General features: G+C 64.7%; 103 protein-coding genes (2 of these 103 running past the window's edge). 74 read left to right on the top strand and 29 right to left on the bottom strand.

Annotated features, from left to right (window positions below; translation table 11 throughout):
* The 4 genes in view from AC57B5_RS24000 to AC57B5_RS24015 are tightly spaced (at most 33 nt apart) and all read left to right on the top strand, a layout consistent with a single transcriptional unit that may run on beyond the window.
* On the top strand, positions 1 to 999 hold the final stretch of the coding sequence (locus AC57B5_RS24000) for a glycosyltransferase (protein ID WP_496400490.1). It extends 1,314 nt beyond the left edge of the window; the window shows 999 of its 2,313 coding nt (coding positions 1,315-2,313); the start codon falls outside the window, past its left edge; its stop codon occupies positions 997 to 999.
* Positions 990 to 2,654 carry a glycosyltransferase gene (locus AC57B5_RS24005; protein ID WP_496400491.1) on the top strand — a complete coding sequence of 555 codons (1,665 nt, stop codon included), beginning with the start codon at positions 990 to 992 and terminating at the stop codon, positions 2,652 to 2,654. The genes AC57B5_RS24000 and AC57B5_RS24005 overlap by 10 nt, the downstream gene beginning before the upstream one ends.
* Entirely contained in the window at positions 2,647 to 3,264 is a 618-nt protein-coding gene (locus tag AC57B5_RS24010; RefSeq protein WP_496400492.1) for a NeuD/PglB/VioB family sugar acetyltransferase, read from the top strand. The genes AC57B5_RS24005 and AC57B5_RS24010 overlap by 8 nt, the downstream gene beginning before the upstream one ends.
* A gap of 33 nt (positions 3,265 to 3,297) precedes the next feature.
* On the top strand, positions 3,298 to 4,395 hold the full coding sequence (locus AC57B5_RS24015; RefSeq protein WP_496400493.1) for a glycosyltransferase: 1,098 nt from the start codon (positions 3,298 to 3,300) through the stop codon (positions 4,393 to 4,395).
* Here AC57B5_RS24015 and AC57B5_RS24020 read toward each other — a convergent pair.
* From AC57B5_RS24020 to metK, 3 genes are all read right to left on the bottom strand, one after another.
* On the bottom strand, positions 4,392 to 6,233 hold the full coding sequence (locus AC57B5_RS24020) for a glycosyltransferase (protein ID WP_496400494.1): 1,842 nt from the start codon (positions 6,231 to 6,233) through the stop codon (positions 4,392 to 4,394). The two genes, AC57B5_RS24015 and AC57B5_RS24020, sit on opposite strands and share 4 nt — an antisense overlap.
* A 12-nt stretch (positions 6,234 to 6,245) precedes the next feature.
* Positions 6,246 to 8,252 (bottom strand): tetratricopeptide repeat protein, encoded by a 2,007-nt coding sequence (locus AC57B5_RS24025; RefSeq protein ID WP_496400495.1) that lies wholly within the window; start codon positions 8,250 to 8,252, stop codon positions 6,246 to 6,248.
* Between the two features lie 234 nt (positions 8,253 to 8,486).
* Entirely contained in the window at positions 8,487 to 9,668 is a 1,182-nt protein-coding gene (gene metK, locus AC57B5_RS24030) for a methionine adenosyltransferase (protein ID WP_496400496.1), read from the bottom strand.
* A 136-nt stretch (positions 9,669 to 9,804) separates the two neighbouring features.
* On the opposite strand from metK, the gene AC57B5_RS24035 reads away from it, so the two are divergent.
* Both AC57B5_RS24035 and AC57B5_RS24040 read left to right on the top strand, forming a co-directional pair.
* On the top strand, positions 9,805 to 10,656 hold the full coding sequence (locus AC57B5_RS24035) for a lysophospholipid acyltransferase family protein (protein WP_097201421.1): 852 nt from the start codon (positions 9,805 to 9,807) through the stop codon (positions 10,654 to 10,656).
* The gene (locus AC57B5_RS24040) at positions 10,653 to 11,519 is read left to right on the top strand and encodes a lysophospholipid acyltransferase family protein (protein ID WP_012207400.1); all 867 of its coding nucleotides are present in this window, start codon (positions 10,653 to 10,655) and stop codon (positions 11,517 to 11,519) included. Before AC57B5_RS24035 ends, AC57B5_RS24040 begins: the two co-directional genes overlap by 4 nt.
* On the opposite strand, the gene AC57B5_RS24045 is transcribed toward AC57B5_RS24040, so the two are convergent.
* The 3 genes from AC57B5_RS24045 to zwf all read right to left on the bottom strand — a co-directional run bounded on the left by AC57B5_RS24045 (position 11,513) and on the right by zwf (position 14,890).
* On the bottom strand, positions 11,513 to 12,424 hold the full coding sequence (locus AC57B5_RS24045) for an alpha/beta fold hydrolase (protein WP_180318855.1): 912 nt from the start codon (positions 12,422 to 12,424) through the stop codon (positions 11,513 to 11,515). The genes AC57B5_RS24040 and AC57B5_RS24045 overlap by 7 nt on opposite strands.
* A gap of 45 nt (positions 12,425 to 12,469) precedes the next feature.
* Positions 12,470 to 13,222 carry a ribosome biogenesis GTP-binding protein YihA/YsxC gene (yihA, locus tag AC57B5_RS24050; protein WP_013800744.1) on the bottom strand — a complete coding sequence of 251 codons (753 nt, stop codon included), beginning with the start codon at positions 13,220 to 13,222 and terminating at the stop codon, positions 12,470 to 12,472.
* 213 nt (positions 13,223 to 13,435) lie between these two features.
* Positions 13,436 to 14,890: a glucose-6-phosphate dehydrogenase gene (gene zwf, locus AC57B5_RS24055; RefSeq protein WP_496400497.1), complete on the bottom strand. Its 1,455-nt coding sequence runs from the start codon at positions 14,888 to 14,890 to the stop codon at positions 13,436 to 13,438.
* A gap of 142 nt (positions 14,891 to 15,032) precedes the next feature.
* On the opposite strand from zwf, the gene pgi reads away from it, so the two are divergent.
* A complete protein-coding gene (gene pgi, locus AC57B5_RS24060; RefSeq protein ID WP_192368451.1) occupies positions 15,033 to 16,595 on the top strand; it encodes a glucose-6-phosphate isomerase in 1,563 nt (520 codons plus the stop codon).
* Between the two features lie 35 nt (positions 16,596 to 16,630).
* Here the strand turns inward: pgi and AC57B5_RS24065 are convergent, their stop codons facing one another.
* A complete protein-coding gene (locus AC57B5_RS24065) occupies positions 16,631 to 17,533 on the bottom strand; it encodes an SMP-30/gluconolactonase/LRE family protein (protein ID WP_016450960.1) in 903 nt (300 codons plus the stop codon).
* Between the two features lie 241 nt (positions 17,534 to 17,774).
* Here AC57B5_RS24065 and AC57B5_RS24070 point away from each other — a divergent pair, with 241 nt between their 5' ends.
* The 12 genes from AC57B5_RS24070 (at position 17,775) to msrQ (ending at position 31,710) form a co-directional block, all read left to right on the top strand.
* On the top strand, positions 17,775 to 19,085 hold the full coding sequence (locus AC57B5_RS24070) for an ABC transporter substrate-binding protein (RefSeq protein ID WP_043822208.1): 1,311 nt from the start codon (positions 17,775 to 17,777) through the stop codon (positions 19,083 to 19,085).
* Positions 19,082 to 19,975 (top strand): carbohydrate ABC transporter permease, encoded by an 894-nt coding sequence (locus tag AC57B5_RS24075; protein WP_192368452.1) that lies wholly within the window; start codon positions 19,082 to 19,084, stop codon positions 19,973 to 19,975. The genes AC57B5_RS24070 and AC57B5_RS24075 overlap by 4 nt, the downstream gene beginning before the upstream one ends.
* Before the next feature lie 7 nt (positions 19,976 to 19,982).
* The gene (locus AC57B5_RS24080; protein ID WP_496400871.1) at positions 19,983 to 20,801 is read left to right on the top strand and encodes a carbohydrate ABC transporter permease; all 819 of its coding nucleotides are present in this window, start codon (positions 19,983 to 19,985) and stop codon (positions 20,799 to 20,801) included.
* Positions 20,802 to 20,846: 45 nt separating this feature from the next.
* Positions 20,847 to 21,905 carry an ABC transporter ATP-binding protein gene (locus AC57B5_RS24085; RefSeq protein ID WP_034397011.1) on the top strand — a complete coding sequence of 353 codons (1,059 nt, stop codon included), beginning with the start codon at positions 20,847 to 20,849 and terminating at the stop codon, positions 21,903 to 21,905.
* 64 nt (positions 21,906 to 21,969) lie between these two features.
* Entirely contained in the window at positions 21,970 to 23,394 is a 1,425-nt protein-coding gene (dalD, locus tag AC57B5_RS24090) for a D-arabinitol 4-dehydrogenase (RefSeq protein ID WP_454708156.1), read from the top strand.
* 5 nt (positions 23,395 to 23,399) lie between these two features.
* Positions 23,400 to 24,344 carry a carbohydrate kinase family protein gene (locus AC57B5_RS24095; RefSeq protein ID WP_454708157.1) on the top strand — a complete coding sequence of 315 codons (945 nt, stop codon included), beginning with the start codon at positions 23,400 to 23,402 and terminating at the stop codon, positions 24,342 to 24,344.
* Positions 24,345 to 24,398: 54 nt separating this feature from the next.
* The gene (locus tag AC57B5_RS24100) at positions 24,399 to 25,331 is read left to right on the top strand and encodes an AraC family transcriptional regulator (RefSeq protein ID WP_016450966.1); all 933 of its coding nucleotides are present in this window, start codon (positions 24,399 to 24,401) and stop codon (positions 25,329 to 25,331) included.
* 276 nt (positions 25,332 to 25,607) lie between these two features.
* Positions 25,608 to 26,258, top strand: coding sequence for a c-type cytochrome (locus AC57B5_RS24105; protein ID WP_192368456.1), 651 nt, complete (start codon positions 25,608 to 25,610; stop codon positions 26,256 to 26,258).
* 139 nt (positions 26,259 to 26,397) lie between these two features.
* The gene (locus tag AC57B5_RS24110; RefSeq protein WP_013800755.1) at positions 26,398 to 28,581 is read left to right on the top strand and encodes a cytochrome c biogenesis protein ResB; all 2,184 of its coding nucleotides are present in this window, start codon (positions 26,398 to 26,400) and stop codon (positions 28,579 to 28,581) included.
* Positions 28,578 to 29,915 carry a c-type cytochrome biogenesis protein CcsB gene (ccsB, locus tag AC57B5_RS24115; protein ID WP_088163782.1) on the top strand — a complete coding sequence of 446 codons (1,338 nt, stop codon included), beginning with the start codon at positions 28,578 to 28,580 and terminating at the stop codon, positions 29,913 to 29,915. The genes AC57B5_RS24110 and ccsB overlap by 4 nt, the downstream gene beginning before the upstream one ends.
* Before the next feature lie 180 nt (positions 29,916 to 30,095).
* Positions 30,096 to 31,076 (top strand): protein-methionine-sulfoxide reductase catalytic subunit MsrP, encoded by a 981-nt coding sequence (msrP, locus tag AC57B5_RS24120; RefSeq protein WP_496400498.1) that lies wholly within the window; start codon positions 30,096 to 30,098, stop codon positions 31,074 to 31,076.
* A gap of 13 nt (positions 31,077 to 31,089) precedes the next feature.
* The gene (gene msrQ / locus AC57B5_RS24125; protein WP_496400872.1) at positions 31,090 to 31,710 is read left to right on the top strand and encodes a protein-methionine-sulfoxide reductase heme-binding subunit MsrQ; all 621 of its coding nucleotides are present in this window, start codon (positions 31,090 to 31,092) and stop codon (positions 31,708 to 31,710) included.
* On the opposite strand, the gene AC57B5_RS24130 is transcribed toward msrQ, so the two are convergent.
* A complete protein-coding gene (locus AC57B5_RS24130; protein ID WP_012207382.1) occupies positions 31,707 to 32,534 on the bottom strand; it encodes an oxygen-binding di-iron domain-containing protein in 828 nt (275 codons plus the stop codon). The genes msrQ and AC57B5_RS24130 overlap by 4 nt on opposite strands.
* Before the next feature lie 91 nt (positions 32,535 to 32,625).
* On the bottom strand, positions 32,626 to 32,907 hold the full coding sequence (lptM, locus tag AC57B5_RS24135) for an LPS translocon maturation chaperone LptM (RefSeq protein ID WP_080518227.1): 282 nt from the start codon (positions 32,905 to 32,907) through the stop codon (positions 32,626 to 32,628).
* Positions 32,908 to 32,919: 12 nt separating this feature from the next.
* Here lptM and cyaY point away from each other — a divergent pair, with 12 nt between their 5' ends.
* Positions 32,920 to 33,258: an iron donor protein CyaY gene (gene cyaY, locus AC57B5_RS24140; RefSeq protein ID WP_012207381.1), complete on the top strand. Its 339-nt coding sequence runs from the start codon at positions 32,920 to 32,922 to the stop codon at positions 33,256 to 33,258.
* A 79-nt stretch (positions 33,259 to 33,337) separates the two neighbouring features.
* Here cyaY and AC57B5_RS24145 read toward each other — a convergent pair whose 3' ends face one another.
* Positions 33,338 to 35,662 (bottom strand): penicillin-binding protein 1A, encoded by a 2,325-nt coding sequence (locus AC57B5_RS24145; RefSeq protein WP_013800758.1) that lies wholly within the window; start codon positions 35,660 to 35,662, stop codon positions 33,338 to 33,340.
* Positions 35,663 to 36,033: 371 nt separating this feature from the next.
* Here AC57B5_RS24145 and AC57B5_RS24150 point away from each other — a divergent pair, with 371 nt between their 5' ends.
* From AC57B5_RS24150 to AC57B5_RS24200, 11 genes are all read left to right on the top strand, one after another.
* Entirely contained in the window at positions 36,034 to 37,113 is a 1,080-nt protein-coding gene (locus AC57B5_RS24150) for a pilus assembly protein PilM (protein WP_034347621.1), read from the top strand.
* On the top strand, positions 37,110 to 37,721 hold the full coding sequence (locus AC57B5_RS24155; RefSeq protein WP_239972312.1) for a PilN domain-containing protein: 612 nt from the start codon (positions 37,110 to 37,112) through the stop codon (positions 37,719 to 37,721). Before AC57B5_RS24150 ends, AC57B5_RS24155 begins: the two co-directional genes overlap by 4 nt.
* Positions 37,721 to 38,401, top strand: a complete 681-nt coding sequence (locus AC57B5_RS24160; protein WP_239972310.1) for a type IV pilus inner membrane component PilO — start codon at positions 37,721 to 37,723, stop codon at positions 38,399 to 38,401. Before AC57B5_RS24155 ends, AC57B5_RS24160 begins: the two co-directional genes overlap by 1 nt.
* On the top strand, positions 38,398 to 38,946 hold the full coding sequence (locus AC57B5_RS24165) for a pilus assembly protein PilP (protein ID WP_239972308.1): 549 nt from the start codon (positions 38,398 to 38,400) through the stop codon (positions 38,944 to 38,946). The genes AC57B5_RS24160 and AC57B5_RS24165 overlap by 4 nt, the downstream gene beginning before the upstream one ends.
* Positions 38,943 to 41,084, top strand: coding sequence for a type IV pilus secretin PilQ (locus AC57B5_RS24170; protein ID WP_496400499.1), 2,142 nt, complete (start codon positions 38,943 to 38,945; stop codon positions 41,082 to 41,084). Before AC57B5_RS24165 ends, AC57B5_RS24170 begins: the two co-directional genes overlap by 4 nt.
* Before the next feature lie 22 nt (positions 41,085 to 41,106).
* Positions 41,107 to 42,534, top strand: coding sequence for an Ig domain-containing protein (locus tag AC57B5_RS24175; RefSeq protein ID WP_496400500.1), 1,428 nt, complete (start codon positions 41,107 to 41,109; stop codon positions 42,532 to 42,534).
* A gap of 65 nt (positions 42,535 to 42,599) precedes the next feature.
* Positions 42,600 to 43,130, top strand: a complete 531-nt coding sequence (locus tag AC57B5_RS24180; RefSeq protein ID WP_496400501.1) for a shikimate kinase — start codon at positions 42,600 to 42,602, stop codon at positions 43,128 to 43,130.
* A 129-nt stretch (positions 43,131 to 43,259) separates the two neighbouring features.
* Entirely contained in the window at positions 43,260 to 44,378 is a 1,119-nt protein-coding gene (aroB, locus tag AC57B5_RS24185) for a 3-dehydroquinate synthase (RefSeq protein ID WP_496400502.1), read from the top strand.
* Positions 44,379 to 44,442: 64 nt separating this feature from the next.
* Positions 44,443 to 45,621, top strand: coding sequence for a deoxyguanosinetriphosphate triphosphohydrolase (locus AC57B5_RS24190; RefSeq protein ID WP_496400503.1), 1,179 nt, complete (start codon positions 44,443 to 44,445; stop codon positions 45,619 to 45,621).
* A gap of 138 nt (positions 45,622 to 45,759) precedes the next feature.
* The gene (locus tag AC57B5_RS24195; protein WP_012207370.1) at positions 45,760 to 46,380 is read left to right on the top strand and encodes a DUF1415 domain-containing protein; all 621 of its coding nucleotides are present in this window, start codon (positions 45,760 to 45,762) and stop codon (positions 46,378 to 46,380) included.
* Positions 46,377 to 47,258, top strand: coding sequence for a class I SAM-dependent methyltransferase (locus AC57B5_RS24200; RefSeq protein WP_043822234.1), 882 nt, complete (start codon positions 46,377 to 46,379; stop codon positions 47,256 to 47,258). Before AC57B5_RS24195 ends, AC57B5_RS24200 begins: the two co-directional genes overlap by 4 nt.
* Positions 47,259 to 47,278: 20 nt before the next feature.
* Here the strand turns inward: AC57B5_RS24200 and AC57B5_RS24205 are convergent, their stop codons facing one another.
* Positions 47,279 to 48,376: an MBL fold metallo-hydrolase gene (locus AC57B5_RS24205; protein ID WP_034396998.1), complete on the bottom strand. Its 1,098-nt coding sequence runs from the start codon at positions 48,374 to 48,376 to the stop codon at positions 47,279 to 47,281.
* A 192-nt stretch (positions 48,377 to 48,568) separates the two neighbouring features.
* Here AC57B5_RS24205 and AC57B5_RS24210 point away from each other — a divergent pair, with 192 nt between their 5' ends.
* From AC57B5_RS24210 to AC57B5_RS24220, 3 genes are all read left to right on the top strand, one after another.
* Positions 48,569 to 49,984, top strand: coding sequence for an alkaline phosphatase (locus AC57B5_RS24210; RefSeq protein ID WP_071956756.1), 1,416 nt, complete (start codon positions 48,569 to 48,571; stop codon positions 49,982 to 49,984).
* Between the two features lie 191 nt (positions 49,985 to 50,175).
* Positions 50,176 to 51,693, top strand: coding sequence for an alkaline phosphatase (locus AC57B5_RS24215; protein WP_013800771.1), 1,518 nt, complete (start codon positions 50,176 to 50,178; stop codon positions 51,691 to 51,693).
* Between the two features lie 95 nt (positions 51,694 to 51,788).
* Positions 51,789 to 52,586: a hypothetical protein gene (locus AC57B5_RS24220; protein WP_496400504.1), complete on the top strand. Its 798-nt coding sequence runs from the start codon at positions 51,789 to 51,791 to the stop codon at positions 52,584 to 52,586.
* A gap of 189 nt (positions 52,587 to 52,775) precedes the next feature.
* On the opposite strand, the gene AC57B5_RS24225 is transcribed toward AC57B5_RS24220, so the two are convergent.
* From AC57B5_RS24225 to AC57B5_RS24245, 5 genes are all read right to left on the bottom strand, one after another.
* Positions 52,776 to 53,783, bottom strand: a complete 1,008-nt coding sequence (locus AC57B5_RS24225; protein WP_012207363.1) for a Bug family tripartite tricarboxylate transporter substrate binding protein — start codon at positions 53,781 to 53,783, stop codon at positions 52,776 to 52,778.
* Positions 53,784 to 53,958: 175 nt separating this feature from the next.
* Positions 53,959 to 54,699, bottom strand: coding sequence for an SDR family NAD(P)-dependent oxidoreductase (locus tag AC57B5_RS24230; protein ID WP_016450985.1), 741 nt, complete (start codon positions 54,697 to 54,699; stop codon positions 53,959 to 53,961).
* A 7-nt stretch (positions 54,700 to 54,706) separates the two neighbouring features.
* Positions 54,707 to 55,918 (bottom strand): 3-oxoadipyl-CoA thiolase, encoded by a 1,212-nt coding sequence (pcaF, locus tag AC57B5_RS24235; RefSeq protein ID WP_496400505.1) that lies wholly within the window; start codon positions 55,916 to 55,918, stop codon positions 54,707 to 54,709.
* A gap of 74 nt (positions 55,919 to 55,992) precedes the next feature.
* Positions 55,993 to 56,652: a 3-oxoacid CoA-transferase subunit B gene (locus AC57B5_RS24240; protein ID WP_026062883.1), complete on the bottom strand. Its 660-nt coding sequence runs from the start codon at positions 56,650 to 56,652 to the stop codon at positions 55,993 to 55,995.
* Between the two features lie 26 nt (positions 56,653 to 56,678).
* Positions 56,679 to 57,380: a 3-oxoacid CoA-transferase subunit A gene (locus tag AC57B5_RS24245; protein WP_012207359.1), complete on the bottom strand. Its 702-nt coding sequence runs from the start codon at positions 57,378 to 57,380 to the stop codon at positions 56,679 to 56,681.
* Positions 57,381 to 57,466: 86 nt separating this feature from the next.
* Here AC57B5_RS24245 and AC57B5_RS24250 point away from each other — a divergent pair, with 86 nt between their 5' ends.
* The 4 genes from AC57B5_RS24250 (at position 57,467) to AC57B5_RS24265 (ending at position 65,536) form a co-directional block, all read left to right on the top strand.
* Entirely contained in the window at positions 57,467 to 58,306 is an 840-nt protein-coding gene (locus AC57B5_RS24250) for an IclR family transcriptional regulator domain-containing protein (RefSeq protein WP_099750838.1), read from the top strand.
* Between the two features lie 55 nt (positions 58,307 to 58,361).
* Positions 58,362 to 59,072 carry a transposase gene (locus tag AC57B5_RS24255; protein WP_496400506.1) on the top strand — a complete coding sequence of 237 codons (711 nt, stop codon included), beginning with the start codon at positions 58,362 to 58,364 and terminating at the stop codon, positions 59,070 to 59,072.
* A 188-nt stretch (positions 59,073 to 59,260) separates the two neighbouring features.
* Positions 59,261 to 63,991, top strand: coding sequence for a glutamate synthase-related protein (locus AC57B5_RS24260; RefSeq protein WP_013800777.1), 4,731 nt, complete (start codon positions 59,261 to 59,263; stop codon positions 63,989 to 63,991).
* 69 nt (positions 63,992 to 64,060) lie between these two features.
* A complete protein-coding gene (locus AC57B5_RS24265) occupies positions 64,061 to 65,536 on the top strand; it encodes a glutamate synthase subunit beta (protein WP_034396989.1) in 1,476 nt (491 codons plus the stop codon).
* A 210-nt stretch (positions 65,537 to 65,746) separates the two neighbouring features.
* Here AC57B5_RS24265 and tatC read toward each other — a convergent pair whose 3' ends face one another.
* The 10 genes from tatC to galE all read right to left on the bottom strand — a co-directional run bounded on the left by tatC (position 65,747) and on the right by galE (position 72,459).
* Positions 65,747 to 66,571: a twin-arginine translocase subunit TatC gene (gene tatC, locus AC57B5_RS24270; protein ID WP_013800779.1), complete on the bottom strand. Its 825-nt coding sequence runs from the start codon at positions 66,569 to 66,571 to the stop codon at positions 65,747 to 65,749.
* Positions 66,572 to 66,721: 150 nt separating this feature from the next.
* The gene (tatB, locus tag AC57B5_RS24275; protein ID WP_012207353.1) at positions 66,722 to 67,219 is read right to left on the bottom strand and encodes a Sec-independent protein translocase protein TatB; all 498 of its coding nucleotides are present in this window, start codon (positions 67,217 to 67,219) and stop codon (positions 66,722 to 66,724) included.
* A gap of 21 nt (positions 67,220 to 67,240) precedes the next feature.
* Entirely contained in the window at positions 67,241 to 67,480 is a 240-nt protein-coding gene (tatA, locus tag AC57B5_RS24280) for a Sec-independent protein translocase subunit TatA (protein WP_013800780.1), read from the bottom strand.
* 193 nt (positions 67,481 to 67,673) lie between these two features.
* Positions 67,674 to 68,036 (bottom strand): histidine triad nucleotide-binding protein, encoded by a 363-nt coding sequence (locus tag AC57B5_RS24285; RefSeq protein ID WP_012207351.1) that lies wholly within the window; start codon positions 68,034 to 68,036, stop codon positions 67,674 to 67,676.
* Between the two features lie 41 nt (positions 68,037 to 68,077).
* On the bottom strand, positions 68,078 to 69,109 hold the full coding sequence (locus AC57B5_RS24290) for a patatin-like phospholipase family protein (protein ID WP_496400507.1): 1,032 nt from the start codon (positions 69,107 to 69,109) through the stop codon (positions 68,078 to 68,080).
* A 19-nt stretch (positions 69,110 to 69,128) separates the two neighbouring features.
* Positions 69,129 to 69,521: a DUF4870 family protein gene (locus AC57B5_RS24295; RefSeq protein ID WP_013800783.1), complete on the bottom strand. Its 393-nt coding sequence runs from the start codon at positions 69,519 to 69,521 to the stop codon at positions 69,129 to 69,131.
* Entirely contained in the window at positions 69,518 to 69,931 is a 414-nt protein-coding gene (locus tag AC57B5_RS24300; protein WP_043822256.1) for a phosphoribosyl-ATP diphosphatase, read from the bottom strand. The genes AC57B5_RS24295 and AC57B5_RS24300 overlap by 4 nt, the downstream gene beginning before the upstream one ends.
* On the bottom strand, positions 69,928 to 70,326 hold the full coding sequence (gene hisI / locus AC57B5_RS24305; RefSeq protein WP_013800785.1) for a phosphoribosyl-AMP cyclohydrolase: 399 nt from the start codon (positions 70,324 to 70,326) through the stop codon (positions 69,928 to 69,930). The genes AC57B5_RS24300 and hisI overlap by 4 nt, the downstream gene beginning before the upstream one ends.
* A gap of 245 nt (positions 70,327 to 70,571) precedes the next feature.
* The gene (gene hisF, locus AC57B5_RS24310) at positions 70,572 to 71,372 is read right to left on the bottom strand and encodes an imidazole glycerol phosphate synthase subunit HisF (RefSeq protein ID WP_016450993.1); all 801 of its coding nucleotides are present in this window, start codon (positions 71,370 to 71,372) and stop codon (positions 70,572 to 70,574) included.
* Positions 71,373 to 71,448: 76 nt separating this feature from the next.
* Entirely contained in the window at positions 71,449 to 72,459 is a 1,011-nt protein-coding gene (gene galE / locus AC57B5_RS24315) for a UDP-glucose 4-epimerase GalE (RefSeq protein ID WP_496400508.1), read from the bottom strand.
* Positions 72,460 to 72,694: 235 nt separating this feature from the next.
* On the opposite strand from galE, the gene AC57B5_RS24320 reads away from it, so the two are divergent.
* From AC57B5_RS24320 to hisA, 29 genes are all read left to right on the top strand, one after another.
* Positions 72,695 to 75,532, top strand: a complete 2,838-nt coding sequence (locus tag AC57B5_RS24320; protein WP_496400509.1) for a bifunctional glycoside hydrolase/polysaccharide deacetylase family protein — start codon at positions 72,695 to 72,697, stop codon at positions 75,530 to 75,532.
* Complete coding sequence (locus tag AC57B5_RS24325; RefSeq protein WP_496400510.1) at positions 75,498 to 79,337, top strand: tetratricopeptide repeat protein; 3,840 nt, start codon at positions 75,498 to 75,500, stop codon at positions 79,335 to 79,337. Before AC57B5_RS24320 ends, AC57B5_RS24325 begins: the two co-directional genes overlap by 35 nt.
* Before the next feature lie 25 nt (positions 79,338 to 79,362).
* Positions 79,363 to 79,914, top strand: coding sequence for a transporter (locus AC57B5_RS24330; protein WP_043822266.1), 552 nt, complete (start codon positions 79,363 to 79,365; stop codon positions 79,912 to 79,914).
* 23 nt (positions 79,915 to 79,937) lie between these two features.
* Complete coding sequence (locus AC57B5_RS24335; RefSeq protein WP_065345570.1) at positions 79,938 to 81,317, top strand: PelD GGDEF domain-containing protein; 1,380 nt, start codon at positions 79,938 to 79,940, stop codon at positions 81,315 to 81,317.
* Positions 81,310 to 82,332, top strand: coding sequence for a hypothetical protein (locus tag AC57B5_RS24340; protein WP_496400511.1), 1,023 nt, complete (start codon positions 81,310 to 81,312; stop codon positions 82,330 to 82,332). Before AC57B5_RS24335 ends, AC57B5_RS24340 begins: the two co-directional genes overlap by 8 nt.
* On the top strand, positions 82,329 to 83,885 hold the full coding sequence (gene pelF / locus AC57B5_RS24345) for a GT4 family glycosyltransferase PelF (protein WP_492801688.1): 1,557 nt from the start codon (positions 82,329 to 82,331) through the stop codon (positions 83,883 to 83,885). The genes AC57B5_RS24340 and pelF overlap by 4 nt, the downstream gene beginning before the upstream one ends.
* A complete protein-coding gene (gene pelG / locus AC57B5_RS24350) occupies positions 83,885 to 85,258 on the top strand; it encodes an exopolysaccharide Pel transporter PelG (RefSeq protein ID WP_012207338.1) in 1,374 nt (457 codons plus the stop codon). Before pelF ends, pelG begins: the two co-directional genes overlap by 1 nt.
* A gap of 208 nt (positions 85,259 to 85,466) precedes the next feature.
* The gene (locus AC57B5_RS24355) at positions 85,467 to 86,273 is read left to right on the top strand and encodes an amino acid ABC transporter substrate-binding protein (protein WP_012207337.1); all 807 of its coding nucleotides are present in this window, start codon (positions 85,467 to 85,469) and stop codon (positions 86,271 to 86,273) included.
* Between the two features lie 131 nt (positions 86,274 to 86,404).
* Positions 86,405 to 87,058, top strand: a complete 654-nt coding sequence (locus tag AC57B5_RS24360) for an amino acid ABC transporter permease (RefSeq protein ID WP_012207336.1) — start codon at positions 86,405 to 86,407, stop codon at positions 87,056 to 87,058.
* Positions 87,039 to 87,827, top strand: a complete 789-nt coding sequence (locus AC57B5_RS24365) for an amino acid ABC transporter ATP-binding protein (protein WP_269670363.1) — start codon at positions 87,039 to 87,041, stop codon at positions 87,825 to 87,827. Before AC57B5_RS24360 ends, AC57B5_RS24365 begins: the two co-directional genes overlap by 20 nt.
* 218 nt (positions 87,828 to 88,045) lie before the next feature.
* Entirely contained in the window at positions 88,046 to 88,885 is an 840-nt protein-coding gene (locus AC57B5_RS24370; protein WP_013800794.1) for an ABC transporter ATP-binding protein, read from the top strand.
* Positions 88,882 to 89,664: a lipid asymmetry maintenance ABC transporter permease subunit MlaE gene (gene mlaE, locus AC57B5_RS24375; protein WP_180318872.1), complete on the top strand. Its 783-nt coding sequence runs from the start codon at positions 88,882 to 88,884 to the stop codon at positions 89,662 to 89,664. The genes AC57B5_RS24370 and mlaE overlap by 4 nt, the downstream gene beginning before the upstream one ends.
* A gap of 44 nt (positions 89,665 to 89,708) precedes the next feature.
* A complete protein-coding gene (mlaD, locus tag AC57B5_RS24380) occupies positions 89,709 to 90,194 on the top strand; it encodes an outer membrane lipid asymmetry maintenance protein MlaD (protein WP_012207332.1) in 486 nt (161 codons plus the stop codon).
* Positions 90,191 to 90,994: an MlaA family lipoprotein gene (locus tag AC57B5_RS24385; protein WP_013800795.1), complete on the top strand. Its 804-nt coding sequence runs from the start codon at positions 90,191 to 90,193 to the stop codon at positions 90,992 to 90,994. Before mlaD ends, AC57B5_RS24385 begins: the two co-directional genes overlap by 4 nt.
* Before the next feature lie 116 nt (positions 90,995 to 91,110).
* Positions 91,111 to 91,752 (top strand): MlaC/ttg2D family ABC transporter substrate-binding protein, encoded by a 642-nt coding sequence (locus tag AC57B5_RS24390; RefSeq protein WP_065345575.1) that lies wholly within the window; start codon positions 91,111 to 91,113, stop codon positions 91,750 to 91,752.
* Entirely contained in the window at positions 91,749 to 92,054 is a 306-nt protein-coding gene (locus AC57B5_RS24395; RefSeq protein ID WP_490246520.1) for an STAS domain-containing protein, read from the top strand. Before AC57B5_RS24390 ends, AC57B5_RS24395 begins: the two co-directional genes overlap by 4 nt.
* 73 nt (positions 92,055 to 92,127) lie before the next feature.
* The gene (locus tag AC57B5_RS24400) at positions 92,128 to 93,057 is read left to right on the top strand and encodes an ABC transporter ATP-binding protein (protein ID WP_013800798.1); all 930 of its coding nucleotides are present in this window, start codon (positions 92,128 to 92,130) and stop codon (positions 93,055 to 93,057) included.
* A complete protein-coding gene (locus AC57B5_RS24405; RefSeq protein ID WP_012207327.1) occupies positions 93,054 to 93,809 on the top strand; it encodes an ABC transporter permease in 756 nt (251 codons plus the stop codon). Before AC57B5_RS24400 ends, AC57B5_RS24405 begins: the two co-directional genes overlap by 4 nt.
* 128 nt (positions 93,810 to 93,937) lie before the next feature.
* Complete coding sequence (locus tag AC57B5_RS24410) at positions 93,938 to 94,186, top strand: BolA family protein (RefSeq protein WP_012207326.1); 249 nt, start codon at positions 93,938 to 93,940, stop codon at positions 94,184 to 94,186.
* A 96-nt stretch (positions 94,187 to 94,282) separates the two neighbouring features.
* Positions 94,283 to 95,551: a UDP-N-acetylglucosamine 1-carboxyvinyltransferase gene (murA, locus tag AC57B5_RS24415; protein WP_496400512.1), complete on the top strand. Its 1,269-nt coding sequence runs from the start codon at positions 94,283 to 94,285 to the stop codon at positions 95,549 to 95,551.
* Entirely contained in the window at positions 95,548 to 96,198 is a 651-nt protein-coding gene (gene hisG / locus AC57B5_RS24420; RefSeq protein ID WP_012207324.1) for an ATP phosphoribosyltransferase, read from the top strand. Before murA ends, hisG begins: the two co-directional genes overlap by 4 nt.
* Positions 96,182 to 96,853, top strand: coding sequence for a DUF6348 family protein (locus AC57B5_RS24425; protein WP_496400513.1), 672 nt, complete (start codon positions 96,182 to 96,184; stop codon positions 96,851 to 96,853). Before hisG ends, AC57B5_RS24425 begins: the two co-directional genes overlap by 17 nt.
* A gap of 17 nt (positions 96,854 to 96,870) precedes the next feature.
* Positions 96,871 to 98,187 (top strand): histidinol dehydrogenase, encoded by a 1,317-nt coding sequence (gene hisD / locus AC57B5_RS24430; RefSeq protein ID WP_013800800.1) that lies wholly within the window; start codon positions 96,871 to 96,873, stop codon positions 98,185 to 98,187.
* Between the two features lie 134 nt (positions 98,188 to 98,321).
* The gene (locus tag AC57B5_RS24435) at positions 98,322 to 98,570 is read left to right on the top strand and encodes a DUF6364 family protein (RefSeq protein WP_043782827.1); all 249 of its coding nucleotides are present in this window, start codon (positions 98,322 to 98,324) and stop codon (positions 98,568 to 98,570) included.
* Complete coding sequence (locus AC57B5_RS24440; protein WP_012207320.1) at positions 98,567 to 99,004, top strand: PIN domain-containing protein; 438 nt, start codon at positions 98,567 to 98,569, stop codon at positions 99,002 to 99,004. Before AC57B5_RS24435 ends, AC57B5_RS24440 begins: the two co-directional genes overlap by 4 nt.
* A 53-nt stretch (positions 99,005 to 99,057) precedes the next feature.
* Positions 99,058 to 100,182 carry a histidinol-phosphate transaminase gene (gene hisC, locus AC57B5_RS24445; protein WP_096913937.1) on the top strand — a complete coding sequence of 375 codons (1,125 nt, stop codon included), beginning with the start codon at positions 99,058 to 99,060 and terminating at the stop codon, positions 100,180 to 100,182.
* Positions 100,179 to 100,784 carry an imidazoleglycerol-phosphate dehydratase HisB gene (gene hisB, locus AC57B5_RS24450; RefSeq protein WP_012207318.1) on the top strand — a complete coding sequence of 202 codons (606 nt, stop codon included), beginning with the start codon at positions 100,179 to 100,181 and terminating at the stop codon, positions 100,782 to 100,784. The genes hisC and hisB overlap by 4 nt, the downstream gene beginning before the upstream one ends.
* Positions 100,785 to 100,865: 81 nt before the next feature.
* Positions 100,866 to 101,534 carry an imidazole glycerol phosphate synthase subunit HisH gene (hisH, locus tag AC57B5_RS24455; protein WP_496400514.1) on the top strand — a complete coding sequence of 223 codons (669 nt, stop codon included), beginning with the start codon at positions 100,866 to 100,868 and terminating at the stop codon, positions 101,532 to 101,534.
* Positions 101,535 to 101,595: 61 nt separating this feature from the next.
* Positions 101,596 to 102,336 carry a 1-(5-phosphoribosyl)-5-[(5-phosphoribosylamino)methylideneamino]imidazole-4-carboxamide isomerase gene (gene hisA / locus AC57B5_RS24460; protein ID WP_012207316.1) on the top strand — a complete coding sequence of 247 codons (741 nt, stop codon included), beginning with the start codon at positions 101,596 to 101,598 and terminating at the stop codon, positions 102,334 to 102,336.
* A gap of 85 nt (positions 102,337 to 102,421) precedes the next feature.
* Here the strand turns inward: hisA and AC57B5_RS24465 are convergent, their stop codons facing one another.
* Entirely contained in the window at positions 102,422 to 103,612 is a 1,191-nt protein-coding gene (locus AC57B5_RS24465; RefSeq protein WP_496400515.1) for a spherulation-specific family 4 protein, read from the bottom strand.
* Positions 103,613 to 103,697: 85 nt separating this feature from the next.
* On the opposite strand from AC57B5_RS24465, the gene AC57B5_RS24470 reads away from it, so the two are divergent.
* On the top strand, positions 103,698 to 104,600 hold the full coding sequence (locus AC57B5_RS24470) for a D-hexose-6-phosphate mutarotase (protein WP_496400516.1): 903 nt from the start codon (positions 103,698 to 103,700) through the stop codon (positions 104,598 to 104,600).
* Positions 104,601 to 104,670: 70 nt separating this feature from the next.
* Here AC57B5_RS24470 and AC57B5_RS24475 read toward each other — a convergent pair whose 3' ends face one another.
* Positions 104,671 to 105,822, bottom strand: a complete 1,152-nt coding sequence (locus AC57B5_RS24475; protein ID WP_012207313.1) for a S1C family serine protease — start codon at positions 105,820 to 105,822, stop codon at positions 104,671 to 104,673.
* A 298-nt stretch (positions 105,823 to 106,120) separates the two neighbouring features.
* Between AC57B5_RS24475 and AC57B5_RS24480 the strand changes: the two genes are divergently transcribed.
* The 3 genes from AC57B5_RS24480 (at position 106,121) to pdxA (ending at position 109,436) form a co-directional block, all read left to right on the top strand.
* On the top strand, positions 106,121 to 107,446 hold the full coding sequence (locus AC57B5_RS24480) for an MFS transporter (protein ID WP_043789739.1): 1,326 nt from the start codon (positions 106,121 to 106,123) through the stop codon (positions 107,444 to 107,446).
* Between the two features lie 74 nt (positions 107,447 to 107,520).
* A complete protein-coding gene (locus AC57B5_RS24485) occupies positions 107,521 to 108,273 on the top strand; it encodes a Nif3-like dinuclear metal center hexameric protein (RefSeq protein WP_496400517.1) in 753 nt (250 codons plus the stop codon).
* A gap of 101 nt (positions 108,274 to 108,374) precedes the next feature.
* On the top strand, positions 108,375 to 109,436 hold the full coding sequence (pdxA, locus tag AC57B5_RS24490; RefSeq protein ID WP_496400518.1) for a 4-hydroxythreonine-4-phosphate dehydrogenase PdxA: 1,062 nt from the start codon (positions 108,375 to 108,377) through the stop codon (positions 109,434 to 109,436).
* Between the two features lie 92 nt (positions 109,437 to 109,528).
* Here the strand turns inward: pdxA and mscL are convergent, their stop codons facing one another.
* Positions 109,529 to 109,957 carry a large conductance mechanosensitive channel protein MscL gene (gene mscL / locus AC57B5_RS24495; protein WP_012207302.1) on the bottom strand — a complete coding sequence of 143 codons (429 nt, stop codon included), beginning with the start codon at positions 109,955 to 109,957 and terminating at the stop codon, positions 109,529 to 109,531.
* Between the two features lie 149 nt (positions 109,958 to 110,106).
* Here mscL and petA point away from each other — a divergent pair, with 149 nt between their 5' ends.
* The 3 genes in view from petA to AC57B5_RS24510 are tightly spaced (at most 17 nt apart) and all read left to right on the top strand, a layout consistent with a single transcriptional unit that may run on beyond the window.
* A complete protein-coding gene (gene petA / locus AC57B5_RS24500; RefSeq protein WP_012207301.1) occupies positions 110,107 to 110,703 on the top strand; it encodes a ubiquinol-cytochrome c reductase iron-sulfur subunit in 597 nt (198 codons plus the stop codon).
* Positions 110,704 to 110,717: 14 nt separating this feature from the next.
* Positions 110,718 to 112,133 (top strand): cytochrome b, encoded by a 1,416-nt coding sequence (locus AC57B5_RS24505; RefSeq protein WP_496400519.1) that lies wholly within the window; start codon positions 110,718 to 110,720, stop codon positions 112,131 to 112,133.
* Between the two features lie 17 nt (positions 112,134 to 112,150).
* Positions 112,151 to 112,557, top strand: partial view of a cytochrome c1 gene (locus AC57B5_RS24510; RefSeq protein WP_012207299.1) — the 5' portion only. It continues 349 nt past the right edge of the window; the window shows 407 of its 756 coding nt (coding positions 1-407); its start codon is at positions 112,151 to 112,153; its stop codon lies off the right edge, out of view.

Consider the following 112,557-nt stretch of genomic DNA (forward strand, 5'->3'; position numbering starts at 1 on the left):
CGGCCGTTTAAATGGAGAACATTATCCTCGGAAGAGGCAAGCCGAGCAATGCGTTATGCGGGATATGAAAATTGGAGACCCGCTTCAGAGCATTATCTGGTGCCAGAAGATGGGATACGCAATCTTCAGGATTGCAATCTTTGGATAATAGTGAGTCACCGCATGATTTATCCTATTCTTCCTTTGAAGCCCGTCGTGCTTATGATGTACGATTTCTTGCAAAGGTATGTTGATGTTATTCCTCAGCGATATGAGTTGATGTTTTTGTCGGCTGTGCGCTCTGCCGAAAAGATATTGGTGACATCGGAGTTTACGCGGAAAGATGCACTGCAATATGCAGGAATAGAATCGAAAAAAGTAAGTAAAGTGCCGATGCTGGCTCCGGAATTTGAAATAAAGCGGGAAATTATTGCTTCCTTAGATGAAAAAGATTCATATTTCATCTGGACAACTAATTCCACACCGCATAAGAATCACAAAAATTCTTTGGAAGCCCTTCATATATATTATGAAGAAATGGATGGTACGCTGGATTGCAGGGTAACCGGCGTAAATTCTCGAAATATATTGGTGGATACAAACCCTCAAACTGATTCAGTTGCCAAATTGTTTAGAGAAAATAAACTGTTGAAGCGGAGAGTCAAGTGGATGGGGGAGTTGCCAGATTCTGCTTACAGAAAAACTTTGGCGAATGCCAAGTTCATTTGGCATTCTGGTAAATCGGATAATGGTACTTTTTCCGTCATTGAGGGTGCATGTTTAAACGTTCCGGCGCTCTCCAGCGATTATCCCGCGATGCGCGAGATTGATGAGCAGTTCTCTTTGCGAATGGCTTGGATGGATCCAGAATCTCCGAGAGATATGGCGAAGAAGCTTAAGATGATGGAAAACAATATAACAGCACGGCGAGATATGCTTCCCTCTGAAGCTCTTTTGAGGGCTCAATCAATGGAGAATCATGCCGAAAAATACTGGCAAGAGGTTCGTGCATGTCTTTAAAGCAGTATGGAATTTACTTGGCTTTCCCTCCCACCGTAGATTTGCGAGCGGAAGGGCTTGGGCGGCATCTCGCCATGTTTCTTAAAGGTGCTGAGAAACTAGGTGATGCACGGTTCATAATCGTCTGCCCCAGTTGGTCACAGGGAACTCTTCATACTCTTTTTGAGAGTGAACAGGTCTCAGCAGAAGTTTTCGAGATTGCATCGCCACAGAATAAACCATATATTTTGAGCGTATTTGAAGCGTGGCGAGCATATCGTTCTCGATTCAAAAGACGAAGCGGGAGGTTCCAGCGTATGCTGGACTTCGCAATGGGAAAGGTTTCACGAGTTTGGCAAGTATTTGCGAAAAAAGCTGTTGCTGTCAATAGTTTTTCGTCAATGGTAGCATTTTTGCTGTTGTCGTTGGTTGCCCTAATCGTTGCGTTTCCAATTTCTATTATTGCGTTGCCTGTTGCCGCCATACTTGTGATCAAAAGAGGCTGGAGCATGATGCGCCGGCGTGCTTCCTCGCAAATCAAGTGGTGCCATAAAATTGCTAGCAGGATAAATTCAATGCTCGCTAGACCTGATAAAGAGGGGCTGTTGTTTCGTCTTTTTGACGAGATGCAAAAAATTGAGGCTGCTCGTATGCAGGACATCATAGATAGCTTGCCTCGTGTCCGAGCATGGTACAGCCCCACGGCATTTTGGCCAAGCTTTAATAAAATCAAAGCTCCGCGTCTAATGTGTGTTCCAGATGTCGTATTGAATGACTTTCCTGTAGGATTTTCCATGCTTGGCGGTAATCGCCTTGCGACTGTGTATGAGACTTTGGAGAAATCGATTAAAGGGGGATGTAATTTTGTAACTTACAGTGAGACTACAAAATGGAATACTTTGATAGATAGATACGGTATACCTGCTATTAACGTCAGGGTCGTACCGCACGCGCCAAACGATCTTCATCATTGGGTAAAGATCACGGGGTTTCCTGATGTCGAGGCCACTTCGCGTAAATATTGCCAGTCCTTGATGAGAGGCGCGTTGCAAAGAAGTACCAATGTGGATTACACCTCCGCATTTAGCAATGGGGATGTGGAATTTCTTTTCTACGCAAGCCAATTTAGGCCAAGTAAAAATGTGATGACACTTCTGCGAGCCTATTTGCATCTGCTGAGACGAAGATATTTGGGTGTAAAGTTGGTTCTGACTGGGCATCCAAGTGCTATCCCTGAAATATGGCAATTTATTTTTGATAACAGATTAGAGAATGACGTAATTTTTCTTCATGGATTGAAAATAGAAGAGCTTGCCGCTTTCTATAAACTTGCAACCTTGGCTGTTAATCCTAGCTTGAGCGAGGGAGGGTGTCCTTTTACGTTCACGGAGGCGTTGTCGGTCGGCACGCCTGTAGTTATGGCAAGGATTCCAGTAACGGAAGAAGTTATACAGGATCCAGATGTTCAGGATGCCACATTCTTCGATCCCTATGATTGGGAGGATTGTGCGAGCCGCATTGAATGGGCAATCAAGAACAGGGCTGAGCTTCTATCGCTTCAACTCAAGACATATGCTGAATTGTGCGAGCGATCATGGACCGACGTCGTGAGGGAGCATTTGCAGGTGCTGGATGAGATTTCCGCCATGAATGCGGTGGTGCATTCCAATGCTTAATCGACGCTTGATCATCCTGGGATTTGGGGGGCATGCGCGTAGCGTTGCTGATGTTGCCTTGGCGTGCGGATATGGCAGCTTGCTTTTTGTGGATGAAAATGCCAAGCCGAATGAGAATTTTCTGGGTCATCCGGTTGTCGGTTCTCTTCCGGCTCTTGAAGGTGAGTCATGCGACGCCATTTCTGCTTCTGGGGACAACGCCAAGCGTGCTAAGCAGTGCCAAGATATCGAAGCCTCCTGTTTGAAATTGATTTCTTTGATATCTCCTTTAGCTAGTATAGGGTGCGGAAGTGTCATCGCTGAGGGAAGCTTTATTGCGCATCACTCGCATGTGGGGCCAATGGCCTCCATTGGCCGTGGTGCCATTATTAATACTGGCGCCATTGTTGAACATGAATCAGTGGTGGGGGATTTTTCTCACGTCTCTGTGAAATCGGTTATTGCCGGCAGAAGCACTATTGGGAGTTTCTCCATGCTTGGCGCAGGGGCTGTAATCATTGATGGATTGTTGGTTGGAAACCACTCGGTTATTGGTGCGGGTGCAGTGGTTTGCAATGCAATCACAGAGCCGGGGGTATATGTGGGTGTTCCTGCGCGCAAGCTGAAATAGTTCAGAAAAGTGGTCTTTGCAATGGCAATAGGCATGAAAAAAAAGAATTTTCTTCTGTATGATTTCATGCAGGTGGTAGGCGGTGCGGAACGCGTCACTCTCACTCTTGCAAAGGCACGTCCTGACTTTGAGACTGTGGTAAGTCGGTGCTATCCACAGGCACAGACTTTGTTGGATAAAACCTCCGTTGAAGTGCATGAACTCAAAGGAGGGGGGTCTGCCTTTTTGCCAAGAATTCTTGAAAGCATGTGGTGCTTTAGATTCCGTTCGCAATTTTTATATGATGCGGATCAGGTTGTTTATAGCGGATTTTATACACCATTTGCTGTATACAGTCAGCGTAAGGGGGTGCGTATTTATTATTGCCATACCATTCCTAGGTTTGCATATGATTTATATGAGGATTCTATAAAGAACTTTCATTTTTTATTACGTCCAATATATGCATTGTTCATATGGTGGTTCCGCCGTCAGTATGAGGCAGCTGTCGGTCGGATGGATAGAATTCTTGTAAACTCCGAGAATGTGAAACGTCGATTGAAGCTTCATACAGGATTTGACTCCGAGGTCGTATATCCGCCTGTCGCTACGCAGCATTTCAAGCAATTGGATGATGAAGGCTATTATTTGTCTACTGCCCGCCTGGTGCCGAACAAGCGCGTGGATGTCATCGTTCGTGCGTTCATGCAGACGCCTGAGCGGCGCCTTGTGGTGCTGTCAGGAGGGCCAGAGCTGGAGCGCTTGAAGCTGCTGGCTTCGGGTATGCAGAACATCATTTTCACAGGATGGCAGACTGATGATGAGCTCCGTAGATGGGTCGGTCATGCAAAAGCCGTGATTTACCTCCCTGTGGATGAGGATTTTGGAATGTCTCCTGTAGAAGCCATGGCTGCAGGAAAGCCAGTTATTGGAGTTGCACAAGGTGGGCTGCTTGAAACCGTCGAAGATGGTAAGACTGGGTTTCTTGTGGAAAATCCTCCGACTCCACAGGCCGTCATCGCTGCTATGGAGAAGATGGAACATATGCAGGCAGGCGAAATGTCCACGGCTTGCATTGCCAGCTCTCAGCGGTTCACGGAAGAGCGTTTCATACGACGGATGCAAGCGGAACTTTGTTTCGAGAGCATCTAGTCGGGTATTTGTTTCGAACGCAGGTGTGCCAATCCAAGAAGCGTAGAAACAGCAACATAGCGTATTGCATTGGCCCAAGACTGGAACATTCTGGATCGGTCGGGCTTTTTTGTATGTATGGGTAAAGCTACTTCGGCAATACCTAATTTTTCTCTGCGCATGAGCAGCAAAGTGCCTATATCTTGATAATCCAGCAACGTGGCATCTGGTGTGGCCGCAACGCGCAGTGCCGAATGTCTGTAGAGCCGAAAGCCGGAAACGAAATCACGTAATGGAAAGCCTGTGATAAATCGAAGCCACTGCCACGCAGCACGTCGAGCCCGACTGTAATTGTCTTCGAAGTAGCCAACAACCACATCGGCACTTGCATCTGCCTTGAGTAGCGTAGGAATCTCTTCGACCTCATAGCGTCCGTCGGCATCTATTGTGATGACTGATTCAAAGCCCTGTGCGAGTGCGTAGCGAATGCCTGTCTGCAGGCTGCCCCACGTGGTCATGGCTAAAAGGGGCCGCAGCACTCGTGCGCCGCTTTGTTCGGCGAAAGTGCACGTGGCATCAGTGCTGCGATTGTCTACCACGAGGATGGGGGCGTCCACCAGCGCTTTTGCTCGAAGCACGAGATGAGAAATGCTTGCCTCGTGGTTGCGGGTCGAGATCACCACCATCAATTCGTGGCGCGCTGATGCCGGAGCGAGGCCCGGCGCAAGATAGCGATAGTGCCGCGCCACAGCTCGCTCACATGCTCCAATGCCGAACATCCGTTGCAAAGCGTCGGGACCAGCATTGCCTAAGCGTTCTCGCATCTGCCCGTCATGCTGCAAGCGTGCAATCGTACTGCGCCATGCCTCGATGTCTTCGAAAGGAACATGCAGTCCAGTGCGTGCTTGCGCAATAACCCACGGCATACCGGAGCCCGGCAGGTCCGTGACAATGCAGGGACGTCGATGCAACATGGCCTCCAGCAATACGATGCCGAAAGCTTCAGTACGTTCGCGCGAGGCAAGGCAGAAGATGTCGCACCCTGCAAACAAGGCATGTTTTTCCTCGTCCGACACCGAGCCCACCAGTCTCACATTGGCCTGTCTGCCCTCGTGAGTGCATTGGCGTATCAGCTCTTCCAGGGATGCTCGCAGCTCGCCTTCTCCCGCAATCAGCAACTCCACGCCTGGCATGGCCGAGACGGCTCGGATCAAGGTCTCGAAGCCTTTGTAGTAGGTCAACCGGCCGATGGACAACAGGCGCAGCCGGGTGTCGGGGCGCCAGCCTTGGCCGTGCTGCAGCGATGCTGGTGCAGGAATGGTTTCGAGGTTCAGGCCCAGCGGAACGATCTCGCATTTGCTGCGCCAGGTGCGCAGGGCATTGCTGGCCTCAAGATAGGGTGGCGACGTTGCGAATACCTGTTGGGCGCGTTCCAGCAAGGCCTGCTCGAACGGCCGGTACAGCATGTAGGCCAATGCCACGGACCACTTGATGTTGGACACCACCACATCGGAGTGCCAGTGGATGACCCAGGGCACGCGCCGCGCGATGGGCAGGGTCAGTGCCCAAAGCGCTGAGTTGTTGGGCAGGTGCAGGTGCAGTACGTCGGGCTGAATGCGTTCAATGGCGCGGCCCAGTGCGCGCCGGAATCCCATGGCCATGGGGGCATAGACCAGATTGAATTGAACGGGCACGCGTTCCAGCCAGGCGGGATCATCCGGCTCCGGATCACCATGGACCAGGGCATGGGCATCGACACCCTGGCGTCGTTGCTCGTGTATCAGGTCGGCCAGAAAGACTTCCATGCCGCCTCGGTAGGGAGGGAAGAATTTGCCGACGTGAAGTATGCGCAGGGCCATGGCGGACAGCGCCTACTTCGTCGCCTGAGGCTTTGCGGTAGCCGGGCTCAGCTGATTGCGGACTTGCCGGTACTGCGGATTCTGCGGCTCCAGGCGTATGGCCTGGTCCAGGTTCTTCAGCGCCTCCGGCAGGTTGCCCAGGCCGTGATAGGCCATTGCACGCCCGTAGAAAGCGGGCGCGCTGGGGCTGCGAGCAACCAGTGGTTCCAGCAGCTCTTTGGCTTGCGCACTATCACCCTGGCCGACAAGGGCCAGCCCCAATCCGACGATCAGGCGAGGGGCGTTTGGCGAGGTCTGCAGCAGAGTTCGGAAGTCGTCAGCTGCAACTTTGTATTGCTGCACACCTATGGCCGCCTCTGCGCGTTTCAGGCGCAGGGTCTGCTCCATTTGCTTGGCGTTGGCACTGTCTTCGGTGGGCTCGCCCAGGGCGCGTGAGTATTCCTCGAATGCTGCACGCAACTGGCCTGTGGCCATCAACGCTTCGGCTTTCTGGTAGTACAGGGCTTGGCCATTGAAGCCTTTGGCCTGGGCTGCGGCAAAGGCATTGAGGGCTTCGGGGAATTTCTTTTGCTGGGACAGAACGGCACCCATATTGAACAGCGCATTACCGCCCAAGTCTCCAAGGGCATTGGCCGTGGCGAAGTCCTGCAGCGCCTGGTCGAGCATGCCTTTGTCTGCGTGTGCTGTTCCGACGTTCAAGAAGGCACGGCCGCGTCCCACGGCATTGGCGGGGGCTTTTTTGTCGATTTTCTCAGCGGCATCGGCCCAGGATGTGCCTACATCCTGAAGAGAGAGCACGCGTTCAAAAGCCAGGGCTCCGAACACCACGCCGATGACGATGCCGACGATGTAGATGGTGCGTGGTTTGGCCCCCGTCAGCGCAATGGCCGCCAATCCCGGGATGGCCACAGCCCACAGATAGCTGCGATACAGAACGAAGGGGTCCTGCAGCCAGACCGTGGCGAATTCGGTCGCATACCAGAGCAGGGGAAACAGGAGGCAGAGCGCGACCAGGCCAATGACACCGGGACGCCTGAGCACGGCCCAGATCGAGCAGGCCAGCAGGGCCAGGTAACCGAGCGCGCCGGCTAGGTGCCAGATCGAGCCGAAGCCGAGAGGAAATGCCGGTCGCAGATCGATGGACATCCAGCCCGCATAGGGAACGATCCACAGAAAGCCATAGGCAAAGAAAAGGGCTGCCTCGTTGAGGATGCTCAGGGGATAGATCCGAGAGGTGATGCCGGGTTGAAGGGCTTCCAATTGCCTTGCATAGCCCTGGGATTGCTCATCGAAAATCTGGCCCACCAGACTGCCGAAAAAATGAAAGACTGCCGCCGAGGCAACGGCCAGCAGCAGCAAGGCCATTCCCACAATGACCATGGCAGCCTTCAGGCCGGGGCGCCGCACAAAGATATAGAGCGGCACCACCATGGCGACTGTCAGAAAAGCATGCTCCTTGGACAGTACGGCAAGCACATAGCAGATGAATGCCGCGACATGCCAGAGGGCGCGCCCGCTCTGAAGTCCACGCACAAAGGCCCAGCATGCCAGCACCGCGAACAGCGTTGCCATGACGATGGAGCGCTGCACCAGGTATCCAACGGCGTAGACCGCGACAGGGTTCAGTGCAAAAAGGATCAAGCCCAACTGCAGGGCTGCATCGCGCGATGCGAGGAAATGGGGCTGCTCTTCGATGTCATGCGGAAAGCGCGTCTGCGTCAGTAGGGCCTTGAACAGTGCATACAAAGCTGCCACGGTCGCGAGATGCAAGGCGATATTGAAGACGCGCTGCTTCCACCAGCCGGCTCCAAAGAGCTGTTCGATCCAGACGAAGCTGCCATACGACAGCGTGCGCTGTTTGAAATCTAGCAGGCTGCCATAGTTGCCGAAGATCGTTCCATCCGTCAGGCGCATATCGTCAAACAGCAGCCCGTTGTTCAGGCCGGGCAGGTAAACGCCGAATATGGCCAGCAAAAGAAGGGCACTGAACCAGTAGATCGCTTTGGGGGAGGCAGCCATTGCTTCTTGTCTTGTCTCGGATGTGGCGGAGCTTGGATGGGTTGGCCTTGCAAATGGCCTCTCATGGGAAAAGCGCAGGCAGTTTAACAGCCGTGAAACCCGGTTACTGCGCCTGCTGCGTCAAGTGATGTGAGTGTTGTGAGAAGGCCCGCGATGAAAAAAGCCCCATGTCGCGGCAGGCGCGGCATGGGGCCGGGAGGCCGTCAGGTGGAGCTAGTGCCCCTGGCGTCTTGCTTACAGGCCGGCAGCCGCACGCAGCACGGCTGCCTTGTCCGTCCGCTCCCAGGTGAACTCGGGCTCTTCACGGCCGAAGTGGCCGTAGGCGGCGGTCTTGCTGTAGATGGGGCGCAGCAGGTCCAGCATCTGGATGATGCCCTTGGGGCGCAGGTCGAAGTGGGCGGCCACCAGCTTGGCGATCTCGGCATCGGGGATGACGCCCGTGCCTTCGGTGTAGACCGTGATGTTCATCGGGCGTGCCACGCCGATGGCGTAGGCCACCTGGATCTGGCACTGGCGTGCCAGGCCGGCGGCCACGATGTTCTTGGCCACGTAGCGCGCGGCGTAGGCGGCGCTGCGGTCCACCTTGGTCGGGTCCTTGCCGCTGAAGGCGCCGCCGCCATGGGGGCAGGCACCGCCGTAGGTGTCGACGATGATCTTGCGGCCGGTCAGGCCGCAATCGCCCTGGGGGCCGCCGACAACGAAGCGGCCCGTGGGGTTGATCAGGTACTTGGTGTCCTGCAGCCACTCGGAGGGCAGCACGGGCTTGATGATTTCCTCGATGATGGCTTCGGTGAAGCTGGACTTCATCTTGGTGGCAGTTTCCGACTGGTCTGGGCTGTGCTGGGTGGACAGCACCACGGTGTCGATGCTGTGGGGCTTGCCGTCCACATAGCGCATGGTCACCTGGCTCTTGGCATCGGGGCGCAGGAAGGGCAGGCGCCCGTCCTTGCGCAGCTGGGCCTGGCGCTCGACGAGGCGGTGTGCGTAGTAGATGGGCGCGGGCATCAGCTCGGGCGTCTCGTCGCAGGCGTAGCCGAACATCAGGCCCTGGTCGCCGGCGCCGGTGTTGAGCTCGTCATCGCTGGCCTTGTCCACGCCCTGGGCGATGTCCTGGCTTTGCTTGTCGTAGGCCACGAGCACGGCGCAGCCCTTGTAGTCGATGCCGTAGTCGGTGTTGTCGTAGCCGATGCGCTTGATGGTGTCGCGTGCGACCTGGATGTAGTCGACGTTTGCGCCGGTGGTGATCTCACCTGCCAAAACCACCAGGCCCGTGTTGGTCAGCGTCTCGGCCGCAACGCGGCTGTACGGGTCTTGGGCGAAAATGGCGTCCAGGATCGCGTCAGAGATCTGGTCAGCCACCTTGTCCGGATGGCCTTCAGAGACGGATTCCGAGGTGAAAAGAAAGTCGTTCGCCATATGAATAAACTCCTTGGTTGCAGCTTTTTTGCTGGGCGCTGCCCAAGCTGCAGGAGCTCTGGCGAACGCTTTAGCAGAAATTGTTTAACGTCGCTCTGCAAGTTGCTCAGTTAACTCAGCGACACCCATCATTTTAATGCCATCCCTGTTCCGACTGTTTGCTGCACTGCCTTTGTGGCTATTGCACCCCCTTGGCGCGCTCATGGGCTGGGTGGCGTTCGCCGCTTCGGCCACGTACCGGCGCCGCTTTCTGGCCAACGCCCGGCAGGCCGGCTACGGCCTCGGCGCCGTGGCGCCGGCCGTGGGGCATGCGGGGCGCATGGTGGCGGAGCTGCCGCGCATGTGGATGGGCAGGCAGCCGAGCTGCGAGATGCACAACGAGGAATGCGTGCGCCGGGCCTACGCTGCCGGGCGCGGCATCATCTTTCTGACGCCGCACCTGGGCTGCTTCGAGCTGTCAGTGCAGCATGCGGCGCGGCAATGGTCGGCCGAGCATGGCGAGATCACCATTCTCTACCGCCCCGCGCGCCAGCCCTGGCTGGCCCGTGTCATGGAGACGGCGCGCAACCGCCCCGGCGTGCAGGCCGTGCCGACCACACTGGCCGGCGTGCGGCAGATGATCAAGGCGCTGCGCAAGGGCGCGGCTGTGGGGCTGCTGCCCGACCAGGTTCCGCCCGAGGGGCAGGGCGTCTGGTCGCCGTTCTTCGGCCGTGATGCCTATACGATGACGCTGGCGGCGCGCCTGGCGTTGCAGACGGGGGCCGCGGTGATCGTGGCCCGTTGTGAGCGCTTGTCCTGGGGGCGGGGCTATGCGCTGTATCTTGAGGAGTTGCCCGTGCCCTTGTCCGAGAATCTGGAAGCTGCGGTGCAGCAGATCAACGAGGCGATGGAACACACCATCCGCCAATGCCCGCAGCAGTACCTGTGGGGCTATGCGCGCTACAAGCAGCCGCGCCGTGAAGCAGCTGCCAACGAGGTGCATGCATGAGCGGGCGCATCGGCGTGTGGCTGATGCGGTCGCTGGCTTGGATGCCGCTGCCGTGGCTGCGGGGGCTGGGTGCGTTTCTGGGGCGTGTGCTGTTCGTGCTGGCCGCGCCGCGCCGCAAGGTGGCGCTGCGCAATCTTGCGCTGTGCTTTCCCGAGCTGACCGAGGCGCAGCGCGTGGAGCTGGCGCGCAGCAATTTCATCGTCTTTTGCCAGACCTGGCTGGACCGCAGCTGGCTGTGGGCCGCGCCGCGCGAGGTGGTGGCCGAGCGCGTGAAGCTGCAGGGCGCCGTGCATGAGCTCGACGGCGATACGCCCACCATCCTGTTCGCGCCGCATTTCTACAGCATGGACGCGGGGGGCCTGGCGCTGCCGCTGCACACCACGCGGCCCTTCACCTCGATCTTCTCCACCCACCCGGACCCTGCGGTCGATGAGTGGTTCATGTCGGGGCGCCAGCGCTTTGGCGACGTGCGCATGCTCAACCGCGCCGACGGGGTCAAGCCCATCATCTCCAGCCTGCGCAAGGGCGGGCTGCTGTACCTTTTGCCCGACATGGACTTCGGCCGCAACGACTCGGTCTTCGTGCCCTTCTTCGGCGTGAACGCGGCCACCATCCCCTCGCTGTCGCGCTTTGCACGTCTGGGCCGGGCCAAGGTGCTGGGCATGTATACGCGCATGACGCCCACGGGCTACGTGGCCGAGATCACGCCGGCATGGACGGACTTTCCCACCGACGATGCCGAGGCCGATACGGCACGCATGAACCGCGAGCTGGAAGCGGCGATTCGCACCATGCCCGACCAGTACTACTGGGTGCACAGGCGCTTCAAGACCCGGCCCGAGGGCGAGCCCTCGGTCTACTGAACGGGGCGGGACAGGAACTGCTCCAGCGCTTGCCGCACCGCATCGGGCTGCTCGTGCACGACCCAGTGCGAAGTGCCTGCCAGGTGCTGCACCGTCAGGCGCGGCACCCACGGCTCCAGACCTTCGACCAGGGCAGGCTGCAGCGCCGGGTCGCTGTCGCCCCAGAGCACATGCGTGGGCACGCCGATGTCCAGCATCTCGGGCGGCAGCCTCAGGTTGCGCAGTGCGTCGGCTGAGTCCGGATCTTCGGGCCGGGGCGGCACCAGGGGACTGGCGCCGTAGTAGTGGCAGGAGCCTTGCACGCCCAGGTCCCAGTGCTCGCGGTAGCGCTGCTGCAACTGCGGCGTGAGCCATCCGGGCAACTCGCCCTGCGGTGTGCGGAAAAATCCCAGCATGCGCTGCCAGCCGTTGTCGGCCAGCAGGGCGGGTGCGTCGGGGCGGCGCAGGAAATGCATGTACTGGCTTGCAGCCTGCTGCACGGGGTTGTCCAGCAACTCGCGCAGAAAGGCGCCTGGATGCGGGGCGTTGAGGATCATCAGCCGCTGCATCAGCCCGGGATGGCGATTGGCCAGACCCCAGGCCAGGGCACCGCCCCAGTCGTGGGCGATCACGCAGGCTGCGGGTGCGCCAGGGCTTTCGATGGCGATCAGCGCCGCCAGATCCTGCAGCAGGTGCTTGGCCTTGTACTGCTCCACGCCGGCCGGCTGGCTGGAATGGCCAAAGCCCCGCAGATCGGGGGCGACGCAACGCCATTGCGTGCCGAACTGCTCCAGCATGCCTTCCCAGATGAAGCTGCCCTCGGGAAAGCCGTGCAGGAACAGCAGCAGCGGCCGGCCGGGTTCGCCGCTGACGCGGCAGTGCAGATGGATGCCGTGAGGCAGCTCACGAATGCAGGTGGTCACCATGTTGCGCTCCTTGCGGGGCGCTGGCTACACGAGCGCCTCCGGGCGCTAATCTTGGGGGCTGTCGCTCTCGCCGGGCGTCGCGGCTGCGACGTCCGCCTGCGGTGCAGCAGCGGCCGGCTGGGCCAGCCCTTCGGGATGACTCCAGTGCCACAGCAGCTGGGCCACCTCGTCCACACCCTGCTTCTTCAGCGCGGAGAACATGCGCACCTCGCCACCGCCGGCATTGAGCCGCGTGATGGACAGCACCTTGGCCTGCTCGGCGCGCGTGAGCTTGTCGGCCTTGGTCAGCAGCACGAGGAACTTCAGGCCCTCCTGCACGCGCGGGCGCAGGGCATCGAGCAAGGCTTCGTCGAGTTCGGTCAGGCCCAGTCGCGGATCGCACAGCAGCACGATGCCCGTCAGGCTCTCGCGGCTGACCAGATAGTTCAGCATCACGCGCTGCCAGCGCTGCTTGTCCGTGCGCGACACGGCGGCGTAGCCGTAGCCGGGCAGATCGGCCAGCACGGCGTCGGTCACGCCCTGCTTGCCCAGGGAGAACAGGTTGATGTGCTGCGTGCGGCCGGGCTTCTTCGAGGCGAAGGCCAGCTGCTTTTGCTGCGTCAGCGTGTTGATGCAGGTGGACTTGCCGGCATTGGAGCGGCCCACGAACGCGATCTCGGGCACATCGACCTTGGGAAGATGGTGCAGTTGCGCAGCCGTCGTCAAAAAGCGCGTCGTGTGCATCCATCCCATGGCGAGCTTGGGATCGATCAGGGAGGAAGTGGGGGCGGCATCGGCAGCCGGCGCAGCAGGATTCATGGTGTGGTCAGTCTCTCGGGGCCTCATTGTAGGTTCCCCCATGATCCAGCGCCCCCCGCGGGCTATAGGCTGCGTTGCAGGCCGAGCGCGTCGCCTGAAGCCGGCGCGCCCCAGCGCCAGGGACAGCGAGCAAGGGCCGCCCCGCAGCGATGCTGTCGTCCCCCTCCCGCGTAGCGAGAGAGGGGGAAGGCGCGCAGCGCCTCAGGGGGAGCCTCAAACCTCCTCGCTCCAGCAAAACCCATCCCGCGCAATCATCGCGCTGGCCGCGCTGGGCCCCCAACTGCCAGCCGCATAGCCGCGCGGCCCCGAGAGATCGTTGCGCCAGTGCTGCAGTATGGGTTCCACCCAGCGCCAGGCCTGTTCCTGCTCGTCGCTGCGCACGAACAGGTTCAACCGTCCGGCGATCACGTCCAGCAGCAGGCGTTCGTAGGCGCCCACGCGCTTGGCGCCGAAGCGCTGGTCGAAGTCCAGGTTCAGGTGCACGGGGGCCAGCGAAGGCTCGGCCTGCTGCTGGGTGGCGCCCTGGGCCAGCAGGTGCAGCTCCAGCCCGTCCTTGGGTTGCAGGTTGATGACCAGGCGGTTGGCTTCGGACAGGGGTGAGCGGAAGATGGGATGGGGCACGGGCCGGAAGTTCACGACGATGCGCGCATCCCTTCCTGCCAGCCGCTTGCCGGTGCGGATGTAGAAGGGCACGCCGGCCCAGCGCCAGTTGCAGATCTCGGTGCGCAGGGCGACGAAGGTCTCGGTCTGGCTGCCGGCCGCCACGCCTTTCTCTTGCTGGTAGGCGGGCACGGGCTGGCCCTGGCTGGCGCCGGCCAGATACTGGCCGCGCACCACGTGCTGGCTCAGGGTTTCCGGCGTCCAGGGCTTGAGCGACTGCAGCACCTTGAGCTTTTCGTCGCGGATGGCGTGGGCCGAGGCGTTGATCGGCGGCTCCATGCCGATGGCGCACAGCAGTTGCAGGGCATGGTTTTGCACCATGTCGCGCAGCGCGCCGGTCTGGTCATAGAAGGCGCCACGGCTTTCCACGCCCAGTTCCTCGGCAATGGTGATCTGGATGTTGGCAATGGTCTCGCGCCGCCACAGCGGCTCGAACAGGGCGTTGCCGAAGCGCAGGGCCAGCAGGTTCTGGACCGAGGGCTTGCCCAGGTAGTGGTCTATGCGAAACACCTGCTCTTCGCACAGGACCTTGCGCAGCGTGGCGTTGATGGCCTGGTTGGAGGCCAGGTCGTGGCCCAGCGGCTTTTCCAGCACCACGCGCGTCTGCGGGCCATTCAGGCCCACGGCGGCAATCTGCTCGCAAACCGTGGTGAACAGGCTGGGCGCAGTGGCCAGGTACATCACCACCGTCTCGGCGCCGCGCGTGTTCAGCGCCGTGGCCAGGCGCTCGTAGTCGGCGGGTTGCGACAGGTCCATGCGCAGGTAGTGCAGCAGGGCCGCGAAACGCGAGAACTCCTCCGGACTGGGGCGCTTGGACAGTTCCACCTTTTCGAAGCGGCCCTGGATGAGCGCGCGGTACTGGTCGTCACTCAGATCATCGCGACCCACGCACAGGATGCGTCCCCCCTCGGGGAGGGTGCCGTGGCGGAACGCCTGGAACAGCGCGGGCATCAGCTTGCGCCATGTGAGATCACCCGTGCCACCGAACAAAACCAGATCGAAACCCATGCTGTCTCCACAAGTTGGTGTGTCTATTTTTTTTGGTAACTTGGTTACCAAAATTTTGAGGAATCGGATAAATTATAGGAAGGTATTGAGGTTTTATTCCAGAGATGTGTTGTCGATTTGGTAATCAGATTACTTTCATCCCATGCTGTCCGTCATTCCCCAGCCCCCGCGCTGCGACCATGCCACTGTCTGGCCTGCGCTGCACCACCATGCCTTGGCCCTGCGCAAGGGCTTCGATCTGCGCCACGCCTTTGCCGATGATCCCGGCCGGTTCGCGCACTTCAGCCAGGAGGCGCCACACTGTTTTGCAGACCTGTCCAAGAACCTCTGGGATGCACCAGCCGAGGCGCTGCTGTTGCGTCTGGCGCGCGAGTGCGCAGTAGAGCAGCAGCGCGATGCCATGTTCGCCGGAGAGCACGTCAACGGCAGCGAGGGCCGCGCCGTGCTGCACGCGCTACTGCGCTGCCCGCGCGGCGAGTCGCCGCCGGGCCTGGCATGGGCCCTGGCCCAGGTGCACGAAACGCTGGATGCCATGCTGGCCTATGCCGAGCGCGTGAGGGCCGATGCCGGCATCACCGATGTGGTGTGCATGGGCATCGGCGGATCGGGCCTGGGGCCGCAGATGGCCGTGCAGGCGCTGCAGGGAATGTGCGACGCACGGCGGCGCATGCACTTCGTCTCCAACGTGGATGGGCATGAGCTGCAATCGGTGCTCGATGGGCTGCAGCCGCGCAGCACGCTGTTCATCGTGGCCTCCAAGGTCTTCAACACGCAGGAGACGCTGACCAATGCGCGCAGTGCGCTGCAATGGTTCCATGCGCAGGGCGGTGAAGATGTGGCGCGGCATTTCGTGGCGTTGACCACCAATGCCTCGGCGGCTGCGCAGATGGGCATCACCACCACTTTCGGTTTCTGGGACTGGGTGGGCGGTCGCTATTCGCTGTGGTCGGCGATCGGGCTGCCCGTGGCCCTCGCCGTGGGAGTAGCGGCATTCCGCGACCTGCTGGCCGGCGCGCATGCCATGGACCACCACTTCCGCACGGCACCGCTGCAGGCCAATCTGCCCGTGCGCCTGGGCCTGCTCGATGTCTGGAACCGCAATCTGCTGGGCTTTGCCAGCCGCTGCATTGCGCCCTACCACGCAGGCCTGAGGCGCCTGCCGGCCTATCTGCAGCAACTGGAGATGGAGAGCAATGGCAAGCGCGTGGACCGCCAGGGCCGGCCGCTGGCGCTGGGCTCAGCCCCCGTGCTCTGGGGCGAGCCGGGTACGGATGGGCAGCATGCCTTCTTCCAGATGCTGCACCAGGGGACGGACATCGTGCCGCTGGAGATCATCGCCGTGCAGCGGCCGTCGCACGGCCTGCAGGGCCACCATGAGCAACTGCTGGCCAACGCCCTGGCCCAGGCCCAGGCCTTGATGCAGGGGCGTTCCTGCGATGATGGCCATCGCCACTTCCCGGGCAACCGGCCCAGTACCTTCGTACTGCTGGATGCGCTCACGCCGGCGGCGCTGGGTGCGCTGATCGCCTTGCAGGAGCACCGCGTGTTCGTGGCGGGCGCGCTGTGGGGCCTCAACAGCTTCGACCAATGGGGGGTGGAGCTGGGCAAGCTGCTGGCGCGCGACCTGCAGCAGCGCCTGGCCAGCGGGGATGTGGCGGAGCTCGATGCATCGACCGCAGGACTGCTGCAGCGCATGCGGGCCTGACGCCCCTGGCAACACGTTGCCGGGGCTGTGCAGGCTCAGGCTTCGCGGAAGCTGTTCACCGGCAGGCCCGGCACATCAACACGGCACTCCATCAGTGCGCCGGCAGGCACCTGCGCCGATCGCTCCGGATCGGGCCGGCCGTGTCCGGCCGAGGTGATGTACAGCGTGCGCAGGTCCTCCCCCCCAAAGCAGACCATGGTGGGGCAGCGCACGGGCGTGTCCAGGCGCTGCAGCACATCGCCCTCGGGGCTCAGTTGCAGCACGCAGCCGCCTTCGTACATGGCCACCCAGTAGTTGCCCCGGACGTCGACGCTGGCGCCGTCGGGGCGGCCGCCATAGAGCCTGCCCTCGGCCTTGGGTGCGAAGGCCTTCCACAGCGAGCGCGTGCCCAGCGTGCCGGATTCCAGGTCGAAGGCAAAGCGGTCTATGCGGTGGGCTGGCGTGTCTGCCCAGTACATCCAGGCGTCATCGGGGCTGAAGGCCAAGCCGTTGGCCGTGGTGCAGTCGCCTGCCATGCGCTGAACGGCGTAGCCTCCGGCGCCGTCCGCGCGAAGGCACCACAGCGCGGCATCGGGCGCCGTCTTGGGCGAGAACAGTGACCCCGCCCACAGCCGCCCGGCGCGGTCGCAGCGCCCGTCGTTGAGCCGCAGCTGCTGCGGATCATGGTCCAGGCGGGCGATCATTTCGGTGTGTCCCGTGGCGGTGTCCAGCAGGCCGAAGCCATCGCGCAGCCCCACCACGATGCGGCCCCGGTCCGTGGGAGCGCAGCAGCCCGGTTCGCTGGGCGTGGCCCAGCTGCGGTGCAGGCCTGTGGCGGGCTCCCAGGAATGGATGTGCCGGTCCTGGATATCGCACCAGTAGAGCCGGTGTTCCTGCGGGTGCCAGAAGGGGGACTCGCCGAGTGCACTCGGTGGAACAGGGATGCGCTGCACGGCCATGGTCTGCCTCGGAGATGCGGATGAACGGAATTCTAGGAGGTCGGGACGCACCGCAGCAGCGGCAAATGGTTTGATGCATCGGCTAAGGGATATCACCGGATTGGCTGCGCATAAAAGTATCGAAAGGCGCATCTGTCGTACCAGTCCGGGCACGAGGCCGTCGCCACAATGCCTCATCCGCAGCCGGGATGGGAGGCGCGGTGATCCAGCATTCGAAGACCAGGGAACAAGGAGACAAAAAATGCACAGCTTGCTCAAGGCCAGCCTCACATGGGCCATGGCCACTGCCGCAGCGGGCGCACTCGCCGGCACCGAACTCGTGATCGCCACCGTGAACAACGGCCACATGATCGAGATGCAAAAGCTCACCCCCCGGTTCGAGAAGGCCCACCCCGACATCACGCTCAAATGGGTGACGCTGGAAGAAGGCGTGCTGCGCCAGCGCGTGACCACCGACATCGCCACCAAGGGCGGCCAGTTCGATGTGATGACCGTGGGCATCTACGAGGTGCCGATCTGGTCGAAGAAGGGCTGGCTGCAGCCCATTGCCACCGATGCCGCCTATGACGCGGCCGATCTGCTGCCCACCATCCGCGAAGGCCTATCCTACGAAGGCAAGCTCTATGCCTCGCCCTTCTATGGCGAAGGCTCCATGCTCATGTACCGCAAGGACCTGGCCGACAAGGCGGGTTTTCAGATGCCCGACAAGCCCACCTGGGAGCAGGTCCGGGAGTTCGCCTCCAAGGTCCACGATCCCAAGGCCGGGGTCTACGGGATCTGCCTGCGCGGCAAGCCGGGCTGGGGGGACAACATGGCCCTGATCACCACCATGGCCAATACCTTCGGCGGCCAATGGTTCGACATGCAGTGGAAGCCGCAGATCGACACACCCGCCTGGAAGAAGGCCGTGGGTTTCTATGTGGACCTGATGAAGGCCTATGGCCCCCCGGGCGCCTCGGCCAACAGCTTCAATGAGAACCTGGCCCTGTTCAACGAGGGCAAGTGCGGCGCCTGGGTGGATGCGAGCATCGCCGCCTCCTTCGTGAGCGACCCCAAGCAATCCAAGGTGGCCGACAAGGTGGCCTATGCGGCTGCACCCGTGGCCAGCACGCCCAAGGGATCGACCTGGCTGTGGACCTGGAACCTGGCCATTCCCTCCAGCTCGAAGAAGGCCGATGCGGCCCAGGTCTTCGTGAAGTGGGCCACCTCCAGGGAGTATGTGCAGTTGGTAGCGCAGGAGCACGGCTGGCGTGCCGTGCCCACAGGAACGCGCCAGTCCACCTATGCCAATGCCGAGTTCCAGAAGGTGGCGGGCTTTGCCGCAGCCGAGAAGCGGGCCATCGACAGCGTGAGCCTGACCGATGCGACCGAGCCCAAGTCGCCCTATGCCGGCGTGCAGTACGTCGCGATTCCAGAGTTCCAGGCCATTGGCATTGCCGTGGGACAGCAGATGAGCGCCGCACTGTCGGGCAAGGTCACGGTGGAGCAGGCGCTCAGTACCTCGCAGACGCTGGCCGAACGCGAGATGAGGAAAAGCGGCTACTACAAATGAGGGCCGATAGGACTCCCGACAGGGCGGCGTCCGCCAGGCGCCTGCTGCCCCGCGCCCTGATGGCGCCCGCCGTGGCCGTGCTGCTGTGCTGGATGCTCGTGCCCTTGTTGATGACGATTTATTTCTCGCTCGTCAACTACAACCTCATGCAGCCGGGCGAGCACCGCTTCGCCGGCTGGGGCAACTACGCCTTCTTCATCACCGATCCGGACTTCCTGCCCGCCGTGTGGAACACGCTGAACTTCCTGGCCAGCGTGGTGCTGATCACCCTGGTGCTGGGCGTGCTGATCGCTTTGCTGATCAACGAGCCGTTTCCGGGGCGCGGCGTCGTGCGGGTGCTGCTGATCTCGCCGTTCTTCGTGATGCCCACGGTCAATGCGCTGCTGTGGAAACACATGATGATGAACCCGATCTATGGCGTGCTGGCCAGCCTGTGGAGGGCCGTCGGACTGCAGCCCGTGGACTGGCTCACCGAGATGCCGCTGCTGTCCGTCATCGTCATGGTGTCCTGGCAATGGCTGCCCTTCGCCTGCCTGATCTTCATCACCTCGCTGCAGTCGCTGGACCGCGAGCAGATGGAGGCGGCGCGCATGGATGGCGCCAACGCCCTGCAGCGCTTTTACTACCTCACGCTGCCCCATCTGGCGCGGCCCATGGCGGTGGTGGTGATGATCGAGATGATCTTCCTGCTCAGCGTGTTCGCCGAGATCGCCATCACCACGGCGGGCGGGCCCGGCAACGAGAGCACCAACCTGACCTACCTGATCTACAAGCAGTCGCTGATGAACTTCGACGTGGGCGTGGCCTCGGCCGGTGCACTGTTTGCCGTGGTGCTGGCCAACATCGTCTCCCTCTTCCTGATCCGCATCGTGGGCAAGAGCCTGGACTGAGGGCATGATGAAAACAAGTTCCTCCACCCTGGTGCGCGCCGCTGCGGCATGGGCCGTGGCACTGCTGCTGTTCTTCCCGCTGGCCTGGCTGTTCCTGACGGCCTTCAAGACGGAACTGCAGGCCATTGCCGTGCCGCCGCTGTTCGTGTTCGAGCCCACGCTGGCCAACTTCGGCGAAGTGCAGCAGCGCAGCGACTACCTGCTGTATGCGCGCAATTCGCTGATCACCAGCCTGGCCTCGACCCTGATCGGCCTGGCCATCGCCGTGCCTGCTGCCTACTCCATGGCGTTCTTCCGCAGCCGCCACACGCGCGACGTGCTCATGTGGATGCTCTCGACCAAGATGATGCCGGCCGTGGGGGCCCTGCTGCCCATCTATATGCTGGCGCAAGGGGCGGGCTTGCTGGATTCGCTCACCGTGCTGGTCATCGTCTTCACGCTGTCCAACCTGCCCATCATGGTCTGGATGCTCTACAGCGCGCTCAAGGACATCCCCAACGAGATCCTGGAAGCGGCGCGCATGGATGGCGCAGGCCTGTGGGCCGAGTTCCGACATGTGGTGCTGCCGCTGGCTGTGGGCGGCATTGCCTCCACCGGGCTGCTGTGCCTGGTGTTGAGCTGGAACGAGGCCTTCTGGTCGCTGAACCTGAGCAGCGCCCGGGCCGGCACGCTGGCCACGCTGATCGCCTCGTATGCCAGCCCTGAAGGGCTGTTCTGGGCCAAGCTCTCGGCCGCTTCGCTGATCGCCATCGCTCCCATCGTGGTGTTTGGCTGGTTCAGCCAGAAGCAACTGGTGCAGGGCATGACCTTTGGCGCCGTCAAGTAGCCGTCCGGCATCCATTTCGCGGCTTTGTGCTGCACAAGGAAAACCATGGCCTATCTGCAACTTCAGGACATACGCAAGCGCTTCGGAGAGGCGCAGATCATCCGCGGCGTGGACCTCGCCATCGAGCGCGGCGAATTCATCGTCTTCGTCGGGCCTTCGGGCTGCGGCAAGTCCACGCTGCTGCGCCTGATCGCCGGGCTGGAGAGCATCACTTCGGGGCAGCTGCTGCTCGATGGGCGCGACATCACGCATGCGCCATCGGGCGAGCGCGACCTGGCAATGGTGTTCCAGAGCTATGCGCTGTATCCGCACATGAGCGTGTACGACAACATGTCCTTCGCGCTGCGCCTGGCCGGCGTGCCGAAAGAGGAGATACGCCGAAAGGTCGGGCAGGCGGCCGAGACGCTCAACCTCACGCCCTATCTGGAACGAAAGCCGCGCGACCTGTCGGGCGGCCAGCGTCAGCGCGTGGCCATAGGCCGGGCCATCGTGCGTGCGCCCAAGGTGTTCCTGTTCGACGAGCCGCTGTCCAACCTCGATGCGGCGCTGCGCGGCAACACGCGGGTGGAAATCCACAAGCTGCACAAGGCGCTGGGCGCCACCACTATCTATGTCACCCATGACCAGGTCGAGGCCATGACCCTGGCCGACCGCGTGGTGGTGTTGCGCGATGGCTGCATCGAACAGGTGGGTGCACCCCTGGCGCTCTACGACCATCCGGCCAACCAGTTCGTTGCGCAGTTCATCGGCATGCCGTCGATGAACCTGATCGCCGCCGGGGCACTGCCCGTGTTCTCCGGGGCCACGCAGGGCCGCCTGCCCGCCGACGGCACGCTGGGCATACGCCCCGAGGCCTTGCGCGTGGCCAGAGCGCAGGTCGCAACCGATGCCGCTGCACAGAGACAGGTCATGGGCCGCGTGGACCTGATCGAGGCCTTGGGCGCCGACACGCTGATCCATGTCAGCGTGGGCGGGGCGCAGCTCATCGCGCGCCAGGCCGAGCGCACGCCACTGGCCGTGGGCGACGCGGTGTCCGTCGCGCTGGACACCGGCTGCGCTCTGCACCTGTTCGACCGCCAGGGACGCACGCTGGCAGGCGCCTGAGCGCTTCGCTCCGAGAGGCTGCCCGGAGCAGTCATCCTTTCTTCCTCATCTCCCTCTGGTCACCATGAACGCGATTGTTCCGCATCTTTCCAGCCCCACGGTGCTGCACCTGGGCCTGGGTTCCTTTCACCGTGCGCACCAGGCCGCTTACCAACAGCGGCTGATCGATGCAGGGGACACGCAATGGGAGCTGGTGGGGGCCAACCTGCGCTCCGACATGGCGCAGACGCTGGAGGCGCTGGCGCGCCAGGGAGGGGCTTACACACTGGAGACGATTGCGCCTGGCGGATCGGTGCGCTACCAACGCATCGAGGCCCTGCGCGAAGTGATCCCCCATGCGCCCGGGCTGGCTGCTGTGATCGCGCGCGGAGCCAGCCCCTGCACACGTGTCATCTCCCTCACCGTGACCGAGGCTGGCTACTACCTCGATGGCAGCGGCGTGCTGGACACCGGCAGCCCGGAGCTTGCGGCCGACATCGGCCGCATGCGCCAGGGGCAGGTCGGAGAGACGATCTATGGCGTGCTGTGCGCCATCCTGCAGTTGCGCCGCTGTGCACATGCCGGCCCGGTCACACTGCTGAGCTGCGACAACCTGCGCCACAACGGCGATCGCCTGCTGGCCGGCCTGCTGGCCTTCATGCAACTGGCGCAACTGCAGGAACTGGCCGAGTGGGCAGGGCACAACATCAGCTGCCCGAATGCCATGGTCGACCGCATCACCCCGCGCCCACCGCCGGAGCTGCGCGAGCGCGTGCAGGCCGCGACGGGCTGGGACGATGCGGCCGCCGTGACGGCCGAAAGCTTTTCACAGTGGGTGATAGAGGACCGCTTCGTCGCAGGCCGCCCGCCCTGGGAGCGCGTGGGCGTGGAGATGGTGTCTTCCGTGGCTCCCTACGAGGAGGCCAAGATCCGCATCCTCAACGCCAGCCACAGCTGCATTGCCTGGGCCGGCACGCTGGCGGGACTGCGCTTCATCCACGAAGGCAGTGCCGTGCCGGCGATACGTCAGATGGCATGGGACTATGTGACGCAGGACGTGATTCCCTGCCTTGCAACACCCGGCAAGGCATCGGCCCTGGACCTGCCGGCCTACCGCGACACCGTGCTGGAACGCTTCGGCAACCCTGCGATACGCGACACCAACCAGCGCGTGGCGGCCGACGGCTTTGCCAAGATCCCGGGCTTCATCGCGCCCACGGTGCGCGAGCGCATCGCGCAGGGCGCGTCCATGGATGCCGTGGCCATGCTGCCGGCGCTGTTCCTGGTTTTTCTGCAGCGCTGGCACCATGACACACTGCCCTATGCCTACCAGGATCAGGCCATGGACCCCGCAGTGGCACACGCCATCTGCGCCGCCACCGACCCCGTGGCCGCGCTGTGTGCCGAAGTGCCCTTGTGGGGTGAGGCCGCGGGCCATACGCATCTGGTGGAGGCGGTCCGCCGTGCCACAGACCGTGTCCATGCTTTTGTCCAACAGGCAGCGAGGTAGAACGCATGCGCATAGCCATCGCGGGCGAAGCCCTGATCGATTTCACCGCCACGGGCGGCCTGGCCTTCCAGGGCCATGAAGGAGGCGCGCCCGCCAACTGTGCCGTGGCCGCCGCGCGGCTCGGACAGGCCACGGGCTTTGTCTCGCAACTGTCGCGCGATCTCTTCGGCGAACGCCTTTTCGCGCACCTGCAGGGCAACGGCGTGGACATGCGCCTGGTGCAGCGCTGCGATGCGCCCAGCACGCTGGCCTTTGTCGAGCATGCGCAAGGCACCAACCGCTATGCCTTCTATACGCAGGCAACGGCGGACACGCTGTGGGCACCTGCCGAGCTGCCCGAGTTGCCGCCCGAATGCCGCTATCTGCAGTTCGGCTCCATCGCATTGCTGCACACCCCTGTCGGGCCGCGCATCCTGGACCTGGTGGCGGCTGAGCGCGGACGGCGCATCATCGTCTTCGACCCGAACGTGCGGCCCACGCTGATCCGCGATGCCCAGGCCTTCCGGCGCGACTGCCTGGGCTGGCTGGCCCAGGCAGACCTGGTCAAGCTCAGCGATGAGGACCTGGCCTTTATCGCGCCCGGCGTTCCGGCGCTGGAGGCCGCCGGGCGCTGGCTGGCGCTGGGTCCCCGGGCCGTGGTGCTCACGCGCGGAGCGGCCGGCGCGACCTTGCTGCGTGCAGGACAGGTGCCTTTGTCGGTGCAGCCGCCGGCCGTGCAACTGGTGGATACCATCGGCGCGGGCGACACCTTTGGCGCGGCGCTATCGGTTGCGCTGCTGGAGCAGGGTGTCGAGCAGCCGGGCCAGTTGCAGGAACTGCCCGAGAGCGCGTGGCGCCAGGTGCTGCGCTTTGCCGCAACGGCCGCAGCGCTCAACTGCACGCGCGCCGGTGCCCAGCCGCCCCGGCGCGCGGAACTCGATGCCGCGCTGGCAGCCCATTGCGGTGGATAGCCGCCGCTGGTGATACTGTTTGCCCATGGCCTCTCCAGAAACCGTCACGCTGCCATGACCAGCCCACGCCGCCGCACACCCCGCCAGCGTCACCCTGAACTGGAGCGCGATTTCGTGCGGACGCCCGCGCTGGGCTATGAGGATATGGAGGGCAGCGGCCTGGTGCGCTGCCTGGCACATGGTTTCCCAAGCCCCCTGGTGCGCTGGCATTTCCATGAGGAGTACGAGCTGCACCTCATCACCGACACCTCGGGCCGCGCCTTCGTGGGAGACTGGATAGGACCCTTCGAGCCCGGCCACCTCGTGCTGTGCGGCCCGCGCCTGCCGCACAACTGGATCTCGTTCGATGCGCCAGATGGGGGCTCGCCTGCACGCGACTACGTGATTCTTTTCAACCACGACCCCATCGCCCGTGCGGCCGAGCAGATCCCGGAGATGCGCGAGGTGCTTCAACTGCTGGACCGTGCGCGCCATGGCATCGAGTTCTTCGGCTTGGCGCAGACGGCGCGCGCGCACTGGGATGCGGTCAGGAGTGCGCGCGGAATGCGCCGCTTCACGGCCTTTTGCGCGCTGCTGTCCGATCTGGCCGAGTGCACCGATTACCGGCTGCTGTCAGCCGTGCAGATGCAGGGCGCCCAGGGCGAGGCCCAGGTGGACCAGATCAACGAGGTGGTCAACCGCATCATGGCGCGCGTGAGCGAGCCGCTGAGCCTGGCCGACGTGGCGGCCGAGCTGGGCATGAGCGAGAGCCGCTTCAGCCGCTTCTTCCGCCGGGCCACGGGCAACAGCTTCACCGACTTCGTCAGCCGGGTACGCATCAACAGCGCATGCCACCTGCTCATGCAGACCGACAGCTTCATCGCCGACATCTGCTACCAGGTGGGCTTCAACAACGTGGCCAACTTCAACAGGCGCTTCCTGGAGATCAAGGGCATGACGCCCTCGGAGTTCCGCCGCCAGGCGGACAGCCGCTTCGGCGCGGGTTGAAGCGACGGGGAAGCGGAATCTGGCGCGCACGGGTGTGGTATTGCGCGCCACATGGGTAGAGCCCTTATTGCCGCGCTGGCACAGATCGATATGCTGGGCTGCGAAAAACATATGTTCAGTACCGAATCCGTGGCCAGTTTGTGACCACGATCAAGGAATATGTTTTCCTCTGTGCGCAGGGGCGAAACCAGGGTTCCTGACGATATCAATCACAGGGGACCCCATTGTAGAATCCGCCGAATTTTGCGCTTTCAACAACAGAACCACGCCCTCGATATGAAGTTGCTTGCCTCTTTGCTGACGGCTGCCATTCTTGCTGCAGCCCCCGCCTTTCCCGCTTTCTCCGCTGGCGAGGCACCTGCTGCCTCGACACAGCCGAAGGCGGCCAAGGCCGACCTGGCGAAGGGCGAGGCCAGCTACACCGCCGTCTGCGCGGCATGCCATGCGGCCGACGGCAATTCCACCATCCCGCTGCAGCCCAAGCTGGCCGGCCAGCATCCCGAGTACCTGGTCAAGCAGTTGCTGGAGTTCAAGGGCGACAAGCGCAAGGACCCCGTGATGAAGGGCTTTGCCAGCATGCTCAGCGAGCCTGACATGAAGAACATCGCCGCCTGGCTGCACACGCAAAAGCCCAAGGACGGCTTTGCCAAGGACAAGGATCTGGTGGCCATGGGCGAGCGCATCTACCGCGGCGGCATCCAGGAGCGCAACATTGCTGCCTGCGCGGGCTGCCACAGCCCCAACGGCGCCGGCATTCCAGCCCAGTACCCGCGCCTGGCGGGTCAGCATGCCGACTACACAACGACCCAGCTCACGGCCTTCCGTGACGGCAAGCGCGGCAATAGCATTCAGATGACGCAGGTTGCTGCCAAGCTTAACGATCGCGAAATCAAGGCCGTGGCAGACTACATCGCTGGCCTGCGTTGATGCGATCCCGGGGCCGACGCGGTTCCCAGGGTAATCACCGGGAACCTATTGCTTTATAGACACCCCAAGCCAGGCGGGTCCATCGCATGAATGCAGATGGTCCCGCTTTTTTCATTCGGGTTTTGGCTTTTCGTTCTTCATGTCAGACAACTCTTCCGGTGCCGCTCTTGCTCCCTCCCGCCCGCAGGCCGCGCGCGCGACCCTGGAGCTGCTGGCATCGATGCGCTTCGCGATCTCGCTGCTGACGGTCATCTGCATTGCCTCGGTGATCGGCACCGTGCTCAAGCAGCATGAGCCGGTGGGCAACTACGTCAACCAGTTCGGGCCTTTCTGGGCCCAGCTGTTCCTCGCGCTCAAGCTCAATGCGGTCTACAGCGCCTGGTGGTTCCTGCTGATCCTGGCCTTTCTGGTGATCAGCACCTCGCTGTGCGTGGCCCGCCATGCGCCCAAGTACCTGGCCGATCTGCGCAGCTACAAGGAAAACGTTCGCGAACAAAGCCTCAAGGCCTTCGGCCACCGTGCGCAGAACGTGGTGCCCGGCAGCACCGAAGAGGCCGCCAGGCGCCTGGGCCAGCAACTGGTGTCGGGGGGCTGGAAGGTGCGGCTGCAGCAGCGCGATACGGCGGCCGGTCCCGGCACGGGGTGGATGCTGGCGGCCAAGGCGGGCGCGGCCCACAAGCTGGGCTATATCGCGGCCCACAGCGCCATCGTGCTGATCTGCCTGGGCGGGCTGTTCGATGGCGACCTCATCGTGCGCGCGCAGATGTGGCTGGGAGGCAAAACACCTTATACCGGCGGTGGCCTGATCTCCGAGGTGTCCGAGCAGCACCGGCTGAGCGAGCGCAACCCCACCTTCCGAGGCAACCTGCTGGTGACCGAGGGCGGCACGGCAGGCACGGCCATCCTGTCGCAGTCCGACGGCGTGCTGCTGCAGGAGCTGCCCTTTGCGGTGGAGCTCAAGAAATTCATCGTGGAGTACTACTCCACGGGCATGCCCAAGCTGTTCGCCAGCGAGGTCGTCATCCACGACAAGGCCACGGGCGAGAAGCTGGAAAAGCGCATCGAGGTCAACCACCCGGCCAGCTACCGTGGCATCGAGATCTACCAGTCCAGCTTTGACGACGGCGGCTCGTCGGTTAAGCTGCGCGCCGTGCCGCTGGAGGCGGGAGCCAAGCCCTTTGATGTCGAGGGCGTGATAGGCGGATCGGACCAGTTCGTGCGCAAGCTCCCGGACGGCAAGGACGAGACAGTGACGCTGGAGTTTGCCGAACTGCGCACCATCAACGTGGAGAACTTCGGCGGTGGCGGCGGGGCCAATGGCAGCGGCACCGATGTGCGCAAGGTGGACCTGAAGCAGGCCATCGACGAGCGCCTGGGCGCGGCCCACAAGACCGTGACCAAGAAGGAGCTGCGCAACATCGGCCCCAGCATCCGCTACAAGCTGCGCGATGCCTCGGGCCAGGCGCGCGAGTTCCAGAACTACATGCTGCCCGTGGACACGGGCGACGGCCAGCGCGTGTTCCTGCTGGGCGTGCGCGACAACCAGGCCGATGCCATGCGCTACCTGCGCATTCCCGCCGATCCCGAAAGCGAGATGGACACCTTCCTGCGCCTGCGCAGCGCGCTGCAGGACCCCAGGCTGCGCGAGCAGGCTGCCAAGGCCTATGTGGCCAAGGCCATCGACGCCTCGCGTTCCGAACTGAGCGGCGCGTTGGCGCAGTCGGCCACCAAGGCGCTGGAATTGTTCGCGGGCCAGACCGACAAGAAGGGACCGGACGGCAAGCCGCTGGGCGGGCTGCAGGCCATCTCGGACTTCATGGAAAGCAATGTGCCTGCGGCCGAGCGCGAACGTGCGGGCGAGGTGCTGGTGCGCATTCTCAACGGCGTGCTGTTCGAGCTGGCCCAGATCGTGCGCACGCAGGCGGGCCAGGCGCCCCTGGAGCCCAGCGAGCAGACGCAGTCCTTCATGACCCAGGCCGTGTTCTCGCTCAGCGATGCGCAGTTCTACCCCATGCCCATGGTCTTCATGCTGCAGGACTTCAAGCAGGTGCAGGCCAGCGTCTTCCAGGTGGCGCGCGCCCCGGGCAAGAACGTGGTGTATCTGGGCTGCCTGTTCCTGATCATCGGCGTGTTCTGCATGCTGTACGTGCGCGACCGCCGCCTCTGGATCTGGCTCACGCCCCGCGATGGGGAAAGCCATGCCGAAATGGCCTTGTCCACCAATCGCAAGACACTCGATGGTGATAGAGAATTCGCCATGCTGGCCGGCAAGCTGATAGGTGCCGAGCCCATCCACAAGAAATCCCCCGGAGGTTCCGCATGAACACCGCCACCACGACGACTTTGACGCTCAACGAGGGCTTCTTCGCCCGCCGCAACTGGTTCGACTGGGTGTTCGCGGCCCTGGTGGCGGCGGGACTGCTGTATGCGCTGCAGCGCTATGGCGAGTACATGGATGTCTACGAAAAGTGCATCCTGGTCGGCACCATTCCCTCGGCCATCTGGCTGGGCTGGTTCTGGCGCCCGCTGCGCGGGCTGATGCTGGTGGTGGCCGGGCTGTCGCTGCTGGCCATCGGGCTCTACCAGGGGCCTGAAGGGGCGCAACTGGCGCGCTCGGACACGGTGTTCGGCCTCAAGTACTTCCTGTCCAGCCAGTCGGCCATCCTCTGGATGAGCATGGTGTTCTTCATGAGCACCGTCTTCTACTGGATCGGTATGTTTGCGCGGGGCGAGGGCACGGCGCTGTCGCTGCTGGGCTCGCGCCTGGCCTGGCTGGCCGTGACGCTGGCGCTGGTGGGCACCATGGTGCGCTGGTACGAGAGCTATCTGATCGGCCCCGATGTGGGCCACATCCCGGTCAGCAATCTCTATGAAGTGTTCGTCATGTTCTGCTGGATGACGGCGCTTTTCTATCTCTATTACGAACAGCACTACGACACGCGCGCCCTGGGCGGCTTCGTGATGCTGGTGGTCAGCGCGGCCGTGGGCTTTTTGCTGTGGTACACGCTGGTGCGCGAGGCGCACGAGATCCAGCCGCTGGTGCCGGCGCTCAAGAGCTGGTGGATGAAGCTGCACGTGCCGGCCAACTTCATCGGCTATGGCACCTTTGCGCTGGCAGCCATGGTCTCCTTTGCCTACCTGATCAAGCAGCAGGCGACAGAGACCCGCTGGTACAAGCTCGCGCCGCTGTGGATGCTGGGTGTGGTGCTGTGCTTCGAGCCCATCGTCTTCCGCCAGGGCGCGACCCAGAACGGCGGCAGCTACTGGATGGTCTACTTCGGCATCTCGGCGCTGATCGTGGCCGGCATCCTGCTGGCGCGCAAGCGCATCGCCGAGCGCCTGCCCAGCTTCGAGCTGCTGGACGATGTGATGTACAAGTCCATCGCCGTGGGCTTTGCCTTCTTCACCATCGCCACCGTGCTGGGCGCGCTGTGGGCGGCCGAGGCCTGGGGCGGCTACTGGAGCTGGGACCCCAAGGAAACCTGGGCGCTGATCGTCTGGCTCAACTACGCGGCCTGGCTGCACATGCGCCTGGTCAAGGGCCTGCGCGGCACGGTGTCCGCCTGGTGGGCGCTGGGTGGACTGGCCATCACCACCTTCGCCTTCCTAGGGGTGAACATGTTCCTGTCGGGGCTGCACAGCTACGGCGAGCTTTGAGCCACGGCAGTGGCAGTGACAGTGGCAAGATAAGGGCAGCGGCATGCGTTCAGGCGCATGCCGCTTTTTCGTGCACCATCGCATTGGTGCCGCAGGGAACTTGCACGCGCCTGCGAGGCTCCCAATCGCCATATCGCCAGCAATAGCGCCCCGTGCCCGCCGGCACACCAGGAGATTCCCATGCTGATCCGCTCCCACGACAACGGCTTCCAACACCCGCAAGGCAGCGAGATCACGCCCCGGGCAGGCTACCTCAAGCGCCGTGCCTGGCTGCAGTACCTGGCCGCAGGCTCGGCGGGCGCGGCCTTGCCCGGCTGGGCGGCGGGCGTGCAGCGCCCCGGCAAGCTGGCGGCGCTGGCCTCCTTGCCTTCCCAGGTAGTGGGCGCAAACACCATGGACCGTGTCACGGCCTATGCCGATGTGTCCCAGTACAACAACTTCTACGAATTCGGGCTGGACAAGGACGATCCCGCCAAGAACGCCCACACGCTCAAGACCAGCCCCTGGACGGTGAAGATCGAGGGCCTGGTCCAGCAGCCGCAGACGCTGGACCTGGATGCGCTGCTCAAGCTCGCTCCACAGGAAGAACGCATCTACCGGCTGCGCTGCGTGGAGGGCTGGTCCATGGTGATTCCCTGGGTGGGCTATTCCCTGGCCGAGCTGCTGCGCAAGGTGCAGCCGCTGGGCAGTGCCAAATACGTGGAATTCGTGACCCTGGCCGACAAGGCGCAGATGCCGGGCCTGCGCAGCGGCGTGCTGGACTGGCCTTACACCGAGGGGCTGCGCCTTGATGAAGCCATGCACCCGCTGACGCTGCTGGCCTTTGGCATGTATGGCGAGGTGCTGCCCAACCAGAATGGCGCGCCCGTGCGGCTGGTCGTGCCGTGGAAGTACGGCTTCAAGAGCGCCAAGAGCATCGTCGCCATCCGCCTGACCGACAAGGAGCCGGGCACGGCCTGGAACAAGGCGGCGCGCAACGAGTACGGCTTTTATTCCAATGTGAACCCCGACGTGCCGCACCCGCGCTGGAGCCAGGCCACGGAGCGGCGCATTGGCGAAGACGGCCTGTTCGCCAAGAAGCGCAAGACGCAGCTGTTCAACGGCTACGAAGCCCAGGTGGGCCAGCTCTACGCGGGCATGGACCTCAAGAAGTTCTATTGATGTGGCCCATGCAATGACGGTGGTGCAGCGTCTTTTGCTGCACCGGACGGCCAAGCCGCTGGTGTTTCTTGTGTGCCTGCTGCCGTTTGCGTGGCTTCTGGCTGGAGCCATTCTGAACACGCTTGGCGCCAATCCGGCCGAGGCCTTGCTGCGCTCCACCGGCGACTGGACCTTGCGCTTTCTGTGCGTGGTCCTGGCCGTGACACCGCTGCGCCAGGCGCTGGGACTGACGGCACTGGCGCGCTTCAGGCGCATGCTGGGTCTGTATGTGTTCTTCTACGCGCTGCTGCACCTGCTGTGCTATGCATGGTTCGACATGGGGCTGGATTGGGGCGAGATCGTGCTCGACATCCCGAAGCGCCCATTCATCCTGGTGGGCTTTGCGGCGCTGCTCTTGCTGACCGCTCTGGCGGTGACTTCACCGCACCGTGTCATGCGCGCCATGGGCGGCAGGCGCTGGCAATGGCTGCACCGCTGTATCTATGCGGTCGCGCCGCTGGCCCTGTTGCATTTCTTCTGGATGCGCGCAGGCAAGAACAACTTTGCCGAAGTTGCGGTGTACGCCGCCATTCTTGCGCTGCTGCTGGCCTGGCGCGTGGTCCATGCACTGCGCCGCCGGCGCGCCAGGAGCTAGCCGGCCACGGCGCGCAGGGCAGGGCGCAGCTGGCGGGTCACGGGGTCGATGTCCGCCATGGGCAGCTGGTAGTTGCGCTGGTCGAACAGATCAATGCCGCACTGCAGGCCTTCCAGCCAGTTGAACAGGTCGGCAATCGCCTTGGCGCCCATGATGGGCGCGCCGTGCTGGGGCACGATCATGTCGATGGGCAGCTGGCGCGCCATCTGCACCCACAGCCGCAGGATCTTGTTGGAGACCATGTATCGGCGGTGAAAACCTTCCATGCGCGCGATGTGCGGCACGAGGTCGGTCACGGGCACCTGCGCCTCGATGCCGTTCATCAGGGACACTCCGAGGTCGCCCGTGAAGAGGATGCGGCTGACCGGGTCGTAGAAGTGGAAGTTGCCTTCGGCATGCAGGAAGTGAGCGGGCAGCAGGTGCAGTTCATGGCGGCCCAGCGGCAGTCGGCCACCGGCGTCCGGCACGCCGATCACGCGGTTTTCAGTCTTGCCGACCTTGGTGAAGTGGGGCGCGAAGCGCTCCCAGATGCGCGAGATCACCAGCTGTGCCTTGGTGCTGGTCATCCAGCGGTCCAGCGAGGCAATGATGTCGGGATCGGCGTGGGAAGCGATCAGATAGGACAGCTTGTGCGGCGCGAAATGCCGCGACATGCCCATGAACAGCTCGTTGAATGCGAGATTGCCGCCCGGGTCGATGATGGCGCCCGTGTCGTCATCGACGATGAGGAACTGATTGGCCTGTATGGCCTGTCCATCTTCCTCGATGAGGTCGGTGAACATCAGGCAGGCGTGGTTTTTGTCTCGGTAGAGCTCTACGGGCATGGCGGGTTGTCGAGGGACAAGAGAAAGTCACTCTAAGCGCCATGCCTGGCCGCGGTGTTGATGTGCATCAAGCCGCGGCGCGGCTGCCGACTCAGTCGGCCTGCTGCTTGCGGGAGTCCGTGGTGCCGGTGGGTGTCGAGCTTTCCTCGACGGCGGCACTTGACGGGCCAGCGGGCAAGGTGGTGGGTGCAGGCGCGGGCGTTGCACGCTCGGCCGGGCTGGAAATGCCCAGGGTCTGCGGCAGTGTGGCGCGGTGGCTGGCCGCCGGCGAACTGGGCAGAAACAGCGGGCCTTTCTGGCCGCAGGCGGCCAGGGACGCCGCACAGGCGCCAAGGGCAATGCACCTGACTAGAATTTGCGAGGCTTTCAACATAAGCGAATTGTAATGACCGACCAAGAATTTCTGGACCTTGCCGAACGACTGCTGCTGGCCGTTGAGCAGGACTGCGATCGCATCAACGATGAAACCGATGCCGACCTCGATGCCCAGCGCGTGGGTGGCATGGTGACCCTGGTCTTTGCCAACCGCAGCCAGATCGTGATCAACCAGCAAAAACCGCTGCACGAGATCTGGCTGGCGGCCAAGGCCGGTGGCTTTCACTACCGCTACGACGCGGCGCAGGGCGCCTGGCTCGATACCAAGGGCGCGGGCGAGTTCTTCGCCAACCTGAGCCGCTACGCCACCGAGCAGTCGGGCCTGGCGCTGCAGTTCTCGGCACGCTGATCCGCCGTTATCGGCAGGCTCCATGAAGAAAGCCCGGCATGGCCGGGCTTTCTTGCGTGGTCAACCGCTTGTGTGGCGGTCAGTTGCGGAAGAGGTCGAGGATGCGGTTGCGCTCCTCGGTGGCGGGCGGGGGCGTGGCGCCTGCAGCGCCGCCCGTGGAAGCGCTGTCCATGCCCAGGCTGCTGACGCCGCCGTTGCGCGCGTTTTCCTCGTAGTACCACTCGCCGCCCATGTTCACGACGCCAGGGGGCACAGGCATCTCTGCCACGGGCACGCCCTTGAGGGCATGCTGCATGAAGCCGATCCAGATGGGCAGGCTCAGGCCGCCGCCCGTCTCGCGGCTGCCCAGGTTGCGCGGCGTGTCGTAGCCGATCCAGGACACGGCGGCCAGCGTGGGCTGGAAGCCTGCGAACCAGGCATCCACCGAATCGTTGGTCGTGCCCGTCTTGCCGTACAGGTCGGGGCGCTTGAGCGTGGACTGCGCGCGCGCTGCCGTGCCCACGCGCGCCACGTCCTGCAGCAGGCTGTCCATGATGAAGGCGTTGCGCGCGTCGATGGCCTGGGGCAGTTCCTGCACCGGGGGCGGTGTGAATTCGGACAGGATGCGGCCCTTGTGATCGGTGACACGGGCAATCAGCCAGGGGTTGACGCGGTGGCCGCCATTGGCGAACACGGAGTAGCCGGCAGCCAACTGCAGCGGCGTGACCGCTCCGGCACCCAGCGCCATGGTCAGGTAAGCCGGATGCTTGGCGGCGTCAAAGCCGAAGCGCGTGACCCACTCCTGGCCCTGCTTGGGTCCCACGGCCTGGAGCAGGCGGATGGAGATCATGTTCTTGGACTTGTTCAAGCCCGTGCGCATGGTCATCGGCCCGTCGTAGCGGCTGTCGTAGTTCTTGGGCTCCCATGGCTGGCCACCTGTCACGCCGGCGCTGAAGAACAGCGGCGCGTCATTGATCATGGTGGAAGGCGAAAAGCCTTTTTCCAGTGCCGCAGAGTAGATGAAGGGCTTGAAGGCCGAGCCGGGCTGGCGCCAGGCCTGGGTCACGTGGTTGAACTTGTTCTTCTGGAAGTCGAAGCCGCCGATCAGGGCGCGCAAGGCGCCTGTCTGGGGGACCAGGGCCACGAAGGCGCCTTCCACTTCGGGCAGCTGCGTGATTTCCCAGGTGTTCTTGGGCGTCTTGACCACGCGGATCACGGCGCCGGGACGGATCTTGATGTTGGGCGGTGCCTTGGGGTTCAGGCCCGATTCGGCGGGCTTGAGGCCTTCACCCGTGATCTCGATCTGTTCGCCGTCGGCGCGTGCCGCCAGGATCTTGCGCGGATTGGCATCCAGCACCACGGCGGCGAGCACATCACCGTTGTCGGGGTGGTTGGCCAGAGTGTCGTCGATGGCGTCTTCACGGTCCTCGGCGTCGGCCGGCAGGGCCACGAACTTCTCGGGGCCGCGGTACTTCTGGCGGCGCTCGTAGTCCATGATGCCCCGGCGCAGCGAGGCGTAGGCGGCTTCCTGTTCGCCGGCATTGATGGTGGTGTAGACGTTCAGGCCGCGCGTATAGGCTTCGTTGCCGTACTGGGCAAAGATCAGCTGGCGTGCCATCTCGGCCACGTATTCGGCATGCACGCGGGTGTTGAAGGAGCCCGTGCGGATCTTCAGCGGCTCGGCCTTGGCTTCAGTGGCCTGGGCGGAGGTGATGAAGCCGTTTTCCTCCATGCGCTCGATGATGTAGAGCTGGCGCGAGCGGGCGCGCTTGGGGTTGCTGATCGGGTTGTAGGCCGATGGTGCCTTGGGCAGGCCTGCCAGCATGGCCGCCTCGGCCACCGTGATGTCCTTCAGTGGCTTGCCGAAATAGGCTTCACAGGCAGCAGCAAAGCCATAGGCCCGATTTCCCAGATAAATCTGGTTCATGTAGATCTCGAGAATCTGGTTTTTGCTCAACAGATGCTCTAGCTTAAAAGTCAGTAAGACTTCGTAAATTTTGCGTGTAAAGGTTTTCTCGGAAGACAGATAGACGTTGCGCGCCACCTGCATGGTGATAGTCGATGCGCCCTGGCTTTTCACGCGGCCCAGATTGGCCAGCGCGGCGCGGGCCATTCCCTTGTAGTCCACGCCGCCATGCTCGAAAAAGCGCGTGTCTTCAATGGCCAGCACGGCGTCGGTCATCACCTTGGGGATGTCCTGGATGGGAGTCAGCGTGCGCCGCTCCTCGCCGAATTCACCCAGCAGGGCGCCTTCGCTGGAGTACACGCGCAGCGGCAGCTTGGGCCGGTAGTCGGCCAGCTCGGACACGTCGGGCAGGTTGGGATAGGCCATGGCCAGGGCCACGGCCACGGTCAGCATCAAGGCCAGCGCGCCGGCGACGGCGATGCCCGCCAGCCATAGCAAGGCCTTGGGAAACCAGTGCATGGGCTTGGATGGGGCGGAGCGAGGCTTTGCAGCCTGGGGTTCTCGGGAGTCTGAAGACGGCATGTCGCAGGGAGTGCTGAGGAGTGCCGCATTATAAAAATGCGTGCCCCAGAAGGTCGGTAGGAGACGGCTGCACACGGTTGCCAGCATGGCCGCAAGCCACGCATCCTAAGCCAGGCGTGCAGGCCGACATGCAAGCAGGGGTGCATTCATGTCGCATTTGATGGCCCGCAATAATGTCTGTTTTTGGCCACTAGCGCCTAGCGTGCTCCGGTTGGCATGGTGAGCTGCGCGCAGTCTTGCTGATAGCATTCAACCTATATGTGAAGGTTTGTTGCGTTCTTTACATACACAAGAAGAGGGAGGGCAAGTTGATTGCTATGGGATCCTTATTCAGTCGCCAGCCCGCACCTTTGCTAGGCATCGACATCAGTTCTTCGAGCGCCAAGCTCGTTGAGTTGTCTCGTGCCAAGTCGGGCGAACTGTTGCTGGAGCGCTGTGCCATCGAACCGCTGGAGCGGGGATGGATCACGGACGGCAACATCGAAAAGTTCGATGAAGTGGCAGAGGCTGTACGGCGACTGGTCAAAAAAAGCGGCACGCGGACCAAGAACGTGGCCATGGCCTTGCCGGCCTCGGCCGTGATCACCAAGAAGATTTCGCTGCCGGACGGCATGAGCGAGCAGGAACTGGAGGTCCAGGTCGAATCCGAGGCCAATCAGTACATTCCTTTCTCGCTCGATGAAGTGAGTCTGGACTTCTGCGTCATAGGCCCGTCATCGAATTCACCCGGCGATGTGGACGTGCTCATTGCCGCATCGCGCCGCGAGAAGGTCCAGGACCGCCAGGGCCTGGCCGAGGCGGCCGGCCTCAAGCCCATGGTCATCGACATCGAGCCCCATGCCTCCCGCATGGCGGCTGCACGGCTGATCGAGCGCCTGCCCAATCAGGGCAATAACGCCCTTGTGGCCTTGTTCGAGTTGGGCGCCATGACCACCAGCATGCAGATCCTGCGCGACGACGAGGTGCTGTATGACCGGGATCAGGCCTTTGGCGGCGCACAGCTGACGCAACTGATCGCGCGCCAATATGGTTTCTCGCTCGAAGAGGCCGAGTCCAAGAAGCGCAGCGGTGAACTTCCGGAGGACTACGCGTCCGCCGTGCTCAAGCCCTTTGTGCAAAGCATGACGCAGGAAGTGTCGCGCGCACTGCAGTTCTTTTTCACCAGTACGCCCCACAATCGCATAGACCACATCCTGCTGGCAGGCGGCTCGGCCCCACTTTCCGGCCTGTCCGAGGCCATCACGCAGCAAACGGGTTTTGCCTGCAGCCTTGCCAATCCCTTTGATGGAATGGAAGTCGGCAGCGGCGTACGCCTCAAGCGCATGTCGCGCGAGGCCCCCGCCTATCTGACCGCCTGCGGACTGGCCATGCGGAGGTTTGTCTCGTGATTCTGATCAATCTGCTTCCTCACAGAGAAGCAACGCGAAAGCGCCGCAAGGAAGCATTCCAGGCCACCATGGTCCTTTCTGCCCTGATAGGGCTTTTGATCATTGGTGCGGTGTACTGGTGGTACCAGATGATGATCGAGGACCAGCAGGCAAAGAACAGCATGCTGCGCGCCGAGATTACCGTGCTGGAGTCCCAGATCAAGGAAATTGCCGGGCTGGAGGATGAGATCACCGCCCTGCGCGCTCGGCAGAAGGCCGTGGAAGATCTGCAATCCGATCGCAATCTTCCGGTGCACATGCTCAACGAGCTGGTGGCGCAGTTGCCCGATGGCGTCTACATCACCAGCATCAAGCAGGAAGGTCTGGCCGTGACCATGCTGGGCACGGCACAGTCCAATGAGCGGGTGTCTGAAATGCTGCGCAATCTCTCGGAGGGGACACCCTGGATTTCAAAGCCTGAACTGGTGGAAATCGTGGCCAAGACGGTCAACGTCACGCCCAAGGACCAGCGCCGCGCCGCTGCGTTCAATCTGCGCTTTCAACTGACGCGTGCCAGCGTGGCGGAGAAGAGCCTTTCGACGGCGGCCAACCCAGGAAAGTCCCAGTGATGGCCAAGAAGAAAAAGAACGACATCGACTTCTCCGCGCTGCAGGAGAACATACAGCGCCAGTTCCGTGGTCTGGATCCCAATGATCCGTCGCGGTGGCCTGTGCTGCCGCGGACACTGTTGTGCGTGGCCATCGCGCTGGCTGTGGCTGCCGTGCTTTGGTATGTGCTGATCAAGGACTACGAAGACACCCTGGAGCAGGAGCGCAATACCGAGGTCACGCTGCGCCAGGACTTCAGCCAGAAGCTGTCCAAGGCCGTCAGCCTGGACGGCCTGAAGAAGCAGCGAGAACAGGTCCAGCAATATGTGACGCAGCTGGAAAAGCAGTTGCCCAGCAAGGCGGAAATGGCTGCGCTGCTCTCCGATATCAATCAGGCAGGGCTGGGCCGCAGCCTGCAGTTTGAAACTTTCCGGCCTGGAGCGATGGTCGTCAAGGAGTACTACGCAGAGTTGCCTATTGCTGTGAAGGTCACAGGACGCTTTCATGACATCGGATCATTCGCTTCCGACGTGGCCTACCTATCCCGCATCGTGACCTTGAACAATCTGTCGATCGTGCCTGTGGGCAAGGACGGAAGCGAGGTCCTGAGCATGGAGGCAACGGCGCGAACCTTCCGCTACCTGGATGCCGACGAAGTGCAGGCGCAGCGCGCGGCTGCGGGGAAGGGTAAGAAGAAATGAGACACATGCGTTTCAGCGGCTTGCTCATGCTGGCTGCTTGCCTGACTGTCTCGGGCTGCACCTCTTCTGATCAAGAAGAGTTGCAGAGCTGGATAGCTCAGGAGAAAGCCAATGCGAAGCCCCGTGTCAAGCCTTTGGAGGAGCCCAAAGCCTTTACGCCCCAAGCCTACCTGGGAGCTGATGGCATGGATCCTTTCAATCCCTTGAAGCTGATGCAGGTGCTGCGCAAGGAATCCGCACAGACCAATGCGAATACCACCTTGATTGCCGCAGAGCTCAATCGCCGCAAGGAGCCTTTGGAGGCGGAGCCCTTGGATGCCATGACCATGGTGGGCAGCCTGGACAAGAAGGGTGTGCCCACGGCGCTGATCAAGGTAGGGACTTTGCTGTACCAAGTTCGCTCAGGAAATTACCTGGGACAGAACTACGGAAAGATCACCCGGATCACGGAGACGTCCATCCAGTTGCGGGAAATCGTCCAGGACGGCAGCGGCGACTGGATAGAGAGAAATAGCACACTGGAGTTGCAGGAGGGAAGAAAATGATGGGCACACATCGAAGCATGTTGCACAAGGCTCGCTGGGGAATCGCCGTCGGCGGTTGGTTTCTTGGCTCCTTGGCCTGGGCGCAGTCCGCGATAGAGTCGGTCTCCGGCTCGATTCAAGGGGGCACCGAGGTGGTGCGCATCGAGCTTTCCGAAGCGCTGGCCGCCGACCCTACGGGATTTGCAATCCAGTCTCCGGCGCGCATCGCACTGGATTTTCCTGGCGCCACCAATGGCACGGGCAAATCGGTGGTCGAGCTCAATCAGGGCAACCTGCGCTCCATCAATATCGTCGAGGCTTCAGGCCGCGCACGCTTGGTGCTGAATCTGAAGATGGCGACTTCCTACCGTACAGAACGCCAAGGCAAGGCGTTGCTGATCCTGCTGGATCCGGTGGCGGCCGCATCTGCAAGCGCAAAGCCTTCCGCGCAGCAAGGAGTGTTTGAGAACAAAGCAGTCACCAATAGCGATAGCCAGCCGATACGCAATGTCGACTTTCGCCGCGGCAGCGATGGCTCGGGCCGTATCGTCGTGGGCCTGAGCAATAGCCAAGTCGGCGTGGATATGCGCCGCGAAGGCAAGGAACTGGTGGTCGATTTCCTGCGCTCTTCTTTGCCTGAAGGATTACGGCGCAAGCTGGACGTTGCGGATTTCGGAACGCCGGTGCAGACGATTTCTTCCATACAGCAGGGTGAGTCTGTCCGCATGCGCATCGCTCCGGTCGGAGACTGGGAACACAGTGCCTATCAGAGCGACAGCCAGTTTGTGATCGAAGTCCGCCAGAAAAAGGTGGATGTGAGCAAGCTGACGCAAGGCCCTGGCTACAGTGGTGAAAAGCTCTCACTGAATTTTCAGAATATCGAAGTACGCTCGCTGTTGCAGGTGATCGCGGATTTCACGAATTTCAATATCGTGACCTCGGATACTGTTTCCGGGTCATTGACTTTGCGTCTCAAGGATGTCCCCTGGGATCAGGCACTGCAAATCATCATGGATGCCAAGGGTCTCGGCATGCGCAAATCCGGCTCGGTGCTTTGGATTGCACCCAAGGATGAGATTGATGCGCGTACCAAGCGGGATTATGAAGCCGCCATGGAGATTCAGAAGCTGGAACCGCTGAAAACACAGGGTTTCCAACTCAACTACGCAAAGGCAGTGGATATCCTTCCGCAAATCACTAAAAGTGCCGGGACTGGAACTGGTACACGATTTCTCTCTGAGCGCGGATCCGCAATATCGGAGCCCCGTACCAATCAGCTGTTTATTACAGATACTCCCACCAAGTTGGAGGAAATGAGAGGGTTGTTGCAGACATTGGATGTGCCGGTGCGACAGGTGCTGATTGAAGCGCGTATCGTTGAGGCCCGCGATACCTTTGGCCGTGCACTGGGGGTTCGCCTGGGTGGGGGCGATTTGCGAGCCCAGCGTGGCGGCGATGGAGGGTACAGCATCGGTGGGGACAACCGTGTGGCCATCGGAACGGGATTTGACAATGCCAATGCTTCCGCAGGAGCGAGCGGGCAGGCAGTCAATACCTCAGGGAGTTTTGTCAATCTGCCTGGAAAACTGTCGAATGTCGCAAACTCCGGCACGTTTGCCATGTCGATCTTCAATGCTGCTGCGAACCGATTCCTGACCCTTGAACTTTCTGCGATGGAATCCGACGGTCAGGGCAAGATCATTTCCAGCCCGAGGTTGGTGACGGCCGATCAGACCAAGGCATTGATTGAGCAAGGTACTGAGTATCCGTATTCTGTGACGGCGCCTAATGGTGCGACGACCATTGCCTTCAAAAAGGCCGTTTTGAAGCTGGAGGTTACGCCTCAGATCACTCCTGAAGGCGATATCATCCTGGACCTGGATGTCAACAAGGATTCGCGTGGCGAGAGCACGCTGCAAGGTGTCGCTATCGATACCAAGCATGTGCGTACCCAGGTTCTTGTTCAGAATGGCGGAACTGTAGTGATCGGCGGTATCTTCGAGATGGAGGAGACCAATACGGAAAACAAGATTCCGCTATTGGGCGATGTCCCTGTTCTGGGGCATCTTTTCAAAAGTCGCGTGAGAGAATCCCAGAAACGGGAAATGCTGGTATTTATTACGCCGAAGATGTTGGCTGACATCAGAAGTGCTCGTTGAATGTAGTAGGAGATAGATAATCATGCAAAAAATCATTTTCGGTGCCATGCTGGCACTCGGTTTGGCCGGGTGTGGTGGTGGTGGAGGGAGTGCTGGTGAGACAAATCAGCCATATACCATTTCGCTGCGCGCAGATAAGACGCAGCTTCCGGTGAATATTGGAAGTGCCGGCCCTGGTATTGGTGCAAATGCGGCATATACGACGACAATGTATGTCGAGGCTCGTCAAGGGAATATGCCTATACCTGGTGGAGATGGCATTTTCCAATGTGCCGTGACTGCAGGTCTTGACTCGGCGGTTCTGTATTATCTGGATGGAACGGATAAAAAGGACGATCAAGGAAATATCACGGCAAGCCGTTCCATTGTGCTGGGCTCCAACTCTGGTAGTGCCACTTTCCACTTGCACGCAATCGACAAGGCTGGTGTAGCAAGCGTGACTTGCACGGTGACCGATCCTCGCGATAAGCGCCAGGTGAGTGCTGTGACCAGTGTCAATGTCGGCGGTGCAGCGCAGGGAATTCCCGCCAGCACGCTGGCCGTGACCCAGACGCCTGGCTATCTGGGCTCCCGCGACAACCTCTCCAATCTGCGAAACAACGTCGCACTGGAAGTGAAGGTGGTCGACGACCGCAATCAGCCGGTCACTGGTACCAGTCCCAATGTGCAGGTTCGGATTTTGCCCAGCTCGGCTTATGACGGTGCGCGCCTGATCTCTGGATCCAAGGCTGGCTCTTCGTTGCAAGTCAATTCGCTCAACGGCATCGCACAGCTGTCGCTTTCCAGTGGCCCCGATAGCGGCGCCATCGTGCTGGAAACAACTGTGGACCGCCGGGACAATGATGTCAGCAATGGCATTCAGGATCCCATCAGGGCCTATACCGTCGTCGGTGTCTATCACGAGATCGCCAAGACGCCTCTGGCCCTGCCTGATGGCTTGAGCATCACGGGTGCCAAGGACCAGCCACTGGTGTACGGCTTTGCAGCAACAGGCGGCATTCCTCCTTATCGCTGGTCGACACTGGGTGGTGTTCCAGACGGTATGCGCCTGAGCAGCGACGGCGTGCTTTCCGGTACGCCGACGGTTGTCGGAACCTTCAACATGCTGGTACGTGTGCAGGACGCACAGGGCGCCGTGGTCGACAAGACCGTGACCGTGACCATTGCGGCCAAGGCACCTCTGGCGTTCACTGCACCTACCATCTCTGGCGTCCGTGGTGTGGCCCTGGCGTACGCACTGTCGGCAACCGGCGGTACCGCTCCCTACACCTGGGTGAGTCTGGGTGGCACACCCGAAGGGCTGGCGTTGTCCAGCGACGGCATCTTGTCGGGTACTCCGACGGCGGATGGCGCCTTCAACATGATCGTGCGCGTCACGGATGCCGACAACACGGTGATCACGAGGAACGTGACCATCACAGTGGCCAAGCCGGCAACCACGACGCCGTAAAGGCGATGCCGTTCGCGGCCATGGGAGATAATTTTAATTTCCCATGGCCCGTGCGGTAACAGCAAATGGATGTATCAGGCTTGATAACCCGGGTGGCCCTGATCGGCCTGCCCGGCTCCGGCAAATCGACCATAGGGCGCCAGCTGGCGCGCCTGTGGTCGATGCGTTTTGTGGATGCGGATCATGTGGTCGAGCAGCGCATAGGTTGCAGCATCCGGGAGTTTTTCGAGCGCGAGGGCGAGCAGGCTTTTCGAGACATGGAGTCGCAGGTCATTGATGAGCTGTCGGCCTCCACATCCAGCCTGCTGCTGTCCACGGGCGGTGGCGTGGTGCTGCGCGAGCAAAACCGCCGCCATCTGAATGCGCGCACCCAGGTCTTCTATCTGGATTGCACGCCAGAGGCCATCGCCGCGCGGCTGCGCAACGATGTGACGCGGCCCTTGCTGCAGGTGGAAGACCCGGCGCTGCGCCTGCGAGAGCTGCTGCTGCAACGCGAGCCGCTTTATCTGGAGACGGCTCACTTCGTGATCCAGACATCGGGTCTGTCTGTGGCGCAGGCTGCGCAGCGCATACGCATGCAGGCGGAACTGGCCTGAGCACAGTCAGGTGGAACACCAAAGGCCTCGGCACTTGCCGGGGCCTTTTTCTTTAAGATCGGCGGTTGCCGGGCGCGCTGCCGTGTCGCGCAATTCCTTTCACTCTTTCTGCCTTGGAGCGACACCATCTTGCCCACCGCTTCCTCCTTGCCTGCCGCCCAGGTCGTGACCATCGACCTGGGTGACCGTTCCTACCCGATCACCATCGGCACCGGCCTGCTGGACCAGGCCGCGACCTATGCCGCCCTGCCTTCTGCGGCCCAGGCCGTGATCGTCAGCAATGATGTGGTCGCGCCGCTCTACGAGCCCGCACTGCGCCACGTGCTGGAACAACGCTACCGCAGCGTGCGTACCGTGGTGCTGCCCGATGGCGAGGCCCACAAGGACTGGCAGACGCTGAACCTGATCTTTGACGACCTGCTGTCCGGCGGCTGCGACCGCAAGACCGTGCTCTTCGCGCTGGGCGGCGGCGTCATCGGCGACATGACGGGCTATGCCGCCGCCAGCTACATGCGCGGCGTGCCCTTCGTGCAGGTGCCCACCACGCTGCTGTCGCAGGTGGATTCGTCGGTGGGTGGCAAGACCGCCATCAACCATCCGCTGGGCAAGAACATGATCGGCGCCTTCTACCAGCCGCAGCTGGTGGTTTGCGACCTGGCCTCGCTGGACACGCTGCCCGTGCGCGAGCTGAGCGCAGGCCTTGCCGAGGTCATCAAGTACGGGCCGATCGCCGACATGGACTTCCTGGCCTGGCTGGAGGAGAACATGGATGCCTTGCTTGCCCGTGACCGCACTGCGCTGGCACATGCCATCAAGCGCAGCGTGGAGATCAAGGCCTGGGTCGTGGGGCAGGACGAGAAAGAGGCTGGGCTGCGCGCCATTCTCAATTTCGGCCATACCTTCGGGCATGCGATCGAGGCCGGCATGGGCTATGGCAACTGGCTGCACGGCGAAGGCGTGGGCGCCGGCATGGTCATGGCGGCCGAGCTGTCGCAGCGCCTTGGCCTGGTGGATGCTGCCTTCGTGCAGAGGTTGCGTGTGCTGATCGCGCGTGCGGGCCTGCCCGTGCGTGGCGCCGTCCTAGACGAAGCCGACAATGCCGGGCGCTATCTGGAACTGATGCGCGTGGACAAGAAGTCCGAGGCGGGCGAGATCCGCTTCGTGCTCATCGACGGGCCGGGAAAGGCTGTCATGCGCTCGGCGCCCGATGCCTTGGTGCGCGAAGTCATAGACGCCTGCTGCGCCTGACGCGCGGCGCCGGGGGCAAGCCGGAACTGCTAGAGTGCCCTTGTCAGCATGATGAGGCGATCGAATGCAGAAACAGGCCCTGGCCCCTTATGCCTGCAACCCGGCGTTCAGCCGGGGGCGGCGTTTCCCGGAGGCGCCTGCGCCCACGCGCAGCGATTACCAGCGCGACCGGGACCGCATTGTCCATTCCTCGGCGTTCCGGCGACTGGTCTACAAGACCCAGGTCTTCGTCAACCATGAAGGCGACCTGTTCCGCACACGGCTGACGCACTCGCTGGAAGTCGCCCAGCTGGGCCGCTCGGTCGCCCGGTCCCTGCAGCTCGACGAGGATCTGGTCGAAGCCATCTGCCTGGCCCACGACCTGGGCCACACCCCCTTCGGCCATGCGGGCCAGGACGCGCTCAATGCCTGCATGCAGCCGCACGGCGGCTTCGAGCACAACCTGCAAAGCCTGCGCGTGGTGGACCGGCTGGAGGAGCGCTATCCGGCCTTTGACGGGCTCAACCTGAGCTTCGAGACGCGCGAGGGCATTCTCAAGCATTGCTCGCGCACCAATGCCGAGCACCTGGAGGCGCGCGAGCCCGGTGGCGTGGCCCAGCGCTTTTTGCTGGGCCGGCAGCCTTCGCTGGAGGCCCAGCTGTGCAATCTGGCCGATGCCATTGCCTACAACGCCCATGACGTGGACGATGGCGTGCGCTCCGGCCTGATCACCATGGCCCAGCTGTGCGAGGCCGTTCCCCTGTTCGCGCGCTATCACGATGCAACGCTGGCCGAGCATCCCCAGCTGGGCATGCCGTTGGCCGAGCGCCGACTGCTGTACGAAAGCATCCGCCGCATGCTCAGCGACCAGGTCTATGACGTGATCGCCGCCACGCAGCAACGCATTGCACAGGCGCGGCCCTGTTCGGTCGATGAGGTGCGCGCACAGGCTGGCCCCCTGGTGGGCTTCAGCGATACCATGAGGCAGCAGTCGCTGCAGCTCAAGCAGTTCCTGTTCCGCAATCTCTATCGCCATGAACAGGTGATGAAGACCATGGACGGCGCGCAGCAGATGGTGGCCGAGCTGTTTGCGGCCTACATGGTGGAGCCCGATCGCATGAAGCCGCGTTTCGTGCAGCGGGCCATGCTGGCCGAGGACATATCGGCGCGTGCGCGGGTGGTGGCCGACTTCATCGCCGGGATGACGGACCGCTACGCGGCCCGGGAGCATGAGCTGCTGACAGGCCTGCGCCTGCTGGGCTGAGAAATCCGAGCACCGGCATCGCCCGGGCGGCGCGGCTAGAATGCGGACCCTGCGTGACAGGGCAGGGAAGGGTTCCTGGACGGTTTCGCAATGTCTGGGGGCGCAGTGCCCCCGTTCGCATTTTTGAAGGGCACAGCCATGACCGATACCAACCACGAGATTCGCGCGGCCGAGTTTCCGCCTGTCACCGTGATCGAGGATACGGTGCACTGGCTCGAAAAGGCCGTGATCGGCCTGAACCTGTGCCCTTTCGCCAAGGGCGTGCACATCAAGGGCCAGATCCACTACACGGTCAGCCAGGCCACCGACGCCGAGGGCGTGGCGGCGGATCTGCACCGCGAGCTGGAAGCGCTGGCCGAGGCCTCGCCTGAGAAGCGCGACACCACGCTGCTGATCCTGCCCCATGCGCTGCAGGAGTTCCTGGACTTCAACGACTTCCTCGAAGTGGCCGACGCCATGGTCGAGGAACTGGACCTGGGAGGCATCCTGCAGGTGGCCTCGTTCCATCCGCAGTTCCAGTTCGAGGGCACCGAAGCCGACGACGTCACCAACTGCACCAACCGCTCGCCCTATCCCACGCTGCACCTGCTGCGCGAGGACAGCATAGACAAGGCGGTCGAAGCATTCCCCGAGGCGGAGTCCATCTACGAGCGCAACATGGAGACGCTGGAGAAGATCGGCATCGAAGGCTGGCTGGACATGGGCGTGGGCGCGCGCTGCCCCGTGGCGCATGCAGCCAAGCCGGGCGCAGCCGAATGAAGGCGCGCCAAGGCAAGCCTGCCGCGAAACCCGAGCAGGATGTGACCGAGCAGCTGGGCCTCAAGCCCGGCCAGTCCATCGAACTGCTCAAGGCGCTGCACATCCTCACGCGCGAAGGCAAGATCAACCAGGACTCGCGGCGCAAGCTCAAGCAGGTCTACCACCTGTACCAGTTCATCGCCCCCATCCTCGAAGAACTGTCGGCCGACGACCATGCGGTCACCCTGGCCGACCACGGTGCCGGCAAGTCCTACCTGGGCTTCATCCTCTACGACCTGTATTTCAAACCGCTGGGGCGCGGCCACATCTACGGCATAGAGACGCGCGCGCCGCTGGTGGAAGCCTCGCAGAAGCTGGCCGCCGAGCTGGGCTTCGACCGCATGGGCTTCCTCAACATGTCGGTGGCCGAATCCACGCATGCCGACTTCATGCCTGCGCAATTCGACGTGGTCACGGCCCTGCACGCCTGCGACACCGCCACCGACGATGCCATCGCCTTCGGCCTGGAGAAAAAGGCCAAGGCCATGGTGCTGGTGCCCTGCTGCCAGGCCGAGGTCGCTGCCTGCCTGCGCCAGACCAAGGCGCTGAGCCTGACGCGCACGCCGCTGGCCGAACTGTGGCGCCATCCCATACACACGCGCGAAATGGGCAGCCAGCTCACCAACGTGCTGCGCTGCCTGTACCTGGAAGCCTGTGGCTACCAGGTCACCGTGACCGAGCTGGTGGGCTGGGAGCACAGCATGAAGAACGAGCTGATCATTGCGCGTTACACGGGGCAGAAAAAGCGCAGTGCGGTCGAGCGCATGCGCGCCATCCTGGCGGAGTTCGGCCTGCAGGATGTGATGGCACAGCGCTATCCGCTGCTGCAGGCAGCCTGAGCCGGCTGCCTGCAGCAGTCTCAGGCCCCCGCCACGGCGTGGTACCAGGCGATGCCATCGGCATCGATGCTGCGCTCCACCTGCCCTGCATGCATCAGGTGGTTGAGGCAGGCCAGGCTCTCGCCCGTGGCCATGCCCAGCAGGGCGGGGCTGGATTCGCTGATGGGGCGTGAGAACAGGGCGCCGAAGACATCGACGGCGCGACGCGGTTCGGCCAGTGCGGCCAGCAAGCGGGCGTTGGCGCGCTCCTGGCCTGCCGCCAGTGAATCGATCCGTGCATGCAGGCCGCGAAAGCAATCGCCATGCGCGGGCAGGACGAGCACATCGTCGGGCACTTCGCGCCTGACCTTTTCCAGAGAATCCATCCAGTCGGCCATGGGGTTGGCGTCGGGCTCCATGGCATGGACCGAGACGTTGGACGAGATGCGCGGCAGCACCTGGTCGCCCGAGATCAACAGCTTGAGATCGGGGCAGTAGAGGCTGGCGTGCTCGGGCGAGTGGCCGCTGCCGACCACCACGCGCCACAGGTGTTTTCCTATGCGCAGTTCCTCGCCGTCGTGCAGGCGGCGGTAACTGTCGGGCAGGGCGTGGATGTGCTTGCCGAAGTTGCCGAAGCGGGCGCGGTAGGACTCCAGCGCGCTGTCACTCCAGCCTGCGCGGCGGTAGAAGGCGATGGCGTCGGGCGGGGCCTCGCGGCTGCAGTCCGAGACCACGACGCGGCAGTTCAGATATTCCAGGCGCGTCATGTACAGCGGCACATGGAACTTGCGCGTCAGCCAGCCGGCCAGGCCCACATGGTCGGGGTGCATGTGGGTGACCAGCACGCGCGTCAGCGAGCGGCCGTCGGTGGATTGGGAGAACAGCGCGCGCCAGGTGGCCACGCCTTCGTCGGTGCGCGCACCGGTATCGACGATGGCCCAGCCCTCGCCGTCATCAATGGCCCAGAGATTGATGTGATCCAGCGCATAGGGCAGGGGCATGCGTATCCAGAGCACGCCGGGTGCGACCTCCAGCGTCTGCCCGCGCTGCGGTGGCGCCTCGAACGGGTAGTCGAGCACCGGCTTGGGCGGCGCATCCGTGGCGTGCGAGGCGTTCGGGGCTTGGGCTTTCTGGTCCATGGGGTTCCTTGTTCAGTCGCTGGGGTGGCCGGGTGCTCCCCGGCTGGCAGCGCATCCCCGCAACGATACGCCTGCCGCTGCTGCCTTGCTGTCACGGGCTCGTCACAGGCCGCTCCTACAGTGCACGGGTCAATCAACAGGGGGAGGGCGCGGCCGTGCTGCGGGGTCCCCTGCCTACAGAGGGATATCCGCATGAAATTGAAGATGTTGTGCAGCGCGCTGGCTGGTGCCTCGCTGCTGTTGAGCGCCTGTGGCGGCAGCGACGGTTCGTCCGCAGCCGCTCCGACCAAGAACGTGCTGTTCTTCCTGGGTGACGGCATGGGCATCACCACCATGACGGCCGCACGCATCTACAGCGTGGGTGAAGACGGTGAGCTCACCATGGACAAGCTGCCCGAGACTGCCTTCGTCCACACCTTCTCGAACGACGCCCAGGTGACGGACAGCGCGCCCTCGATGGCCGCCTACATGACCGGCGTGAAGATGAACAACGAAGTCATCTCCATGACGCCCGACACCAAGGCCACGGACGCTGCGGGCAAGGCCTATCACACCAACTACGACAGCACCTGCCCCAGCGGCAACGGCCAGGCCGTTCCCACGCTGCTCGAGCAGATGAAGTCCGCCGGCTACGGCACGGGCGTGGTCTCCACCGCGCGCATCACGCATGCCACGCCGGCAACCACCTACTCGCACGTCTGCCACCGCGATGCGGAGAACACCATTGCCGCGGCCCTGGTGCCCGGCGGCTCCGGCTACAACAGCAAGCTCGGTGACGGCGTGGACGTGATCCTGGGTGGCGGCTCCTACTACTTCACGCCCAAGGCCGACGGCGGCCGCCGCAACGACAGCCGCAACCTGATCGCCGAGTTCAAGACGCAGAAGTACAGCTACGCCGCCAACAAGAGCGAGTTCGACAAGCTGCCCGTGGACGGCAGCAAGATCGCCGGCCTGTTCACCAAGGACCACATGGCCTATGACCTGGACCGCGATGCGACCAAGGAACCGAGCCTGGCCGAGATGACGGGCAAGGCCATCGACGCACTGTCAGCCAAGAAGAAGGGCTTCTTCCTGATGGTGGAAGGCGGCCGCATCGACCATGCGTTGCACGCCACCAACGCGCGCCGCGCGCTGCAGGACACGGTGGCCTTCGACAACGCCATCCAGACCGCGCTGGACAAGATGGCCAAGCTCGATCCGGGCCTGAAGAACACGCTGATCGTCGTCACCGCCGACCATGACCACACGCTGCACCTGAACGGCTATGCCGCGCGCACCGGCAAGACCGAGGCCGGCAAGCCCGGCGTGCTGGGCCTGGTCAAGAACTACGTGGACGGCAAGGCCTCCACAGATGTGGATGGCAATCCCTACACCATCCTGGGCTTCGGCAACGGTCCCAAGCGCCTGGCCACGCGGGGTCCCATCGACGCGGCTTCGCTGGAAAGCCCCGACTACCTGCAGGAGGCCGTGGTGCCCCTGGCCTCCGAAACCCACGGCGGCGGCGACGTGTTCCTGGGCGCGCAAGGCATGGGTGCCGATACGTTCTCGGGCGTGATCGACAACACCACCGTCTTCACGCTGATCAAGAAGAGCATCGGCTTGCAATGAAACACCCCCTGAGCGACTGCGTCGCTTCGCCCTCTCTCGCTTCGCGGGAGGGGGACGACGCCCTCGCTGCGGGGCGGCCCTTGCTCGGCGTCCGCCGCCTGGGCCACGCCGGTTTCATGCGGTCCTAGCACGCTGTACGACCAGGGTCTTGTACCGCAATCAAGGCATTCAAAGTATTCAAGGAATTCCACATGCATCCGATCCTCCAAAAGACCTCCCTCGCCCTGGCTGCGGCCGGCGCGCTGGCGCTGCTGGCACCTGCCGCCCATGCGGCTGGCGAGGCCAAGAACGTCATCTTCTTCCTCGGCGACGGCATGGGCCCGGTCACCGTGACCGCCGCGCGCATCTACAAGGGTGAGAAGCAGCTGGCTGCCAATCCCACGGCACTGACCAGCAGCGAGCGCGCCACGCTGACCATGCAGTCCCTGCCTTACGCCAGCCGCGTCAAGACCTTCTCGCGCGATGGCCAGACCACGGACAGCGCGCCTTCGATGGCGGCCTACATGACCGGCGTGAAGATGAACAACGAAGTCATCTCCATGTCGGCCGAGACCCTGGCCTATGCGGCCAACGGCCAGCAGTACATCAACGGCGAGGACACCACCTGCCCGGCCGGCAACGGCCAGCCCGCGCAGACCCTGCTGGAACTGTCCAAGGCCAAGGGCCGTGCCGTGGGCGCCATCTCCACCACGCGCGTGGGCCATGCGACGCCTGCGGCCACCTACGCCCACATCTGCAACCGCAATGGCTACAACAGCATTGCCGAGCAGTCCGTGCCCGGCCATGCCAACTACAACGCCAAGCTGGGCGACGGTATCGACGTGCTCATGGGCGGCGGCCAGCGCAACTACCTGCCCAAGTCGGTCAACCCCAGCAGCAAGCGCACGGACACGGCCAACCTCGTGGACATGATGAAGGCCAAGGGCTACGCCTATGTCGCCAAGGGCAGCGAGCTGTCGGCCCTGGACGCGACCAAGGCCCCCAAGCTGCTGGGCCTGTTCACGCAAAGCGAAATGGCCTACGAGCTGGACCGCGTCAAGCAAAAGCTGGACGAGCCCAGCCTGTCCGACATGACCGGCAAGGCGCTGGACGTGCTCAGCCGCAATGACAAGGGCTTCTTCCTGATGGTGGAAGGCGGCCGCATCGACCACGCACTGCACGGCACCAATGCCAAGCGCGCGCTGGAGGACACGCTGGCCTTCGACCGCGCCATCGAGACCGCCATGGCCTACATGGAAAAGAAAGACCCGGGCCTGAAGAACACGCTGATCGTGGTCACGGCCGATCACGACCACAACATGGTGTTCAACGGCTACTCCAAGATCGGCAACCCCATCCTGGGCAAGGTGCAGGACTACCAGACTGGCCAGATGGCCAAGGCCCAGGACGGCAAGCCCTACACCACGCTGGCCTTCGGCAACGGCGGACGTCCCAACGCCACGGCCTCCAGCCAGGTCAATGCCGAAGATGGCAACAAGCCCTGGATCGCTCCCACGCGCGGCGCCTCGCGCGACGACGTGACGGCCGTGGACACCACGGACGACAACTACCTGCAGGAAGTCGGCCTGAACCTGGGCACGCCGGGCTCCGAGACCCATGGCGGCGGCGACGTGATGCTGTTCGCCGGCGGCGCGGGCGCCAAGATCTTCAAGGGCACGATGGACAACACCAAGGTGTTCTCCAAGGTCCGCGAAGCCGCTGGCCTGTAATTGTTTCTTCCTTCGTTGGCTGCTTGCCAACCCCTGGCCGGAGCCGTGGCACATGCGTGTGCCCGGCCCCGGTTTTTTCGCATTGGCTGGATTCCATGACGCTTTCCCTTCCGGCGCCGCGTGCGGCGCGCCACATCTACGCGGCCGCGCTGCTGGCCTGTTCCGTCTCCGCAGCATGGGCCGCCGAGCCGGCCAAGGCGGCGGCACCCGTACCCACGGCCGCAGTCCCCGCTGATTCCGTGGCCCGCACCACGGCCGCCGTGCAGGCCACGCCCGAAGCCGACCTGCGCATCACCTACGAAGCCATGAGCGTGGGCAGCGACGGCGTGCAGCGCAGCAGCGTCTATACCAACCGCGTCTACCGCCGCAAGGCCCAGCTATGGATAGAGCGCGAAATGCCCGCCGCCCTGCGCCAGAGCCAGGAGCACGGCCATGACCACGCCCACGGCCCGCACGCCGGCCACGCCCATGACGAAGCCCGCGCCGCACCCCTGTCCATCCGCCGCGCCGATGACGGCAAGGTGGGCGTGGAAGTCATCCTGGCCAAGCTGCGCCGCGTCATCAGCGTGGACCTGGCCCACCACGGCAACGTGGGCTACGGCGGCTCCTTCGACAATGTCTACTGGATCGTGCCGCCCACCGCGCTGCAAGGCATGGAGCGCGTGGGCAAGCCGCACAACGGCGTGCAGCGCTACCGCGGCACGGCAGGCGAGCAGACCACCGTCATCGACTGGGACGTGGCCAACCAGTTCGCCCGCCGCGTGGAACGCAGCGACTCCCACGGCACCGAGCGCATCGTCGTCACCGCCACCAAGCTGCCCGCACCACTGGCCCAGCCCTGGAAGGCCATCGAAGGCTACGACAAGGGTGACTACTCCGATCTGCTGGATTGAGCACCTGACACCCCAATGCAAAGAGCTGCCCGGAGGCAGCTCTTTTTTATTCCCCATTTCAATGCTCAAACGCATGGCGCTGGAAACCGGCGCAGCCTGACACCAGGGGCGCCGAGCAAGAGCCGCCTCGCGGCGATGGCGCCGTCCCCCTTCAGGGGGAAGCCGCGCAGCGGCTCAGGGGGAGGCCAGTTACACCTGCGCTCCAGAGTCTTTTACGACCTTGCTCCACTTCGTCGATTCGGCCTTGATGTAGGCGAGGAATTCGGCCGGCGTGTCGATCACGACATCACCGCCCTGGTCGTTGATCTTCTTGACCACGGCCGGGTCCTTGAGCACCTTGGCAATGGCCGTGTACAGGCGCTGCTGCACGGCGGCGGGCGTCTTGGCCTGGGTCCAGAGGCCGAACCACGAAGTGGCCTCGTAGCCGGGCACGCCGGCTTCGGCCACGGTGGGCACATCGGGCAGTTCGGGCGAGCGCTTGGCCGTGGTCACGGCGATGGGACGCAGCTTGCCCGAGCGCACATGCTGGATGGCCGAGGGCATGTTGTCGAACATGATGGCGATCTGGTTGCCCAGCAGGTCGGTGATGGCCGGGGCGCTGCCCTTGTAGGGCACGTGCACCATGTCCAGGCCCGTCATGGAGCGGAACAGCTCGCCCGACAGGTGGATGGAGCTGCCGCTGCCCGAAGAGCCGTAGTTCAGCTTGCCGGGATTGGCGCGCGCGTAGGCGATCATTTCCTTGACGGTCTTGAACGGCTGGCTGGGGTGGGCCACCAGCAGGTTGGGCACGTTGGCCACGCGCGTCAGGGGCGAGAAGTCCTTGATGGGGTCGAAGCCGGGCTTGGCGTAGAGCGCGGCATTGATGGCATGCGTGCCCACGGTGCCCATGAACAGCGTGTAGCCGTCGGCCGGTGCACGCGCGGCGGCCACGGCGCCGATGTTGCCGCCCGCGCCGGGCTTGTTGTCCACGATCACGGTCTGGCCCAGTTCCTGCTGCAGCGCCTGGGCGACGATGCGCGCCAGGATGTCGGTGGTGCCGCCAGCGGCGAAGGGCACGAGGATGGTGATGGGCTTGCTGGGGAAGCCGTCCTGGGCCAGGGCGGCGGTGCCGGACAGGGCGCCGAGGGCGGTCAGGGATGCGGCGGCCAGCGCCTGCAGGCCACGGCGGCGGGTGAAGTGGGTGGTTTGATCGGACATCGAGAGGTCTCCTGATTCGGCAATAAGGTGGATGGCCGGGCCCGGCAACGCCGGGCTGGGCCAGGGCAGGGCCCTGTGTGGCGCCCGCCTGTGCAGGCGGGCGCTTCCAGTGGTTCTTCTTGAAGGGTGTTGTGCCTGGGAAGGCGTTCGGTCAGACGGTCGGTCCGACGTTCGTTCAGACGGGCGCCACGCCCAGCGTGGTGCCGCCGCAGATGTAGAGCACCTGGCCGGTGACGAAGCCGTTGTCGGGCGACAGGAAGAACAGCGCGGCACGGGCCACGTCTTCCGGTGTGCCCATGCGGCCCACGGCAATGCTGTTGAGGATGCGCTGGGTCTGCGGCGCGCCTTCGGGGTTGCTCTTGGTGAACAGCTCGGTGGCGATGGGGCCGGGGCCCAGGGCGTTGACCGTGATGCGGTCGCGGCCCAGTTCCATGGCCAGGGTGCGTGTCAGGCCGATCAGGCCGGCCTTGGTCGCCGAGTAGACGATGCGGTCGGGCTTGCCCAGCGCGGCGCGCGAGGACATGTTCACGATGCGCCCCTCGCCGCAGGCACGCAGCGTGGGCAGGAAGGCCTGCACCAGCAGCATGGGCGCGCGCAGGTGCAGTCCCACCACGTCGTCGAGATGCTGGGTGCTGGCGTTGTCGATGGTGCCGGGGCGCGTGGCGCCCGCGTTGTTGACCAGGGCGACCACGTTGTGCGCGGCGGCAATGCGTGCCGCCGCCTCGGCCGTGGCCTGCTCGCTGGTCAGGTCGGCCTGGTAGCTCACCAGCAGCGGATGGCTCCAGTCAGGCAGCACGTAGTCGAGGTTGACCACGGCGCGGCCCTGGGCCAGCAGGGCCTCGGCGATGGCGCGGCCGATGCCGTTGCTGGCGCCGCTGACCACGGTGACGGGTGTCTTGTTATCCACGGTGCTCATCGCAGTCTCAGACCTTTTCCAGGATCACGGCAATGCCCTGGCCCACGCCGATGCACATGGTGCACAGCGCATAGCGGCCGCCCAGCGTGTGCAGCTGGTTCACGGCCGTGGTGGCCAGGCGCGCGCCGGAGGCGCCCAGCGGATGGCCCAGCGCAATGGCGCCGCCCCATTGGTTGACGCGGCGGTCGTCGTCGGCAATGCCCAGATCGCGCAGCACGGCCAGGCCCTGCGCGGCGAAGGCTTCATTCAACTCGATCACGTCCATCTGCTCCAGCGTCAGGCCGGTCAGGGCCAGCACCTTGCGCACGGCGGGCGCGGGGCCGAAGCCCATGATGCGCGGCGCCACGCCGGCCACGGCCATGCCGACCACGCGGGCGCGGGGCACCAGGTTGTATTGCTTGGCGGCTTCCTCGTTGGCCAGCAGCAGGGCGCAGGCGCCGTCGTTCACGCCGCTGGCATTGCCGGCCGTCACCGTGCCATCCGGGCGCACCACGCCCTTGAGCTTGGCCAGCGCCTCGATGGTGGTGGCGCGCGGATGTTCGTCCTGGCTCACGACAATGGCGTCGCCCTTTTTCTGGGCAATGGACACGGACACGATTTCCTTGGCCAGGTAGCCGGCCGCGATGGCGGCGGCGGCCTTTTGCTGGCTGGCCAGGGCCATGCGGTCCTGGGCTTCGCGCTCGATCTTGAAGTCGTCGGCCACGTTCTCGGCCGTCTCGGGCATGGAGTCCACGCCGTACTGCTGCTTCATCAGCTTGTTGGCGAAGCGCCAGCCGATGGTGGTGTCATAGACGGCGTTGTTGCGGCTGAAGGCGCTTTCTGCCTTGGGCATGACGAAGGGCGCACGGCTCATGCTTTCCACGCCGCCCGCGATCATCAGGCGGGCCTCACCCGCCTTGATGGCGCGCGCGGCCGTGCCCACGGCGTCCAGGCCCGAGCCGCACAGCCGGTTGATGGTGGCGCCCGGCACATAGATGGGCAGGCCGGCCAGCAGGCCGGACATGCGCGCCACGTTGCGGTTGTCTTCGCCGGCCTGGTTGGCGCAGCCGTAGAGCACGTCGGCCACGGCCGTCCAGTCCACGCCGGGGTTGCGCTCCATCAGCGCCTTGATCGGCACGGCGCCGAGGTCATCGGCACGCACCGGGGACAGGGCGCCGCCGTAGCGGCCGAAGGGGGTGCGGATGGCGTCGCAGATGAAGGCCTGGTTGGACTGGCTCATGGTGTCTCCTGGGAAAAGAATGAAGAGGTGCCGGGGGTGCGCCGCAGCGCACCCGCTGGGGGGGAGCTGAGGGATCAGGCCGTGGCCGTCGCGTCCTTGATGGGCAGGCCCACGATGGACTGCAGCTCGGCGTGCGAGAGGCCGGGCACGGTGTCGATCAGGCGCAGGCCCTCGGGCGTGCATTCCAGCGTGCACAGGTCGGTGTAGATGCGCTTGACGCAGGACAGGCCCGTGAGCGGATAGCTGCAGGCCTCGACGACCTTGCATTCGCCGGTCTTGGTCAGCAGATCCATCATCACCCATGTCTGACGTGCACCCACGGCCAGGTCCATGGCGCCGCCCACGGCGGGAATGGCACCGGCCTCGCCCGTGCTCCAGTTGGCCAGGTCGCCCGTGGCCGAGACCTGGAAGGCGCCCAGCACGCAGATGTCCAGGTGGCCGCCGCGCATCATGGCGAAGCTGTCGGCATGGTGGAAATAGCAGCCGCCCGGCAGCAGGGTGACGGGCTGCTTGCCGGCATTGGTCAGGTCATAGTCCTCCTGGCCTTCGGCGGGCGCCGGGCCCATGCCCAGGATGCCGTTCTCGCTTTGCAGGATGACCTCGCGGCCGGCCGGGATGTGGTTGGCCACCTGGGTGGGCATGCCGATGCCCAGGTTGACATAGGCGCCGTCGAAGATGTCTTCGGCCACGCGCCGGGCCAGCTCTTGCTTGCTGCGTTTCTGGTAGCTGCTCATGCTCTTGCTTTCGGCGGTTGGGGCGCTCATGCGGTTTTCTTGAAGCCGCCGGCCTGGGTGGCCACGCGGTCGATCTTCACGATCTGGCTCACGTAGATGCCGGGCGTGACCACGGCCTCGGGGTCCAGCGCGCCCAGCTCCACGATCTCGTGCACGGTGGCGATCGTGTGCTTGGCCGCCGTGGCCATCACCGGCCCGAAGTTGCGGGCCGACATGCGGTAGGTCAGGTTGCCCCAGCGGTCTCCCTTCTCGGCCTTGACCAGTGCCACGTCGCCGTGGATGGGATGCTCCAGCACATAGTGCTTGCCGTTGATCTCGCGCGTTTCCTTGCCGTTGGCCAGCTCCGTGCCATAGGCCGTGGGGCAGAAGAAGCCGCCGATGCCGGCGCCGGCGGCGCGCAGGCGCTCGGCCAGGTTGCCCTGGGGCACGAGTTCCAGCTCGATCTTGCCGCTGCGGTACAGGTCGTCGAACACCCAGCTGTCCACCTGGCGGGGGAAGCTGCAGATGATCTTGCGCACCTGGCCGCTCTTGAGCAGGGCGGCCAGCCCCTGGTCTCCGTTGCCCGCGTTGTTGTTGACCACGGTCAGCTCGCGTGCGCCCTGGGCGATCAGGCCGTCGATGAGTTCGGTGGGATTGCCCGAGGTGCCGAAGCCCCCGATCAGCACGGTGGAGCCGTCCTGGACGCCCGACAACGCCTCGGCGATGGTGTCGGTGATTTTGTTGATCACTTGCTTGTCTCCGGTATGCAGGCCGCTGGCGCTGCGCTAAAATGTTCGTATGTAGAACAAAAGTTCGCAGAAAGAATTATAGAGCCATGGAAAAAAATGCCGCTTCCGTAATTTCCACAGGTGGGGTTGAAGAAGAGGGCGGCACGCCGCGCCCCGGCGACAGCTATGTGCAGTCCTTTGCGCGCGGCCTGGGCGTGATCCGCTCGTTCAGCGCCGAGGCGCCTGCGCAGACGCTGAGCGAGGTGGCGGCGCGCACGGGGCTCACGCGCGCCGGGGCCCGGCGCATCCTGCTGACGCTGCAGACGCTGGGCTATGTGAAGAGCGACGGCAAGCTGTTCCAGCTCACCCCGCGCATCATGGAACTGGGCTTTGCCTACCTCAGCTCCACCCCGGTCTGGAACCTGGCCGAGCCCGTGATGGAGAACCTGGTCGACGAGGTCAAGGAGTCCTGCTCGGCCGCCGTGCTCGATGGCGGCGACATCGTCTATGTGCTGCGCGTGCATACCCACAAGATCATGAGCACCAACCTCGGCGTGGGCTCGCGCCTGCCGGCCTGCTGGACCTCGATGGGGCGCGTGCTGCTGGCCGGCGAGAGCGATGAATCCCTGCAGGCCCTGCTGGATGCGCGCGAGCGCCGGCAGTTCACGGCCCTGACCGAGCAGGACGACGAGCGCCTTCGCCAGCGCATTCTGGAGGTGCGCGCCCAGGGCTGGGCCCTGGTGGACCAGGAACTGGCCGAAGGCCTGATCTCCATCGCGGCGCCCGTGAAGAACGCGGCCGGGCGCACCGTGGCTGCGCTCAACATCAGTGGCCAGGCCAACCGCAACAGCGCCGAGATGATGCGCGGGCAACTGCTGCCCCGGCTGCTGGCCGCCACGCAGCTGGTGAGCCAGCTGCTGCGGGCCTCATCGCGGCTTTCCCTCTAGGGCGGCGGGCGGCGCAGCGCTCCATAATTGCCGATCCACGCCCCGCACTCGCACCATGGCCCGCCTGCCCCGACTCACCCTTGCGGATCTGCCGCACCACATCATCCAGCTCGGCAACAACGGCGGGGACATCTTCATCGATGCCCAGGACCGGGAAACCATGCTGGGGCTGCTGCGCGAGATGGCGCGCAGCTGCGAGTTGGCCGTGCATGCCTACGTGCTGCTGCCCAGCCAGTTCCACCTGCTGGCCACGCCCCGCACCGGCGATGGCCTGCCCAAGTTCATGCAGGCCGTGGGCCGGCGCTATGTGCGCTACTTCAACGACCGCCACGGCCGCAGCGGCACGCTGTGGGAAGGCCGCTATCGCGGCACGGTGCTGCAGCCCAGCTGGCTGCTGCCCACCATGGTCTTCATGGACGACAGCCCCGTGCGCGCCGGCCTGGTCCAGCGGCCGGCCGACTGGCCCTGGTCCAGCTACGCGCACAACGCCGGCCTGCGCAGCGACGCGCTGATCCAGCCCCATGCCGTGTTCTGGGAGCTGGGCAACACCCCGTTTGCGCGGGATGCGGCCTATGTGGAAGCCGTGGAAGAGGGGATTGGCGCCGATGACGCCGAACGCATCAGCCAGTCGGCGCTGCGGGGCTGGGCGCTGGGCGATGAGCAATTCATTGCCGATTTACAACAGCGCACCGAGCGCCGTGTGACCCGCCAGCGCGCCGGTCGTCCGCCCGGACGGACCAATGAGCGCACCACAACAGTGCGTTAGTACCCACTGATGGCTTGCAAGTGCTTGATTCCTCACTGCAGGTCTTTGTGAAATAAATGTGTCCCTTATTAATTTCCGATTTTTTTGTTCTGGAATTAATTGGGATCTGACCCTTATATAAATTTATTGCATGAGGTGATGCCTTGCCTTAATCTTGCGTTCCCTGCGAAAAATTTGAGGATTCCGCCATGACGACGGCTGCCGAGATCAAGCATCTCCAAGACCACGGTCTGTACTCCAAGAGCAACGAGCACGACGCCTGCGGCCTCGGCTTTGTTGCACATATCAAGGGCGTCAAGCGCCATGACATCGTCACCGGCGCGCTCAAGATCCTCGAAAACATCGACCATCGCGGCGCCGTGGGCGCCGACAAGCTCATGGGCGATGGCGCGGGCATTCTGATCCAGATTCCCGACCAGCTCTACCGCGAAGAGATGGCAAAGCAGGGCGTGGCCCTGCCGCCGGCGGGCGAGTACGGCGTGGGCATGATCTTCCTGCCCAAGGAACACGCCTCGCGCCTGGCCTGCGAGCAGGAGATGGAGCGCGCCATCAAGGCCGAAGGCCAGGTCCTGCTGGGCTGGCGCGATGTGCCCGTGAACCGCGATATGCCCATGTCGCCCACGGTCCAGGAAAAGGAACCCATCCTGCGCCAGGTCTTCATCGGCCGCGGTGCAGACGTGATCGTGCAGGACGCGCTGGAGCGCAAGCTGTACGTGATCCGCAAGACGGCCAGCGCCGCCATCCAGAACCTCAAGCTCAAGCACAGCAAGGAATACTACGTTCCGAGCATGAGCAGCCGCACCGTGGTCTACAAGGGCCTGCTGCTGGCCGACCAGGTGGGCGTGTACTACAACGACCTGTCCGACGAGCGCTGCGTCTCGGCCATCGGCCTGGTGCACCAGCGCTTCTCCACCAACACCTTCCCCGAGTGGCCGCTGGCCCACCCCTACCGCTACGTGGCCCACAACGGTGAAATCAACACCGTGCGCGGCAACTACAACTGGATGCTGGCGCGCGAGGGCGTGATGGCCTCGCCCGTGCTGGCCGAGGACCTCAAGAAGCTCTATCCCATCAGCTTCGCTGGCCAGTCCGACACGGCAACGTTCGACAACTGCCTGGAACTGCTGACCATGGCCGGCTACCCCATCAGCCAGGCCGTGATGATGATGATTCCCGAGCCCTGGGAGCAGCACGAGTCCATGGACGAGCGCCGCCGCGCCTTCTATGAATACCACGCCGCCATGATGGAGCCCTGGGACGGCCCGGCCTCCATCGTGTTCACCGACGGCCGCCAGATCGGCGCCACGCTGGACCGCAACGGCCTGCGCCCCTCGCGCTACGTGATCACCGATGACGACCTGGTCATCCTGGCTTCCGAGGCCGGCGTGCTGCCCGTGCCCGACAGCTCCATCGTGCGCAAGTGGCGCCTGCAGCCCGGCAAGATGCTGCTGATCGACCTGGAGCAGGGCCGCCTGATCGAGGACGACGAGCTCAAGGCCAACATCGTCAACACCAAGCCCTACAAGCAGTGGATCGAGAACCTGCGCATCAAGCTGGGCAGCGTGGGCGGTGACACCCATGCCGGCCCCGAGGCCGCCAGCCTGCCGCTGCTCGAGCGCCAGCAGGCCTTCGGCTTCACGCAGGAAGACATCAAGTTCCTGCTGGCCCCCATGGCCAAGAACGGCGAGGAAGGCATCGGCTCCATGGGCAACGACAGCCCGCTGGCCGTGCTGTCGGACAAGAACAAGCCGCTGTACAACTACTTCCGCCAGATGTTCGCGCAGGTGACCAACCCGCCGATCGACCCCATCCGCGAAGCCATCGTGATGTCGCTGGTGTCCTTCATCGGACCCAAGCCCAACCTGCTGGACATCAACCAGGTCAACCCGCCCATGCGCCTCGAAGTGCACCAGCCCGTGCTGGACTTCGCCGACATGGCCAAGCTGCGCGACATCGAACGCCACACGCAGGGCAAGTTCAAGAGCGCAACGATCGACATCACCTACCCGCTGTCCTGGGGCAAGCAGGGCGTGGAAGCCAAGCTGGCATCGCTGTGCGCGCAGGCCGTGGACGCCATCAAGGGCGGCGCCAACATCCTGATCATCAGCGACCGCCATGTGAGCGCCACCCAGGTGGCCATCCCCGCGCTGCTGGCGCTGTCGGCCATCCACCAGCACCTGGTGCGCGAGGGCCTGCGCACCACGGCCGGCCTAGTCGTGGAAACGGGCACGGCGCGCGAAGTGCACCACTTCGCCGTGCTGGCAGGCTACGGCGCCGAGGCCGTGCATCCCTACCTGGCCATGGAAACCCTGGCCGACATGCACAAGGAGCTGGGCGGCGACCTGTCGGCCGACAAGGCCATCTACAACTACGTCAAGGCCATCGGCAAGGGCCTGTCCAAGATCATGTCCAAGATGGGCGTGTCCACCTACATGTCCTATTGCGGCGCCCAGCTGTTCGAGGTGATCGGCCTGAACAGCGACACCGTGGACAAGTACTTCACCGGCACGGCCAGCCGCGTCGAGGGCATCGGCGTCTTCGAGATCGCCGAGGAAACCATCCGCAACCACCGCGCGGCCTTCGGTGACGATCCCGTGCTGGAGACCATGCTGGACGCCGGTGGCGAATACGCTTGGCGCGCCCGTGGTGAAGAGCACATGTGGTCGCCCGACGCCATCGCCAAGCTGCAGCATTCCACGCGCTCCAACAACTGGAGCACGTACAAGGAATACGCCCAGCTGATCAACGACCAGAGCAAGCGCCACATGACGCTGCGCGGCCTGTTCGAGTTCAAGTTCGACCCGGCCAAGGCCATTGCGCTGGACCAGGTCGAGTCGGCCAAGGACATCGTCAAGCGCTTTGCCACGGGCGCCATGTCGCTGGGCTCGATCAGCACCGAGGCCCATGCCACGCTGGCCGTGGCCATGAACCGCATCGGCGGCAAGAGCAACACCGGCGAAGGCGGGGAAGATCCCCAGCGCTACCGCAACGAGCTCAAGGGCATCCCGATCAAGAAGGGCGAGACCCTGGGCTCCATCATCGGCGCCGACAAGGTCGAGGCCGACATCGAGCTGCAGGACGGCGACTCGCTGCGCTCCAGGATCAAGCAGGTGGCATCGGGCCGCTTCGGCGTCACGGCCGAATACCTGTCGTCCTCGGACCAGGTGCAGATCAAGATGGCCCAGGGCGCCAAGCCCGGCGAGGGCGGCCAGCTGCCCGGCGGGAAGGTGTCCGACTACATCGGCAAGCTGCGCCACTCCGTGCCCGGCGTCGGCCTGATCTCGCCTCCGCCCCACCACGACATCTACTCCATCGAGGATCTGGCCCAGCTGATCCACGACCTGAAGAACGTGGCACCGCACGCCGACATCTCGGTCAAGCTCGTGTCCGAAGTGGGCGTGGGCACCATCGCGGCCGGCGTGGCCAAGTGCAAGAGCGACCACGTGGTCATCGCAGGCCATGACGGCGGCACGGGCGCATCGCCCTGGTCGTCCATCAAGCATGCGGGCTCGCCCTGGGAAATCGGCTTGGCCGAGACCCAGCAGACCCTGGTGCTCAACCGCCTGCGCGGCCGTATCCGCGTTCAGGCCGACGGCCAGATGAAGACCGGCCGCGACGTCGTCATCGGCGCGCTGCTGGGCGCCGACGAGTTCGGCTTCGCCACGGCGCCCCTGGTCGTCGAGGGCTGCATCATGATGCGCAAGTGCCACCTGAACACCTGCCCCGTGGGCGTGGCCACGCAGGACCCGGTGCTGCGCGCCAAGTTCTCGGGCAAGCCCGAGCATGTGGTGAACTACTTCTTCTTCATCGCCGAGGAAGTGCGCCAGATCATGGCCCAGCTGGGCGTGGCCAAGTTCGACGACCTGATCGGCCGTGCCGACCTGCTGGACACCCGCAAGGGCCTGCAGCACTGGAAGGCCCAGGGCCTGGACTTCTCGCGCCTGTTCGCCCAGCCCGAAGTGCCTGCCGACGTGGCGCGCTTCCATGTCGAAAAGCAGGACCACCTGCTGGACAAGGCGCTGGACGTGAAGCTCATCGAGCGCTGCAAGCCCGCCATCGAGAACGGCGAGCGCGTGCGCATCATGGAAGTGGCGCGCAACGTGAACCGCTCCGTGGGCGCCATGCTCTCCGGTGCCGTGACGCGCGTGCATCCCGAAGGCCTGCCGGATGACACCATCCGCATCCACTTCGAGGGAACCGGCGGCCAGTCCTTCGGCGCCTTCCTGTGCAACGGCATCACGCTGAACCTGCGCGGCGATGCCAACGACTACACGGGCAAGGGCCTGTCCGGCGGCCGCGTGGTGGTGCATGCCAGCCATGAATTCCGCGGCGACACGACGACCAACACCATCGTCGGCAACACCGTGATGTTCGGTGCCACCAGCGGCGAGGCCTTCTTCGGCGGCGTGGCCGGCGAGCGTTTCGCGGTCCGCCTGTCGGGCGCCACGGCCGTGGTCGAAGGCGTGGGCGACCACGGCTGCGAATACATGACCGGCGGCACCGTGGTGGTGCTGGGCAAGACGGGCCGCAACTTCGCGGCCGGCATGAGCGGCGGCGTGGCCTATGTGTATGACGAGGATGGCCGCTTCGCCGAGCGCTGCAACAAGGCGTCCGTCTCTCTGGACCAGGTGCTGCCCCACGACGAGCACCTGGCCCAGGTCTCGCCCGCCGTCTGGCACCGCCGCGAAACCGACGAACGCCAGCTGCGCGCACTGATCGAGGCGCACAGCCGCTGGACCGGCTCCAAGCGCGCCCGCGACCTGCTGGACAACTGGGCGGCGGCCCGCTCCAAGTTCGTCAAGGTCTTCCCCAGCGAGTACAAGCGTGCCCTGTCCGAGATGTACGAGCGCCAGGTGATGGAAGAGCCCGCCACGCCCGAGGTCGAGGAACACGCCAAGGAAGCCGTGGCCGCCAAATAACAAGGAAGCGAAGGATGCGGGCAGCGGCCCGCATCCATCCCTGCACCCCACACATCAGGACAACGAATCATGGGAAAGACCACCGGCTTCATGGAATATGAGCGCCTTGAGGAGGGCTACGCGCCCGTCGTCGAGCGCGTGAAGCACTACAAGGAATTCGTCATCGGCCTCGATGACAGCCAGGCCAAGATCCAGGGCGCGCGCTGCATGGACTGCGGCACGCCGTTCTGCAACAGCGGCTGCCCGGTCAACAACATCATTCCGGACTTCAACGACCTGGTCTTCCACGGCGGCTGGAAGAGCGCCAGCGCCGTGCTGCACAGCACCAACAACTTCCCGGAGTTCACCGGCCGCATCTGCCCCGCGCCCTGCGAGGCCGCCTGCACGCTGAACATCAACGACGACGCCGTGGGCATCAAGTCCATCGAGCACGCCATCATCGACCGTGCCTGGGCCGAAGGCTGGGTCAAGCCCCTGCCCAGCAGCCGCAAGACCGGCAAGAAGGTCGCCGTGGTCGGCGCAGGCCCCGCAGGCCTGGCCGCATCGCAGCAACTGGCGCGCGCCGGCCACGATGTCACGCTGTTCGAGAAGAACGACCGCGTGGGCGGCCTGCTGCGCTACGGCATCCCCGACTTCAAGATGGAGAAGTCGCACATCGACCGCCGCGTGGAGCAGCTCGTGGCCGAAGGCGTCAAGATCCGTACCGGCGTGCTGGTGGCGGGCAAGGACGGCCTGGGCGAAGACTCCAAGGTCACCAACTGGGCCAAGGAAACCGTCAGCCCCGAGCAGCTCATGGCCGAGTTCGACGCCGTGCTGCTGACCGGTGGTGCCGAGCAGTCGCGCGACCTGCCCGTGCCGGGGCGTGAACTCAAGGGCATTCATTTCGCCATGGAGTTCCTGCCGCAGCAAAACAAGGTCAACGCGGGCGACAAGCTCAAGGGCCAACTGCGGGCCGATGGCAAGCATGTCATCGTCATCGGTGGCGGCGACACCGGCTCCGACTGCGTGGGCACCAGCAACCGCCACGGCGCCGTCAGCGTGACCCAGTTCGAGCTGATGCCCATGCCGCCCGAGCAGGAGAACAAGCCCCTGGTCTGGCCCTACTGGCCGATCAAGCTGCGCACCAGCTCCAGCCACGAGGAAGGCTGCGAGCGCGAGTTCGCCATCGCCACCAAGGAGTTCATCGGCGAGAAGGGCCAGGTCACGGCCGTCAAGACCGTGCGCATCGAGATGAAGGACGGCAAGATGGTCGAGGTGCCCGGCAGCGAGCAGGTGCTCAAGGCCGATCTGGTGCTGCTGGCCATGGGCTTCGTCAGCCCCGTGCAGGCCGTGCTCGACGCCTTTGGCGTGGACAAGGACGCACGCGGCAACGCCAAGGCCACCACCGACTTCACGGGCGGCTACGCCACCAGCGTGCCCAAGCTGTTCGCCGCCGGCGACGTGCGCCGCGGCCAGTCCCTGGTCGTCTGGGCCATCCGCGAAGGCCGCCAGGCCGCTCGCTCCATCGATGAATTCTTGATGGGCGCGTCCGACCTGCCGCGTTGAGATGCCAACCCCGGAAGGGGCTTGGCCATGGACAAAGAAAAAGCCCTTGGTGATGAACCAAGGGCTTTTTATTACAGATTCCTCGTGTTTCAGCGTAGGCCCTTGAAACTGGCGCGCCCTAAAGCGAGGGACACCGAGGAAGGGCCTGGGCCGGCCGCGCCGCCCCGCACCGAGGGTGTCGTCCCCCTCTGGGGGAAGGCGCGAAGCGACTCAGGGGGAGGGTTTATCCTCTGCGGGCTTGTCCACTGCGGTGCCGGGCTCGGCTTCTTCTTCCGGCGCCTTGGAGACGCGGCTGAACCAGCCGGCGCCCAGGATGCCTATTTCGTAAAGAATGCACATCGGAATGGCCAGGGCCAGCTGGGAGATCACGTCGGGTGGCGTGACCACGGCGGCGATGATGAAGGCCACCACGATGAAATAGCCGCGGAAGGACTTGAGCTTGGCGATGTCCACCAGGCCGAAGCGCACCAGCAGCATGACCACGATGGGCACCTGGAAGGCCAGGCCAAAGGCCAGGTACAGCGACAGGATGGCCTCCACATACGAGGCGATGTCCGGCGTGGCCGCCACGCTGTCCGGGGTGAAGCCCTGGATGAAGGCGAACATCTTGTCGAGCACGAAGAACTGCACGAAGGCGATGCCGATATAGGCCAGCAGGCTGCCGAAGATGATCAGCGGCAGCGCAAAGCGCTTTTCATGGCTGTACAGGCCGGGCGCCACGAAGGCCCACATCTGGTACATGATCCAGGGCAGCACGGCCAGCACGCCCACCATCATCAGCACCTTGAGCGGCACGAAGAAGGGCGTGAACACGCCCACCGCGATGAGCTTGGCATCGGGCGGCATGTGGGCCTTGATCGGGTGGGCGATGAAGTCGATCAGCCCGTTGGGGCCGGGCCACACGGCCAGCACGGCGATCGCCAGACCGATGCCGTAGATGCAATAGAGCAGGCGGTCGCGCAGCTCCATCAGGTGCTGGACGAAAGGCTGCTCGGTGCCTGCCAGCTCGTCGTCTTTAGGTGGAATGTCGGACATGGTGCGAAACCGCGGCGGGCCGCAAGGGCATCCACGGACCTGGGGTGAAAAGCAGAAAGCCCGACGGATCGGGCAGGATTCGGCAATGGCGGGTGCCCGGGTGGCAGAGGCTGGGCTGGTTGCCTCGTGGCCCGCGGCGCGCCGGCATCTTCAGCGGGACTTCTGGGGGCGAAAGCGCGCCACGCGCGCCGCGCCCGACTGCGCCTTGGTGCGCACGCCGGCGCGGGCCTTGTACCACTGGGGCACGGCGGCACGCTTGAGGCGCCAGTTCTTGCCCGGGTGGCGGTAGGCCGGCGCCACGGCGCTGTACGTATCGCTGTCGGAGCCGTAGGAAGAGGAGTCGTACGAGGAAGACGTGCCGTTGAGCGATGCCGTGGACTCGTTCCAGTCCTTCTCGAAGTTGGCGGCCGAAGTGTGGATGGATTGCTCGACGTCTCGCGCCGCGCCCTCCACGGTGTCCTTCATCTTGCGCAACTCGTCGAGTTCCATCGAACGGTTGACCTCGGCCTTCACATCGGAGACATAGCGCTGGGCCTTGCCCAGCAGGGTGCCGACGGTACGCGCCACGCGCGGCAGCTTCTCGGGACCGATGACCACGAGGGCCACGGCACCGATGAGCGCCATCTTGGAAAGGCCAATATCAAACATGGAAGCTTGGCGTGCGGGCCATCAGCTCTTTTGCTTGGCTTCGACGTCGATGGTGGTCTTGTCGGCAGCCGTCTGGCCGGCGACCTGGCCGGGAGCGGCTGCGGGAGTGTCGGTGGAGGTCGAACCGTCCTTCACGCCGTCCTTGAAGCCCTTGACGGCGCCGCCGAGGTCGGAACCGATGTTCTTCAGCTTCTTGGTGCCGAACACCAGAACCACGATGGCCAGGACGATCAGCCAATGCCAGATGGAAAACGAGCCCATGAGAATCTCTCCTAAGAATTGCAGGTCATTTTAGACGCCGGGCCATGGCGGCAGTTCGCAAGGCCCCACAAAAGCCGTTTGGCCGACGCAAGAAACAGGGGGTGCCTCAAGCAAGAGACGGGCCACCTTGTGCCGGGCGGCAGACGTCTGCTGCAGGCAGCGTGGCCGCTGCGGTGTTTTCAGCCCTTGAGTTTCAGCCCTTGAGCCAGGGGCGGGGGCCGCCCATGACGTGGATGTGCAGGTGGTGGACTTCCTGGCCGCCTTCGGTGCCCGTGTTGACCACCAGGCGAAAGCCGCCGTCGGGATACGGGTTGCAGCCTTGCTCGGCGGCCAGGCGGGGCGCCAGCGCCATCAGGCGGCCCAGCAGCGGGGCGTCCTCGGCCTGGACCTGGGCCATGGAGGGGATGTGCTTCTTGGGCACCATCAGGAAGTGGATGGGCGCGCCGGGATGGATGTCGTGGAAGGCGAAGACGTCTTCGTCCTCATAGACCTTGCGGGAAGGGATCTCGCCTTTGGTGATGCGGCAAAACAGGCAGTTCGGGTCGTGGTCGTGCATGGCGCTACAGGAATCCTGGGAAGCTGGCGGTAGGTTGGAAATCAGGCCGGATTGTCGTTGATGCGCAGCGTCTGGCGCACGCCGATGTCGCTGCGGTGCTGCTGGAGCCACTGCTGGCCCTGCTCGCGTCCGAGCTCGAACAGCTCGCGCACGAAGCGCATGTCGGAGCGCGTCTTGGTCGAGGCGCCATAGCCCTTGAGCACGGAGCCGCCGTCCACGCGGTGCAGCAGCACCTTTTTGTAGCGTGCCGGGTCCAGCTTGCCCTGCTCGAGCAGGCGCTTGACGAACTCGATGGCGCGCAGCTCGGCCAGCAGGCCGGCGTTGAATGTGACCTCGTTCATGCGGTCCATGATGTCGGCCGCCGTGTTGGGCAGATCGGTGTGCTCGATGGGGTTGATCTGCACCAGCAGGATGTCGCTGGACGCCGTGCCGTAGATCAGCGGGTACAGCGCCGGGTTGCCCGAAAAGCCGCCATCCCAGTACGGCTCGCCATCGATTTCCACGGCCTTGAACAGCTGAGGCAGGCAGGCCGAGGCCATGACCGCGTCGGCACTGAGTTTTCTGCCCGAAAAGATGCAGCCCCGGCCCGTGCGCACATTGGTGGCGCATACAAAGACCTTGGGCACCACGCCTTCCACGGGCGGATGCGTCAGCGCCTCGAAATCCACGACCCGTTCGAGCAGCTTGCGCAGCGGGTTGATGTCCAGCGGGTTGGTCTGGTAGGGCGAGAAGAACTGGTTGAGCACGCCCATGAAGGGGCTGCCCGGCAGGGGCGCGCCCCACATCAGGCTGCCCATGGTGCCCACGCCTTCCCACAGTTCGGTCAGCGTGGCGCGGGCCAGCTCGGCCCCCAGCGCCTGGGCGGCCACCGGATCGCTTTCCTGGCGTGCAGCCTTGGCAAAGCCCTGGGCCAGGGCCACTGCATTCATGGCGCCGGCGCTGGTGCCGCTGATGCCGTCGAAGACAAGGCTGCCGTCTTCCAGCAGCGCATCGAGCACGCCCCAGGTCAGGGCACCGTGCGAGCCCCCGCCCTGCAGGGCGAGGTTGATCTTGCAGGTCGGGGTCGGAGTCATGGCGGTTTGCCCGGGACCTTCAGCGGTCCACGGCCTGGTTGCGGTTCATGGCGACCATGCCGCGCACGATGCGGTAGAGGAACCAGATGGAGATGACGGTCCAGGCGATCCAGCCGGGCACGAAGAACAGCAGCCACAGCGGCGCCGTGACCAGGTACAGGATGCCGGCCCAGATCACGCTGCGGATGCGCCACGAGAAGTGGTTGGCCATCCAGCTGCCTTCGGCGTCGCCGCGCTTGACCAGATCGATGATCAGGGCGATCACCAGCAGCGCAATGCTGGGCTGGGCGCCCGGCACGACGGCGGCCACGGCCACCACCAGGTGCAGCAGGTAGCTGACCCAGCCCCAGGCCTTGAGGCCTTCGATGCGGGACTGGTCCAGGGCACGGACTTCGATGTAATCGTCATTCATGGCAGCGGTCCTTTCTCGTTCACATCACGTTCCTGGGCCTTGCGCAGCGCCTTTTCCTCAATGCCGCTGGTGCCTTCGCGGCGTTCCAGTTCGGCAACGACCTGGGCGGGCGTCAGGCCATAGTGGGCCAGGGCGATCATGCTATGGAACCACAGATCGGCCACTTCGTAGAGGATTTTGCCGGCGTCTCCGCCATGGTCTGCGTCCTTGGCGGCCATGACCACTTCGGTGGCCTCTTCGCCGATCTTCTTCAAAAAGGCATCCGGGCCCTTGTGCAGCAGGCGGGCGACGTAGCTCTTGTCGGGGTCGCCGCCGTTGGCGGGCTTGCGGCTTTCGATGACGGCGGCCAGGCGCGCCAGGGCGTCCAGCGAGGAAGTGCTTGCGGTGTCGTTCATGTTCGTGGAATTCATTTGTAGATCGATTCGGGGTCTTTCAAGACCGGATCGACGGCCTGCCACTGGCCGTTCTGCAGCACGCTGTAGAAGCAGCTGTGGCGCCCCGTGTGGCAGGCAATGCCGGGCTCGTGGCCGGTCTGGGTGATCTTGAGCAGGACCACGTCGTTGTCGCAGTCGATGCGCACCTCGTGCACGGTCTGCACGTGGCCCGATTCCTCGCCCTTGAACCACAGCTTGTTGCGCGAGCGGCTGAAGTAGACGGCGCGGCCCAGCTCGGCCGTCTTGGCCAGGGCCTCGCGGTTCATCCAGGCGAACATCATCACGTCGCCCGTGTCCTTTTCCTGCGCGATCACGGGCACCAGGCCCTGCGCATCCCATTTGACTTGATCTAGCCAGTTCATTGCCTGCATTGTGAATATCCTGGGTGGGCATCCCTGTGACAGGATTGTCAGGAATTGCCTGGATTGAAAATACACCCCCTGAGTCGCTTCGCGCCTTCCCCCTCTCTCGCTGCGCGGGAGGGAGACGACAGCCTTGCTGCGGGGCGGCCCTTGCTCGCTGTCCCTGGTCCCTTGGGCCGCGCCGGTTTCATGGGTTGTGGGCCGCGCTAGCGCCATGGAAAACTGAAATGAAGGAGTCCGCCGGCGCGCGGTAGTCAGAGGCGCACGGGCACGCCGCGCTCGGCCATGCGCTGCTTGGCCTGGCCCACGGTGAATTCGCCGTAGTGGAAGATGCTGGCGGCCAGCACGGCGTCGGCGCCGCCCAGCGTCACGCCATCGGCCAGGTCGTCCAGCGAGCCCACGCCGCCCGAGGCGATCACGGGCACGGGCACGGCGTCGCTGACGGCGCGCGTGAGCTTCAGGTCGAACCCGGACTTGGTGCCGTCGCGGTCCATGCTGGTCAGCAGGATCTCGCCCGCGCCGCGGCGCGCCATTTCGGCGGCCCACTGCACGGCATCCAGGCCGGTGTTCTTGCGTCCGCCGTGGCTGTACACGTCCCAGCCGGGGCCGGCAGCGCGGCCATCGGCGCCCATGCGCTGCTCGTCCTCGGCGGTGCGCCGCTTGGCATCGATGGCCACGACGATGCATTGCGCGCCGTACTTGTCCGAGGCCGCATTGATCACATCGGGATTGGCGATGGCGGCCGAGTTGAAGCTGGTCTTGTCGGCGCCCGCGTTGAGCAGGCGGCGCACGTCCTCGACGGTGCGCACACCGCCGCCGACGGTCAGGGGAATGAAGACCTGGCTGGCCACGGACTCGATGATGGGCAGGATCAGGTCGCGCCCGTCGCTGGTGGCCGTGATGTCCAGGAAGGTCAGCTCGTCCGCGCCCTGGGCGTTGTAGCGCGCGGCGATCTCCACCGGGTCGCCCGCATCGCGCAGTTCCACGAAGTTCACGCCTTTGACGACGCGCCCTCCCGTGACGTCAAGACAGGGGATGATGCGTTTGGCAAGCATGGGCAGACTCGTGGCTAGGGCGTGAAACAAGGGCGAAAAGATACCACGCCCTCGGCGCCCGCAGGCGCTGCGGGGTTCAGCGCTTGAGGCCTGCGGCCTGGCTTTGCCAGCGCCATGCGTCCTCGCACATGCGGTCCAGGTCCAGCATGGCCTTCCAGCCCAGCAGACGCTCGGCCTCGGCGGGGTCGGCCCAGCACTGGGCCACGTCGCCGGGGCGGCGCGCCACGATCTGGTAGGGCACGGGGCGGCCGCTGGCGCGCTCGAAGGCCTTGACCATCTCCAGCACCGAGACCGGGCGCCCCGTGCCCAGGTTCACGGTCAGCAGGCCCTGCTGTTCGCGCAGATAGCGCAGCGCTGCCAGGTGGCCGCGCGCCAGGTCGGTGACGTGGATGTAGTCGCGCACGCCCGTGCCGTCCGGCGTCGCATAGTCATCGCCATAGACACTGAGCTGCTGGCGCTGTCCGATGGCGACCTGCGACACATAGGGCATGAGGTTGTTGGGGATGTCGCGCGGGTCCTCGCCGATCAGGCCGCTTTCATGGGCGCCCACGGGGTTGAAGTAGCGCAGCCTTGCCAGGCTCCACTGGCCGGGCTCGGCGCGGTCCAGGTCGGCCAGCATTTCCTCGATCCACAGCTTGCTGCGGCCGTAGGGGTTGGTGGCGGACAGCGGAAAGTCTTCGCGGATCGGCAGGCTGGCCGGATCGCCGTAGACCGTGGCCGAGGAGGAGAACACCAGGCTGCGCACGCCCGCCGTCCGCATGGCCTGCAGCAGGGCCACCGTGCCGCCCACGTTGTGTTCGTAGTAGCGCAGCGGCTGGGCCACGGACTCGCCCACTGCCTTGAGCGCGGCGAAGTGGATCACCTCGCGGATGGAGTGCTCGGCAAACAGCCGCTCCAGCGCGGCGCGGTCGCGCACGTCGCCCTCGACGCACAGCGGGCGCCGGCCCGTGATGCGTTCCATGCGTTCGAGCACATCGGGGCTGCTGTTGCTGAAGTTGTCGTAGATCAGGTAGGGCTCGCCCGCAGCGGCGAGTTCCACGCAGGTATGCGAGCCGATGAAGCCGGCGCCGCCTGTGACCAGAATCATGAATACCTTTCATTGGTGATTTTTCTGCCTGCCTAGTATCGCCATAACCCAGCTTCCCCCAGGCTTCAAGGGCGCCGAGCACAAAAGTAGGGAGAAGACACGTTTGCAGACAAAAACCGGTATGCTCGCGCCCGCATTTCGTCGGACTGACGATAGCTTTTATCAAATCGACTAGAAATTTGATGTACAAAAACTATGAATTGACCGTGCGTGGCCGCACCCCGAGGAGAAGGCCGTGAACGCTTTCCTGCGAACCTGCCTGTTTTGCTGGGGGCTGTTGTGCGGCTGGGCGGTGCAGGCCGCCGAGCCAGCGGTTGCCGTCTATTACGGGAACAAGGCCTCGCTCAGTGAACTGAGCCTCTACGACATTGCCGTCGTGGAGCCGGGCCACGGCTACGACCCCGTTCAATTCCGCAAGCAGGCTCCGGGCAGCGAGCTCTACGCATATGCCTCCGTGGCCGAGGTGCTGCCCGAGCGCGCCTACTTCAGCAAGATTCCCGAGGCCTGGAAGATGGCGCGCAACGGCGCCTGGCAGTCCATCGTCCTGGACCAGACGCCTGCGCAGTGGCCCGCCTTCTTTGCCGACGAGGTGATCGCACCGCTGTGGAAGCAGGGTTTTCGGGGCTTCTTCCTGGACACGCTGGACTCCTACCGCCTGGCCGCGAATTTCGACGAAAAGGCCCAGCAGGACGGCCTGGTGCGCGTCATCGAGACGCTGCACCAGCGCTATCCCGGCATCCGCCTGATCCTGAACCGGGGCTTCGAGATCGTGCCGCGTGTGAGGGACAAGGTACAGATGGTGGCGGCGGAGTCGCTGTTGCGGGGCTGGGATGCCAGCCTCAAGCGCTATGTGAACGTGCCCGAGAAAGACCGCGAATGGCTGCTGCAGCAACTGCAGACCATCCGCGAGCGCGACCGCCTGCCGGTGCTGTCCATCGACTACGTGGCCCCGCATGACCGCGACGCCACGCGCGAGACGGCCCGCCGCATTGCGCAGTTGGGCATCATTCCGTGGGTTTCCGATGCCGGGCTGCAGACCCTGGGCATAGGCCAGGTGGAGGCGGTGGCGCGCAGGGTGTTGATTCTCTACAACGGTGCCGACTATCCGTCCATCAACGGCGCATCGGCGCACCGCTTTCTGGAAATGCCCATCAACTACATGGGCTACGTTGCCGACTACGCCGATGTGCGCGAGCCCCTGCCCGAAGGCGTGGCGCGCGACCGCTATGCCGGCGTGGTGAGCTGGTTCGGCGGTGCGGTGCCCGAGATGCGGGCCAAAAGCGTGCGGCAGTGGCTGGCCAACCAGGTGCAGCAGGGCATGCCGCTGCTGGTGCTCAATACGCTGGGCCTGTCCCAGGACCGCACCATGTCGGCCGCCCTGGGCACGCGCAGCACGGAAGCGGCACCCGTGTTCCCGCTGCGGCGCGCCGAGCAGGCCCCGCTCATGGGGTTCGAGATACCGCCGGCCGAGCCCGCGCACGACTACGAAGGCTGGGAGTTCACGCCGCAGATGGCCAAGGGCAGCCGCGAGCTGCTGTCCTTCGACGACAAGCGGGGGCGCCGCTTCGTCTCTGCCGCCATCACGCCCTGGGGCGGCTTTGCACTCATGCCCTATGTGGTGGTGGGCATGCCGGGCACCGACCAGTCGCGCTGGGTGATCGATCCGTTCGCGCTGCTGCGCGAGGCGCTGCGCCTGAAGGATTTCCCCGCGCCCGATGTCTCCACGGAGAACGGCCGCCGCCTGTTGCTGGCCCATGTGGATGGCGACGGCTTTCCCTCCAAGGCCGAGCTGCCGGGAACGCCCTTCGCGGGCGAAGTGCTGCGCCGCGAGATCCTGGAGCGCTACAAGATCCCGCACACCATCTCGGTCATCGAGGCCGAGGTCTCGCCGCAGGGCCTGTATCCGCAGTGGGCCGAGCAGCTGGAGGGCATTGCCAAGCGCATCTTCGCCATGCCCCATGTCGAGATCGCCAGCCATTCCTACTCGCACCCCTTCTTCTGGGAGCCCGGGGCAGCGCCCGACGGGGATGACAGCAAGGAGGTGAACCTCAACCTCCACATCCCCGGCTACCAGATGGACATGAACCGGGAGATCAATGGCTCGGTCGACTACATCCGCAAGCGCCTGGCGCCGCCCGGCAAGCCGGTGGACGTGTTCCTGTGGACCGGCAACACGGCGCCCAGCGCCGAGGCCCTGGCCATCTCCGATGCCGCCGGCCTGCTCAACATGAATGGTGGCGACACGGCCATCACGCGCAGCAATCCCTCGCTCACCGAGGTGCGCAGCTGGGGTCTGCGCAAGGGCGGCCACCTGCAGATCTATGCGCCCGTCACCAACGAGAACATCTACACCAACCTCTGGCACGGGCCGTTCTACGGCTTCGAGCGGGTCATCGAGACCTTCGAGATGACCGAGGCTCCCCGGCGCCTGAAGGCCGTGGACATCTACTACCACTCCTACTCCGCCAGCAAGCAGGCCAGCATCAAGGCGCTGCACAGGATCTACCAGTGGGCGCTGGCGCAGCGGCTGAACCCGGTCTACAGCTCCGAGTACATCCGCAAGGTGCAGGATTTCTACGAATTCGCCATTGGCCGCGACGCGCAGGGCTGGCGCCTGCGGGGTCCGGGCCAGCTGCGCACACTGCGCATGCCGCCCGGCATGGCCCTGCCTTCCATGGCTGCCAGCAGCGGCATTGCCGGCTATGCCAAGGGGGCAGACGGCAGCTACCTGCACCTGGCCGGCAGCGCCGGATACCTGGTGCAACAGACGCAACAGACGCAACAGGACGCTGCAGGCGCGGCCGCCCACGCGGCGCGCCCCTATCTGGTGGATGCCAATGCCCGGCTCACGCAATGGCAGCCCCAGGCCGACGGCGGCGTGCGCTTCGCCCTGCAGGGCCATGTGCCGCTGGAGCTGCGCATGTACCTGCCTGCCGGCTGTTCGCTGAGTTCCTCGAACGCCGCCACGCCCCTCCTTGCCGTGGCGGGTGCCGATACCGGCAACGCCAACCTCCGTTCCTTCAGAAGTACCCAAAACAGTGTCGAACTCCAAGCGCAATGCCGGGGGCTCTGAGCGCCCCATCACGGTTCCCTTCTGGCTGATCGCGCTGCTGGCGGTACTGATCGGCGGCGCCCTGTGGATGCTGTTTCCCAAGCAGGATCTGGAGCGCCGGCTCTCCGTCACCGGAGATGACTCCGAGCTGTCCTACAACTACCTGAGCAACCTGCTCAAGAGCGATCCCGGCAACGAGAACCTGCGCGCCCTGCTCAAAGCCAAGGAAGAGCGCCTGCAGGCCATCAAGCTGGCGCGGGAAGAGGCGGCCAAGCAGGCATTGCCCAGCGCAGCCGTCCAGGCCTGGGACCACTGGCAGACCGCCTACCAGGGCTATCTGGAGGCGCAAAAGCAGGACCACCGCGCGGGCGGCCAGGCCGAGGCGCTGGCGCCGCAGGTGATGCAGGCGTTGAAGGACGTGCCGCTGCAGGGGCTGACCCAGGAGCAGGCGCTGTACCTGGCCTCGTCGGCGCTGGTGCTCAAGGACGCACCGCTGGCCCTGGGCATCTACGACGACGTGGCAGGCCGCCAGGCCGATCCCGCGCGCAAGGCGCAGGTCTATGAATCCGCAGCGCGGCAGGCGCTGGGCATGTCCCTGTACGAGGAATCGGCCCGGCTGCTGCGCCAGGCCAGCGCCACGACCCAAGACGTCCAGCAGTCGCGCGCCTACCTCTGGCAGGCCCTGCAGGTGCTGCAGTCCGGCAACCGTGCCAACGAAGCGCTGGCGCTTGCGCGCCAGCAGGAAGAACTGCTGGGCAGCGACCCCGAGACGCTGCGAAAGCTCATCGGCCTGGCGCGCGCGGCCGGCAACCGGGCCGAGGCCGAGCGCTATGCCAAGCGGCTGCTGCAGCTGTCCCTGCTGCAGCAGTGGCAGACGCAGGTGGCCGGGGCTTCGGGCGCCGGTCCGGACCCGGCTGCCGACGACGGCGCCTGGGCGCTGCAGCCCGTGGCCTGGACCGCGCCGGGCTGGCGCATGCTGCGCACGGCCGATCCCGTGCGCAAGCCGCCGCCGGGCCTGCCCTTTGACGACAAGACCTACCTGCTGGGCTACGAGGTGTTCCTCGAAAACCGCAACCTGGAAGATGCCTGGCGCGTGGCCACGGCTGCCGTGCGCCAGGCGCCGCAGGACATGGCCTGGCGCGAACGCCTGGCCCAGGTGTCCGAATGGATGGGACAGCAGCAGCAGGCCCTGGACAGCTGGCTGGTCATTGCGCAGAACACGGGGCGCGAGGATGCCTGGAAGACGGTGATGCGCCTGGCGCCGGGCCTGTTCGACGACCGCGCCCTGATTGCCGGCCTGCGCCACCAGTTGAGCCGCCGTCCCCAGGATGCCGCGCTGCAGCAGGCGCTGGTCCAGGCCTACGAGCGCCAGGCCGAGCCCGGCGAGGCCATCGACTATCTGCAAAAGCACGGCAGCACGCCGCAGTCGCAGATCCTGCTGGCCCAGCTGGCCGAGCGCGCAGGCCGTTCGCAACTGGCGCTGCAGGCCTGGAAGCGTGTGCTTGCCGATCCCGAGCAGCGCACGCCGGCCCACGCCATGCCCGCCGCCGTGCTCGCGCTGCTGCAGGGCGAGCCGGCGCTGGGCCTGCGCTGGCTGGAGGATGCGCAGACGCGCATTCCCGCCGGCATGCAGGACGAGGGCGAGTACTGGCGCCTGCTGGGCGACCTGGCCCAGGACCAGCGCCAGGAAGCACTGACGCTGAAGGCCTACCGCCGCCTGCTGCAGACGCCGCACGCCGGCATCAGCGACTACGACGAGGTGATACGCCTGCTGCAGCGCGCCGACCGGCGCGAGGCGGCCCGGATGTCCCTGCACGCCTGGGAGCAGTTCCATGACGTGCGCCATCTGACGCAGGCCTTCTACCTGCTGGAGGACCTGGAGGACTGGACGCAGATCGGCAGCCAGGTCGAACGCATCTTGGCCGACCCGGCCCTGGTCAAGCGCCTGCAGGGCCAGCCCACCTTCTTCCAGATACTGGGCGCCTACTACCAGCGCACGGCGCAATCGAAAAAAGCCATGGAGGCATTCGAGAAGGGCCTGGCGCTGGACCCCGGCTCCACGCCGCTGCGCCAGGGCCTGATGTGGCTGCTGATCGACACGCAGAATGCGGCGGCCCTCAAGCTGCTGCTGGCGGCGGCCGAGCCTGTCTGGGCGCGCGATGCCGACATGCACGGCGCCCTGGCGGCGGCCTACATGACGCTGTCGCGCCCGGCCGTTGCGCTGGAGCGCTATCTGAAGCCGCACCGCGCCGAGCATGCCGACGACTTCCTGTGGATGATGCAGTACGCCGACGCGCTGGAGCAGAACCAGCAGGCCGATCGGGCCTGGAGCCTGAGGCAGCAGCTGTGGACGCGCGAGAAGGTGCGGGCACGCGCCCAGGACGGCGCAGCGGCCCTGGCCGCCCGCAAATGGCTGACGGCCGAGGGGCTGGACGAGGTTCAGCGCCAGGCCCGCAGCCGGCTCATGCTCTTTCATACCCAGGGCGATGCCGAATTCGCCCTGATGCGCGAGCTGCTGCGCATGGACCTGGAAGGCGGGCGCCGCGAGCATTCCGCCGCTGCGGCCGAGTTGGCCATTGCCTGGCTGCAGGAGCGCGGCGAGTACCAGGCCGAGCGTGGTTACCTGTGGCAGCAGTACGCGCGCAGCCGCAGCAAGAGCACCAGCTCGCCGCTGTGGGCCGAGATCACGGTGGCCCTGGCGGAAAAGGATGTGGCCCAGGCCGGGCAGCTGCTGCAGCGCCATGACGAGGCGCTGCCGCGCTATGACCGCATCAACGCGGCAGCCATGGTCGGCGATGTGCGGCTGGCGCAGACGGCGGCTTTCGAGAACATGGCCGACCAGCCCGACGACGATCCCCTGCACCTGGCGCTGACCGAGCAGCTGCTGGCCTTCAGCGACTACGGCGGCCTGCAACTGCGCAACCGCCGCATGGACGCCATCGACGAGCAGGTCTCCCGGCTGCGCTGGCATGTGGGCCTGAACCCCCGCTGGGCGCTGGACCTGGATGCCGAGGACGTGCGCCGCACGGTCAACAAAAATACCCTGGTGCGCGGCCCCTCGCAGGAGCGGGGCATCGGCCTGCGCCTGACGCGCAAGACGCAGTCGGCCTCCAGCGAATTCATGCTGGGCCGGCGCGAAAGCCTGGAGAGCTACACGCCCATGCAGTTCACGCAGACCTACAACGTGGACAGCCGCTGGAGCCTGCAGGCATCACTGGGCCGGCACCTGGCCACGCAGGAAACGCTGGCCATGCGCATGGGCGGCATGAAGGACCGCGTGTCGCTGGGCAGCAGCTACCAGCTCTCGCGCCTGGACCAGATCACGCTGGAGCTGGCATCGGAGCGCTACCGCGTGCAAAGCGGCGCACGCGTGGGCTCCGGCAACCATGCGACGCTGCAATACCTGCACACCTACCGCAGCGAGGCGCCCACCCTGCAGTTCGGTGCCTTCACCTCCTGGCACCGCTACAGCCGCAACGACCCGGCGCTGCTGCAGGGCCGGGATGCGGCCATCCTGGGTTACCTGCCGCCGTTCAACGATCCCACCATCGACTATCTGCTGCCGCGCAGTTTCCGCTTCTCGGGCCTGCAGATGATGTTCAACACGGGCTACGAGCAGCAGTACACGCGCGCGCTGCGGCCCTACGCCAGCCTGGCCCTGACGCACCACAGCGTCAACGGCGCGGGCTACGAGCTGGGCATGGGCCTGGCCACCAGCCTGTTCGGCGCGGACCACCTCGCGCTGGGCCTGAATCTGTCCAAGTCGGGCATCAACACCGTGGGCAATACCCGCGAGCTGTTGCTGACCTACCGCCTCCACTACTGATCCGAAGACTTCAAGGAGCCTCTCCATGACACACCGCACCACTTTCGCCTCCCGCCTTCGCGTGCTCACGGGTATTGCCCTTGTCGGCCTGCTGTCTGCCTGCTCGACCATCGACCGGGGCACGGCGCCCGCGCTGGAGACGAATGCCAGCTGGGCGGTGCTGCCCTTCGAGAACCACACCGAAACGCCCATGGCCGGCAACCGCGCCGCCGCCATTGCCACGGCGCTGATCAATGCGCGTGGCGTGGGCCAGGTCAAGCGCTACACGGGCGATGCACTGCAGGAAACCCTGTTCGACGGCCGCGAGGCCAAGCGCCGCGACGACGCCCTGGCCTGGGCGCGCGGCGAAGGCGTGCGCTATGCGCTGACGGGCGCGGTGGACGAATGGCGCTACAAGGTGGGCGTGGATGGCGAGCCGGCCGTGGGCGTGACCTTGGAGATCGTGGACGTGGGCACCGGCGCCACCGTGTGGAGCGGCGCGGGCGCGCAAAGCGGCTGGAGCCGCGAGGCCCTGGCCGCCGTGGGCCAGAAGCTGATCCGCAACCTGCTGGGCACAGGCCTGGCCAACGCCCGATAAGCGAATCCAGGGAACGACTCTTCATGCCAGACCAAGCCAGCACGCCCAAGGCGGCACCGCATTCCGCTGCACCGCGCCGCGCCGGCATTGCCGCGGAATTCAGAGGCTCGCCGCTGGGCCTGCTCGTGCAGACGAGCGCCAAGCCCTGGGTGGTGGTGGGCGAGACGCTGCTGCTGCCGGTGCTGGCCGTTTTGATCGGCATGTGGGCCAACCCGGACAACCCCCTGTGGGTGGAGTCCGAGTTCCCCTGGGCCTGGCTGGCGCCCGTGGTGGTGGCCCTGCGCTACGGGCCGGTGGCCGGCCTGTCGGCGGCCGGCGTGCTGCTGCTGGCCTGGCTGGGCGTCAACCAGCGCGATCTGTCGCTGTTCCCGGAACAGTACTTTCTGGGCGGCCTGATCCTGGTCATGGTCGTGGGCGAGATCTCCAGCCTCTGGCGCGCACGCATACGCCGCGCGCGCACGGCGCAGAACTACATGGACCAGCGCACCGAGCAGCTGATCCGCCAGCATTACCTGCTGCGCCTGTCGCATGACCGGCTGGAGCAGGAACTCATAGGCCGCCCCGTGTCCATGCGCGATGCCATCAACGTGCTCAGCGGCCTCAGTGGCGCCGAGGGCGATGCGCAAAGCCTGCTCAACCTGCTGTCGCGCTTCAGCCAGATCAGCGTGGCCAGCCTGGTGCCCGTGCGCAATGAGGTGCTGGACCCCACGCCCATTGCCCAGCTGGGGGGCGAGCGGCCCATCCATGTCCACGATCCGCTGGTGCGCCAGGCGCTGGACAGCCATGTGCTGTGCCATGTCTCGCAAAGCATGGCGGAGGGCCAGCAGACGCAGTACATCGTCGTGGCGCCCATGCTGGACCTGGAAGGCGAGATCTACGGCCTGCTGCTGGTCGAGGAAATGCCTTTCTTCGCATTGCAGGAAGAGGCGCTGCAGACCATCAACCTGCTGCTGGGCTACTACACGGACAGCGTGGCCGCCAACAGCCTGGCTGCGCCGCTGCTGAAGGCCTATCCCGATTGCCCGCCGCATTTCGCGTTCGAGCTGCAGCGCATGGAGCATGTGAACCGCAGCGCGCGCCTGAGCAGCGTGGTGGTGGCGCTGGAGCTGTCGCCCTCGGCTGTGCAGGCCCAGATGGCCCAGCAGATCATGCGGCTGGAGCGCATGCTGGACCGCTCCTGGCTGCAGGAAAGCGATGGCCGGCAGCTGCTGGCCATCTTCATGCCACTGGGCACCAACGCCACGGCCGAGGGCTACCTGAACCGCATCGAGGGCTGGCTGGCCCAGCGCGGCGTGGCTTCGCTGGCCGATGCGGGCATCTTCCCGCGCACCATCTTGCTGGACCGCTGCTCGGCCAGCAGCGTGCTGGAACGGCTCCATCAGATGGGGCAGGGCCATGCTTAACCTCAAGCTGGCCCTGGGCGCGCTGGCCGCGGAAATCGCCTCCTGGAGCAGCCTGTGGCTGCTGCGCAGCCAGTCGGACGCGGCCCTGCTGGGCTATCTCATGGCCCACGGGCTGGCCAGCGGCCTGCTGGCGCTGTGCCTAGCGCCCTTCCTGGCCACCTCGGCCAAGTCGGTGCGCCAGCGCCTGGCCCTGGTGGCGCTGATGGGGCTGTTTGCCTATGCCGTGCCGGTGGCCGGCATTTTGGGCGCCGTGGTCGCCACCATTGCGCTGCACACCCAGCGCGGCCCGCGTGGCGGCCCGCGTTTCCCGGTGATGCCGCTGCCTGATTTCGACCCGCACCAGCAGGCCAGCACCAGCCGCCGCCAGGCGGGCCTGCAGTCCTTCCTGGCCAATCCCAATGTGCCGGTCGCCTCGCGCATGCGGGCGATGGTGGCGCTGGGCAGCGTGCCGGGGCGCATTGCCTCGCCCATGCTGCGCACGGCGCTGGGCGATTCCAGCGAAGACCTGCGCCTGCTGGCCTACAGCATGCTGGACGCCAAGGAGCGCGAGATCAGCAAGACCATCCACCAGGAGCTGCAGCTGTTCGAGCATGCCCGCCAGTCCGAGGGCGATGCGCCCTACGGGCCGCGCGGCCTGCAGGCGGCGCGGGCGCTGACCGACCTGTACGCGGAGCTGGTCTACCAGGGCGTGGCACAGGGCGATGTGCGCGACCACGCCATCAAGCAATCCCTGCACTACTGCGACCTGGTGCTCGCCCAGCGGCCCGACAACGCCTTGCTGCTGCTGCGCCGTGGCCGGCTGCTGCACATGCAGGGCAGGGCGGTGGAGTCGCTGGCCTGCTATGAGCGCTCGCTGGCGCTGGGCATGGAGCCGGCACGCGTCGTGCCCTACCAGGCCGAGCTGCTGTTCGATCGGCGCGAATTCTCCAAGGCGCAGGCCCTGATGCGTTCGCTGGACATCGAGCAAGCCCTGCCGCGCCTGAAGCCCAGCATCCGCTACTGGAGTGCCTCATGAGCCGTGCGAGCCAGTTCCCCACGGCGGCCGATGCGGACATCGCGCTGCTGCTGGAAGGCACTTTTCCCTATGTCAGCGGTGGTGTGTCCAGCTGGGTCAACCAGATCCTGCAGGCCTATCCCGAGCACCGCTTTGCCATCGTCTTCCTGGGCAGCCGGCGCGAGGACTATGGCGATTTCCGCTACGCACTGCCGCCCAACGTGGTGCACTTCGAGCAGCACTACCTGTTTGACGCGCTGCACTCCAATATCCAGCCCGCCCCTTCGCGCGGCCATCCCGAAGCCCTGGCCAAGGCCCAGGAATTCCTGGGCGCCCTGGAGGCGCACGACGGCAGTGCCGAAAGCCGGGCCAAGGTGCTGGCGGCCATGCGCTCCATTGCGCTGGAGCTGCAGCCCGGCGGCAGCCTGCCGCTGGAGGATTTCCTGCACAGCGAATACGCCTGGGACCTGATCCGCGACAGCTACCGGCGCCACTGCACCGACCCGTCGTTCGTGGACTTCTTCTGGACCGTGCGCATCATGCTGCAGCCGCTGTGGCTGATGGCGCGCATCGCCCACGGGCTGATCCCAGTGCGCGTGCTGCATACCGTCTCGACCGGCTATGCGGGATTTCTGGGCGGCCTGCTGCACCATGCGCGCGGCCTGCCGCTGGTGCTGTCCGAGCATGGCATCTACACGAAAGAGCGCCAGATCGACCTGCTGCAAAGCTCCTGGATCCGCGACAACCGCAACATCTTCCAGCGCGACCCCATGGAGGTGTCGTTCTTCCGGCAGATGTGGATACGGTTTTTCGACTGGATGGGGCGCTTTTGCTATGGCGCGGCCGATCCCATCATTGCGCTGTACGAGAACAACCGCCTTCGCCAGGTGGCCGATGGCGCGGCCGCCGAGCGCACGGTCAGCATCCCCAACGGCATCCGCATAGAACGCTTTGCGCCGCTGCGCACCCAGCGGCCCGCCGAGGTGCCGCCCGTGCTGTGCCTGATCGGCCGCGTGGTGCCCATCAAGGACATCAAGACCTTCATCCGCGCCATGCGCCGCGTGGTCAACCGGATGCCCCAGGCCCAGGCCTGGGTGGCCGGCCCCACGGCCGAGGACCCGGCCTATGCCGAGGAATGCCAGAACCTCGTGGACAGCCTGGGCCTGCAGGCCAACATCCGCTTTCTGGGCATGCAGAAGGTGGAGGAGCTGCTGCCCAAGGTGGGCGTGGTCGTGCTGTCGTCCATCAGCGAGGCGCTGCCCCTGGTGATTCTTGAAGCCCAGGCCGCAGGCGTGCCCGTGGTCAGCACCGACGTGGGCTCCTGCCGCCAGCTCATCGACGGGCTGGAGCCGCAAGACCAGGCCCTGGGCTCGTGCGGGCGCGTGGTCGGCATTGCCAACCCCGAGGCGCTGGCCGACGCCTGCCTGGAGCTGCTGAGCTCGCCCGCGCAGTGGCAGGCCGCCAGCGCGGCCGGGATTGCGCGCGTGGAGCGCTACTACTCCGACCGGCTGCTGTTCGAGCGCTACAGGCAGGTCTATGACAGGGCGCTGCAACAGTCCGAGGAAAAACACTGATGGCCGGCATTGGATTCGAACTGCGCCACCTGCTGCGCAAGAACACGCTGACCAGCGTGCTCCAGGCCTACGCCTATGCGGGCGTCATCGGCTCGGGGCCGTGGGTGTTCTCCATCATCGGCATCCTGCTGGTAGGGGTGTTCAGCGTCAGCGTGGTGGCGCCGCCGCTGCTGGTCACGCAGTTCCAGACCTCGGTGACCTACCTGGTGGCCAGCAGCCTGATCCTGACCGGGGCGGCGCAGCTGGCCTTCACGCGCTTTGTGTCGGACCAGCTGTTCCTCAAGAAGGACGAGAGCATCCTGCCCAACCTGCATGGCCTGCTGCTGGTGGTCGTGGCCACTGCCAGCGCGCTGGGCACGCTGGCGCTGTTCGTGGTGCTGCCGGGCCAGGGCCTGCTGTACCGCGTGCTGATGCTGGCCGGCTTCACGCTGATGTGCGTGGTCTGGGTCATGACCGTGCTGCTGTCGGGCCTCAAGCACTACCGGGCCATTGCCGGGCTGTTCGGCGCCACCTACCTGCTCATCGTGCTGCTGGCGCTGCCGCTGCGCTACTGGGGGCTGGAAGGGTTGCTGGCCAGCTTCGTGATCGGCCACGTGCTGCTGCTGGCCGGCATGTGGATGATCGTGCTGCGCAGCTTTCCGCTGCAGCAGCGCTGGATCGCCTTTGACTTCACGCAGCGCTCGCTGATCTTTCCGGCGCTGATCGGCATCGGCGTGCTCTACAACCTGGGCATCTGGATCGACAAGTTCATGTTCTGGTATTACCCGCCGACCTCGCAGCAGATCATCGGCGGACTCAGGGCCTCGCTGATCTACGACCTGCCGGTGTTCCTGTCGTACCTGTCTATCATTCCGGGCATGGCGGTCTTCCTGGTGCGCATCGAGACCGACTTCGTCGAGTACTACGACAAGTTCTTCGACGCCGTGCGCGGCGGCGGATCGCTGGAATACATCGAGTCCATGCGCAACGAGATGGTCTACGCCATCCAGGCCGGCCTGGGCGAGATCGCCAAGGTGCAGACGCTGGCCGTCCTCGTCACCCTGGTGGCCGGGCCGGCCATCCTGCAGTTGCTGGGCATCTCCCAGCTGTACCTGCCGCTGCTGCACGTGCAGGTGGTGGGCGCCGGCTTGCAGGTGGGTGTGATGGCCGTGCTCAACGTGTTCTTCTACCTGGACGAGCGGCGCATCGTGTTCATGCTCTGCCTGCTGCTGGTGGCGCTGAACATCGCCTTCACGGGCATCTCGCTGGCGCTGGGCGCCGCGTTCTATGGCTACGGCTTTTGCCTGGCCATGCTGGTGACGCTGTGCGTGGGGCTGTACCTGCTCTCGCGCGAGCTCAACCGGCTCGAATACAAGACCTTCATGCTGCAGTGACCGGCAGGCATCTCTCGCCATTTGCCGATTTGCACGGTCTTGATCCAGCGTGTTGGCGGGGGGCGCCGGTCTGCGCGACAATACGGGATTCGGCGCCGGCACCCAACCGAGACAAAGGTTCCGCCAAGGAACCATTCATTACAACGATTGCGCACCTTGCGTGCAGCGGCCGCCGCCTTTCGCTTTTTCCACTCCAAAGCTTTAAGCCATGAAAAAACGCACCCTCTTGGCCATGGTGGCCCTGTCTGCACTGCTGGCAGCCTGCGGCAAGAACGAGTCCGCATCGACCGCCGCCGCGCCGGTTGCCGCCCCCGTGCCGGCAGCCATGACCAAGTTGGTGATCGGCCTGGACGACAACTTCCCGCCCATGGGCTTTCGTGACGACAAGAACGAGATCGTCGGCTTCGACATCGACATGGCGCGTGAAGCCGCCAAGCGCATGAACGTGGAAGTGGACTTCAAGCCCATCGACTGGAGCGCCAAGGAGGCCGAGCTGGTCGGCAAGCGCGTCGACGCGCTGTGGAACGGCCTGACCATCACCGAAGAGCGCAAGAAGAACATCGCCTTCACCGCGCCCTACATGGAGAACCACCAGATCATCATCGTGCGCGCCAACTCCGACATCAAGGACAAGGCCGGCCTGGCAGGCAAGGTCGTGGGCGCGCAGGATGGCAGCTCGGCCGTGGACGCCATCAAGAAGGACGCCGCCGTGGCCGCCAGCTTCAAGGACCTGAAGACCTTCGGCGACAACATCACCGCGCTGATGGACCTGTCGGCCGGCCGCCTGGACGCCGTCGTGGTCGACGAGGTCGTGGGGCGCTTCCACGTGGCCAAGAAGGCTGGCGAGTACCTGGTGCTCGAGGACAACTTCGGCACCGAGGACTACGGCGTGGGCCTGCGCAAGGAAGACACCGAAGTTCTGGGCAAGCTCGAAGCCGCGCTGGCCGAGATGAAGAAGGACGGCAAGGCCGCCGAAATCGCCTCCAAGTGGTTCGGCAAGGACATCATCAAGTAAATCCGGCACACCATGCGACCGGCAAGGCCAGCCTGGCATTGCCGGTCTTTTGCGTTCTGGGACGCACGCGCCCGTGGCTGCCCGGATCCTGCCGATGCCGGCGGGGCCGCGCACCGCACTGAGGCCATTCGATGGAATATGTAATCTCGCTCATGGGGCCGCTGTCCGCCGGCGCCCTGGTCACCCTCAAGCTCTTCGTCATCACCCTGGCGCTGTCCATTCCCCTGGGACTGTCGCTGGCGCTGATGCGCATCTCCCGCTTTCCCGCGCTGAGCCGGCTGGTAGGCGGCTACATCTGGCTGATGCGCGGCACGCCGCTGATGCTGCAGATGCTGTTCATCTACTTCGCGCTGCCCTTCGTGCCCGTGATCGGCGTGCGCCTGCCCGATTTCCCTGCCGCCGTCGTCGCCTTCGCGCTGAACTACGCCGCCTACTTCGCCGAAATCTTCCGCGCGGGCATCCAGTCCGTGGACCGCGGCCAGTACGAGGGTGCCAAGGTGCTGGGCATGAGCTACGGCCAGACCATGCGCCGCATCATCCTGCCGCAGATGTGGGCGCGCATCATCCCGCCTGTGAGCAACGAGACCATCACCCTGGTCAAGGACACCTCGCTCATCTACGTGCTGGCCCTGAACGACCTGCTGCGCGCCGCGCGCGGCATCGTGCAGCGCGATTTCACCATCACGCCCTTCGTGGTGGCCGCAGGCTTCTATCTGGTCATGACTCTCGTGTTGACCTGGATCTTCCAATACCTAGAAAAACGCCATGCCAAATACGACGCGTGATAGCGCGCCTGAGACCATGATCTCGGCGCAGAACATCTGCAAGGGCTTTGGCGGCGTGCCGGTGCTGCGCGGCGTTTCGCTGGAGCTGGCGCGCGGCGAGGTGGTGGCCGTCATCGGTCCTTCGGGATCGGGCAAGAGCACGTTCCTGCGCTGCCTCAACCACCTGGAAACCATTGACAGCGGCCGTGTCGCCGTCGAGGGCGAGGTGCTGGTGGACAGCGGCGCGGACGGCCGCGCCCACTACGTGCCCGAGGCGCAGATCCGCCAGATCGGCCGCAAGATGGGCATGGTGTTCCAGTCCTTCAACCTGTTCCCGCACCTCACGGTGCTGGAGAACATCATCGAGGCGCCGATCGTCGTCAAGGGCCTCAAGCGCGAGCAGATCGTGCCCAAGGCCGAGGCGCTGCTCCACAAGGTGGGCCTGCTGGAAAAGCGCGATGCCTATCCCAACCGCCTGTCGGGCGGGCAAAAGCAGCGCGTGGCCATCGCCCGGGCACTGGCGATGGAGCCGGACATCCTGCTGTTCGACGAGCCCACCTCCGCGCTGGACCCGGAGCTGACCGGCGAAGTGCTGCGCACCATGCGCGAGCTGGCCCAGGAGCACATGACCATGCTGGTCGTGACCCACGAGATGGGCTTTGCCCGCGAGGTGGCCAATCGCGTGATCTTCATGGACAAGGGCGAGATCGTCGAGCAAGGCCCGGCGGAAGCCTTTTTTGCAGCGCCGCAGCACGCCCGGACCCAGGCATTTCTGCAGAACATGTTGTAAAAAAACATCTGTCCAGTCCGTACTTTCCCCAGGTCCAGAGAGCGTGCAACGCTTGTGTAGCAAGCGAAGCATGCTCTTTTTTTTATGGCGTTTTCTGCCATGACTTTTTGAGAAACATACACGGATGTATGTTTATCTCAGGGGGTGATGAGCAGGCATCGGCACCTGTCTGCACAATAGCGGGCTTGCCTGCGAACATTTATCGACCGCACCACAGCATGATCCCAACCGCCTCTTTCGTGGAGTTGCGCAACGTCACCTTCGGCTATGGCGAACGTGTGATCCTGCGCGACCTGTCGCTGCAGGTGCCGCGCGGCAAGGTCACGGCCCTGATGGGGGCATCGGGCGGCGGCAAGACCACGGTGCTTCGCCTGATCGGCGGCCAGCAGCATGCCCAGCAGGGGCAGGTATTGTTCGATGGCAAGGACGTCACCACCATGGACGCCGCAGGCCTGTACGCCGCGCGCCGGCGCATGGGCATGCTGTTCCAGTTCGGCGCGCTGTTCACCGACATGAGCGTGTTCGACAACGTGGCCTTCCCGCTGCGCGAGCACACCGATCTCCCCGACGAACTGGTCCGCGACATCGTGCTCATGAAGCTGCATGCCGTGGGCCTGCGCGGTGCGCGCGACCTCATGCCCAGCGAGATCTCTGGCGGCATGGCCCGCCGCGTGGCGCTGGCGCGGGCCATTGCGCTGGACCCCGAACTGATCATGTACGACGAGCCCTTCGCCGGGCTGGACCCCATCTCCCTGGGCACGGCCGCCCAGCTGATCCGCGAACTCAACGACGCCATGGGCCTGACTTCCATCCTGGTGTCCCATGACGTGGAGGAAACCTTCCACGTGGCCGACCATGTGGTCATCCTGGGCAACGGCGGCGTCGCCGCCCAGGGCTCGCCAGATGAGGTGCGGGCCAATCCCGACCCGCTGGTGCAGCAGTTCATCCACGCACGGGCCACCGGTCCCGTGCCTTTCCACTACCCCGGCGTGAGCGCCGAGGAAGATTTCGGCAACCCCGCAAGCTCCGGCAAGAGCAACGGCAGGAGGCACGCATGAACCGGCTGCATCCCGCACGCATTGGCGCGGCGGTACGCCAACAGCTGACGCAGCTGGGCATGGGTACGCGCCTGTTCGGCCGCCTGCTCGCCCTCATGGGGCCTGCGCTGGGCCGCCCGCGGCTGATCGGCGACCAGATCCATTTCCTGGGCAACTATTCGCTGGCCATCATTGGCGTGTCCGGCCTGTTCGTCGGTTTCGTGCTGGGCCTGCAGGGCTACTACACGCTGCAGCGCTATGGCTCGGCCGAGGCGCTGGGCCTTCTGGTGGCGCTGTCGCTGGTGCGCGAACTCGGCCCCGTCGTCACGGCGCTGCTGTTTGCCGGCCGTGCCGGCACGGCGCTGACGGCCGAGATCGGCCTGATGAAGGCCGGCGAGCAGTTGTCGGCCATGGAGATGATGGCCGTGGACCCGGTGCGCCGCATCCTGGCGCCGCGCTTCGTGGCGGGCCTGGTCGCCATGCCGCTGCTGGCGGCCGTTTTCAGTGCCGTCGGCGTGATCGGCGGCTGGCTGGTGGGCGTGGTCATGATCGGCGTCGATGGCGGCGCCTTCTGGGGCCAGATGCAAAACGGCGTGGACTGGTGGTATGACCTGGGCAACGGTGTTCTCAAGAGCCTGGTGTTCGGCGTGGCGGTGACCTTCATCGCGCTGCTGCAGGGCTATGCAGCCAAGCCCACGCCCGAAGGCGTGTCCCGCGCGACCACGCGCACGGTGGTGATGGCCTCGCTGGCCGTGCTGGGGCTGGACTTCCTGCTCACGGCCACGATGTTCAGCCTTTGACCCGGCACCGGTGCCACCTCTCGCAAATCAAGGAAAAACAAACCATGCAGCAATCCAAGAGTGATGTCTGGGTCGGACTGTTCGTGCTGATCGGCGCTGCGGCGCTGGTGTTCCTGGCGCTGCAGTCGGCCAACCTGCTGAGCCTGAACTTCCAGAAGACCTATACGCTGACCGCGCGCTTCGACAACATCGGCGGACTCAAGCCCAAGGCAGCCGTGCGCAGTGCGGGCGTTGTCGTGGGCCGCGTGGAATCCATCACCTTCGACGACAAGGTCTTTCAGGCCAGCGTGACCATGGCCCTGGAAAACCGCTACGCCTTTCCCAAGGACAGCTCCCTGAAGATCCTGACCAGCGGCCTGCTCGGCGACCAGTACATCGGCATCGAAGCCGGTGCAGATGACCACAATCTCAAGGATGGCGACCGCGTCGTCGCAACCCAGTCGGCCGTTGTGCTGGAAAATCTGATCGGACAGTTCCTCTACGGCAAGGCCGAGCAGGGTGGCAGCTCCGGTGCAGGAGGCAAAGAATGACAACCAACCACCATGAACAGGCGACCGCGGGTCGCCCTGCCGCCCAGGCAGCCTCCTGGCAGCGCGCCGCCATGCTCGGCACGCTGGCCGCCGCTTCGCTGCTCGCCGGCTGCGCCACCGCCCCGGGCGAGGCACGCAACCCCCAGGATCCGTTCGAGCCGTTCAACCGCAGCATGTACTCGTTCAATGACGGGCTGGACCGCGCCGTCCTGAAGCCGGTGGCCACGGCCTACCGCGATGTCACGCCGCGCCTGGCGCGCGATGGGGTGAGCAACTTCTTCTCCAACCTGAGCGATGCCTGGTCGTTCGTGAACAACGCGCTGCAGGGCCAGGCCGAGGGCGCCTACAACTCCATGGTGCGCTTCTCGGTGAACACGGTCTTCGGCCTGGGCGGACTGCTCGACATCGCCAGCGAGGCCGGCATCGAGCGCCAAAAGCAGGACTTCGGCCAGACGCTGGGCCGCTGGGGCGTGCCCACGGGGCCGTACCTGGTGCTGCCGCTGCTCGGCCCGTCCACGGTGCGTGACACGGCGGCTCTGCCTGTGGATGCCTGGGGCAACCCCCTGACGGCGATCAACGACATCCCCGTGCGCAACAGCCTGTATGTGCTGCGACTGGTGGATACGCGTGCACGCCTGCTCAATGCCTCCGACACGCTGGACTCCGTCGCCCTTGACCGCTACAGCCTGACGCGTGACGTCTACCTGAACCTGCGGCGTGGCAAGTCCGGTGATGACGGCCGCATCGAGGACTACGACGAAGATGCCGGCAAACTGCCGCCCGAAGACGGCGCAAAGTAAGCAGTTCGTAACATCCCGAGATGAAAAACGGTCAGCGCCTGACACGGCGCGGCCGGAAAAATGTGCAATATCAACCCGGTCCGGGGCATTGAGGCCCTGCTGGGAAAGGAAGAGTGATGATCAATCGACGTGCCTGGAGCGCTGCCGCGGCAGCCGTGCTGGCCATGGGAACCTGGGGCGCTGCGCTGCCCGTCCACGCGGCCGACGAAACCCCTGATGCGCTGATCAAGCGTGTCTCCACCGACGTGCTGGAAACCATCAAGAAGGACCCCTCGCTGCGCGAGGGCGATGTCTCCAAGGTCAATGCGCTGGTCAATGACAAGGTCATGCCCTATGTGAATTTCCGCCGCATGACCTCGGCTTCGGTGGGCCCGGCCTGGCGCCAGGCCACGCCTGCACAGCGCGAGAAGCTGGAGACCGAGTTCAAGGCCCTGCTGATCCGCACCTATTCGGGCGCGCTGACCCAGGTCAGCAACCAGACCATCAATGTCAAGCCGGTGCGTGCTGCGCCCGGCGACATCGATGTGCTGGTACGCACCGAAGTGCTGGGCCGCGGCGAGCCCGTGCAGTTGGACTACCGGCTCGAGAAGTCCGGCGACGGCTGGAAGATCTACAACCTGAATGTGCTGGGCGTGTGGCTGGTGGAAACCTACCGCAACCAGTTCAGCCAGGAAATCAATGCCCGCGGCATCGACGGCCTGATCGAGACCCTGGCCACGCGTAGCAAGATGCCGGCCACGCCGCCCTCCAAGGGCTGACAGCCGCTGACGCACGCGCCATGTTGCAGCTCCCCCGTGAACTGACCTACCGCCAGGCGCGCAGCTGCCTTGTGCAGCTGCGGCCCCAGGTGCAGGCCTTCGATGGCGCCCAGGTGCGCGTCGATGCCAGCGGCGTCGAGGTCTTCGACTCGGCCGCCCTGGCCGTGCTGCTGGCCTGCCGCCGCACCGCGAAGGCGGCTGACAAGCAATTGGTGGTCGTGGGCCTGCCGCAGGGCCTGCAGTCCATGGCGGCGCTGTACGGCGTCGACGGGCTGCTGACAGACGCATCCTCCCCCTCCTGAGCCGGCGCAGCGCGCCGCTGCAAAGAGCCCTGCAAGGCAGGTTTGGCTGCAAGGGCCTAGAATCGCGCCTCGCATGTCTGCCGTCTCATTCCAATCCATCTCCAAGACCTACCAGACCCCCAAGGGGGCCTTCCAGGCGCTCAACCACGTGAGTCTGGACATCGAGGAGGGCGAGTTCTTCGGCCTGCTCGGTCCCAATGGCGCTGGCAAGACCACGATGATCAGCATCCTGGCCGGCCTGTCGCGCGCCACCAGCGGCCGCGTGCTGGTCCAGGGCAGCGACGTGCATGCCGACTACTCGGCTGCCCGGCGCAAGCTGGGCATCGTGCCGCAGGAGCTGGTCTTCGATCCCTTCTTCAACGTGCGCGAGGCGCTGCGCTTTCAGTCCGGCTATTTCGGCGTCAGGAACAATGACGACTGGATCGACGAGCTGCTGCACAGCCTGGGGCTGACCGACAAGGCCAACTCCAACATGCGCCAGCTGTCCGGCGGCATGAAGCGCCGCGTGCTGGTGGCCCAGGCCCTGGTGCACAAGCCGCCCATCATCGTGCTGGACGAGCCCACGGCCGGCGTGGACGTGGAGCTGCGCCAGACGCTGTGGCATTTCATCGCGCGCCTGAACCGCGAAGGCCATACCGTGCTGCTCACCACCCATTACCTGGAAGAGGCCGAGGCGCTGTGCAGCCGCGTGGCCATGCTCAAGCAGGGCAACATCGTCAAGCTCTCGACCATGTCGGATCTGCTCAAGTCCGCCTCCTCCAACGTGCTGCAGTTCAAGACCGATACCGCCTTGCCGCCGGCCCTGGCCGCGCGGGCGCGGGTGACCGGCCGCATCGTGCAGATACCCGCCAACGACGCCAGCGATGTGGAGCGCCTGCTCGCCGCACTGCGCGAGGGCTCCGTCGTCCCCGAGGACGTGGAAATCCGCCGTGCCGATCTGGAGGATGTCTTCATCCACGTGATGAACGAGCAAGGCCAAACCTCGCAGGGAGCTTCGGCATGAACGGCTGGCAGACCCTGCTCAAGAAGGAAGTGCTGCGTTTCTGGAAGGTCAGCTTCCAGACCGTGGCCGCACCCGTGCTCACGGCTGTGCTCTATCTGCTGATCTTCGGCCATGTGCTCGAAGGCCGGGTGCTGGTCTACGACCGCATCAGCTACACGGCCTTCCTGATCCCCGGCCTGGTGATGATGAGCGTGCTGCAGAACGCCTTCGCCAACAGCTCATCGAGCCTGGTGCAGAGCAAGATCATGGGCTCCATGGTCTTCGTGCTGCTCACGCCGCTGTCGCACTGGGCGTGGTTTGGCGCCTACGTGGGCGCTTCGGTGCTGCGCGGGCTGCTGGTGGGCGTGGGCGTTTTCATCGTCACGCTGTACTTCGCCATTCCCGAATTCACTGCGCCGCTGTGGATTCTGGTCTTCGGCCTGCTGGGCGCGGCGCTGCTGGGCACGCTGGGCGTGATTGCCGGCCTGTGGGCGGACAAGTTCGACCAGATGGCGGCCTTCCAGAACTTCCTGATCATGCCCATGACGTTCCTGTCGGGCGTGTTCTATTCCATCCAGTCGCTGCCGCCTTTTTGGCAAAAAGTCAGCCATCTGAACCCGTTTTTCTACATGATCGACGGCTTCCGCTACGGCTTCTTCGGCCAGAGCGACGTGTCGCCCTGGGTCAGCCTGGCCATCGTCGGCTCGGCCTGGCTGGCGGTGAGCGCCCTGGCCGTGCACCTGCTGCGCATCGGCTACAAGATCCGCGGCTGAGGTTTTTCCACAGGCTGCGGCGGGCGCTGTGCCCGCATTGTTGAATCCACCCATGAACAGGCGGCCGGCGCCCGGCGCCGCCGCCAACCAAGGCCATGCCACGATGCATGGCAGGAAAGCTTCCCCCCATGACTGCAGACCAACTCAAGGAACTGATCGCCACCGGCCTGCCTTGCGAACACATTGCACTGGAAGGTGATGGACGGCACTGGTTTGCCACCATCGTCTCGGCCCAATTCGAGGGCCAGCGACTGCTGCAGCGCCAGCGCCTGGTCTACGCCACGCTGGGCCAGCGCATGCACACCGACGAGGTCCATGCCCTGTCCATGAAGACCTATACGCCCGCCGAGTGGGCTGCCCAGGCCGGCCAGGCCTGAGCCGGCGGTCAGGCACTTCAGACTCCTGCTGCACCGGTCGCCACGGCCCGTGCGGCATCTTCTTTTCCCCGATTTCCAGATTCAAGGCTGTCAGCCATGGACAAACTCCTGATTCGCGGTGGCCGAGCGCTGCATGGCGAGGTGACGGTCTCCGGCGCCAAGAATGCCGCCTTGCCCGAGCTGTGCGCCGCGCTGCTGTCGTCCGAGCCCGTCACCCTGCGCAACGTGCCGCGCCTGCAGGACGTGGCCACCATGCTCAAGCTCATCCGCAACATGGGTGTCAGCGCCGAGCACGATGACAGCGGCACCGTGCGCATCAACGCAGGCTCTCTGTCCAACCCCGAGGCACCCTACGAACTGGTCAAGACCATGCGCGCCTCGGTCCTGGCCCTGGGCCCGCTGCTGGCCCGATTCGGCCAGGCCCGCGTGTCGCTGCCCGGCGGCTGCGCCATCGGTTCGCGCCCCGTGGACCAGCACATCAAGGGCCTGCAGGCCATGGGCGCCGAGATCGTTGTCGAGAACGGCTACATGAACGCGTGCCTGCCCGGGCATCTCAAGCGCCTGCAGGGCGCCCGCATCACCACCGACATGGTGACCGTCACGGGCACCGAGAACTTCCTGATGGCCGCCGTGCTGGCCGAAGGCGAGACCGTGCTGGAAAACGCCGCCATGGAGCCAGAGATCGGCGACTTGGCCGAAATGCTCATCAAGATGGGCGCAAAGATCGAAGGCCATGGCACCGGCCGCATCGTCATCCAGGGCGTGGAGCGCCTGGGCGGCTGCGAGCACCAGGTGGTGGCCGACCGCATCGAGGCCGGCACCTTTCTGTGCGCCGTGGCCGCAACCGGCGGCAATGCGCTGCTGCGCAATGGCCGCGCCGACCATCTGGGCGCCGTCATCGACAAGCTCAAGGATGCGGGCGCCGAGGTGTCCGCCGAGGACGGCGGCATCCGCGTGCGCGCGGCCGGCAAGCTCAAGGCCCAGAGTTTTCGCACCACCGAATACCCGGGCTTTCCCACCGACATGCAGGCGCAGTTCATGGCGCTGAACCTGGTGGCCGAAGGCTGCAGCATGGTCACCGAGACCATCTTCGAGAACCGCTTCATGCACGTGGACGAAATGCTGCGCCTGGGCGCGCAGATCACCACGGACGGGCGCGTTGCCACCATCACCGGCAGCCAGTCGCTGTCGGGCGCGGCCGTCATGGCCACCGACCTGCGCGCTTCGGCCAGCCTGGTCATCGCCGGCCTCGTGGCCAAGGGCGAGACCCTGGTCGATCGCATCTATCATCTGGACCGCGGCTACGATCGCATGGAAGACAAGCTGCGCGGCCTGGGTGCCGACATCGAAAGAGTTTCCCAATGACCATCACGATTGCCCTGTCCAAGGGCCGCATCTACGACGAAACCGTGCCGCTGCTGGCCGCTGCTGGCATCTCGGTCAGCGAAGACATTGAAAAGTCGCGCAAGCTGATCTTCGAGACCAACAAAAGCGACGTGCGCGTGGTGCTGGTGCGCGCCTCCGACGTGCCGGTCTATGTGCAGTACGGCGGCGCCGATCTCGGCGTGGCCGGCCTGGACTCGCTGATCGAGCATGGTGCCCAGGGCCTGTACCAGCCCCTGGACCTGAAGATCGCGCGTTGCCGCGTCAGCGTGGCCGTGCGCAACGGCTTCGACTATGCGCTGGCCGTCAAGCAGGGCGCCCGCCTGCGCATCGCCACCAAGTATCCCGAAATCGCGCGCAACTTCTTTGCCACCAAGGGCGTGCACGTGGACATGGTCAAGCTCTACGGCTCCATGGAGCTGGCCCCGCTGACCGGCATGGCCGACGCCATCGTCGACTTGGTGTCCACCGGCAACACGCTCAAGGCCAATGACCTGGTCGAGGTCGAGCCCATCATGGAGATCAGCTCGCGCCTGGTGGTCAACCAGGCGGCGCTCAAGCTCAAGCGCGAGCCGCTGCGCCACATCATCGATGCCTTCGCCGAGGCGGTAAATGGCCCCAGGGGCTGAGCCCGGCGATCCGGCGAAGGAGGCGCTTGCGCTGTGTTTCGCCGCGCATGGCCTGCCCTGCGAGGAATACAACGGCTGGCTGCTGCCTGGCGGCCAGGCACCAGGCGTGCTGGCTGATTGGCGCGGTGCCTACCTCGGCCACCCCCTGGTCGGTTCCCTGGCCGTGGTGGTCCGCCTGCCGGACGGGCACGAGATCATCGAGAATTTCACGGGCCTGGGTGAAGGCCTGCAGGGAATGCACGACGCATTCGGCCACTTCGCTGTCAGCGACCTGCATGTGATGCTCTCCGCCCTGTGGACGGCGCGCGATGAGGATGCCGTGCCAGCCGAGGCCTGGCAGGCCCATGGCCGACAATGGCAGGCCTATCCGGGCCCCTGGCATCTTCGCAACGATGCCCCGCTGCCCGAAGGCATCACTGAGCGCCTGCGGGCCTTGATCGAGGCCGAGGCGCTGGACAAGGACGAGGACCTGCACTGGTTCCGCTTCTTTGTCGGGCAGAACAATGGTGATTTCACCATTGAAGCGCTCAAGGACAATCAGAAGTGGCCCAGCGCTGAAGCCCTGCTGCGCGACCAGGGCTGGCCCCCGCGCGACGGCTACTACGGCGCGCGCCTGTTCTTGATACTGAAGCACGGCTGCGAGACGGCCTGCTAGACCCCAAGGAAACCACAATGGAATATGTAGCTGCCCCTGCCCGCCTGTCGACTGCGGACGCCAACTTCGAACACGATTTTGCGCAGCGCCTGCATTGGTCGGCAGACACGGACGCGGCCATCGAGCAGCGCGTGGCCGACATCCTGGCCGATGTGCAAAAGCGCGGCGATGCGGCCGTGCTGGAGTACACGGCGCGCTTCGACGGATTGCAGGTGGACGGCATGGCAGCGCTGGAGCTGACGCAGGCCGAGCTCAAGGCCGCCTTCGACAGCCTGGGCGATGAGCAGCGCGATGCGCTGACGGCCGCAGCCCAGCGCGTGCGCACCTACCACGAGGCACAAAAGCGCGCCAGCGGCGAGAGCTGGAGCTACCGTGACGCCGATGGCACCCTGCTGGGCCAGAAGGTCACGCCGCTGGACCGCGTGGGCATCTATGTGCCCGGCGGCAAGGCCGCCTATCCGTCCAGCGTGCTGATGAATGCCATTCCCGCCCACGTGGCTGGCGTGCAGGAAATCATCATGGTCGTGCCCACGCCGCGCGGCGAGAAGAATGCCCTGGTGCTGGCCGCCGCCTATGTGGCCGGCGTCACGCGCGGCTTCACCATCGGCGGCGCCCAGGCCGTGGCGGCCCTGGCCTACGGCACGGCCACCATCCCGAAGGTGGACAAGATCACCGGCCCCGGCAATGCCTATGTGGCCAGCGCCAAGAAGCGTGTGTTCGGCACCGTGGGCATCGACATGATTGCCGGCCCCAGTGAAATCCTGGTGCTGGCCGACGGCAGCACGCCGCCCGACTGGGTGGCCATGGACCTGTTCAGCCAGGCCGAGCATGACGAACTGGCGCAAAGCATCCTGCTGTGCCCCGATGCCGACTACATCGCCGCCGTCCAGCGTGAGATCGACCGCCTGCTGCCCGAGATGCCGCGGCGCGCCATCATCGCCAAGAGCCTCAGCGACCGGGGTGCCCTCATCCTCACGCGCGACATGCAGGAGGCCTGCGCCATCAGCAACCGCATCGCGCCCGAGCACCTGGAAGTCTCCAGCAACGATCCCCACCAGTGGGAGCCGCTGCTGCGCCATGCAGGCGCCATCTTCCTGGGGGCCTACACCAGCGAAAGCCTGGGCGACTACTGCGCCGGCCCCAACCATGTGCTGCCCACCAGCGGCACGGCGCGCTTTTCCTCGCCGCTGGGTGTGTATGACTTCCAGAAGCGGTCCAGCCTCATCGAGGTCAGCGAGCAGGGTGCCCAGACCCTGGGCCGCATCGCCTCGGTGCTGGCGCATGGCGAAGGCCTGCAAGGCCATGCGCGTGCGGCCGAAATGCGTTTGAAGTAGACACTCGCTTCCTGTTGGGCGAAGGCGCCGTCACCGAAAGGGGCGGCGCTTTTTGCTGCCTGAACGCTGGATCAGGAGTGTCAAAGATAAACACGAAATCAGTGGAACACGAATTTCGTGTAGACTTGCGCCCTGTGAAGAACCTCACCATCACCGTCGAAGACAGCGTGCTCGAATGGGCCCGCATCGAGGCCGCGCGCCGCGGCACCAGCGTCTCGCGCATGGTGGGCGACTTCATGGCCGAGATGCAGCGCCGCGAGGATGCCTACGAGCGCGCCTACCTGGCCTGGCGCACCGACGAGCGCGGCTGGGACGGCGGCCAGCCGTCATCTGCACAGCCCGCCCAGCGCAGTGCCGCGCTGCGCCGCGAGGGCCAGGCATGAACACCGTCTTTGTCGATACCTCCGTGCTGGTCGCTGCCGAAGACACGGGGCAGGGCGCCTTGCATGCCGCCGTGCTGCAGTGGCTGGACCTGCTGTGGCGCACGCGCAGCGGGCGCACCGGCAGCCAGTCGCTGTGCGAGTTCTATGAACAGGTCACCACGGCCGCCCAGCCTTTGCCGCAGGGCGATGCGCGCGCCGCCATCCGCCGCTACCAGACCTGGACGCCCTGGAAGACCGATGCCGCCACGCTGGAGACCGCCTGGGCCGTGCAATCGCGCCACCAACTGGCCTTTGGCGACTGCTTGGCCGTGGCCTGCGCCCAGCACAGCGGCTGCGAGCAGATGCTGACCCTGCACCTGCCGCACGGCACCCAGTTTGGCGGCGTCGCCATGGTGCACCCGCTGCACCAGGCGCCGCCGCAGCAGCAGGCCTGAGCGGCTTCGCTGATGGATTTCTTCCCCCACTGACTCGTGAAAGTGTGCATGCCATGACAGCTTCCATTCCGCAGGTTCAGGCCCTGGCCCTGGAGCGCATCCGCGCCGATGTCCGCTCCATGCATGCCTACCATGTGCAGCCCTCGCAAGGCCTGCTCAAGATGGACACGATGGAGAACCCCTTCCGCCTGCCCCCTGAATTGCAGGCCGCGCTGGGCGAGCGCCTGGGCCGGCTGGAGATCAACCGCTACCCTGGCGAGCGCCAGGAAGTGCTCAAGGACATGCTGGCCCGCTACGCGCAGGCGCCGGCCGGCAGCGCCGTGCTGCTGGGCAATGGCTCGGACGAGATCATCACGCTGCTGGCACTGGCCTGTGCCCAGCCCCACGCCGAGGGCCGCGCCACCATGCTGGCGCCCATGCCGGGCTTCGTCATGTACCCCATGAGCGCCAGGCTGCAGGGCCTGGACTTTGTGGGCGTCAACCTGACGGCCGACTTCGAGCTGGACGTGCCCGCCATGCGCGCCGCCATTGCCGAGCACCGCCCCGCCATCACCTATATCGCCTATCCCAACAATCCCACAGCCACGCTCTGGGCCGAGGCCGATGTGCAGGCCGTGATCGACGCGGTCGCCGCCATCGGCGGCCTGGTCGTCATGGACGAGGCCTACCAGCCCTTCGCCCGCCGCAGCTGGGCAGAGAACATGCGCGCCGACCCGGCCCGCAACGCCCATGTGCTGCTGATGCGCACGCTCAGCAAGTTCGGCCTGGCCGGTGCGCGCCTGGGCTATCTTATCGGCCCGGCCGCCATCGTCGGCGAGATCGACAAGGTGCGCCCGCCCTACAACATCAGCGTTCTCAACTGCGAGACGGCCATCTTCGCGCTGGAGCACGAGGCGCTGTATGCGCAGCAGGCCGTGGCCATCCGCGCCGAGCGCCAGCCGCTGATCGATGCGCTGGCCACGCTGCCGGGTGTGGAAAAGATCTGGCCGTCCGAGGCCAACATGGTCTTGCTGCGCGTGCGCGATGCCGCGCGCGCCCAGGCCGAGATGAAGGCCCGGGGCGTGCTGGTGAAGAATGTCTCTGCCATGCACCCGCTGCTGGCCAACTGCCTGCGACTGACCGTGGGCACCCACGAAGAAAACGCCCAGATGCTGGCGGCCCTGAAGGAATCCCTATGAGCAATGCAGCTCCCGCACGCACCGCCGAAGTGCAGCGCAATACCGCCGAGACCCGGATCAAGGTCGCCATCAACCTGGACGGCACGGGCAAGGCCAGCCTGCGCTCGGGCATCGGTTTTCTGGACCACATGCTCGACCAGATCGCGCGCCATGGCCTGATCGACCTCGATATCGACTGCGAGGGCGACCTGCACATCGACGGCCACCACACGGTGGAGGACATCGGCATCACCCTGGGCCAGGCCTTTGCCAAGGCCGTGGGCGACAAGAAGGGCATCCGCCGCTACGGCCATGCCTATGTGCCGCTGGACGAGGCCCTGAGCCGCGTGGTCATCGATTTCTCGGGCCGCCCGGGCCTGCACATGGACGTGAAATTCACGGCCGGCAGCATCGGCCAGCTCGACACCCAGCTGGTCTACGAATTCTTCCAGGGCTTCGTCAACCACGCGGGCGTGACCATGCACATCGACAATCTCAAGGGCTTCAACGCCCACCACCAGTGCGAGACCATCTTCAAGGCCTTCGCACGCGCCCTGCGCTTTGCGCTGGAGCATGACGAGCGCATGGCCGGCGTCATCCCCTCGACCAAGGGCGCTCTGTAAAGAGAAGCGATTGACTCCGGTCAGAGCTTGATCTGACCGGGCAATCCAGCCGAAAATCCGACCGAACACGCGCCACACGCTATGAGTTTGACTGACAACACCGTCGCCGTCGTCGATTACGGCATGGGCAATCTGCGCTCGGTTTCCCAGGCCGTGCGCACGGCCGCCGCCGACTCCGGCTGGCAGGTCGTGGTCACCGCCGATCCCGAGGTGGTGCTGGCCGCCAACCGGGTCGTGCTGCCGGGCCAGGGCGCCATGCCCGACTGCATGCGCGAACTGCGCGAATCCGGCCTGCAGGACGCCGTGCTGCATGCCGCTACCAACAAGCCCCTGTTCGGCGTTTGCGTGGGCATGCAGATGCTGCTGGACCACAGCGACGAGGGCGATGTGCCTGGCCTGGGCCTGATCCCCGGCAATGTGCGCAAGTTCGATCTGGCGGGCCGCGTCCAGGCCGACGGCAGCCGCTTCAAGGTGCCGCAAATGGGCTGGAACCGCGTGCACCGCAAGCACAATGCCGGGCAGTCCCACCCGCTGTGGCGTGGAATTCCCGAAGACAGCTTCTACTACTTCGTGCACAGTTTCTACGCCGTGGTGCAGCAGCCCCAGCATTGCGCTGCAGAGGCCGACTACGGCGGGCGCTTTGCCTGCGCCATCGCACGCGATAATATTTTCGCCACCCAGTTTCACCCCGAAAAGAGCGCGGACCAGGGCCTGGCCCTGTTCCGCAACTTTCTGGGCTGGAAGCCCTGAACCCTCTTTCCTTCCCCGCACCGGCCGCTGCATTCCAGGCCTTCATTGCTCGCAAACCATCATGCTGCTCATTCCTGCCATCGACCTCAAGGACGGCCACTGCGTACGCCTCATCCAGGGTGATATGGACCAGTCGACCACGTTCGGCGAAGACCCGGCCATCATCGCCCGCCGCTGGCTCGACGCCGGCGCACGCCGCCTGCACCTGGTGGACCTCAATGGCGCGTTTGCGGGCCAGCCCAAGAACCTGGTGGCCATCAAGGCCATCCTCAAAGAGGTGGACGGCCGGATTCCGGTGCAGCTCGGCGGCGGCATCCGTGACCTGGACACCATCGAGAAATACATAGACGCCGGCATCAGCTACGTGATCATCGGCACCGCTGCCGTGAAGAACCCCGGCTTTCTGCAGGACGCCTGCAGCGCCTTCGGCGGCCATGTGATCGTTGGCCTGGACGCCAAGGACGGCAAGGTGGCCATCGACGGCTGGAGCAAGCTCACGGGCCAGGACGTGCACTCGGTGGCCAAGCGCTTCGAGGACTGGGGCGTGGAGTCCATCATCTACACCGACATCGGCCGCGACGGCATGCTCACGGGCATCAACATCGATGCCACCGTCAATCTTGCCCAATCGCTGAAGATCCCCGTCATCGCCTCGGGTGGCCTGGCGGGCATGGCCGACATCGAGGCGCTGTGCAAGGTCGAGGACGAAGGCATCGAAGGCGTGATCTGCGGCCGCGCCATCTACTCGGGCGACCTTGACTTCGCCGCGGCGCAGGCCCGCGCCGACGAGCTCAGGGCCTGAACGGCCTGCGCCTTCCCTGTATCCGCGGGCGCCTGTGCTTCACAGGCGCCCGCGCTGCATTCAGCGTCAGGGATTCAGGCTTTCTTTACGAGCAGGCGGGCATGGCCTGCCCGGCATTGGTGGCGCGCACGGTCTGCACAAAGGCATCCCAGTAATTCGGCAGCCCGGCCCAGGGGTTGCCCACGCCGGTGCTGGGCTCGAACTCCAGCTGGGTCACATAGATCCATCCCGCCTGGTAGCGGGCCGAGGCGGCCGACTGCACGGCCGTCTGCATGGCCGCGCAGCCCGACACGTTGTGCACCAGCGAGGCCTGGTGGCTGTTGGGCAGCCCGTACAGCCAGTCAAAACTCGTCGTGCGCGGATCGTAGGTGGCGTAGGTGGAGCCCTTGCCCTCGAACGTGGTCAGCACATCGGCTACATCGGCATAACCGGCCACGGGCACGAGGCCCGGATTGCCGATCACGATCAGGTTGGGATTCTTGGCCTTGATGTACTGGTAGATGGTGCGGTAGAAGTCCAGCCGGTTGGTGGTGGCCGCCATCTCGTCAATGAAGAAACCCTTGACCAGGCCTGCGCCGTAGTGCGTGAAATAGTTGTCGATATTGGCCTGGATGCTGGCCAGCGATCGCGTGCCCGTGCCATAGCTGGAGCTCACATAGCCCACCAGCTGCCCGCCCGCGTTGGCAAAAGCGGTGGCGGCGCGCGTGATGTTCGCGTCCGGGCCACTGAAAATGCCGTTGGCCGGATTCAGGATGGCCGTCATCTGCACGGTCGGATTCGCCTGTGCGCTGGCCGTCAGCGCATTCCAGGCCGTGGCGCCCGAGCCGGTGGGATAGAAATACGTGGGCACCAGCACCCGCAGCGGTGCAGGTGCAGGACGCAGATAGAAGGTCTGGGAAGCGCTGCCCGTGCGGCCTGCCACGGTGGCGCTGGCCTGCACCTGCTGGCGGCCTGGCGTGGCGCCGGTCAGCGAAGCCGTTGCCACGCCGGAGCTGGTCAGCGCCGAGGTGCTGACGCCTGTGGCTGCGCTGAAGCTCACCACGGTTCCATCGGCGGCATTCACGCCATCGGCCAGAACACCTGCGCGCAGGGTCAGTGCCGAGCCTGCAGTCACCACATCCCTGGCGGCAGGGGCCGTCCATTGCACGGTGACCGAGGTCACTCCGGGCTGGCCGGTGCCGCCGTCACCCCCATTACCGCCATTGCCATCGCCAGCGTTGCTGTCACCACCGCCGCCTCCGCCGCAGGAGGCCACCGAGGCGGCCAGGGCGAGCATGCCGAGTCGCAGGACAAGAGGAGAGGGAGCGGGGGAGCGTTGCATGAAAGAGGAGGGCTGAGCGGGGGAAAGGCTATATTCAAGCATGAAAGTTACATCTTCCTTTCCCGCAGTAACAGCTTTACCTGCGGCCGCGCAAGCTCCCGGCGCCTGCGCTGATGCATGGCAGGGCCTGCCCGCCATCCGCCTGCGCCTGGCCTGCGGCGATACCGCCCTGGTGGCCTTGCAGGGCGCGCAACTGCTGTCCTGGCAGGCCGGTGGCGAGGAGCAACTGTTCCTGAGCCCTCATGCCGCCCATGACGGCCATACACCCATACGCGGCGGCATTCCGGTCTGCTTTCCCCAATTCAACCAACGCGGCCCGCTGGTCAAGCACGGCTTTGCGCGCACCCTGCCGTGGCAGGCTGATGCAGCACAGGCCGAGGTTCTTGCCGGCGATGGCTTGTTCCTGCGGCTCAAGCTTGCCGATACGCCGCAGACGCGCGCCGTCTGGCCGCACTCCTTCGAGACCTGGCTGGAGGTGACGCTGTTGCCCAGCCGGCTTGACGTGGAGCTGGTGGTGCACAACCGGGGAGACACGCCTTTGGCCTTCACTGCCGCCTTGCACAGCTACCTGCGCGTGGCGGACGTGGAGCAATGCCGGCTGCAAGGCCTTGACGGCCTGCCCTACTGGGATGCCGTGGCCGACACTCATCCCACGCAGCAAGGCGACGTGCGCTTTGGCGAAGAGCTCGATCGCGTCTACCCCCGGTCCGGGAAGACCATGGAACTGGCCGCTCCTGCCGGAGGCTTGCGCATCTCGCAGGATGCCGCCTGGAGCGAGACCGTGGTCTGGAACCCCGGCCCTGCGCTGTGTGCCCGCCTTGCCGACATGCCGTCACAAGGGTGGCGGCAGATGCTGTGCGTGGAGGCCGCCGCCATCGATGCGCCCGTGCATGTGGCGCCCGGCGCGCATTGGCGCGCGGCGCAGCGCCTGCACAAGCTGTAGTTCAGCGCCGGCCCTGCAATGGAAAAAGCGCCTGTGAACAGGCGCTTTTTTCGTTGGGGCGGGGGCCGGGTCAGCGGCGCTGCATGCGCTGTGCCGACTGCGCAGGGCGCAGGCCCGGGGTGATCTGCAGCTCCACGGGGCCTTCGCCCCGGCGCACATCGAATTTCGCGGCCTCGCCGGGCTTGAGCGCGGCCACGGCGGTCAGCAGCTCGGACACATTGCGGATGGGCTTGTCGCCCACCTGCACGATCACATCGCCCGGGCGCATGCCGGCCTGGGCAGCGGGGCCTGCCTGCAGCACGCCGGTGATGATCACGCCGGAGTCGGCCTTCACGCCAAAGGTCTCTGCCAACTCTGGCGACAGTTCATTGGGCTCCACGCCGATCCAGCCGCGCACCACGCGGCCGTCCTTGACGATGCCGTCCAGCACCAGCTTGGCCGTGGACACGGGAATCGCAAAGCCGATGCCCATGCTGCCGCCCGAGCGCGAATAGATGGCGGTATTGATGCCCAGCAGATTGCCGCTGGCGTCCACCAGTGCGCCGCCCGAATTGCCAGGGTTGATGGCGGCATCGGTCTGGATGAAGTTCTCGAAGGTATTGATGCCCAGCTGACTGCGGCCCAGTGCGCTGACGATGCCGCTGGTCACCGTCTGGCCCACGCCGAAGGGGTTGCCGATGGCCAGCACGCGGTCGCCCACGTCGATCTGGTCGGAATTGCCCAGAACGATGACGGGCAGCTTGTCCAGGGCGATCTTGAGCACGGCCAGGTCGGTCTCGGGATCGGTGCCGATCACCTGGGCCTTGGCCTGGCGGCTGTCGGTCAGCGTGACCTCGATGTCGTCCGCACCCTCGACCACGTGGTTGTTGGTCAGGATGTAGCCGTCGGTGCTGATGATCACGCCGCTGCCCAGGCCTGCCTGCTCCTGCGTGCCCTGGTCGCCAAAGAAGAACTGGAACCACGGATCGTTGCTGCGCGGATGGCGCACCGCCTTGCTGGTGTTGATGCTCACCACGGCCGGCGCTGCCTTCTTGGCCGCAGGTGCAAAGCTGCCGGGGCTGACTTCTCCGACGGGCGTGGCCGGCGCCTCCAGCAACGCAATGCCGGCATTGCTGCGCACGGCTCCACGGCGCAGCCAGTCCGGCTGCAGGGTGGCGACGACAAAGTAGGCAGCCACCAGGATGGTGACCGCCTGCGAAAACAGCAGCCAGGTGCGTTTCATGAAGTGTGGTGTTCTGTGCGGGAGTACAAGGCCTCATTGTGAGGCATGTCGTGTAAGGCCTAGCACCGACAGACCGGCCCCCAAAGCCGCGCTCCCCACACAGCTACAGTACAAACCCTAGAATCCCCCGACGACTGCGCCACGCCGCGTTCGCTGTTGCGCCGGCCCACAAGCCGGCCCCAAGAGAGAGCCAAGTCCTCCGATCCCGAAGTCTTGCAGAACGATCTGCCGCTGCACGCTCATCCGTTGCCGTGGTATCCACCGCGCCGTCCTGCTGTTCGATCCCTGGAAAAAAACCATGACTACGCTTGACCAAGCGCAGCCGGGCATGGCCCCTGCTGTTGCGACCGCACGTCCTCTCAACCGACAGGACTACAAGACCCTGGGCCTGTCGGCCCTGGGCGGCACCCTGGAGTTCTACGACTTCGTCGTTTTCGTTTTCTTCGCCAACGTCATCGGCAAGCTGTTCTTCCCGGCCGAGATGCCGGACTGGCTGCGCCAGCTGCAGACGCTGGGCATTTTTGCGGCGGGCTACCTGGCCCGGCCCATCGGCGGCATTCTGATTGCACACTTTGGCGACATCCTGGGCCGCAAGAAGATGTTCACGCTGTCCATCTTCCTGATGGCCGTGCCCACGCTGGTGATCGGCCTGCTGCCCACCTATGCCTCCATCGGCATTGCCGCGCCGATTTTGCTGCTGGCCATGCGCGTGCTGCAGGGCGCGGCCATTGGTGGCGAGATGCCGGGCGCCTGGGTCTTCGTGGCCGAGCATGCGCCGGCGCGCCACTATGGCTTTGCCATCGGCTCGCTGACTTCGGGCATCACGGGCGGCATTTTCCTGGGCTCCATCATCGGCGTCTGGCTCAACAGCACCTACAGCGCCGAAGAGATCCACGACTGGGCCTGGCGCATGCCCTTCATCCTGGGCGGCGTGTTCGGCCTGGTGTCGGTCTACCTGCGCAAGTTCCTGCATGAGACCCCCATCTTCCAGGAGCTGATGGCTCGCAAGCAGGCCGACCGCGAACTACCGCTCAAGACCATCGTGCGCGACCACCGCCAGGCCTGCGTGCTGGTGGCGCTGATGACCTGGGTGCTGTCCACGGCCATCGTGGTGGTGGTGCTGTTCACGCCGGCCTATCTGCAGAAGGTCTTCCACATCGACGCGGCCCTGGCCATGAAGGCCAATGCCGTGGCCACGGTGACGCTGACGCTGGGCTGCGTGTTCTGGGGCTGGCTGTCCGACAAGATGGGCACGCGTGTGGCCATGGTCACGGGCTGGCTGGGTATGACGGTGACGGCCTATGCGTTCTATCTGAACCTGCCGGGCACGGCGTCCTCGCTGGTGTGGAGCTATGCGCTGGTGGGCTTTTTCGTGGGCAGCATTGCGCTGCTGCCGGTGGTGGGCGTGCGCGCCTTCCCGGCCGAGGTGCGTTTCACAGGCCTGTCCTTTGCCTACAACATGGCCTATGCGGTGTTCGGCGGCATGACGCCCATGCTGGTGTCCGTGTGGCAGCAGGTGGATGTGATGGCGCCGGCCCACTATGTGGCGGCCATGGGCATCCTGGGCGCGGCCATCGGCTTCTGGCCCCTGGCCTGCCGTGGTTGGCAACCCAGGCGCGGCTGAGCTTGGCAGTGGAATGAAGGGCAGCATGGCTGCCCTTTTTCTTGGGCGCCGCATGGATCGCTGACAATCCTTTCATGAGCACCACGCGACAAGAACTCCTGGCCCACTTCGACGGTTTGCTGCAGCCCGAGCGCTTCAAGGACTATGGTCCCAACGGCCTGCAGGTGGAGGGGTGCGGCGAGATCCGCCGCATCGTCAGCGGGGTGACGGCCAGCCGCGCGCTGATCGAGGCGGCCATCGAGGCGCAGGCCGATGCCATCTTCGTGCACCACGGCCTGTTCTGGCGCGGCATGGATGGCCGCATCACGGGCTGGCTCAAGGAGCGTATCCGCCTGCTACTGGCCCACGACATCAACCTCTTTGCCTACCACCTGCCGCTGGATGCCCATCCGCAATGGGGCAACAACGCGCAGCTGGGCGTGCAGCTGGGGCTTGAGGGCCAGGCAACGTTTGGCGAGCAGAACCTGGGCTGGATGGCCGCGGCGGAGTTTGCCGACGCGGCGGCGCTGGGCAGGCATGTGGAGCAGGCGCTGGGGCGCACGCCTGTCTGCGTGGGAGGAGAGCGACTGCGCCCCATTCGCCGCATTGCCTGGTGCACGGGCGGCGCGCAAGGTTTCTTCGAGGCCGCGATTGCCGCTGGGGCCGATGCCTTCATCACGGGCGAGATTTCCGAGCCGCAGGCGCACCTGGCGCGCGAGACGGGCGTGGCCTTTCTGGCGGCAGGCCACCATGCCACGGAGCGCTATGGTGCGCCGGCCCTGGCGGGGCAGGTGGCATTGGAGCTGGGGCTGGAGCACCGTTTCATCGAGATCGACAATCCGGCCTGATGCTGGCCTGTTAGTGGCCCACTATTGGCCCGCCCAGGGGGCGAGGCCTTTTGCTGCAAGCGCGGCGCGAATGACCGGCTTGCCTGATCCGGATACTGAAAATGCCTGATTCCACACAGTCCACGGCCTTGATGGCCATCACCCAGGGCGACTCCGCCGGGGTGGGGCCCGAGACCATCGCCAAGGCGTTCATGGACGCGCCCGAGCAGATGCGCGGCTGCTTCGTCGTCGGCGAGTTGCAGACGCTGCGCCGGGCAGCCGCCGTGGCGGCGCGTGCGCGCGATGGCGACAACGCCATTCCCATGCCCGTGGCTGTCATCGAGTCGGCTGAGCAACTAAAGCAGGTGCCGCCGAACTGCATTCCCTTGCTGGAGCTGCCCGGGCTGCCCGGTCCTGCGCCCTGGGGCCAGGTGAGCGCCAGCGCCGGTGACGCGGCTGCGCGCTGCGTGGTCTGGGCCGCGCGGGCTGCCTTGCGAGGCGAGATTGCGGCTCTTGTGACGGCGCCTCTGCACAAGGAGGCGCTGCATGCTGCGGGCGTGGACTTTCCTGGTCATACCGAGCTGCTGCAGTTCGAGGCTGCGCAGCATGCGGGTGTGGGCCTGGACCGCATGCCGGTGCGCATGATGCTGGCCAACGATGAGCTGCGCACGGTGCTGGTCAGCATCCATACCTCGCTGCGCAAGGCGATCGATGCGGTAACGAAGGACAACCTGCTGCAGACCTTGCGCATCACGCATGAGGCCCTGTCGCGCAGCCTGGGCCGCCCGCCGCGGATCGGTGTGGCAGGGCTGAACCCGCATGCGGGCGAGGGCGGCCTGTTCGGCAGCGAGGAGGTAGAGATCATTGCCCCAGCCATCGCCCAGGCGCGTGCCGAGGGCCTGGACGCCCATGGACCTTTTGCGCCCGATACGGTGTTCATGCGCGCCCGCAATGCGCCCGGCCACCCCGGTGAGTTCGACGTGGTGCTGGCCATGTACCACGACCAGGGACTGATTCCCGTGAAGTACCTGGGCGTGGAAAAGGGCGTGAATGTCACATTGGGGCTGCCGCTGGTGCGCACCAGTCCGGACCACGGCACGGCTTTTGATATTGCAGGGCAGGGCCTTGCAGAGGCGAGCAGCCTGATTGAGTCCGTGCGAATGGCGCGCAAATTGGCGGCTTGAATGGCTAGCCCAAGCATCGGGAATCTGCAGTAATGGAAAACGCCCGTGGCAACCATGCCACGGGCGTTTTGATTTGCGTCAAAACACGGATTTCAGCGCTTGAGGCTGTCGCGAATCTCGCGCAGCAGCACGATGTCTTCAGGTGTGACGGGGGCCGGCGCGGGGGCGGCCGGGGCCTCGCGGCGCAGGCGGTTGATCTGCTTGACCATCATGAAAATGATGAAGGCCAGGATGATGAAATTCACCGCCACCGTGATGAAGTTCCCATAGGCAAATACGGGGACGCCGGCCTTCTTGAGGGCATCGAGCGTCATCGCTGTTCCGGGGGGCACGCTGCCCAGCACGACGAACAGATTGGAGAAGTCCAGCTTGCCGAAAACCAGGCCAACGACCGGCATGATCAGGTCGTTTACCACGGAATCGACGATTTTGCCAAACGCTCCGCCGATGATGACGCCCACGGCGAGATCTACCACGTTTCCCTTAACTGCGAACTCACGAAATTCCTGCATCATGCCCATGGCTGGCTCCATCTGGAAAGAGTTTGAGATAGCGCAGTATTGCGCGGCTTTGGAGCCTGTCAATGTCGGAGTCGGTATGGAATAACCATACTCGCCCCGCTACAATTTATTGTTGACCCCAACTCAAGCGACGTAGTTCGAGGAACCCCATGAGTGACACTCCAATCGACTCCAGCAAGCGGACGTGGATCATCACGTCGGCGTGTGCTGGCGCGGTGGGCGGCGTGGCGACAGCCGTCCCGTTCGTGAGCACCTTCCAGCCATCCGAGAAGGCCAAGGCCGCCGGGGCTGCAGTGGAGGTCGATATCTCCGCACTCAAGGACGGCGAGAAGCTCACGGTCGAGTGGCGCGGCAAGCCAGTCTGGATCATCAAGCGCACGCCGGAACAGATCAAGGAACTGCCCGAGCTGGACAGCCAGCTGGCCGATCCCCAGTCCAAGCGCCACCCTGAAGAGTTCACGCCGCCCTACGCGATGAATGAAGCCCGCTCGATCAAGCCCGAAGTGCTGGTCGTCGTCGGCATCTGCACGCACCTGGGCTGCTCGCCTTCCGACAAGTTCCAGCCCGGCGCGCAGCCTTCGCTGCCCAATGACTGGAAGGGCGGCTTCCTGTGCCCCTGCCATGGCTCGACCTTTGACATGGCTGGCCGTGTCTTCAAGAACAAGCCGGCCCCCGACAACCTGCAGGTGCCACCGCACATGTACCTGTCGGAGACCAAGCTCCTCATCGGTGAAGACAAGGCTTGAGGGAGACAAGAACAATGGCCCACGAATTCAAGGACATCGATCCGAACGCGCCCGCAGGCGCCAAGCTCACGAACTGGTTCGAGAACCGTTTCCCAACGGCTTTCGACGCCTACCGTGTGCACATGTCGGAGTACTACGCTCCGAAGAACTTCAACTTCTGGTACATCTTCGGCTCGCTGGCACTGCTGGTGCTGGTGATCCAGATCGTCACCGGCATCTTCCTGGTGATGCACTACAAGCCGGACGCCGAGAAGGCGTTCGCCTCGGTCGAGTACATCATGCGCGATGTGCCCTGGGGGTGGCTGATCCGCTACATGCACTCCACGGGCGCGTCGGCCTTCTTCGTCGTGGTCTATCTGCACATGTTCCGCGGCCTTCTGTACGGTTCGTACCGCAAGCCGCGTGAACTGGTCTGGATCTTCGGCTGCGCCATCTTCCTGGTGCTGATGGCCGAGGCCTTCATGGGCTACCTGCTGCCCTGGGGCCAGATGTCGTACTGGGGCGCCCAGGTGATCGTGAACCTGTTCTCGGCGATCCCCTTCATCGGCCCTGACCTGGCGCTGCTGATCCGTGGTGACTATGTGGTGGGCGATGCCACGCTCAACCGCTTCTTCAGCTTCCACGTGATCGCCGTGCCCCTGGTGCTGCTGGGCCTGGTCGTGGCCCACTTGCTGGCGCTGCACGACGTGGGCTCCAACAATCCGGACGGCATCGAGATCAAGGGCCCCAACGCGCCCAAGGACGCCAAGGGCCATCCGCTGGACGGCATTCCCTTCCATCCCTACTACACGGTGCACGACATCTTCGGCGTGACGGTGTTCCTGTTCCTGTTCTCGGCCGTGGTGTTCTTCGCGCCCGAGTTCGGCGGCTACTTCCTGGAGTACAACAACTTCATCCCGGCCGATCCGCTGAAGACGCCTTCGCACATTGCGCCGGTCTGGTACTTCACGCCGTTCTACTCGATGCTGCGTGCCATCACCAGCGAGATGATGTATGTGCTGATCGCCTGCGTGTTGCTGGGTGCGGGCTTTGGCGTGCTCAAGTCGCGCCTGCCGGCCGCCATCAAGGGCGTGGTCGCCATCGTGGCCCTGGGCGTCATCGCCATGATGCTGTCCATCGACGCCAAGTTCTGGGGCGTGCTGGTGATGGGTGGCGCCGTGATCATCCTGTTCGCGCTGCCCTGGCTCGATTGCAGCCCGGTCAAGTCCATCCGCTACCGTCCGAGCTGGCACAAGTACCTCTATGGCATCTTCGTGATCAACTTCGTGATCCTGGCCTATCTCGGTGTGCAGCCGCCTTCGCCCATCGGCGAGCGCGTGTCCCAGGTCGGAACGCTGTTCTACTTCGGCTTCTTCCTGCTGATGCCCTGGTGGAGCCGCCTGGGCAAGACCAAACCCGTTCCCGATCGTGTGACGTTCAAGCCGCACTGAAGCTGGAGAGAACAACAATGAAGAAACTGATTCTCACGTTGATCGCGGCCCTGGGCATCATGACCGGTGCACAGGCTTCCGAAGGCGGCATCGCCTGGGACAAGGCCCCGGGCAAGACCAATGACACGGCATCGCTGCAAAACGGCGCCAAGCTGTTCGTCAACTACTGCCTGAGCTGCCACTCGGCCGCATTCATGCGCTTCAACCGGCTGCAGGACATCGGGCTGACCGAACAGGAAATCAAGGACAACCTGCTGTTCACCACCGACAAGGTGGGCGAGACCATGAAGGCGGCCATCAACCCGAAGGAAGCCAAGGAGTGGTTCGGAGCCAATCCGCCGGATCTGACGGTGATCGCGCGCTCGCGCGCAGGCCACAACGGCACGGGCGCCGACTATCTCTACACCTTCCTGCGCACCTTCTA

It is taken from the genome of Delftia sp. BGA-UO-ETr-SB1 (assembly GCF_059567865.1).

Bases quoted from the DNA above. Each gene is read 5' to 3' on its own strand.
- AC57B5_RS24005 (WP_496400491.1), top strand. From the start codon at position 990: ATGTCTTTAAAGCAGTATGGAATTTACTTGGCTTTCCCTCCCACCGTA.
- AC57B5_RS24010 (WP_496400492.1), top strand. From the start codon at position 2,647: ATGCTTAATCGACGCTTGATCATCCTGGGATTTGGGGGGCATGCGCGT.
- AC57B5_RS24015 (WP_496400493.1), top strand. From the start codon at position 3,298: ATGAAAAAAAAGAATTTTCTTCTGTATGATTTCATGCAGGTGGTAGGC.
- AC57B5_RS24020 (WP_496400494.1), bottom strand. From the start codon at position 6,233: ATGGCCCTGCGCATACTTCACGTCGGCAAATTCTTCCCTCCCTACCGA.
- AC57B5_RS24025 (WP_496400495.1), bottom strand. From the start codon at position 8,252: ATGGCTGCCTCCCCCAAAGCGATCTACTGGTTCAGTGCCCTTCTTTTG.
- metK (WP_496400496.1), bottom strand. From the start codon at position 9,668: ATGGCGAACGACTTTCTTTTCACCTCGGAATCCGTCTCTGAAGGCCAT.
- AC57B5_RS24035 (WP_097201421.1), top strand. From the start codon at position 9,805: ATGCCATCCCTGTTCCGACTGTTTGCTGCACTGCCTTTGTGGCTATTG.
- AC57B5_RS24040 (WP_012207400.1), top strand. From the start codon at position 10,653: ATGAGCGGGCGCATCGGCGTGTGGCTGATGCGGTCGCTGGCTTGGATG.
- AC57B5_RS24045 (WP_180318855.1), bottom strand. From the start codon at position 12,424: ATGGTGACCACCTGCATTCGTGAGCTGCCTCACGGCATCCATCTGCAC.
- yihA (WP_013800744.1), bottom strand. From the start codon at position 13,222: ATGAATCCTGCTGCGCCGGCTGCCGATGCCGCCCCCACTTCCTCCCTG.
- zwf (WP_496400497.1), bottom strand. From the start codon at position 14,890: ATGGGTTTCGATCTGGTTTTGTTCGGTGGCACGGGTGATCTCACATGG.
- pgi (WP_192368451.1), top strand. From the start codon at position 15,033: ATGCTGTCCGTCATTCCCCAGCCCCCGCGCTGCGACCATGCCACTGTC.
- AC57B5_RS24065 (WP_016450960.1), bottom strand. From the start codon at position 17,533: ATGGCCGTGCAGCGCATCCCTGTTCCACCGAGTGCACTCGGCGAGTCC.
- AC57B5_RS24070 (WP_043822208.1), top strand. From the start codon at position 17,775: ATGCACAGCTTGCTCAAGGCCAGCCTCACATGGGCCATGGCCACTGCC.
- AC57B5_RS24075 (WP_192368452.1), top strand. From the start codon at position 19,082: ATGAGGGCCGATAGGACTCCCGACAGGGCGGCGTCCGCCAGGCGCCTG.
- AC57B5_RS24080 (WP_496400871.1), top strand. From the start codon at position 19,983: ATGAAAACAAGTTCCTCCACCCTGGTGCGCGCCGCTGCGGCATGGGCC.
- AC57B5_RS24085 (WP_034397011.1), top strand. From the start codon at position 20,847: ATGGCCTATCTGCAACTTCAGGACATACGCAAGCGCTTCGGAGAGGCG.
- dalD (WP_454708156.1), top strand. From the start codon at position 21,970: ATGAACGCGATTGTTCCGCATCTTTCCAGCCCCACGGTGCTGCACCTG.
- AC57B5_RS24095 (WP_454708157.1), top strand. From the start codon at position 23,400: ATGCGCATAGCCATCGCGGGCGAAGCCCTGATCGATTTCACCGCCACG.
- AC57B5_RS24100 (WP_016450966.1), top strand. From the start codon at position 24,399: ATGACCAGCCCACGCCGCCGCACACCCCGCCAGCGTCACCCTGAACTG.
- AC57B5_RS24105 (WP_192368456.1), top strand. From the start codon at position 25,608: ATGAAGTTGCTTGCCTCTTTGCTGACGGCTGCCATTCTTGCTGCAGCC.
- AC57B5_RS24110 (WP_013800755.1), top strand. From the start codon at position 26,398: ATGTCAGACAACTCTTCCGGTGCCGCTCTTGCTCCCTCCCGCCCGCAG.
- ccsB (WP_088163782.1), top strand. From the start codon at position 28,578: ATGAACACCGCCACCACGACGACTTTGACGCTCAACGAGGGCTTCTTC.
- msrP (WP_496400498.1), top strand. From the start codon at position 30,096: ATGCTGATCCGCTCCCACGACAACGGCTTCCAACACCCGCAAGGCAGC.
- msrQ (WP_496400872.1), top strand. From the start codon at position 31,090: ATGACGGTGGTGCAGCGTCTTTTGCTGCACCGGACGGCCAAGCCGCTG.
- AC57B5_RS24130 (WP_012207382.1), bottom strand. From the start codon at position 32,534: ATGCCCGTAGAGCTCTACCGAGACAAAAACCACGCCTGCCTGATGTTC.
- lptM (WP_080518227.1), bottom strand. From the start codon at position 32,907: ATGTTGAAAGCCTCGCAAATTCTAGTCAGGTGCATTGCCCTTGGCGCC.
- cyaY (WP_012207381.1), top strand. From the start codon at position 32,920: ATGACCGACCAAGAATTTCTGGACCTTGCCGAACGACTGCTGCTGGCC.
- AC57B5_RS24145 (WP_013800758.1), bottom strand. From the start codon at position 35,662: ATGCACTGGTTTCCCAAGGCCTTGCTATGGCTGGCGGGCATCGCCGTC.
- AC57B5_RS24160 (WP_239972310.1), top strand. From the start codon at position 37,721: ATGGCCAAGAAGAAAAAGAACGACATCGACTTCTCCGCGCTGCAGGAG.
- AC57B5_RS24165 (WP_239972308.1), top strand. From the start codon at position 38,398: ATGAGACACATGCGTTTCAGCGGCTTGCTCATGCTGGCTGCTTGCCTG.
- AC57B5_RS24170 (WP_496400499.1), top strand. From the start codon at position 38,943: ATGATGGGCACACATCGAAGCATGTTGCACAAGGCTCGCTGGGGAATC.
- AC57B5_RS24175 (WP_496400500.1), top strand. From the start codon at position 41,107: ATGCAAAAAATCATTTTCGGTGCCATGCTGGCACTCGGTTTGGCCGGG.
- AC57B5_RS24180 (WP_496400501.1), top strand. From the start codon at position 42,600: ATGGATGTATCAGGCTTGATAACCCGGGTGGCCCTGATCGGCCTGCCC.
- AC57B5_RS24190 (WP_496400503.1), top strand. From the start codon at position 44,443: ATGCAGAAACAGGCCCTGGCCCCTTATGCCTGCAACCCGGCGTTCAGC.
- AC57B5_RS24195 (WP_012207370.1), top strand. From the start codon at position 45,760: ATGACCGATACCAACCACGAGATTCGCGCGGCCGAGTTTCCGCCTGTC.
- AC57B5_RS24200 (WP_043822234.1), top strand. From the start codon at position 46,377: ATGAAGGCGCGCCAAGGCAAGCCTGCCGCGAAACCCGAGCAGGATGTG.
- AC57B5_RS24205 (WP_034396998.1), bottom strand. From the start codon at position 48,376: ATGGACCAGAAAGCCCAAGCCCCGAACGCCTCGCACGCCACGGATGCG.
- AC57B5_RS24210 (WP_071956756.1), top strand. From the start codon at position 48,569: ATGAAATTGAAGATGTTGTGCAGCGCGCTGGCTGGTGCCTCGCTGCTG.
- AC57B5_RS24215 (WP_013800771.1), top strand. From the start codon at position 50,176: ATGCATCCGATCCTCCAAAAGACCTCCCTCGCCCTGGCTGCGGCCGGC.
- AC57B5_RS24220 (WP_496400504.1), top strand. From the start codon at position 51,789: ATGACGCTTTCCCTTCCGGCGCCGCGTGCGGCGCGCCACATCTACGCG.
- AC57B5_RS24225 (WP_012207363.1), bottom strand. From the start codon at position 53,783: ATGTCCGATCAAACCACCCACTTCACCCGCCGCCGTGGCCTGCAGGCG.
- AC57B5_RS24230 (WP_016450985.1), bottom strand. From the start codon at position 54,699: ATGAGCACCGTGGATAACAAGACACCCGTCACCGTGGTCAGCGGCGCC.
- pcaF (WP_496400505.1), bottom strand. From the start codon at position 55,918: ATGAGCCAGTCCAACCAGGCCTTCATCTGCGACGCCATCCGCACCCCC.
- AC57B5_RS24240 (WP_026062883.1), bottom strand. From the start codon at position 56,652: ATGAGCAGCTACCAGAAACGCAGCAAGCAAGAGCTGGCCCGGCGCGTG.
- AC57B5_RS24250 (WP_099750838.1), top strand. From the start codon at position 57,467: ATGGAAAAAAATGCCGCTTCCGTAATTTCCACAGGTGGGGTTGAAGAA.
- AC57B5_RS24255 (WP_496400506.1), top strand. From the start codon at position 58,362: ATGGCCCGCCTGCCCCGACTCACCCTTGCGGATCTGCCGCACCACATC.
- AC57B5_RS24260 (WP_013800777.1), top strand. From the start codon at position 59,261: ATGACGACGGCTGCCGAGATCAAGCATCTCCAAGACCACGGTCTGTAC.
- AC57B5_RS24265 (WP_034396989.1), top strand. From the start codon at position 64,061: ATGGGAAAGACCACCGGCTTCATGGAATATGAGCGCCTTGAGGAGGGC.
- tatC (WP_013800779.1), bottom strand. From the start codon at position 66,571: ATGTCCGACATTCCACCTAAAGACGACGAGCTGGCAGGCACCGAGCAG.
- tatB (WP_012207353.1), bottom strand. From the start codon at position 67,219: ATGTTTGATATTGGCCTTTCCAAGATGGCGCTCATCGGTGCCGTGGCC.
- tatA (WP_013800780.1), bottom strand. From the start codon at position 67,480: ATGGGCTCGTTTTCCATCTGGCATTGGCTGATCGTCCTGGCCATCGTG.
- AC57B5_RS24285 (WP_012207351.1), bottom strand. From the start codon at position 68,036: ATGCACGACCACGACCCGAACTGCCTGTTTTGCCGCATCACCAAAGGC.
- AC57B5_RS24290 (WP_496400507.1), bottom strand. From the start codon at position 69,109: ATGACTCCGACCCCGACCTGCAAGATCAACCTCGCCCTGCAGGGCGGG.
- AC57B5_RS24295 (WP_013800783.1), bottom strand. From the start codon at position 69,521: ATGAATGACGATTACATCGAAGTCCGTGCCCTGGACCAGTCCCGCATC.
- AC57B5_RS24300 (WP_043822256.1), bottom strand. From the start codon at position 69,931: ATGAATTCCACGAACATGAACGACACCGCAAGCACTTCCTCGCTGGAC.
- hisI (WP_013800785.1), bottom strand. From the start codon at position 70,326: ATGCAGGCAATGAACTGGCTAGATCAAGTCAAATGGGATGCGCAGGGC.
- hisF (WP_016450993.1), bottom strand. From the start codon at position 71,372: ATGCTTGCCAAACGCATCATCCCCTGTCTTGACGTCACGGGAGGGCGC.
- galE (WP_496400508.1), bottom strand. From the start codon at position 72,459: ATGATTCTGGTCACAGGCGGCGCCGGCTTCATCGGCTCGCATACCTGC.
- AC57B5_RS24330 (WP_043822266.1), top strand. From the start codon at position 79,363: ATGACACACCGCACCACTTTCGCCTCCCGCCTTCGCGTGCTCACGGGT.
- AC57B5_RS24335 (WP_065345570.1), top strand. From the start codon at position 79,938: ATGCCAGACCAAGCCAGCACGCCCAAGGCGGCACCGCATTCCGCTGCA.
- AC57B5_RS24340 (WP_496400511.1), top strand. From the start codon at position 81,310: ATGCTTAACCTCAAGCTGGCCCTGGGCGCGCTGGCCGCGGAAATCGCC.
- pelF (WP_492801688.1), top strand. From the start codon at position 82,329: ATGAGCCGTGCGAGCCAGTTCCCCACGGCGGCCGATGCGGACATCGCG.
- pelG (WP_012207338.1), top strand. From the start codon at position 83,885: ATGGCCGGCATTGGATTCGAACTGCGCCACCTGCTGCGCAAGAACACG.
- AC57B5_RS24355 (WP_012207337.1), top strand. From the start codon at position 85,467: ATGAAAAAACGCACCCTCTTGGCCATGGTGGCCCTGTCTGCACTGCTG.
- AC57B5_RS24360 (WP_012207336.1), top strand. From the start codon at position 86,405: ATGGAATATGTAATCTCGCTCATGGGGCCGCTGTCCGCCGGCGCCCTG.
- AC57B5_RS24365 (WP_269670363.1), top strand. From the start codon at position 87,039: ATGCCAAATACGACGCGTGATAGCGCGCCTGAGACCATGATCTCGGCG.
- AC57B5_RS24370 (WP_013800794.1), top strand. From the start codon at position 88,046: ATGATCCCAACCGCCTCTTTCGTGGAGTTGCGCAACGTCACCTTCGGC.
- mlaE (WP_180318872.1), top strand. From the start codon at position 88,882: ATGAACCGGCTGCATCCCGCACGCATTGGCGCGGCGGTACGCCAACAG.
- mlaD (WP_012207332.1), top strand. From the start codon at position 89,709: ATGCAGCAATCCAAGAGTGATGTCTGGGTCGGACTGTTCGTGCTGATC.
- AC57B5_RS24385 (WP_013800795.1), top strand. From the start codon at position 90,191: ATGACAACCAACCACCATGAACAGGCGACCGCGGGTCGCCCTGCCGCC.
- AC57B5_RS24390 (WP_065345575.1), top strand. From the start codon at position 91,111: ATGATCAATCGACGTGCCTGGAGCGCTGCCGCGGCAGCCGTGCTGGCC.
- AC57B5_RS24400 (WP_013800798.1), top strand. From the start codon at position 92,128: ATGTCTGCCGTCTCATTCCAATCCATCTCCAAGACCTACCAGACCCCC.
- AC57B5_RS24405 (WP_012207327.1), top strand. From the start codon at position 93,054: ATGAACGGCTGGCAGACCCTGCTCAAGAAGGAAGTGCTGCGTTTCTGG.
- AC57B5_RS24410 (WP_012207326.1), top strand. From the start codon at position 93,938: ATGACTGCAGACCAACTCAAGGAACTGATCGCCACCGGCCTGCCTTGC.
- murA (WP_496400512.1), top strand. From the start codon at position 94,283: ATGGACAAACTCCTGATTCGCGGTGGCCGAGCGCTGCATGGCGAGGTG.
- hisG (WP_012207324.1), top strand. From the start codon at position 95,548: ATGACCATCACGATTGCCCTGTCCAAGGGCCGCATCTACGACGAAACC.
- AC57B5_RS24425 (WP_496400513.1), top strand. From the start codon at position 96,182: ATGGCCCCAGGGGCTGAGCCCGGCGATCCGGCGAAGGAGGCGCTTGCG.
- hisD (WP_013800800.1), top strand. From the start codon at position 96,871: ATGGAATATGTAGCTGCCCCTGCCCGCCTGTCGACTGCGGACGCCAAC.
- AC57B5_RS24440 (WP_012207320.1), top strand. From the start codon at position 98,567: ATGAACACCGTCTTTGTCGATACCTCCGTGCTGGTCGCTGCCGAAGAC.
- hisC (WP_096913937.1), top strand. From the start codon at position 99,058: ATGACAGCTTCCATTCCGCAGGTTCAGGCCCTGGCCCTGGAGCGCATC.
- hisB (WP_012207318.1), top strand. From the start codon at position 100,179: ATGAGCAATGCAGCTCCCGCACGCACCGCCGAAGTGCAGCGCAATACC.
- hisH (WP_496400514.1), top strand. From the start codon at position 100,866: ATGAGTTTGACTGACAACACCGTCGCCGTCGTCGATTACGGCATGGGC.
- hisA (WP_012207316.1), top strand. From the start codon at position 101,596: ATGCTGCTCATTCCTGCCATCGACCTCAAGGACGGCCACTGCGTACGC.
- AC57B5_RS24465 (WP_496400515.1), bottom strand. From the start codon at position 103,612: ATGCTCGCCCTGGCCGCCTCGGTGGCCTCCTGCGGCGGAGGCGGCGGT.
- AC57B5_RS24470 (WP_496400516.1), top strand. From the start codon at position 103,698: ATGAAAGTTACATCTTCCTTTCCCGCAGTAACAGCTTTACCTGCGGCC.
- AC57B5_RS24475 (WP_012207313.1), bottom strand. From the start codon at position 105,822: ATGAAACGCACCTGGCTGCTGTTTTCGCAGGCGGTCACCATCCTGGTG.
- AC57B5_RS24480 (WP_043789739.1), top strand. From the start codon at position 106,121: ATGACTACGCTTGACCAAGCGCAGCCGGGCATGGCCCCTGCTGTTGCG.
- AC57B5_RS24485 (WP_496400517.1), top strand. From the start codon at position 107,521: ATGAGCACCACGCGACAAGAACTCCTGGCCCACTTCGACGGTTTGCTG.
- pdxA (WP_496400518.1), top strand. From the start codon at position 108,375: ATGCCTGATTCCACACAGTCCACGGCCTTGATGGCCATCACCCAGGGC.
- mscL (WP_012207302.1), bottom strand. From the start codon at position 109,957: ATGGGCATGATGCAGGAATTTCGTGAGTTCGCAGTTAAGGGAAACGTG.
- petA (WP_012207301.1), top strand. From the start codon at position 110,107: ATGAGTGACACTCCAATCGACTCCAGCAAGCGGACGTGGATCATCACG.
- AC57B5_RS24505 (WP_496400519.1), top strand. From the start codon at position 110,718: ATGGCCCACGAATTCAAGGACATCGATCCGAACGCGCCCGCAGGCGCC.